The organism is Ancylobacter sp. VNQ12, from assembly GCF_049445835.1.
In the GTDB taxonomy this organism is placed as follows: domain Bacteria; phylum Pseudomonadota; class Alphaproteobacteria; order Rhizobiales; family Xanthobacteraceae; genus Ancylobacter.
This window is the reverse complement of the sequence record NZ_JBMSDU010000013.1, coordinates 1-108,203: the sequence shown is the minus strand read 5'-3', so window position 1 is coordinate 108,203 and position 108,203 is coordinate 1. Positions and strand designations below refer to the sequence as shown.

Annotated in this window: 116 protein-coding genes, 3 tRNA genes and 1 pseudogene; 61 read left to right on the top strand and 59 right to left on the bottom strand. The window is 66.4% G+C overall.

What is annotated here, in order from left to right:
- Nucleotides 1-370: 370 nt before the first annotated feature.
- The 14 genes from ACO2RV_RS17065 to ACO2RV_RS17000 form a co-directional block, all read right to left on the bottom strand.
- Nucleotides 371-979, bottom strand: coding sequence for a hypothetical protein (locus tag ACO2RV_RS17065; RefSeq protein ID WP_423295109.1), 609 nt, complete (start codon nt 977-979; stop codon nt 371-373).
- Nucleotides 969-3,239, bottom strand: a complete 2,271-nt coding sequence (locus ACO2RV_RS17060; RefSeq protein WP_423295106.1) for an AAA family ATPase — start codon at nt 3,237-3,239, stop codon at nt 969-971. The genes ACO2RV_RS17065 and ACO2RV_RS17060 overlap by 11 nt, the downstream gene beginning before the upstream one ends.
- Nucleotides 3,236-3,457, bottom strand: a complete 222-nt coding sequence (locus ACO2RV_RS17055; protein WP_423295103.1) for a hypothetical protein — start codon at nt 3,455-3,457, stop codon at nt 3,236-3,238. Before ACO2RV_RS17055 ends, ACO2RV_RS17060 begins: the two co-directional genes overlap by 4 nt.
- Nucleotides 3,454-4,080: a hypothetical protein gene (locus ACO2RV_RS17050; RefSeq protein WP_423295100.1), complete on the bottom strand. Its 627-nt coding sequence runs from the start codon at nt 4,078-4,080 to the stop codon at nt 3,454-3,456. Before ACO2RV_RS17050 ends, ACO2RV_RS17055 begins: the two co-directional genes overlap by 4 nt.
- A gap of 2 nt (nt 4,081-4,082) precedes the next feature.
- Nucleotides 4,083-4,643, bottom strand: a complete 561-nt coding sequence (locus ACO2RV_RS17045) for a helix-turn-helix domain-containing protein (RefSeq protein WP_423295098.1) — start codon at nt 4,641-4,643, stop codon at nt 4,083-4,085.
- A complete protein-coding gene (locus ACO2RV_RS17040) occupies nt 4,640-4,996 on the bottom strand; it encodes a hypothetical protein (protein ID WP_423295096.1) in 357 nt (118 codons plus the stop codon). The genes ACO2RV_RS17045 and ACO2RV_RS17040 overlap by 4 nt, the downstream gene beginning before the upstream one ends.
- Nucleotides 4,993-5,214, bottom strand: coding sequence for a hypothetical protein (locus tag ACO2RV_RS17035; RefSeq protein WP_423295094.1), 222 nt, complete (start codon nt 5,212-5,214; stop codon nt 4,993-4,995). The genes ACO2RV_RS17040 and ACO2RV_RS17035 overlap by 4 nt, the downstream gene beginning before the upstream one ends.
- Nucleotides 5,211-5,747: a hypothetical protein gene (locus tag ACO2RV_RS17030; RefSeq protein ID WP_423295092.1), complete on the bottom strand. Its 537-nt coding sequence runs from the start codon at nt 5,745-5,747 to the stop codon at nt 5,211-5,213. Before ACO2RV_RS17030 ends, ACO2RV_RS17035 begins: the two co-directional genes overlap by 4 nt.
- Nucleotides 5,747-6,310, bottom strand: a complete 564-nt coding sequence (locus ACO2RV_RS17025) for a hypothetical protein (protein ID WP_423295090.1) — start codon at nt 6,308-6,310, stop codon at nt 5,747-5,749. Before ACO2RV_RS17025 ends, ACO2RV_RS17030 begins: the two co-directional genes overlap by 1 nt.
- 20 nt (nt 6,311-6,330) lie before the next feature.
- Nucleotides 6,331-6,738: an Arc family DNA-binding protein gene (locus ACO2RV_RS17020; protein ID WP_423295087.1), complete on the bottom strand. Its 408-nt coding sequence runs from the start codon at nt 6,736-6,738 to the stop codon at nt 6,331-6,333.
- A complete protein-coding gene (locus ACO2RV_RS17015) occupies nt 6,738-8,018 on the bottom strand; it encodes a GcrA family cell cycle regulator (protein ID WP_423295085.1) in 1,281 nt (426 codons plus the stop codon). The genes ACO2RV_RS17020 and ACO2RV_RS17015 overlap by 1 nt, the downstream gene beginning before the upstream one ends.
- Before the next feature lie 2 nt (nt 8,019-8,020).
- Nucleotides 8,021-8,494, bottom strand: a complete 474-nt coding sequence (locus tag ACO2RV_RS17010) for a hypothetical protein (protein WP_423295083.1) — start codon at nt 8,492-8,494, stop codon at nt 8,021-8,023.
- 310 nt (nt 8,495-8,804) lie between these two features.
- Nucleotides 8,805-9,098: a hypothetical protein gene (locus tag ACO2RV_RS17005; protein ID WP_423295081.1), complete on the bottom strand. Its 294-nt coding sequence runs from the start codon at nt 9,096-9,098 to the stop codon at nt 8,805-8,807.
- Nucleotides 9,099-9,108: 10 nt separating this feature from the next.
- Complete coding sequence (locus ACO2RV_RS17000; RefSeq protein WP_423295079.1) at nt 9,109-9,345, bottom strand: hypothetical protein; 237 nt, start codon at nt 9,343-9,345, stop codon at nt 9,109-9,111.
- An 86-nt stretch (nt 9,346-9,431) separates the two neighbouring features.
- Here ACO2RV_RS17000 and ACO2RV_RS16995 point away from each other — a divergent pair, with 86 nt between their 5' ends.
- The gene (locus ACO2RV_RS16995) at nt 9,432-9,758 is read left to right on the top strand and encodes a hypothetical protein (RefSeq protein WP_423295077.1); all 327 of its coding nucleotides are present in this window, start codon (nt 9,432-9,434) and stop codon (nt 9,756-9,758) included.
- Between the two features lie 5 nt (nt 9,759-9,763).
- Here the strand turns inward: ACO2RV_RS16995 and ACO2RV_RS16990 are convergent, their stop codons facing one another.
- The 3 genes from ACO2RV_RS16990 to ACO2RV_RS16980 are packed head-to-tail and all read right to left on the bottom strand — an operon-like array spanning nt 9,764 to nt 10,510.
- A complete protein-coding gene (locus ACO2RV_RS16990; RefSeq protein ID WP_423295075.1) occupies nt 9,764-10,036 on the bottom strand; it encodes a hypothetical protein in 273 nt (90 codons plus the stop codon).
- Nucleotides 10,026-10,280 (bottom strand): hypothetical protein, encoded by a 255-nt coding sequence (locus tag ACO2RV_RS16985; RefSeq protein WP_423295073.1) that lies wholly within the window; start codon nt 10,278-10,280, stop codon nt 10,026-10,028. The genes ACO2RV_RS16990 and ACO2RV_RS16985 overlap by 11 nt, the downstream gene beginning before the upstream one ends.
- A complete protein-coding gene (locus ACO2RV_RS16980) occupies nt 10,271-10,510 on the bottom strand; it encodes a helix-turn-helix domain-containing protein (RefSeq protein ID WP_423295071.1) in 240 nt (79 codons plus the stop codon). The genes ACO2RV_RS16985 and ACO2RV_RS16980 overlap by 10 nt, the downstream gene beginning before the upstream one ends.
- Nucleotides 10,511-10,593: 83 nt before the next feature.
- Here ACO2RV_RS16980 and ACO2RV_RS16975 point away from each other — a divergent pair, with 83 nt between their 5' ends.
- The 20 genes from ACO2RV_RS16975 (at nt 10,594) to ACO2RV_RS16880 (ending at nt 22,132) form a co-directional block, all read left to right on the top strand.
- The gene (locus ACO2RV_RS16975; RefSeq protein ID WP_423295069.1) at nt 10,594-11,187 is read left to right on the top strand and encodes a LexA family transcriptional regulator; all 594 of its coding nucleotides are present in this window, start codon (nt 10,594-10,596) and stop codon (nt 11,185-11,187) included.
- Between the two features lie 441 nt (nt 11,188-11,628).
- Entirely contained in the window at nt 11,629-12,222 is a 594-nt protein-coding gene (locus tag ACO2RV_RS16970; protein ID WP_423295067.1) for a hypothetical protein, read from the top strand.
- A gap of 32 nt (nt 12,223-12,254) precedes the next feature.
- Entirely contained in the window at nt 12,255-12,515 is a 261-nt protein-coding gene (locus ACO2RV_RS16965; protein ID WP_423295065.1) for a hypothetical protein, read from the top strand.
- A 5-nt stretch (nt 12,516-12,520) separates the two neighbouring features.
- Complete coding sequence (locus ACO2RV_RS16960) at nt 12,521-13,363, top strand: hypothetical protein (RefSeq protein WP_423295063.1); 843 nt, start codon at nt 12,521-12,523, stop codon at nt 13,361-13,363.
- A 1-nt stretch (nt 13,364) separates the two neighbouring features.
- A complete protein-coding gene (locus ACO2RV_RS16955; protein ID WP_423295061.1) occupies nt 13,365-13,574 on the top strand; it encodes a hypothetical protein in 210 nt (69 codons plus the stop codon).
- A complete protein-coding gene (locus ACO2RV_RS16950; protein ID WP_423295059.1) occupies nt 13,571-13,912 on the top strand; it encodes a hypothetical protein in 342 nt (113 codons plus the stop codon). The genes ACO2RV_RS16955 and ACO2RV_RS16950 overlap by 4 nt, the downstream gene beginning before the upstream one ends.
- 114 nt (nt 13,913-14,026) lie before the next feature.
- Complete coding sequence (locus ACO2RV_RS16945; RefSeq protein WP_423295057.1) at nt 14,027-14,290, top strand: hypothetical protein; 264 nt, start codon at nt 14,027-14,029, stop codon at nt 14,288-14,290.
- Nucleotides 14,287-14,592 carry a hypothetical protein gene (locus ACO2RV_RS16940; RefSeq protein WP_423295055.1) on the top strand — a complete coding sequence of 102 codons (306 nt, stop codon included), beginning with the start codon at nt 14,287-14,289 and terminating at the stop codon, nt 14,590-14,592. Before ACO2RV_RS16945 ends, ACO2RV_RS16940 begins: the two co-directional genes overlap by 4 nt.
- Nucleotides 14,585-14,983 (top strand): hypothetical protein, encoded by a 399-nt coding sequence (locus tag ACO2RV_RS16935; protein WP_423295053.1) that lies wholly within the window; start codon nt 14,585-14,587, stop codon nt 14,981-14,983. Before ACO2RV_RS16940 ends, ACO2RV_RS16935 begins: the two co-directional genes overlap by 8 nt.
- Nucleotides 14,976-16,007: a YqaJ viral recombinase family protein gene (locus ACO2RV_RS16930; protein ID WP_423295051.1), complete on the top strand. Its 1,032-nt coding sequence runs from the start codon at nt 14,976-14,978 to the stop codon at nt 16,005-16,007. The genes ACO2RV_RS16935 and ACO2RV_RS16930 overlap by 8 nt, the downstream gene beginning before the upstream one ends.
- A 13-nt stretch (nt 16,008-16,020) precedes the next feature.
- The gene (locus tag ACO2RV_RS16925; protein WP_423295049.1) at nt 16,021-16,872 is read left to right on the top strand and encodes a recombinase RecT; all 852 of its coding nucleotides are present in this window, start codon (nt 16,021-16,023) and stop codon (nt 16,870-16,872) included.
- A gap of 267 nt (nt 16,873-17,139) precedes the next feature.
- On the top strand, nt 17,140-17,871 hold the full coding sequence (locus ACO2RV_RS16920; protein ID WP_423295047.1) for a hypothetical protein: 732 nt from the start codon (nt 17,140-17,142) through the stop codon (nt 17,869-17,871).
- 3 nt (nt 17,872-17,874) lie between these two features.
- The gene (locus tag ACO2RV_RS16915) at nt 17,875-18,060 is read left to right on the top strand and encodes a hypothetical protein (RefSeq protein WP_423295045.1); all 186 of its coding nucleotides are present in this window, start codon (nt 17,875-17,877) and stop codon (nt 18,058-18,060) included.
- A complete protein-coding gene (locus ACO2RV_RS16910; RefSeq protein WP_423295042.1) occupies nt 18,053-18,496 on the top strand; it encodes a hypothetical protein in 444 nt (147 codons plus the stop codon). The genes ACO2RV_RS16915 and ACO2RV_RS16910 overlap by 8 nt, the downstream gene beginning before the upstream one ends.
- A 49-nt stretch (nt 18,497-18,545) precedes the next feature.
- Nucleotides 18,546-19,541, top strand: a complete 996-nt coding sequence (locus ACO2RV_RS16905) for a hypothetical protein (protein ID WP_423295040.1) — start codon at nt 18,546-18,548, stop codon at nt 19,539-19,541.
- 4 nt (nt 19,542-19,545) lie between these two features.
- Entirely contained in the window at nt 19,546-19,803 is a 258-nt protein-coding gene (locus ACO2RV_RS16900) for a hypothetical protein (RefSeq protein WP_423295038.1), read from the top strand.
- Entirely contained in the window at nt 19,790-20,326 is a 537-nt protein-coding gene (locus ACO2RV_RS16895) for a hypothetical protein (RefSeq protein WP_423295036.1), read from the top strand. Before ACO2RV_RS16900 ends, ACO2RV_RS16895 begins: the two co-directional genes overlap by 14 nt.
- Before the next feature lie 101 nt (nt 20,327-20,427).
- Nucleotides 20,428-20,589: a hypothetical protein gene (locus ACO2RV_RS16890; RefSeq protein WP_423295034.1), complete on the top strand. Its 162-nt coding sequence runs from the start codon at nt 20,428-20,430 to the stop codon at nt 20,587-20,589.
- 1 nt (nt 20,590) lies between these two features.
- Nucleotides 20,591-20,884 (top strand): hypothetical protein, encoded by a 294-nt coding sequence (locus ACO2RV_RS16885; protein ID WP_423295032.1) that lies wholly within the window; start codon nt 20,591-20,593, stop codon nt 20,882-20,884.
- Nucleotides 20,885-21,139: 255 nt separating this feature from the next.
- Entirely contained in the window at nt 21,140-22,132 is a 993-nt protein-coding gene (locus tag ACO2RV_RS16880; protein ID WP_423295030.1) for a hypothetical protein, read from the top strand.
- Between the two features lie 14 nt (nt 22,133-22,146).
- Here ACO2RV_RS16880 and ACO2RV_RS16875 read toward each other — a convergent pair.
- Both ACO2RV_RS16875 and ACO2RV_RS16870 read right to left on the bottom strand, forming a co-directional pair.
- Nucleotides 22,147-22,223, bottom strand: a tRNA-Asp gene (locus ACO2RV_RS16875).
- A gap of 95 nt (nt 22,224-22,318) precedes the next feature.
- The gene (locus ACO2RV_RS16870) at nt 22,319-23,428 is read right to left on the bottom strand and encodes an AI-2E family transporter (protein WP_423295028.1); all 1,110 of its coding nucleotides are present in this window, start codon (nt 23,426-23,428) and stop codon (nt 22,319-22,321) included.
- A 310-nt stretch (nt 23,429-23,738) separates the two neighbouring features.
- Between ACO2RV_RS16870 and ACO2RV_RS16865 the strand changes: the two genes are divergently transcribed.
- Genes ACO2RV_RS16865 through ACO2RV_RS16855 form a run of 3 tightly spaced genes read left to right on the top strand, consistent with a single transcriptional unit; the run spans nt 23,739 to nt 26,073 of the window.
- Nucleotides 23,739-24,752, top strand: a complete 1,014-nt coding sequence (locus ACO2RV_RS16865) for a KpsF/GutQ family sugar-phosphate isomerase (protein ID WP_423295186.1) — start codon at nt 23,739-23,741, stop codon at nt 24,750-24,752.
- A 38-nt stretch (nt 24,753-24,790) separates the two neighbouring features.
- Nucleotides 24,791-25,645 carry a 3-deoxy-8-phosphooctulonate synthase gene (gene kdsA, locus ACO2RV_RS16860; RefSeq protein ID WP_423295026.1) on the top strand — a complete coding sequence of 285 codons (855 nt, stop codon included), beginning with the start codon at nt 24,791-24,793 and terminating at the stop codon, nt 25,643-25,645.
- Nucleotides 25,646-25,671: 26 nt separating this feature from the next.
- A complete protein-coding gene (locus tag ACO2RV_RS16855) occupies nt 25,672-26,073 on the top strand; it encodes a hypothetical protein (RefSeq protein ID WP_423295024.1) in 402 nt (133 codons plus the stop codon).
- Here the strand turns inward: ACO2RV_RS16855 and ACO2RV_RS16850 are convergent.
- The 5 genes from ACO2RV_RS16850 to yajC are packed head-to-tail and all read right to left on the bottom strand — an operon-like array spanning nt 26,068 to nt 30,298.
- Entirely contained in the window at nt 26,068-26,925 is an 858-nt protein-coding gene (locus ACO2RV_RS16850) for a phytoene/squalene synthase family protein (protein WP_423295022.1), read from the bottom strand. The genes ACO2RV_RS16855 and ACO2RV_RS16850 overlap by 6 nt on opposite strands.
- Before the next feature lie 14 nt (nt 26,926-26,939).
- A complete protein-coding gene (locus tag ACO2RV_RS16845; RefSeq protein WP_423295020.1) occupies nt 26,940-27,317 on the bottom strand; it encodes an Mth938-like domain-containing protein in 378 nt (125 codons plus the stop codon).
- Between the two features lie 24 nt (nt 27,318-27,341).
- Nucleotides 27,342-28,298, bottom strand: coding sequence for a protein translocase subunit SecF (secF, locus tag ACO2RV_RS16840; protein WP_423295018.1), 957 nt, complete (start codon nt 28,296-28,298; stop codon nt 27,342-27,344).
- 15 nt (nt 28,299-28,313) lie between these two features.
- A complete protein-coding gene (gene secD / locus ACO2RV_RS16835; protein ID WP_423295016.1) occupies nt 28,314-29,912 on the bottom strand; it encodes a protein translocase subunit SecD in 1,599 nt (532 codons plus the stop codon).
- A 47-nt stretch (nt 29,913-29,959) separates the two neighbouring features.
- Complete coding sequence (gene yajC, locus ACO2RV_RS16830) at nt 29,960-30,298, bottom strand: preprotein translocase subunit YajC (RefSeq protein ID WP_423295014.1); 339 nt, start codon at nt 30,296-30,298, stop codon at nt 29,960-29,962.
- A 198-nt stretch (nt 30,299-30,496) separates the two neighbouring features.
- On the opposite strand from yajC, the gene ACO2RV_RS16825 reads away from it, so the two are divergent.
- The gene (locus tag ACO2RV_RS16825; RefSeq protein ID WP_423295011.1) at nt 30,497-31,393 is read left to right on the top strand and encodes an ATP-binding protein; all 897 of its coding nucleotides are present in this window, start codon (nt 30,497-30,499) and stop codon (nt 31,391-31,393) included.
- Between the two features lie 75 nt (nt 31,394-31,468).
- On the opposite strand, the gene ACO2RV_RS16820 is transcribed toward ACO2RV_RS16825, so the two are convergent.
- From ACO2RV_RS16820 to ACO2RV_RS16755, 14 genes are all read right to left on the bottom strand, one after another.
- On the bottom strand, nt 31,469-32,686 hold the full coding sequence (locus tag ACO2RV_RS16820; protein ID WP_423295009.1) for a peptidoglycan DD-metalloendopeptidase family protein: 1,218 nt from the start codon (nt 32,684-32,686) through the stop codon (nt 31,469-31,471).
- Between the two features lie 150 nt (nt 32,687-32,836).
- The gene (locus tag ACO2RV_RS16815; RefSeq protein ID WP_423295007.1) at nt 32,837-33,493 is read right to left on the bottom strand and encodes a protein-L-isoaspartate(D-aspartate) O-methyltransferase; all 657 of its coding nucleotides are present in this window, start codon (nt 33,491-33,493) and stop codon (nt 32,837-32,839) included.
- Nucleotides 33,494-33,543: 50 nt separating this feature from the next.
- Nucleotides 33,544-34,326 (bottom strand): 5'/3'-nucleotidase SurE, encoded by a 783-nt coding sequence (gene surE / locus ACO2RV_RS16810; RefSeq protein ID WP_423295005.1) that lies wholly within the window; start codon nt 34,324-34,326, stop codon nt 33,544-33,546.
- 18 nt (nt 34,327-34,344) lie between these two features.
- A complete protein-coding gene (serS, locus tag ACO2RV_RS16805) occupies nt 34,345-35,835 on the bottom strand; it encodes a serine--tRNA ligase (protein WP_423295003.1) in 1,491 nt (496 codons plus the stop codon).
- Nucleotides 35,836-35,951: 116 nt separating this feature from the next.
- The gene (tatC, locus tag ACO2RV_RS16800; RefSeq protein WP_423295001.1) at nt 35,952-36,743 is read right to left on the bottom strand and encodes a twin-arginine translocase subunit TatC; all 792 of its coding nucleotides are present in this window, start codon (nt 36,741-36,743) and stop codon (nt 35,952-35,954) included.
- Nucleotides 36,740-37,501, bottom strand: coding sequence for a Sec-independent protein translocase protein TatB (gene tatB / locus ACO2RV_RS16795; RefSeq protein ID WP_423294999.1), 762 nt, complete (start codon nt 37,499-37,501; stop codon nt 36,740-36,742). The genes tatC and tatB overlap by 4 nt, the downstream gene beginning before the upstream one ends.
- Before the next feature lie 59 nt (nt 37,502-37,560).
- Nucleotides 37,561-37,788 (bottom strand): twin-arginine translocase TatA/TatE family subunit, encoded by a 228-nt coding sequence (locus tag ACO2RV_RS16790; RefSeq protein WP_423294995.1) that lies wholly within the window; start codon nt 37,786-37,788, stop codon nt 37,561-37,563.
- Between the two features lie 66 nt (nt 37,789-37,854).
- Nucleotides 37,855-38,934 carry an ABC transporter ATP-binding protein gene (locus ACO2RV_RS16785; RefSeq protein WP_423294993.1) on the bottom strand — a complete coding sequence of 360 codons (1,080 nt, stop codon included), beginning with the start codon at nt 38,932-38,934 and terminating at the stop codon, nt 37,855-37,857.
- A gap of 57 nt (nt 38,935-38,991) precedes the next feature.
- The gene (gene scpB, locus ACO2RV_RS16780) at nt 38,992-39,702 is read right to left on the bottom strand and encodes an SMC-Scp complex subunit ScpB (protein WP_423294991.1); all 711 of its coding nucleotides are present in this window, start codon (nt 39,700-39,702) and stop codon (nt 38,992-38,994) included.
- Entirely contained in the window at nt 39,699-40,520 is an 822-nt protein-coding gene (locus tag ACO2RV_RS16775) for a segregation and condensation protein A (RefSeq protein WP_423294989.1), read from the bottom strand. Before ACO2RV_RS16775 ends, scpB begins: the two co-directional genes overlap by 4 nt.
- Nucleotides 40,521-40,539: 19 nt before the next feature.
- Nucleotides 40,540-41,565: a beta-N-acetylhexosaminidase gene (gene nagZ, locus ACO2RV_RS16770; RefSeq protein ID WP_423294987.1), complete on the bottom strand. Its 1,026-nt coding sequence runs from the start codon at nt 41,563-41,565 to the stop codon at nt 40,540-40,542.
- A 21-nt stretch (nt 41,566-41,586) separates the two neighbouring features.
- Entirely contained in the window at nt 41,587-43,275 is a 1,689-nt protein-coding gene (locus tag ACO2RV_RS16765) for an SPOR domain-containing protein (protein WP_423294985.1), read from the bottom strand.
- 95 nt (nt 43,276-43,370) lie between these two features.
- The gene (argS, locus tag ACO2RV_RS16760; RefSeq protein WP_423294983.1) at nt 43,371-45,137 is read right to left on the bottom strand and encodes an arginine--tRNA ligase; all 1,767 of its coding nucleotides are present in this window, start codon (nt 45,135-45,137) and stop codon (nt 43,371-43,373) included.
- 51 nt (nt 45,138-45,188) lie between these two features.
- Nucleotides 45,189-46,373, bottom strand: a complete 1,185-nt coding sequence (locus tag ACO2RV_RS16755) for a deoxyguanosinetriphosphate triphosphohydrolase (protein ID WP_423294981.1) — start codon at nt 46,371-46,373, stop codon at nt 45,189-45,191.
- 104 nt (nt 46,374-46,477) lie between these two features.
- On the opposite strand from ACO2RV_RS16755, the gene ACO2RV_RS16750 reads away from it, so the two are divergent.
- From ACO2RV_RS16750 to xth, 3 genes are read left to right on the top strand one after another with little or no spacing between them, the layout of a single operon-like run.
- A complete protein-coding gene (locus ACO2RV_RS16750) occupies nt 46,478-46,855 on the top strand; it encodes a HesB/IscA family protein (RefSeq protein ID WP_423294979.1) in 378 nt (125 codons plus the stop codon).
- Nucleotides 46,855-47,604 carry a 5'-methylthioadenosine/adenosylhomocysteine nucleosidase gene (locus ACO2RV_RS16745; RefSeq protein ID WP_423294977.1) on the top strand — a complete coding sequence of 250 codons (750 nt, stop codon included), beginning with the start codon at nt 46,855-46,857 and terminating at the stop codon, nt 47,602-47,604. The genes ACO2RV_RS16750 and ACO2RV_RS16745 overlap by 1 nt, the downstream gene beginning before the upstream one ends.
- Before the next feature lie 39 nt (nt 47,605-47,643).
- Entirely contained in the window at nt 47,644-48,432 is a 789-nt protein-coding gene (gene xth / locus ACO2RV_RS16740; protein WP_423294975.1) for an exodeoxyribonuclease III, read from the top strand.
- A gap of 34 nt (nt 48,433-48,466) precedes the next feature.
- Here xth and ACO2RV_RS16735 read toward each other — a convergent pair whose 3' ends face one another.
- Together ACO2RV_RS16735 and ilvD are read right to left on the bottom strand one after the other, a co-directional pair.
- Nucleotides 48,467-49,330 carry a tetratricopeptide repeat protein gene (locus ACO2RV_RS16735; RefSeq protein ID WP_423294973.1) on the bottom strand — a complete coding sequence of 288 codons (864 nt, stop codon included), beginning with the start codon at nt 49,328-49,330 and terminating at the stop codon, nt 48,467-48,469.
- Nucleotides 49,317-51,044 (bottom strand): dihydroxy-acid dehydratase, encoded by a 1,728-nt coding sequence (gene ilvD / locus ACO2RV_RS16730; protein ID WP_423294971.1) that lies wholly within the window; start codon nt 51,042-51,044, stop codon nt 49,317-49,319. Before ilvD ends, ACO2RV_RS16735 begins: the two co-directional genes overlap by 14 nt.
- A gap of 260 nt (nt 51,045-51,304) precedes the next feature.
- Between ilvD and ACO2RV_RS16725 the strand changes: the two genes are divergently transcribed.
- On the top strand, nt 51,305-51,715 hold the full coding sequence (locus tag ACO2RV_RS16725) for a lysozyme inhibitor LprI family protein (RefSeq protein ID WP_423294969.1): 411 nt from the start codon (nt 51,305-51,307) through the stop codon (nt 51,713-51,715).
- A gap of 12 nt (nt 51,716-51,727) precedes the next feature.
- Here the strand turns inward: ACO2RV_RS16725 and ACO2RV_RS16720 are convergent, their stop codons facing one another.
- The 5 genes from ACO2RV_RS16720 to ACO2RV_RS16700 all read right to left on the bottom strand — a co-directional run bounded on the left by ACO2RV_RS16720 (nt 51,728) and on the right by ACO2RV_RS16700 (nt 59,084).
- Complete coding sequence (locus ACO2RV_RS16720) at nt 51,728-52,444, bottom strand: MgtC/SapB family protein (protein ID WP_423294967.1); 717 nt, start codon at nt 52,442-52,444, stop codon at nt 51,728-51,730.
- Nucleotides 52,445-52,479: 35 nt separating this feature from the next.
- Nucleotides 52,480-55,314, bottom strand: a complete 2,835-nt coding sequence (locus ACO2RV_RS16715) for a valine--tRNA ligase (protein ID WP_423294965.1) — start codon at nt 55,312-55,314, stop codon at nt 52,480-52,482.
- 120 nt (nt 55,315-55,434) lie between these two features.
- Nucleotides 55,435-56,619 (bottom strand): DUF2497 domain-containing protein, encoded by a 1,185-nt coding sequence (locus ACO2RV_RS16710; RefSeq protein WP_423294963.1) that lies wholly within the window; start codon nt 56,617-56,619, stop codon nt 55,435-55,437.
- Nucleotides 56,620-56,836: 217 nt separating this feature from the next.
- Complete coding sequence (locus ACO2RV_RS16705) at nt 56,837-58,246, bottom strand: TolC family outer membrane protein (protein WP_423294960.1); 1,410 nt, start codon at nt 58,244-58,246, stop codon at nt 56,837-56,839.
- A 175-nt stretch (nt 58,247-58,421) separates the two neighbouring features.
- On the bottom strand, nt 58,422-59,084 hold the full coding sequence (locus ACO2RV_RS16700; RefSeq protein WP_423294958.1) for a protein-L-isoaspartate O-methyltransferase family protein: 663 nt from the start codon (nt 59,082-59,084) through the stop codon (nt 58,422-58,424).
- 299 nt (nt 59,085-59,383) lie between these two features.
- Here ACO2RV_RS16700 and ACO2RV_RS16695 point away from each other — a divergent pair.
- From ACO2RV_RS16695 to ACO2RV_RS16685, 3 genes are all read left to right on the top strand, one after another.
- Nucleotides 59,384-59,457: transfer RNA gene (locus tag ACO2RV_RS16695), tRNA-Cys, on the top strand.
- Between the two features lie 212 nt (nt 59,458-59,669).
- Nucleotides 59,670-61,469 carry an ABC transporter ATP-binding protein gene (locus tag ACO2RV_RS16690; RefSeq protein WP_423294956.1) on the top strand — a complete coding sequence of 600 codons (1,800 nt, stop codon included), beginning with the start codon at nt 59,670-59,672 and terminating at the stop codon, nt 61,467-61,469.
- Between the two features lie 99 nt (nt 61,470-61,568).
- A tRNA-Asn gene (locus ACO2RV_RS16685) sits at nt 61,569-61,644 on the top strand.
- On the opposite strand, the gene ACO2RV_RS16680 is transcribed toward ACO2RV_RS16685, so the two are convergent.
- Nucleotides 61,603-63,279, bottom strand: coding sequence for a recombinase family protein (locus ACO2RV_RS16680; RefSeq protein ID WP_393981779.1), 1,677 nt, complete (start codon nt 63,277-63,279; stop codon nt 61,603-61,605). The two genes, ACO2RV_RS16685 and ACO2RV_RS16680, sit on opposite strands and share 42 nt — an antisense overlap.
- Before the next feature lie 559 nt (nt 63,280-63,838).
- Between ACO2RV_RS16680 and ACO2RV_RS16675 the strand changes: the two genes are divergently transcribed.
- The 3 genes from ACO2RV_RS16675 to ACO2RV_RS16665 all read left to right on the top strand — a co-directional run bounded on the left by ACO2RV_RS16675 (nt 63,839) and on the right by ACO2RV_RS16665 (nt 65,021).
- Nucleotides 63,839-64,141 (top strand): hypothetical protein, encoded by a 303-nt coding sequence (locus tag ACO2RV_RS16675; protein ID WP_393981596.1) that lies wholly within the window; start codon nt 63,839-63,841, stop codon nt 64,139-64,141.
- On the top strand, nt 64,138-64,569 hold the full coding sequence (locus tag ACO2RV_RS16670; protein WP_393981594.1) for a type II toxin-antitoxin system VapC family toxin: 432 nt from the start codon (nt 64,138-64,140) through the stop codon (nt 64,567-64,569). The genes ACO2RV_RS16675 and ACO2RV_RS16670 overlap by 4 nt, the downstream gene beginning before the upstream one ends.
- A gap of 77 nt (nt 64,570-64,646) precedes the next feature.
- A complete protein-coding gene (locus ACO2RV_RS16665; protein ID WP_423294953.1) occupies nt 64,647-65,021 on the top strand; it encodes a hypothetical protein in 375 nt (124 codons plus the stop codon).
- Between the two features lie 135 nt (nt 65,022-65,156).
- On the opposite strand, the gene ACO2RV_RS16660 is transcribed toward ACO2RV_RS16665, so the two are convergent.
- Genes ACO2RV_RS16660 through ACO2RV_RS16650 form a run of 3 tightly spaced genes read right to left on the bottom strand, consistent with a single transcriptional unit; the run spans nt 65,157 to nt 67,311 of the window.
- Complete coding sequence (locus ACO2RV_RS16660; RefSeq protein ID WP_393981578.1) at nt 65,157-65,768, bottom strand: DUF1788 domain-containing protein; 612 nt, start codon at nt 65,766-65,768, stop codon at nt 65,157-65,159.
- A gap of 2 nt (nt 65,769-65,770) precedes the next feature.
- Nucleotides 65,771-66,388, bottom strand: coding sequence for a DUF1819 family protein (locus tag ACO2RV_RS16655; RefSeq protein WP_393981576.1), 618 nt, complete (start codon nt 66,386-66,388; stop codon nt 65,771-65,773).
- Nucleotides 66,388-67,311 carry a WYL domain-containing protein gene (locus tag ACO2RV_RS16650; RefSeq protein ID WP_393981574.1) on the bottom strand — a complete coding sequence of 308 codons (924 nt, stop codon included), beginning with the start codon at nt 67,309-67,311 and terminating at the stop codon, nt 66,388-66,390. The genes ACO2RV_RS16655 and ACO2RV_RS16650 overlap by 1 nt, the downstream gene beginning before the upstream one ends.
- A 128-nt stretch (nt 67,312-67,439) precedes the next feature.
- Between ACO2RV_RS16650 and ACO2RV_RS16645 the strand changes: the two genes are divergently transcribed.
- From ACO2RV_RS16645 to ACO2RV_RS16630, 4 genes are read left to right on the top strand one after another with little or no spacing between them, the layout of a single operon-like run.
- Nucleotides 67,440-67,583 carry a hypothetical protein gene (locus ACO2RV_RS16645; protein WP_393981572.1) on the top strand — a complete coding sequence of 48 codons (144 nt, stop codon included), beginning with the start codon at nt 67,440-67,442 and terminating at the stop codon, nt 67,581-67,583.
- A gap of 22 nt (nt 67,584-67,605) precedes the next feature.
- On the top strand, nt 67,606-70,263 hold the full coding sequence (locus tag ACO2RV_RS16640) for a PD-(D/E)XK nuclease family protein (protein ID WP_393981570.1): 2,658 nt from the start codon (nt 67,606-67,608) through the stop codon (nt 70,261-70,263).
- Nucleotides 70,263-73,658 carry a UvrD-helicase domain-containing protein gene (locus ACO2RV_RS16635; protein ID WP_393981568.1) on the top strand — a complete coding sequence of 1,132 codons (3,396 nt, stop codon included), beginning with the start codon at nt 70,263-70,265 and terminating at the stop codon, nt 73,656-73,658. The genes ACO2RV_RS16640 and ACO2RV_RS16635 overlap by 1 nt, the downstream gene beginning before the upstream one ends.
- A gap of 13 nt (nt 73,659-73,671) precedes the next feature.
- Nucleotides 73,672-77,013, top strand: a complete 3,342-nt coding sequence (locus tag ACO2RV_RS16630; protein WP_393981566.1) for a DEAD/DEAH box helicase — start codon at nt 73,672-73,674, stop codon at nt 77,011-77,013.
- 69 nt (nt 77,014-77,082) lie between these two features.
- Here the strand turns inward: ACO2RV_RS16630 and ACO2RV_RS16625 are convergent, their stop codons facing one another.
- The 4 genes from ACO2RV_RS16625 to ACO2RV_RS16610 form a co-directional block, all read right to left on the bottom strand.
- Nucleotides 77,083-80,268, bottom strand: coding sequence for a helicase-related protein (locus ACO2RV_RS16625; RefSeq protein ID WP_393981564.1), 3,186 nt, complete (start codon nt 80,266-80,268; stop codon nt 77,083-77,085).
- Nucleotides 80,265-82,118, bottom strand: coding sequence for a hypothetical protein (locus ACO2RV_RS16620; protein ID WP_393981562.1), 1,854 nt, complete (start codon nt 82,116-82,118; stop codon nt 80,265-80,267). Before ACO2RV_RS16620 ends, ACO2RV_RS16625 begins: the two co-directional genes overlap by 4 nt.
- Nucleotides 82,115-83,287, bottom strand: coding sequence for a DUF6361 family protein (locus tag ACO2RV_RS16615; RefSeq protein WP_393981560.1), 1,173 nt, complete (start codon nt 83,285-83,287; stop codon nt 82,115-82,117). Before ACO2RV_RS16615 ends, ACO2RV_RS16620 begins: the two co-directional genes overlap by 4 nt.
- Before the next feature lie 62 nt (nt 83,288-83,349).
- On the bottom strand, nt 83,350-84,570 hold the full coding sequence (locus ACO2RV_RS16610; protein WP_393981558.1) for an ATP-binding protein: 1,221 nt from the start codon (nt 84,568-84,570) through the stop codon (nt 83,350-83,352).
- 260 nt (nt 84,571-84,830) lie between these two features.
- On the opposite strand from ACO2RV_RS16610, the gene ACO2RV_RS16605 reads away from it, so the two are divergent.
- From ACO2RV_RS16605 to ACO2RV_RS16595, 3 genes are all read left to right on the top strand, one after another.
- Nucleotides 84,831-85,793 (top strand): ArdC family protein, encoded by a 963-nt coding sequence (locus tag ACO2RV_RS16605; protein WP_393981556.1) that lies wholly within the window; start codon nt 84,831-84,833, stop codon nt 85,791-85,793.
- Nucleotides 85,793-86,242 carry a HEPN domain-containing protein gene (locus ACO2RV_RS16600; protein ID WP_393981554.1) on the top strand — a complete coding sequence of 150 codons (450 nt, stop codon included), beginning with the start codon at nt 85,793-85,795 and terminating at the stop codon, nt 86,240-86,242. The genes ACO2RV_RS16605 and ACO2RV_RS16600 overlap by 1 nt, the downstream gene beginning before the upstream one ends.
- Before the next feature lie 82 nt (nt 86,243-86,324).
- Complete coding sequence (locus ACO2RV_RS16595; RefSeq protein ID WP_393981552.1) at nt 86,325-88,460, top strand: ParB/RepB/Spo0J family partition protein; 2,136 nt, start codon at nt 86,325-86,327, stop codon at nt 88,458-88,460.
- Between the two features lie 132 nt (nt 88,461-88,592).
- On the opposite strand, the gene ACO2RV_RS16590 is transcribed toward ACO2RV_RS16595, so the two are convergent.
- Nucleotides 88,593-88,949 (bottom strand): hypothetical protein, encoded by a 357-nt coding sequence (locus ACO2RV_RS16590; protein ID WP_393981550.1) that lies wholly within the window; start codon nt 88,947-88,949, stop codon nt 88,593-88,595.
- A 281-nt stretch (nt 88,950-89,230) separates the two neighbouring features.
- Between ACO2RV_RS16590 and ACO2RV_RS16585 the strand changes: the two genes are divergently transcribed.
- The 3 genes from ACO2RV_RS16585 (at nt 89,231) to ACO2RV_RS16575 (ending at nt 95,869) form a co-directional block, all read left to right on the top strand.
- Nucleotides 89,231-93,565 (top strand): strawberry notch-like NTP hydrolase domain-containing protein, encoded by a 4,335-nt coding sequence (locus ACO2RV_RS16585; RefSeq protein WP_393981548.1) that lies wholly within the window; start codon nt 89,231-89,233, stop codon nt 93,563-93,565.
- 1 nt (nt 93,566) lies between these two features.
- Nucleotides 93,567-94,610: a DUF7146 domain-containing protein gene (locus ACO2RV_RS16580; RefSeq protein WP_393981546.1), complete on the top strand. Its 1,044-nt coding sequence runs from the start codon at nt 93,567-93,569 to the stop codon at nt 94,608-94,610.
- Nucleotides 94,611-94,933: 323 nt separating this feature from the next.
- Complete coding sequence (locus tag ACO2RV_RS16575; protein ID WP_393981544.1) at nt 94,934-95,869, top strand: DUF2493 domain-containing protein; 936 nt, start codon at nt 94,934-94,936, stop codon at nt 95,867-95,869.
- Between the two features lie 193 nt (nt 95,870-96,062).
- Here the strand turns inward: ACO2RV_RS16575 and merA are convergent, their stop codons facing one another.
- From merA to ACO2RV_RS16550, 5 genes are read right to left on the bottom strand one after another with little or no spacing between them, the layout of a single operon-like run.
- Entirely contained in the window at nt 96,063-97,493 is a 1,431-nt protein-coding gene (gene merA / locus ACO2RV_RS16570; RefSeq protein ID WP_393981542.1) for a mercury(II) reductase, read from the bottom strand.
- Nucleotide 97,494: 1 nt separating this feature from the next.
- A complete protein-coding gene (merF, locus tag ACO2RV_RS16565) occupies nt 97,495-97,743 on the bottom strand; it encodes a mercury resistance system transport protein MerF (protein ID WP_393981540.1) in 249 nt (82 codons plus the stop codon).
- On the bottom strand, nt 97,740-98,501 hold the full coding sequence (locus tag ACO2RV_RS16560) for an alkylmercury lyase family protein (RefSeq protein WP_393981538.1): 762 nt from the start codon (nt 98,499-98,501) through the stop codon (nt 97,740-97,742). The genes merF and ACO2RV_RS16560 overlap by 4 nt, the downstream gene beginning before the upstream one ends.
- A gap of 1 nt (nt 98,502) precedes the next feature.
- Nucleotides 98,503-98,874: a heavy-metal-associated domain-containing protein gene (locus tag ACO2RV_RS16555; protein ID WP_423294942.1), complete on the bottom strand. Its 372-nt coding sequence runs from the start codon at nt 98,872-98,874 to the stop codon at nt 98,503-98,505.
- A complete protein-coding gene (locus tag ACO2RV_RS16550) occupies nt 98,853-99,251 on the bottom strand; it encodes a mercuric transporter MerT family protein (protein ID WP_393981534.1) in 399 nt (132 codons plus the stop codon). Before ACO2RV_RS16550 ends, ACO2RV_RS16555 begins: the two co-directional genes overlap by 22 nt.
- A 77-nt stretch (nt 99,252-99,328) precedes the next feature.
- Here ACO2RV_RS16550 and ACO2RV_RS16545 point away from each other — a divergent pair, with 77 nt between their 5' ends.
- The 16 genes and pseudogenes from ACO2RV_RS16545 (at nt 99,329) to ACO2RV_RS16470 (ending at nt 107,989) form a co-directional block, all read left to right on the top strand.
- The gene (locus ACO2RV_RS16545; RefSeq protein ID WP_393981532.1) at nt 99,329-99,742 is read left to right on the top strand and encodes a MerR family transcriptional regulator; all 414 of its coding nucleotides are present in this window, start codon (nt 99,329-99,331) and stop codon (nt 99,740-99,742) included.
- Nucleotides 99,743-100,017: 275 nt separating this feature from the next.
- Entirely contained in the window at nt 100,018-100,185 is a 168-nt protein-coding gene (locus ACO2RV_RS16540; RefSeq protein WP_203192657.1) for a hypothetical protein, read from the top strand.
- A 141-nt stretch (nt 100,186-100,326) separates the two neighbouring features.
- Nucleotides 100,327-100,762: pseudogene (locus tag ACO2RV_RS16535) on the top strand (hypothetical protein).
- Between the two features lie 571 nt (nt 100,763-101,333).
- On the top strand, nt 101,334-101,660 hold the full coding sequence (locus ACO2RV_RS16530) for a DUF736 domain-containing protein (RefSeq protein ID WP_300301142.1): 327 nt from the start codon (nt 101,334-101,336) through the stop codon (nt 101,658-101,660).
- Nucleotides 101,661-101,838: 178 nt separating this feature from the next.
- On the top strand, nt 101,839-102,072 hold the full coding sequence (locus ACO2RV_RS16525) for a helix-turn-helix domain-containing protein (protein ID WP_332119582.1): 234 nt from the start codon (nt 101,839-101,841) through the stop codon (nt 102,070-102,072).
- A 132-nt stretch (nt 102,073-102,204) separates the two neighbouring features.
- The gene (locus ACO2RV_RS16520) at nt 102,205-102,468 is read left to right on the top strand and encodes a DNA -binding domain-containing protein (protein ID WP_393981529.1); all 264 of its coding nucleotides are present in this window, start codon (nt 102,205-102,207) and stop codon (nt 102,466-102,468) included.
- A gap of 120 nt (nt 102,469-102,588) precedes the next feature.
- Entirely contained in the window at nt 102,589-102,912 is a 324-nt protein-coding gene (locus ACO2RV_RS16515) for a transcriptional regulator domain-containing protein (protein ID WP_393981527.1), read from the top strand.
- A gap of 73 nt (nt 102,913-102,985) precedes the next feature.
- A complete protein-coding gene (locus tag ACO2RV_RS16510; protein ID WP_393981525.1) occupies nt 102,986-103,357 on the top strand; it encodes a DUF2285 domain-containing protein in 372 nt (123 codons plus the stop codon).
- Between the two features lie 135 nt (nt 103,358-103,492).
- On the top strand, nt 103,493-103,774 hold the full coding sequence (locus tag ACO2RV_RS16505; RefSeq protein WP_393981523.1) for a helix-turn-helix transcriptional regulator: 282 nt from the start codon (nt 103,493-103,495) through the stop codon (nt 103,772-103,774).
- An 11-nt stretch (nt 103,775-103,785) separates the two neighbouring features.
- Nucleotides 103,786-104,667 (top strand): replication initiator protein A, encoded by an 882-nt coding sequence (locus ACO2RV_RS16500; RefSeq protein ID WP_393981521.1) that lies wholly within the window; start codon nt 103,786-103,788, stop codon nt 104,665-104,667.
- A 211-nt stretch (nt 104,668-104,878) separates the two neighbouring features.
- On the top strand, nt 104,879-105,517 hold the full coding sequence (gene parA / locus ACO2RV_RS16495; protein ID WP_393981519.1) for a ParA family partition ATPase: 639 nt from the start codon (nt 104,879-104,881) through the stop codon (nt 105,515-105,517).
- On the top strand, nt 105,514-105,768 hold the full coding sequence (locus ACO2RV_RS16490) for a hypothetical protein (RefSeq protein WP_393981517.1): 255 nt from the start codon (nt 105,514-105,516) through the stop codon (nt 105,766-105,768). Before parA ends, ACO2RV_RS16490 begins: the two co-directional genes overlap by 4 nt.
- Nucleotides 105,765-106,286 carry a DUF2840 domain-containing protein gene (locus tag ACO2RV_RS16485; RefSeq protein ID WP_393981515.1) on the top strand — a complete coding sequence of 174 codons (522 nt, stop codon included), beginning with the start codon at nt 105,765-105,767 and terminating at the stop codon, nt 106,284-106,286. Before ACO2RV_RS16490 ends, ACO2RV_RS16485 begins: the two co-directional genes overlap by 4 nt.
- Nucleotides 106,283-106,828: a S26 family signal peptidase gene (locus ACO2RV_RS16480; RefSeq protein WP_393981513.1), complete on the top strand. Its 546-nt coding sequence runs from the start codon at nt 106,283-106,285 to the stop codon at nt 106,826-106,828. Before ACO2RV_RS16485 ends, ACO2RV_RS16480 begins: the two co-directional genes overlap by 4 nt.
- 47 nt (nt 106,829-106,875) lie before the next feature.
- Nucleotides 106,876-107,211, top strand: a complete 336-nt coding sequence (locus ACO2RV_RS16475; protein WP_393981511.1) for a DUF736 domain-containing protein — start codon at nt 106,876-106,878, stop codon at nt 107,209-107,211.
- Between the two features lie 4 nt (nt 107,212-107,215).
- Nucleotides 107,216-107,989, top strand: a complete 774-nt coding sequence (locus ACO2RV_RS16470) for a lytic transglycosylase domain-containing protein (RefSeq protein ID WP_423294933.1) — start codon at nt 107,216-107,218, stop codon at nt 107,987-107,989.
- Nucleotides 107,990-108,203 lie beyond the last annotated feature (214 nt).

Below are 108,203 nucleotides of genomic sequence, written 5' to 3'. Positions count from 1 at the left end.
CGCCTCGGGAACACCATTCTCGCTTGTCCACGTACAGCCCGACAGAACCCGCCGGTCATCTCGCAGACCCGCCTCAAGATGATCGGGTCAGTATTTCGTGGGAGCCAAGGCCGACGCGGTTGAAGCAGATCGGCTTGGCGGATCGGTTGCGGAACGTCTTCGAGCCTCGCGGGGTCTAAGTACAGTTCTTAACCGGGTAAGTGTTCATCTCGTCAGGACGCTTACCGGCTCGCTCAGCGCCCCTGCCGGGGACGCTCGCCGCCGCTGTGGCGAGTCCTGCGGTCACAGTTCGGTGCATACCTCGCGCATGAGGAGCGGACATCGTGGCCAAAGTAAATCCCCCCTCCTTTTCCGCGCACGTCCGTACACGTCAGAAGGTTCGCACAGACAGCCGATTTAGCCTTTCCGCGCAAAGCGTTGCGGCCTGTCTGCGGCGACGCCTGAACGTGCGTTCGCTGACGCCGAGGCGTGTCGCGAGGGCGTCCGGGTCCCTTCCGAGCGACCTAAAGAGCGCCCAGGCCTGGAGCATTTTGGAGTCTACCGGATACGGTCGCATGACTGTCAGCGCCCATTCGAAGACCTTGTACATCGCGCTGATCTCCTCGATCGGGGCGCCGCGTGTGACGCGATTCCGCCCTTTCCCGAGCTCTCCCGTCGATGCCTGCCCCACCTGATCTTCGAACTCGTGAAGTATTGGCGGCCAGTTCGAGCCGTACGCCTTCGGCCCGGTAGGTATTGGCAGAGAGAGGCAGGTGCGGAACGCCGCGATGTAGCGGACCTCCACCCAGCCTGCGCTCCAGACCGCCGGCGGGCCGTCCTGCAGGTCGTTGCGGCGCGCGGATCGCTCCAGCATCTGGGCTGCTTTCGCCGGATCGACCTGTCCCGGCATCCATCCCTTTTCGCGCAGGCTGGCGTCGATGTCCGGGTTTTGTCCGGTTTTTGTCCGGGGGTGCTGCTCGGCATCAAGTTCAATGCTCATAAGAGTTTTCCCCGAAAAACTCGCCGAAATCGGCCATGTGATCACCGGCATCGTCAAACCCAGATGTCCGCGATCTGTCCGCTTCTTGTCCAGCGATCTTGGGCGCGGTTTCGGGGAAACCCTTGATCTGGGCGCCCCACCACCAGAGGTACGGACGCGAGAAGCCGATGATCTTGTTCCGCACGAATGAGCGCTCGACGACATAGCGCTTGAACATCTTGCGGATCGCGTCGTCGCTTTGGGCTTCTCCATTCGCCTCGGGTGCGCCGACCTGCTTGAAGGCATCGCGCCAGTCGTTGTAGTGGACCGCCATAACGTCGCCGGGCACTCCAGCGGCGACCATCTCCGGCGTGGGGACGGTGCCCTTCTCCTTGATCGCCAGCATGAGGGCGCGGAAGATCGGCTCCTCCTGACCGCGCAACGGCAACCCCGCCGACGCCTGCTTTCGCTCCATGATCTGTCGTTCGCCGACGCGCACGCAGACACAGGAGGTGAGCGGCTTGCCATCATCTCTGATGCCGACCTCGACAGACTCAAGTTCGAACTTGATTTTACGCCCGCCCTCGTCGTCCTTTTGCTTGTCCACCAGCGCGGTGCGTATCCTTGTCGCCTCATCGAGCGTCACAAGAACCACCTGATCAGAATTGGCATAGAGCGAGGTGTGGCCACGGAGTTTTGCGCCGGCCGCGTTCATATGATGAACGAGCGTCACCTGGCAGCCGACTTCAGCCTTGATCCGATCGACGTTGCCCAGGATCACGGCCATATCCTTGCCGCTGTTCTCATCCGCCGCGCCCTGGGCCTTGGCGACGGTGTCGACATAGAGCTGCAATACCGGCATGCCGTAGCTCGCCTCGATAGCCTTGAGCTCCGTGATCAGAGCCGCGGTGTCGCCGTCGGGCGAGTAGAGGTCAATCTTCGCCGGAAGAAGAACGAACGGGATGCGCCCGGACGGCACGATGCCGTAACGCCTGAGATAAGCCCGCAGGCGCTTCTTGACGCCGCGAGGCGACTCGCCGGCCTGGTAGACGACAAGTCCGTTGCGCATAACCTTGTGGCCTAGGAACTCCTTCTCCATAGCCACTGCCATAGCCGAGCCTATCGCGAAGAAGGTCTTCCCGGCCTGCGACGCGCCCCCGACGATCGCGGTGTCGCCGACCGTGTACAGCCCATCGATGATGTATTCGTCGGCCTGCGGCTCATAGTCTATCTGGTCGAGCGTCATCGCCTTGAAGCGCGACACCAGCGCGGGCGCCCATGGGGCCGTCGCCTTGATCATGTCGAACAGCGCAGTCGCCGTGCCGCCGGCATTGAGCCAGTCGACGATATCGCCCTTGGTCGGACAGATCGGCCAGTGCTTCGAGAGCTCGAGCACGCGGACGCGCGCGGCAATGCCGTTCAGGCCGGCGGCGACGATGGCGGCGTGCTGGCGGCCAGTGTCGTCATTGTCCGGGAGGACGACCACATTTCCGGCGCGGAAGACCTCGTTGAACTCCGGCCGCCACTTCTTCGAGCCGCCGGCATTGCAGGTCGCCGGGATGCCGAGCGCCCAGAGCGCATCGGCCTTCTTCTCGCCCTCGACGATCAGCACCATCGATTCGTTGGCGAGGGCTTCGATGACCTCCGGCAGGCGATAGAGCACCGGCGGCGGCTCGTCGTCGAAGTCGCGGCGTTCCGTGAAGCCCCAGGCCTTGAACTTCTCCTCGTCGAAGCGCGACCAGTTCGCGCCCGGCCCCTTGCGCATGAATGTGCCGGCGTCGAGCGCGTTGATCCAGACGTTCGGCTCGTCGGGGGCGGGACGGCGCTGCGAGAAGGTCTTCTTCCGCTTCGCCCCGTCCTTGGTCATCACGGGCTTGCCGTCGAGCGTGAAGACCTGGCGCACGACCTGATAGAGCAGCTCGCCCGTCTCGCTCACATAGTCATAGGTCGCCTCGATCTCGCGGCGCTCGCCTTGCTGCTGGCGCGCCGGGGCGGCGTGATGCTGATGGTCCTGCCGGTCCTCGATCTCGAACCCGTTCTCGCGCATCCATTCGACAGCGGCGCCGTTCGCGCGGCCGGTCTGCCGCTGGATCAGCCAGAGCACCCCGCCGCCCTCGCCGGATTCGTGATCAGCAGCGACACCCTTCTTGAGGTCGACCGACAGCGAGCCGTTCGATCCGAACCGCAGCTCGCCTTTGGTCGACATGTGCTTGTTCGGCTCGCCGAGCAGCAGCCGGGCGACACCTTCCATATGGCGGACGAGGTCGGATGCGTCGGTCATCCGCGCCTCACAAAATACGGGTCGCCGGGATGCTTGACGATTCGGACGCCTTGGGCGTCGATCACCGTCTCGCAGCCTTCGCAGATCACGGCACAGCACTCGCGAGCGCCCTGGTAGACACCGGCGTCATCCTGTTCGACTTCCTCGATGTCGACGTGCTGCCACGTTGCCGGAACAAGGAACGCCTTCTGGAGCGGGGGGAGTTCGTCTTCGCTCATGCCGTCGCTCCAATCCGGCGCAGCCACCCGAACTCCGTAGCGCGCCTCGGCTCGCGCAAATTCCAGACGAGCCAGCACCAGTCTGCCGTTCCGCCCTCGGCTTCTCCGCCGGCAGCGAGGAACGTGCCGGGCGGGCACGACGGGCGCGGCGTGATGATCCAGACGCGGTGCGGGGGGTGCTCGGCGAACAGCCCATTGGCCCGGCCATCGCCAGCGAGAAACTTGAGGTCGACGAACACGGCCATCTTGCCGGCAGAAGGATTGCCGGCGGCGAGCTCAAGCCCGCGCCGAATGAACGCCTCTGTTCCCTTGGCCCGGAAGAACGGCGGGTTGAAGACGAGGTTGGACCACACAGGAAGGGGCCGGCCGGTCAGGAAGTCCCGTTCCCCGAGGAACCAGTTCGTGCCATCCGGGACGCGCCGCACGATGTCGGTGCCGTGGCAGGACACGCCAGCGCGCCGGAGCGCGCGCACGATGTTCCCGCCGCCGCAACAGGGGTCCCAGGTCCGCCCGGCAAAGGCCTCTACCGCGGCGAGTTGATCCGTGCATCGTTCCGGTTCGACGTACCACCCGATCGGGTCCTGCTCCCAAACCCGCGCGTCCTTTTGCTTCGCTTCGGCCATGCTCAGGCCTCCAGCCGCGTCAGCGCCGCGTCGAAGCCTTCAACCTCCTTGAGAATTGTCGAGCGTGCTGCGGGCGGAAGCATCACGCCCCGCCCCCACACCGTTTCGATGACGATGCCCTTGGGCCGGAGCTTCTTGCGCATCCTGCAAATATAGACGTCGATGATCTTCGGCCCGGACTTGCGGTCGTCGTCGATCACGGCATGCAGCGATGCCTTCGTGCGGTCAGGATGCTTCACCAGCGCAGCGAGAATCTTTGCCTCATTCGGCTGGAGCCCATAGAGCCGCATGAGCGCGGTCATCATCTGGTACATCTCCCCGAGGATGATCTTCGTCGACTCGGGGACACGACTGTCGCGGCGGGAGCCGATGGGCCAGTCGCTCGGCGGGATCGCCACCAGATGGCCAGCTTCCCGCGCCTCGACGACGATGGCGTGGACCTCGGCATAAGGGCGACGCACCGCGCGGCCAATCGCGGAGAGTGGAACGCCTTCATCGGCAAGCCGCACGACGATATGGTCAGCCAGCGGACCGCGCACGTTCTGAACCGACGCTGTGGTCATCCCTGCCTCCCATCGTCGAGTACGTTGTCGGTCAGCACCGCGCCGCCCTGCGCATGAGCCTCGGCGATCCGCTCCAGCAGCTCGGGAACCTCGATCTCGCGCGCGCCTGCGGAAGGCTGCAGCGCATCCATCGTCTCCGCACGCAGCTTGATCACCACCAGCCGGCGGCCGACGGCGCAGGACGGCGCCGCGCGCTTCGCCAGCGGGATGCTGTAGCGCCGGGCCGCTTCCCGGATAGCGCCGGGCGAGCGTCGCATGATCTCGGCCGCGTCCTCAGCTGTCCCGCCGGCGCCGGCCAGCATGGCGAGCGTGACGATTTGGTCGGTGCTCCAGCTCGTTCGATCGCGCTTCATCGGCTGGGCCTCTGCTGCTGTTGCTGCCGCTCTTGACGATTACGAAGGTCGATCAGGCCGGATTCGATGGCGCGGAAGACCATGGCGCGGCGCGCGGCCGGCGCCGGATTGAACGGCGGACCCTGCTCGCGCATACGGTCGCGCATGCCTTCAAGGCGGTCGGCTTCGTCGTCGACAACCTTGATCATTTCGTCGATGGAGATGCGGGCGGCGCTCATCGCCCCTCGCTCCCGATCAGCAGCGGCTCGACGTGCTGGGCATGGCGCGGATAGCGGGTGTGGCAGGCCCAAGCCCACACGGCGGCGGCATCCGCCTCGTCGTAGCCCTGAGGGTTCCAGCCGAGCGCCTGGCACTTCGCCATGACGGCCTTCTTGCCGTCGTTCGTCTCCTTGAACCGAGAGCGGTCGACGAAATAGCGGCGGACGGTCTGCACGTTGGCGAGGATTACGTCGTTCACACCGCGCCCGCGCGCGACGGCCTCGCAGACACCCACGGCGCCGAACAGCAGCATCATGGTGTCGACCCCGCGCAGGGACATGGGCGCCTCGATGACGATGATCTTGGGCTTCGACACGGCGAGGTGCTCCGAGAGGTGCGAGAGGAGCGAGAACAGGCGCTCCGGCCGTGTGGAGCCGGCCTTGCCGAGCTGCCACTTCCAGGTGCGCGGCTTTTCACCGGGCCTGCCCTCGGCGCAGCCCGTTGTGGTGGCGACGTCGAGGGCGAGGATCAGCGGCAGCGCCGTGGACGACATCAGCGCGTCGTGCCGGCCGTCAGGTCGTCGAGGGGGTTGCCGGCCGGCCGCCGGCCCATCTCCTCGGGATCGGTCGTGCTGCCGTCGCCCGCGGTTGCCTTGGCCGCTTCCATCTGCCGCCGGCGCTCGCCGAGGTTAACCGTCTGGCCGCCGACCTTCACGACGCCGGGGGCGATCGCTTCGTTTTCGCTGTCGCCTTCCGGCTCGTCACCGTCCGGCGCGCTGGCTTCCCATTCCGCGTCGTCGGTGCCAGCCTCTCCGGCGGCTTCCTCCTCGCTCTCCTCGTCATCTTCGAGGAGGTCGCTGTTCGCGCGGGTGTCGAGCTTGAGGTACTCGCGATAGAGGTCGAAGCCGCGCAGGAAGTCCTTCATCTTGAGGTCGTCCATCGCGTTCAGCTTGCACGCCAGCTTGAAGGCGGCGCGATGGATGCCGTGGGTTTCCTCGGCGTCCTTGATGAACGAGCCGAGCTCGCCGCGCGTCTCGGACATCTTCGAGTTCATGGTGCTGACGCGCGAGACGAGCGTGTCGAACACCTTCTTGTTCACGACCTTGCCGGCGATCATGCCGGCGGGCTGCTTGGGCATCAGTTCGTTCCTTCAGGTTCGCGGGGGGCACGGTCTTTCAGGATGACGCCGCTCTCGCTGACGATCCGATCGAAATGCGCGTAGATCAGAGACTTCCCGCGCGCCGCGCGCACGGCATCGGGTATGTCGGGAATGATCAGCGTCTTCGCGTTGATGTTCTTCAGCGCGAGACCAATGTCCCCAGTGCGCACCGCGCCGCTATCGATGGTTGCCCACACGAGGGCGTCGAGATGGATGGACCCGAGTTCATCAAGCGGCGCAGGGAACGCTTCCTCCAGTACGCGGACGATCTCCGTGTTCATGGATCGGCCCTGCTGCTCGGCATGCGCCTTGATGCGGGCACGGAGGCCGTCGGGAAGGCGGACCTGGAACCGGTCAGCCGCCTCACTCGGGAATTGGTCCGCCATCAGGCCCTCCTCTGGGCGTTGCGGTTCTGCTGGGCGGGGAGCGTGCTCAACCGGCGCGCCATGCGGGTCGGGAGCTTCGGAACCGGCGTGCTGGGCGGCCACTCGCGGTAGGCGCGCTTGGCATGCGCCTCGCAGTAGGACGAGCCGTGCGGCGACTTCTGGCACCCGCAATAGGTCTCGTGCCCGTCGGCGCCCCGGCCCATCGGCCAGCGGCAGTGGAACGCCTTCAGATCAAGGAGGTGAATGCCCTTCCCTTCGTCCGGGATCGCAGTTGCGACACCCGTGATCGGCCGGGCTGAGGGGGTCCAGAGCGGTCCGAGCGGCTCCTTGGATACGGCCCTGCGCTCGACAGGCTTCCGCTCCGGCTTGGTCTTCGGCTCGCGCGGCTGCGGCTTGGGCCGGGAAACCGGCGGAAGCGAAGGCGCCGGACGGGCCATCTGCGCCCTGATGTTATCCCTGTGCTCGCGCGTGCCATAGCCGGGGATGACGGCCTTGCGCACCTCATAGTCCGTGCGCCCGAGCTGCTTGGCGATGGCGAACGGGGCCATGCCCCTGCCGTCTGCATAGAGCCGTTTGGCCTCGTCGATCCAGGCCGTGTCGTCGGGCTTCGGAGAGCGGGTGAGCCCCAGGCGATGGACGCGCCCGCTGATGGCGGACCGGGTACGGCGGGGATGGCCTGCGTCCGCGAGGGCGAGCGCGATCAGCGAATAGCTGCGCTCCTCAAGCCATAGGGTGCGGATCAGCGCGTCCTCGGCCTCGGTGAAGTCGCGTTCGGACGCGGCGCGCGGCGCCTTGTCTTCCACCGACGCCGGGGCGGCCACAGGCGCCACCTCTCCAGTCGCTACAGAGACCGCCATATCAGCCGCGACGAATCCCTTGCCGACAGCCGGAGGCGCGAATGTCACGCTCTCCAGCGCTCCGGGGGGAACAAGCCATTCCGCCGGAGATGCATCCTCCCGCCGATCCAGGCCGAAGTGCAGCACCGCGCTCATCACCACATGCGCGCTTGCCTCGACACCGAACAGGCGCTCGAGCATGGCGGCGATCTCGCGCGCCGGCGTCGTCTTCGCGCGCTCGGTGCGGATGACGTAGAGCACCGCATCGGTCCAGCCGGCCAAGTTGACCGTGGGCACCTCAAGCCGCGTCGGGCCGGCCGGCGGGGCCGGCTGGGCCGCAGCGACGATCTTGTCGACCTCGACCGCGACCACGTCGAGCATGCGACGCGCGAACCGTGCTTGCTCGATCAGTTCGGCAGCGGGGTGCGCGTCAGCGGTCGCCATGGTCACGCCCCTGCCGACGAAGCCAGGGGGCGACGCTCACCGCCCATTTCGCGCGCGTCGCCGCGATGCTGGCGTGACGCTTCGCGGAGAACCTGCAGAGCAGGCCCAAAATATTCCGGATCCACCAGAGCAAGGGTGCTCTCCAATGCTTGAAGCTGATCGACCAAGGAGCCCGCCTTCGCTGCGACGACTGCCGCGCGGATAGCGTCCATTTCCTCGGCGTCGATGCGGCGCGCTTCCTTGCGCCAAAGGTCTTCGATGCGTGAGTGCTTGATCGGCTCGTTCAGGATGCCGGCGCGGCGGGCGACGGTGTTGACCGCCTTCGTCACGCGCGTGATGGCGTCCTTGAAGTTGCTGCGAGGCGGCCAAGGCATTGCCAGCTCGTCCAGCAGCGCGGAGGCTTTAGCTACCCCACTCATGACACGGACCTTGTTTGCGGTGCGAACGACCGAGACTGCGGTGAACTTCTCCGACACTGGGCGGTCTCCTTGCGCTTTATTGATCGCAAGGCAGACGACACACCGGAGGACTTGCAGACATGAAGGAAGGCCGGCACGCCGCCAGGATTGAAGCGACGACGTGCCGGAAGGTGCCGGGCGCGAACGCTCGGGAGGAAACGATGACGCGGGCGGAGGGTGGTCAGACCCTCCAGTCGCGCGGTCGTAAAAGGATGCGAGAGACGACCGAATTGACGGCAATGACGGCGCCGAAAAGCGCTGGGGGCACCGATCGGGTCTTTCGTCACGACGCTCTCGCGCGCCGCGTGCGTGTAGCCCCCGAAAGCGTTCATGCCGGCTCGACCTCGCGTGAGGGCGTGGGAGCCAGCAGAGAGAGGAAGCAGTCGATGCTCGGCGTCTGGACCGGGCGGAAATGCAGCCACGAGAACCAGACGTGCGTGCCAAACGTATCGAAGCCGAGGAACACCCCGCCGAGATATTCCTTCGACTCGGCGATAGTGTAGACGCAGCCCGAGACAGACACCGCGAACGACGGGCGCTCGCCGAGTTCATCCAGCCACTCGTCATCGATGCATTCGACGAGCTGGCCGGGCACGAAATGGCAGGTATCAGGGGCGGTCATGATCGAGCCCTCAGAAGGGGATTTCGGCGTCGCGATCGAACGGCACAGTGATGAAGACCTGGCGGCGCCACACGAAGGGACTGGCCTTGCGGCGACGGGTCGGCTTCGGCGCGGTCGCCAGCGCTGCGGCGCGGATCGCCTCTGCTTCGTCTTGTGTTGCCGGCGCGTAGGGGCGGAATATCTCCCGCAGGTCCGAATAGCTCGGCTCAGGTACGGTATTGCTGGCGTCGTCCGCGCCGTTACTCATTGCGCGCTCCCCTGCTCGACCGTGGAGATGGTGCCGGGCACAATGCTCAGGCATCCGTCGATCATGTAGGGGAAGGAACCATCACCATGACCGCCGCACGCACCGACAAGCAGCGCGACCGGGCCATAACTGAACTGCAGGTCCACCTCATCGCCACGCAGACCGTCCTGCGGGCGCTCATCGCTCACCTGCTGGTCGACGATCCCGACGAAGCGTCCGGTGCCATCGACGAGCTGATGCGCCGGCTTATTACGGTCGCGCGGGCCGATAGCGTGGTGCGGTCGCAGGCGGCGGCGAAGGCCAACCCCGGCACCGCGCACGGGAGCGGCCAAGCTCAGGCCGCCGTCGATATCGAGCGCATCGCGCTGTCCATCGTCGCCGACCTTCGGCCCGACGTCGTTGGTAGGGGTTGAGCCGCTCATACCGCACCTTCCAGGCTCGATGCGGGCGTGTGAAAGATCGAATGAAACGGGGAGAGAAGGCCGATGAAGCAGTTCTTGATCGTGTTCACGGCCGGGGCCGGCACGGAAAGCCGATGGGCGAAGCAGGTCGTCTCGTTCCATCGGTCCGTCGCTGAGGCCACGGGAAGAAAGCCCGCCGCACTGATGCGATCAGCCATGTCCGATTGCGCCGTGCTGGCGGTACCGGCGGACGAGGGGATTGAAGCCGACGACCTGCTGTCAGCGATCATGGATCGCCTCCCTACCGGCCTGTTCGAGTTTGGCTCCGAATTCGTGAACCCCGACCGGCTTCTCGTCACGCATCTCGCTGAGGATTTCGCGTGCACGGATGCGGTCGCGAAGACTGCCGCGGGTTTGCGCTGACGGGTCTCGGAAAAGCATATCCAGCGCCAGCGCTTCGGGCGTCGGGAATGCCTTTGTCAGCCGATGCCCGACGCTGAAAAGCAGGTTGCCGAGGGCGTTCATCACGCGCATGGGGCGGCCTCCTGGGGGGCGGGGGCGGCGGGCGAGACGGTGGGTCCTTCAAGGATCGGCCTGACCACAGCGGCGATAGCGGTCTGCACCATCGGGCGGATGGGCGGCCCGTCCGTCTCCCAACGGTGCACAGTGCTCTGATCGACGCCGAAGCGGGCGCCGAAAGCCGCCTGGCTCTCGTTGGCCGCCGTCCTCGCTGCCCTGATGTGCTCTGCGGTGATCGTGTTCATGACGGCATCTTATGCACAGCGCATAAAGCATTGTCAATGCCCATCGCATAAATTGAGAATGCACAACGCATCGTATGGATGGAATGGCGGAAAGACTGGTTCAGGCGAGAGCGCGGCGCTTTGAGAGCGCCAGCGACGCGGCGCGCGCCATGAACGTCCCCGTGCCAACCTACTCCGGTCACGAGAATGGACACCGCGGCATCCCGCTCGACGCGGCGACCCGCTATGCGCGGTTCTTCCGGGTCAGCCTAGATTGGCTCGTGTTCGGGAAGGGTCAGTCTTCAGTCGGCGACCCGAACGAGATTGAGATCCCCGTCGTCTCGTGGGTGAGCGCGGGCGAGATGGTGCGGGATGAGGTCGCTGACGCGATGATCGGGACTGTCTATGCGCGTGACCTTCCCGCCGGCGACTGGATTGCCTTGCGCGTGGAAGGCACGTCGATGGACAAGATTTCCCCGCCCGGGTCCGTGATCTTCGTCAATCGCCGGGACAAACGGCTGGTGCCCAACGGGCTCTACATTGTCGCCGATGAAGACGGGAACGCGACATACAAGCGATACCGGCCCAGCCCTGACCGCTTCGAACCGGTTTCCGTCGACGACTCCCATGAGCCCATCTTTCCCGAGGGCGCCGTGACCGTCATAGGGCGCGTGCGTCGCTCCATGATCGACATGTGACCAGCCGGACAACCGCCGGACAGATTCCGGACAAAACCCGGACAACTCGCCCTGCCTCGCGCGCGAGCGTCACGCGTGGTTTGCCGTACGCGCACGCGGGGTATTAGAACAACCTTCTTCATAGAGGTTCGTCTATTTCCTGAACGGTTCTTCCAGGTGGAAGCGCCGCAATAAGCGGCGCGCTTCCGCTCCATGAAGCAGAGGGAACCTGGACAGGTTCTTCCTAGCGACCCGCGAATCCATCTCTCGGCCCACACCTCGGACATAGCTCGGACATCGGCGGAATGCGGACGGCGCGGGGCGGCTTGAGCGCCGCCCGCCGACAGCCATTATCGCCAGCGCATTATTTTATGCACAGCGCATTGACATGTTCTTATGCACGGTGCATAACATGCTACATCAGCCGACGCGCTGACGACACCGCAGGCGATGGAGCGCCCGATGACGACGGAACTGATCTCTTTCAAGGACCTTCGGCCGGTAGCGCCGGGCGAGATGGGTATTCTTGATCTTGCGCTGGCGAAGGCCCTCGGCTTCGAGCGGCTGCGCGATATCCGCAAGATCATTGAGCGGCACGCCGACGAACTGCGGACCTATGGGTCGCTGTGCGAAAACGTGATCCACGAAACCGCCCAGGATGGCGCGGTTTCCACGACCGAAACCGCGACAGATGGCGCGGTTTCTTCCAAGCCGGCCCGGCGCGGCGGCAAGCGCGGCCCGATCGGCAAGGAGTTCGTGCTGAACGAGCATCAGGCCCTTGTCGTTTCTGCCCTCTCCCGCACCCCGAACGCGGCCATTGTCCGCAAGGCGCTGATCGAAACCTTCTTCGCCTTCCGCCGTGGACGCGCCGCCGTCAGCACGACCCTTCCCGACATGACCCAGCGCGCGGTTCGTCACCGCCGCATGATCCGCGACGCGAAGATCGACTTTGCACGCGTGGTGGCCCGGCTCGACGACCTCGGCATCGACGTCGCCAGCATCGACATGGGCGCTGTCCGCACCTTCTCCCGCCAGTTCTCGATCACCACGCACTGATCCCATTCATCGCAGGCGATGGAGCCGCCAAGATGCACCAGTCCCTTCAGAACATCGTCGACCAGGCCCGCAACATGATGCAGGCCCAGCCGGAGACGGCAGCCGCCCTGATCGAGGCACGCTCCGACGAGCTCGACGAGATGCACGTCCGCGCCGGCAACGGCCACCACCGGACGCTGCAGTACATGGCCCGCACCGGCCTCACGGCCTTCGACCTCCGCCTCGCCATCGACGAGCTGCGCGCCATCGCGCGGGGCGACGAGGTTACCGCCATCCAGATCGCTGCGGAGTGAGCGCGATGGACACCCTTCCGACCCCGAAATTCGCCATTGGCGACATCGTGTTCTACCCATCCTTCGGCACCAGGATTGAAGCCTTGCCGTGCCCCGATTGCCTCGGCACGCGCCGGTGGAAGGTCGTCACTCCGGCCGGGGCCGAACTGGACACCGAATGCCAGCGCTGCATGGGATGGGGCCGCCCGGCGGACCTCCCCAAGCCCGAGCGACAGGTCGCCTATCCGATCGTCAGCCGCCTGACCGTCGGCAAGATCGAAGTCACCACGCACCCATGGGAGGGTAGAGACCCGGTCCGGTACATGGCGTGCGAGACGGGCGTCGGATCGGGATCGATCTACGACGAGAGCAGGCTGTGCGCTTCCGAGGAAGCTGCGGAGGCCGTGGCGCAGGCCATGGCAAATGCGAAGACGATTGAGATCGCCGAGAGGCCGGAGGCCACCCGCGACTTCAAGCTGTCATCCCTCACCCTGAAGGACGCCGACCTCAGTCGAACGTGGTCTGAGCGCTACGAGGCGTGGGTCTGCTATCGGGTCCTGCGCGATGCCATCGGCACCGCACTTGAGGACGCATCGCTCTCCGCGAAAGAGAAGATCGCGGACATCGCGGCCGAGTACGAATGGGGTGTGCGCAACCGGGATCCGGGCGACGAGATCATTATCCCTGTCGTCATCGCCAAGCTGCGCCAGCAGGCGCCGCTCGCAGAGTGCGACGACGTCATGCTCGCGGACATCGCCGACGACGTGATCGACGCCGTCATGGGCGCAACCGGCCGCCGCGCTTTCGAAGCCGCAACCGCCGCGCTCGCCGCCGCCGCCGGCCCCGCGCTGAACGAAGCGGGGGTGTGAGATGGCAACGCTTGAGGATACCCCGTCTCTGCGCTGGTTCGACCGTTACCCCGCCTGCCGTCAATGCGGCAAGCGCGCCGACGGCCTGCTGATGAGCGACCGAAATGAGAGCTACGGCGCTCACTGCCAGAAGTGCGCCGACAAGCGGCTCAAGGCATCCGCCCGCGTCCGCGCTCAACTCGCCGCCCGCGCGGAAGGCGGTGCGGAATGAGCGCCGGGAAGCACACGAAAGGCGAGTGGCGCCCCGGCGTCATGAGCATGAGCGCCAAGGATTGGGCGCAGCTTCGCGGCGATGAAATCACCATCGTTCGGCGAGGCCAGGACGTTATCGCGGCGGTCTGGTGCGGTGATGACCGTGATGGCGAGGAGGAGGCCAACGCCGGCCTGATCTCCGCCGCCAAGGACTTGCTGGCAGCGGCGAAGGAATGCCTCGACGCGGAGCAGAAGCGGGCCAAGAAGCTCCTGCCCGGCGCGCCAGCCAGCACCTATTGCGCCGCGCGTTTGGAGCGCATTCAGGCCGCCATCGCTAAAGCCGAGGGCCGGTCATGAACCGCGCCCCCGTCACTCCCTCGCTCGTCCTCGCCCAGGTGCTCCCGCTGGCGGCCTGCCTCGGCGGACCGGTTCTCGCGAGCGCCGCCCTGTTCTTCATCATCGGAGGCTGACATGGCCGATGCCTGCAAATGCCTGACCTGTCAGGTTGAAGCGATGCTAACCGCCGAGGTGGCGCGGCGTGGATCGCTGATCGAATCGACCGAGATCGTCAGCCTTGCCGTCGACCTTCTCGCCTCGGCGATGCACGGCATGAACCAGGAGCAGCGCGCCTTCATCGCGCTCACCACCAGCGTCACCCTGTCCACCCGGCTCAAGATGATGGACGCCGCTGGCGCCCCGCAGCCCACGCACCAGCCGGAGGCGCGGGTTCAATGATTTCCATCGGCCTCCTGACCTCGCCGCTTCCGTTCTTGCTGCTCGGCGCCGTGATGGGGTCCGCGCTGACGATCGGTGCCGGGCTTGCTGTTTCGGAGTTCGTTCACCGTCGGCGCGAAACCGATGTCGCTGTCCGCGTGGCCCTCGAGCGCCGCTACCAGCTCGCCTTGCGCGACATTCTCGCCGCGCTCGATCACGGCGAAGACCTGCGCCGCATCCGCCGGATCGCCCGGCGCGGCCTCTACCCGCAGGCCATCGCATTCGACGACGAGCCCGTCATTCCGGAGGTCAGTCATGGGTGAGATCATCCAGAACGCCGTCATCGACTACGCGACAATCACTATAGAGCGCGGGCTCATCCTGACTTCCAGCATCGGCCTCGACTATGGCGACAGCAGCCATCAGGGCTACGGCGGGCTGGTTCTCGGCGGGATGCCGAAGTCGAAGGCCGGCGAGCATTGGGACCAGAAAAATTTCTGTGCCGAGTGGATCGTCGGTGTCATGCGCGCGGCCGATGTCGAGGACTGGTCGAAGCTGACAGGGCGCACGGTGCGCGTGAAGCGATCAGGACCGGGCCTCGTGGGCATGATCACGGCCATCGGGCACATCGTCAAAGACGACCGATGGTTCGACGCAACCGCCGCATTCGATCAGTTGGCCGCTTCAGCGGCAACGGGGGGCGGTCATGACTGACACCTTCCAGCCCATCGGCGCCGTCGCCGCGCGCGTGGTCGAGAAGGCCAGGGCGCAGACGCAGGTGCAGCGCATCCCGATCGCAGATCATGCTGCATGGCTCGCGATGCGCAAGCACGACGTCACGGCATCGGTCGTCGCCGCGCTGCTCGGTCAGGGCGTGCATGACTACATGACCGCCTACGAGCTCTATGACCTCAAGACCGGCGGGGCATCCGATGACCCGGAGGAAACCGGCCCGATGCGGCGCGGGCGCCTGCTGGAGCCGGTCGCGGTCCAGCTTCTGCGCGAGCAGCAGCCGACGTGGAAGATCACCCACAACAGCGGGGCCGGCGCGGTCTATCTGCGCGACCCGTCGATCCGTCTCGGCGCCACCGTTGACGTGTTCGTCGAGGACCCGGCGCGCGGGCCCGGCATCGTGCAGATCAAGAGCGTCGAGGGCAGCGTCTATAATCGGAAGTGGCGCGATCCCGACACGAACGAGCTGCGGCCGCCGCTGTGGATCGCGGTCCAGAGCATCACCGAGGCACACCTGGCCGGCGCGCAGTGGGCGGCCGTGGCGCCGATCGTCGTCGGCTTCGGAATCGACCTGCCGGTGATCGAGGTGCCGGTGCACGAGGGGCTGATCAAGCGCATCCGCTCATCGGTCGTGCAGTTCTGGGAGATGGTCGCCGCGGGCAAGGCCCCTCCGCCGGACTTCGCCAAGGACGGCGCGCTGATCGCCCGCATGTACGACCAGGACAACGGCGAGACCGTGAACCTCGGCGGCAATCGCATCGTCGAGGTCGTAGCGCGGCGCGATCAGCTCAAGGAAATCGAGAGCGCCGGAACTGCGGCGTCGAAGGAGCGCAAGGACCTCGATGTCGAGATCCTCCACGCCCTCGGCGAGGCGACGACCGGCATTCTGCCCGACGGCACCGTGATCAGCGCGAAGACCGTCCGGCGCGGCGCCTACACGGTCCAGCCGACCAGCTATCGCCCGATCAAGATCAAGCCCGCCCGCCCGCCCATTGCAGCGGAATGACGAGGAGCACCCGATGAACGACGTCGCGACGCAGACCGAGCGCAAGCAGCAGCACCCCCTTGTGGTGATCAAGGACCAGATCGAGCAACGCGAGCACGAATTCGCCCGCGCGCTGCCGGCGCATATCCCGGTCGAGCGGTTCAAGCGCGTGGTGCTGACTGCCGTGCAGAACAATCAGGACTTGCTGCGCGCGGATCGCCAGTCGTTCTTCAATGCCTGCATGAAATCGGCGCAGGACGGCCTGCTGCCGGACGGCCGCGACGGCGCCATCGTCCTCTATGGCAACAAGGCTCAGTGGATGCCCATGGTCTTCGGCATCCTCAAGAAGATCCGCAACTCCGGCGAGCTGGGAATGATCACCGGGCGCGTCGTCTATGGCGGCGACAAGTTCCGGTATTGGATCGACGACAGCGGTGAGCATGTCGAATACGAGCCGGCCGACACCCCGGACACCGACACGGTTCGGCGCGTCTTTGCCATGGCGAAGACCAAGGACGGCGAACTCTACGTCGAGCCGATGTCGGTCAAGGAAATCGAGAAGGTCCGGGCGATCTCCCGCGCCAAGAACAACGGCCCGTGGGTGGACTGGTGGGAGCAGATGGCGATCAAGACCGCCCTGCGCCGTCTGTCGAAGCGCCTGCCGATGTCCAGCGACCTCGACGACCTCCTGCGGCGCGACGATGACCTCTACGACCTGCAGGGTGCTGGCGATGCCGCGGTAAAGGGGCCGCGCCCCGCGCTGGTCGATGCGCTTGACCGCCTCGCTGCACCGCCGGCCGCCGCGCCGGCCCTCGCCGCACCGGATCAGGCCGAAGGCGAGGACGACGATAATTCCGAATCCGCGAAGGCCGCTCCCGCCCCCTAGGCGGCTGACGCGGAGAAGGCGGGGGCCGTCGGCTCCATCGATGCGCCCCCGCCGGCCATTCGCACCGCCGAGGAATACGTCCTCTGGGCGCGCTCGCAGATCGAGAACGCCGAGGATGGCGTCGCGCTGCTGGCGTGGTGGAAGTCCGCCGACCAGCGCGGGCTCCGCAGCAAGCTCGGCGTCGATGTCGACACTGCAACGGAGATCGCCGCCGAGGTCACGGCGCGCGCTGCCGAGTTGCGCCGCGCGGGTGTGGAGGGTTGAGCCATGCTGATTAGGTGCCTGGATTTCGAAACGACCGGCATTCCGAATGAGGACGACCCGCACGCGGTCTGCGAAATCGGCTGGTGCGATGTCGAGGTGACCGTCGGCGATCCCGTCCCGGACGCGGTCGTGACGTCGTTCGAGCCGCCGCAGACGATCCTCACCAATCCCGGCCGGCCGATGCCGGTCGAGGCGCGCGCCGTCCACCATATCAGCGATGCCGATGTCCTCGGCGCGCCGTCGCCCGATATCGCCTTCCTGCGCCTTGGACAGCCGCCGGCGGACTATCTCGCCGCGCACAATGCCGACTTCGAGCGCAAGTTCTACGGCAACGGCTCCATCGCCTGGCTGTGCACCTATAAGGCCGCACTGCGCCTCTGGCCGGATGCGCCGTCGCACAGCCTGCAGGTACTTCGCTATTGGCTCGGGCTTGAGGTGGACTTCGAAACGGCCATGCCGCCGCACCGAGCCGGGCCGGACGCCTATGTCGGCGCCGCGCTGCTGTGCCGCGTGATCGATACGGCCGCCAAGAGCGGCGTTGATCTGCCGACGCTGGCGCGCTGGTCAAGCGGGCCCGCGCTCCTCCCGCGCGTCACCTTCGGCAAGCACCGCGGCAAGCGCTGGGAAGAAGTGCCCCTCGACTATCTCGAATGGATGGTCGGGCAGAAGGACATGGATTCCGACGCCAAGGCGAACGCCCGGCATCATCTCAAGCAGCGCACCGGTGGGAGGTGATCGATGCTCGCAACCTGCGACCTCTGCACCTTCGACACAGGCACGTTGCTGATCGGGATCGCCGTCGGCCTGGCGCTGGGCATTGCCGCCACGCTCGCGGGCCGCCGCGCCCTCGATCAGGACGATTTCCCCGCCGACGATCCGCACGCCCGGCCGTTCGCGGACAGCGATGGAGGGCGGAATGGGTGATCTTCAAGACGGCCAAATCTATCGATGGCAGTATCACCATGAGGCGGGGCGAACCTATTGGTGCAAGTCCCGCATAGCGATTGTCCAGAATGGCCGGCTCTATGACACGTATTGGGGTTATGGCCCAGATCCGCTCGACCCGGCCGATGTGAAACTGACGCTACTCTGCGATCAGTCGTGGCCAAAAATCAACGCGTGGCAGGTCGCCTATTACGCCCGCTCCGATGTCGTCGACACCCGGCACTCAAACTCGATGAGCGCCGCAATCTATCTGCGCCCGGGCGCCGTTCGCAGCGCTGCCGCGATAACTGCGGCGCTCGAACATGCGGAGGAGACGGCGAACAGCGACCTCCGCATGGCGCAATGGCGGCTTGAGCGGCTGCAAGAACAGCGGGCACTTCTGCAGGCCGGCCGTCTTGATGAGGTGTCGCTATGACCAGCCTCAACCGCTCCCGCGCCCTCTCCGAGCACAATGGAGACACCCCATGACCACTGACGCGCATGACGATCTGGACCCGGGGCGGGTGGCGCGGGAGGCTATGACCAAACGTTACCCGACGATGCACTGCAACCAATTCCGGATAGCGCTGGAATACGCCATCCTCGGCGCCCGCGCCATGAAGGCCGCGTACGAGGCGGCGGGGGCGAAGGCGGCCATCTATGTCAGCAAGGGGCAGATGGAGGCCATCGAGGATCGCCCCGGCGATGACGTGGGAGGCGTATATCTGCCCATACGCAAGGCGCCCGGCGGGCTGTTTCAGTTTCCCCTCTACGCCCACCCTCCCACCGTCGCTGCGGAGCGGGTGAAGGTCAAGTCTCTCAAATGGTCCGACCACCCTGCCGGCGGGAGGCAGGCCGTCGCGGCGGGCCTCGGCTTGTACAGGGTGCATCGAAACGGGAAGTCTTGGTACCTGGACCAAGACCACATGGGGGATTCTGGCGGGGAGACTGCCGCGCAAGCCGACTATGAGCAGCGCATCCTCTCTGCCCTCGAAGGCGGCGGGGCGCAGGAGGCTCGTCCGAACGATAAGTGCGAGGGATGCGACGGATATAATTGCGACGATGGGTGCGCTTATCCGGGCGTTGCCGCTGCGCGCTCCACCCCCGCGCCGGGTCTGGTGGAGCGGCTGAGGAAGCGACTTCTTCGGTTCAGCGAGGAGGCCGAGGCTAGGTTCTATTCCGCCGATGACGAGGGGTTGGATATCGAGATCGGTGAGTACATCACCGCCCTAGAGGCCGACAACAAGGCCAAGGATGCGCGGATCGCGGATTTGGAAGCACTCAACCTCGGCATCCATGCACTAAAGGCCCGCGCCACAGCCGCCGAAACCGAACTCGCCGCGCTGAGGGGCGAGGTGGAGCGCATATCAAAGGTGAAGCGCGGAGACGCCAGCACCGACAACCTCACGACCGCCATTAACAGGCTGAATGCCGTTATCGACATCGCCCGCGCCTCCCTCGCGACGGCGAAGGAGGGCTGAGGCGATGGCAGAGCCGCTCCCCGTCTACATCATCGACCTAAACGAGGACCGCAACTGGGGCGAGTGCTCCATATGCGAGAAATACAAGAGGCTCGATCATGCGGTTGGCTGGTACTGCGGCCCAACGCACGACGAGATCGGCAGCATCACCACCGAATATTCTGACGGCGGCGTCGTTGGCGGCATGCGTGTCTGCCGAGAGTGCCACGACGGGTTCTATCTCCCCCTCGCATCCACGGAGGCCGGCCATGAGCACGGGTGAGCGCGATATGCAGTGGCGGCTCGTGCCGGTTAAGCCGACGCCAGAGATGATCGAGGCGGGCGGCGAAGCCAACCCAACCGACTGGAACGAGGGTACCGACTATACGTTTCCTAGCGATGTTGCCGAGGCGGTCTACCGCGCCATGCTCGCCGCCGCACCCCAGCCCGCGCCTGCCGGGGAGCCGGTGGTGACTGTGTACGCCTATTATGGACCAAAAGGGCCGGAGGTGTCTGCGCATGTGACCCGGCCGGAGGACTTCCAGGTCATCAACGATCGCACGACGCAATACCCCCTCTACACCACCCCACCCACCGTAGACACCGGCGCGGTGAGGCGGGCGGCGCTGGAGGAGGCGGCGAAGAAGCTGGCCGGCCATCTGCGCCTTATTGCAGACAGCATGGAGGAGCGCTGCTCAGGGTTTTATCCCGATGACCTGCGGGAGATCGCAGCCGCGCTCTTGACCGAGGCACGCGCTTGCGCCCTCGCGCCGCAGCCCGCCCCGCCGACTGATGGGGGTGAGTGATGAGCGAGTGTTGCGGGACCTGCCGCTTCTGGCGGCTGCGGAGCGATCCGGCAAAAGACTTGGGAGGCGGCTATTGCGTCCGTTTCCCGCCAATGGCGCCGATGACCTTCGCCATCTTCGCCGACACAACGACGCGCTGGACCGCATATGCCGGGACCGAACATCTCAACGACGCATGGCCGAACACAAGCCAGCAATCGTGGTGCGGCGAATACCAGCCCGCCGGCCACGCTGCCCTAGCCGCTCTCGACGGGGAGAAGTGAGATGGGAAGCGACAAGCCGCATGCCGCGCCACGTCCGAGCGGGGTCCGTTTCCCGGTCGAGCCTCGGGATGTGCCCGCGGCGAAGGCGGCGCGGCGCCTCCACCTTACGCTCGTTGAGTTCGAAGCGGCGCGGCCTGCGCTGCATGCGCGCGGGTTCCCGCAGCCCGACCCGACCACGGGCATGTATGACCTCAAGGCCATCGATGGATGGATGGACAGCCGATCGAACTTGACCGGCCATTCTGTTGCGCGCGATTCTCGCCACATGTTCAACGAGCGCCTAGCCAATCTGTGAGGGCCCTTGGGAGCCGACAAGATCCGCTATCTGGTCTTTCTCCAGGGCAAGTGGCGCTGGCGGCCGACACGCGCCATGAAAGCGCACGGATTCCGCATGGTCACGCTGGGGGCTGTGCTGACGGATTCCGACCGTGCCCGCGCGCTTGCTCTCAATGGAGAATGGGATAGAGCCCGCTGTGGCGCCCCCTTGCCCGGCGCCCGAGCCCCCTACCCTCCGGGCAGCGTCGGAGACGGCTATAGGCGGGCGATGGCGATGCGTGCCGAGGACCGGAAAGGCCGCGGCATCGTCTGGACCTCCGAGCGGGCTAGCCGAGACGATTGGCCTCGCGCATGGCGATGGATCGAGCCTCTTTTTGGCGACTTCGATCCGCGCACCATCCCGCCGGAACAGATGCAGGGCCTGCGCCGCCACATTTCCGAGAAAGTGTCGGAAGGAGAGGCATTCCGCACCATCAAGGTCTGGCGCGCCCTTTGGAAGAAAATGGCGGTCATGGGCTACTGTGCGCCCGGCGCCGACCCTTCCATGGCTATGCCGAACTCGGCGCCCCAGCCCCGGAACGATTTGTGGACGGACCACGAAGTGAAGCGTCTCGTGCAGAGAGCGTGGCGCCTTGGCTATCGCGGCCTTGCCGCCTGCATGGCCGTCGCATGGGACAGTCAGTTGTCGCCGGTCGACCTGCGAACCCTCACGGCATCCCAGAAGCGCCGGGACGGCGCAGGAACGTACTTCGCTGTCGAGAGGGCGAAGACCGGCCGCGCCGCGGCTGCGACCCTATCGCTTTGGTCCGACGCGATCCTAAATGCCTATCTGGAGGGCCTCGGGTTCGAACTGCTCGACAACGCCGCGCTGTTCCGAACCCGCCATGTGGAGCCGACGACAGCCGGCGGCAGGCGCTGGCTTCCGCGCCCGTACAGCAAGGACAAGCTGGGTAAGGATTTTGCGGCCGTCCGCGCCGCGGTCTTCGGGCCAGAAGAGACGAGGCAGCTCGCCGACATGCGCCGTTCGGGCACCGTAGAGGCATTTGCCGGTGGCGCGAGCCCGGGGGGCGTGTCGGCCAAGATGGCGAACACACTCTCTGCATCGACCCGACTGCAGAAGACTTACGCGCCGGTCCACATCGCGACGGTGCGCCAAGTCGACGGCGCTCGCGAGATCGGGCGGGCGAGGATACGGGAACAAAAAGACACGGAAAGTGTCACGGCGCCGGTCAATCTAGTATCACGGAAAACCCGAAACCAGCCGTAAGCCATTGAATTGAATGGCGGGAGTGACGGGGCTCGAACCCGCGACCTCCGGCGTGACAGGCCGGCGCTCTAACCAACTGAGCTACACCCCCAACGACGGGTCCGTGTGGACCGCTCGTCGAGTGGGGCGGGTGTTAAGGCAGCCATTACCGGGTGTCAAGCGCATCCGCGACATTCCCCCGATGGCTCATCCGGGTAGCTGTGGACGACGCTTCACCAGCATCGCATCCGCCAGCGCCATCGCTGCGATCAGCAGCGGTACGGCGAGGAAGGTTCCCGCCGGGCCCCAGAGCCAGGTCCACCACGCCATGGACAGGAAAACCGCGAAAGGGTTGAGCGAGACCCGCCGCCCCACGATCAGCGGCGTGAGCAGCTGCCCCTCGACGCTGGTGATGGCCAGGAACATCGCCGCCGGCAGCAGCCCGCCGACGATGCCGGGGAAACTGACGACGCCGGCAATGGCGAGGATCAGCGTCATCACCGCCGGGCCGAGATAGGGGATGTAGTTGAGCAGGCACGCGAGCGCGCCCCACAGCGGCGGATTTGGCATGCCCAGCGCCCAGGTCATGAGGCCGGTCGCGATGCCGAGGCCGATATTGATGAAGGTTGCCGTCACCAGATAGGCGCCCAGCCGCTCCTCGATCTCGCGGAACACGCGCAGCGCCGTCAGCCGCGCCGAGCGCGGCCCCATAGCCTGCACGAGGCGGCGCTTGATCTGGATCCGGCCGGCCAGGAAGAACAGCAGCGAACCGACAAACAGGATGAACTCGCCGATCGCCGGCGTTACCAGCCCGAGCGCGCTTTCCAGCATGCGTGAATCGGCGATGCGCACTGTCATCGGCGGCTCGGCCACCCGCCCAACCGATTCGATGGATTCGACGAAGGAGCCGATCGTGTGGAGCATCGGCTTCAGCGCGGCGAAACGCTCCGCCATGATGGCGCCGATTTCCGGAGCCCGCGCCGTCCAGTCCGCCAGCGGCGCGGCGAGCGTCACCGCCGCACCATAGATCAGCCCCACCAGCGCGGCGACGATTAGCACGGAGCCGAGCGGCGTCGGCAGGCCCCGGCGCGCCATCGCCTCGATCGCCGGCCCGATGACGCTGCCGATGATCACCGCGGCAACGATCGGCACCAGCACGGCGCGCGCAATGACCATTGCGGCGGCAAAGGCCAATAACGCCGTGACGATGACCGCGAGCTGGGTGGCCCGGCGCCAGAGACGCTCCGTGCGCTCCTGCTCCGGCGATGCGGAGGTCTCCGCTGCCGCCCCACCCGCCGTGCCGCGCCAAATGTCCATGTTCCGCCCTCACCCCAGCCGGCCTGCGGCTCGCCAGCGTGCAAACGCACGGCCCCTCCCCCGGTTCCTCGCGCGGCGGCGACGGGAGGGCCTTCTTCGATAATTTCGCGGCCGAGCGCCCTCCGCACACGCCTGACGGCCCTCCCGCGGGTCGTCGATCCTCCAGCTGGAAGCGCCGACCGCGGGACACGGGCGAGTGCGCCGCGTTGCATCGCGAGCCAATGCCCCTTATTGACGCCTGCCGTGGTTCTGCTGGCGTCGACGCGTTTGGCCGACGGAGCCGCCCGAGCAAGGGAGCATCGCTGTGGCCATGACCCAGTCGGAGAACACCCCGACCGCCCTGACCGAGGGGGACGCGGTGCTGCGCGCCTGCGTACGGCGCACGCTGTCCATCGAGGCCGACGGTCTCGCCGCACTCGCGAACAGCGTGGATGGGCCGCTGGGCCATGCCATCGAGGAGGCCACGCGGCTGATCGAGACCGCCCGCGGGCGCGTCATCGTCACCGGCATGGGCAAGAGTGGGCATATCGGCCGCAAGCTGGCCGCGACGCTCGCCTCCACCGGCACGCCGGCGCTGTTCCTGCACGCGGCGGAAGCGGGGCACGGCGATCTCGGCATGGTGACGCCGGACGACGTTGTCCTGGCGCTGTCCTGGTCGGGTGAAACCGCCGAGCTCGGCGATGTCGTGCACTATGCTCGCCGCTTCGCCGTGCCGCTGCTCGCCATGACCTCCAATGCCGAGAGCACGCTCGGGCGCGCCGCGGACGTCGTCCTGATCATGCCGCGCGTGGAGGAGGCGTGCCCGAACGGCCTCGCCCCCACCACATCGACCCTCATCCAGCTGGCGCTGGGCGATGCGCTCGCCGTGGCGCTGCTGGAGCGGCGCGGCTTCTCCGCCTCGGATTTTCGCGTGTTCCACCCCGGCGGCAAGCTGGGCGCGCGCCTGCTCAAGGTGGCGGACCTGATGCACCAGGGCGAGGCGATGCCGCTGGTGCGCCTCGGCACGCAGATGGCGGAGGCGCTGATCGAGATCACCGGCAAGCGCTTCGGCTGCTGCGGCGTGGTCGATGGCGACGGACGGCTCGTCGGCATCATCACCGATGGCGACCTGCGCCGGCACATGGGCACGGACCTGCTGCCCCGGCCAGTCGAGGACGTCATGACCGCCTCCCCCTTCGTCGTCCAGCCCGGCGAGCTCGCCAGCGCGGCGCTCGGCCGGATGAACCGCCGTCCCGTGCCCGTCACCGTGCTTTTCGCGGTCGTGGATGGCGCACCGGTCGGCATTCTCCATATTCACGATATCCTGCGGGCCGGCGTCGTCTGACGCCGCCAGCGGCCTTCCCAGTTGCAAGGAAACCTCCCATGAGCGGCGCCAATAACCGAGCCAACGCCGTCGTCACCGTGGGCGATGTGCGCTTCGGCAATGAACTGCCGCTCGCGCTCATCGCCGGCCCCTGCCAGATGGAAAGCCGCGAGCATGCGCTGGAATGCGCCGCCGCGATCAAGGAGATCGCGGGCCGGCGCGGCATCGGCGTCGTCTTCAAGACCTCCTTCGACAAGGCCAACCGTACCTCGATCAAGGGCGCGCGCGGCATGGGGCTGAAGGCGGCCCTGCCGATCTTCGCGGAAATCCGCGAGCGCTACGGCATGCCGGTGCTGACCGACGTGCACGACAACGATCAGTGCGCGCCCGTGGCCGAGGTGGTCGACATCCTGCAGATTCCCGCCTTCCTGTGCCGCCAGACCGACCTTCTGATCGCGGCGGCGAATACCGGCCGCGTGGTCAATGTGAAGAAGGGCCAGTTCCTCGCCCCCTGGGACATGAAGAACGTGGTGGCCAAGCTCATCGAGAGCGAAAACCCCAACGTGCTGGTCACTGAGCGCGGCGTCTCCTTCGGCTACAACACGCTGGTGACGGACATGCGCGCTTTGCCGATCATGGCCGAGACGACCGGCGCGCCGGTGATCTTCGACGCCACCCATTCGGTGCAGCAGCCGGGCGGCCAGGGCACCTCCTCGGGCGGCCAGCGCGAATTCGTGCCGGTGCTGGCGCGCGCCGCCGTGGCGGTCGGCGTCGCTGGCGTGTTCATCGAAACCCACCCCGATCCCGACCACGCCCCGTCCGACGGCCCGAACATGGTTCCCCTCAACCAGTTCGAGGAACTCGTCGCCCGGCTTCAGGCCTTCGATCGCGTGTCGAAGAACCTCGCCAACTGAGGCGATTCCGGCCGGAGGCGAGAGACGTGTCGACGCAGCCCTCCGGCCACGCCACCCGCCTGCCCTCGCCGGTTCTCTGGCTGGTACGCGTTGGGGCCGTCGCCTGCCTCGTTGCGCTGCCGATGTTGTCGCTGCTGCCTGCGGACCACATTGAGCGCACCGGGGCGGACAAGAATCTCGAGCACTTCATCGCCTATTTCGGCACCGGGCTGCTGCTGACGCTTGGCATCGCCGATCCGCGCCGGCGCCTCTATGCCGCGCTCGCGCTGGTGGCGCTCGCCGGCGCGCTGGAGGTCGCCCAGAACTTCACGCTGACCCGCAGTTCCGAACTGGCGCAGTTCCTCGGCGGAGCCGCCGGCGCGGGCGCTGGCCTGCTTGCCGGCACCGTGGGCCGCGCCCTGCTGCTGCGGATCGTCGGTCGCCTATGAGCCGAAAGCGGCGAGCAGGCGCCGGCTGCCACGCCACAGCGTCCATGTCCGCGCCAGCGGCGAGGCGGCGGGCACCTGAACGAAGGGGTCGTGCGCACGCTCCATCCGCTTGAGATCGCCCGGCACCAGCGCCAACGGCAGGAAGGCCGGCAGGAGGCGTGGATCGACGCCGCGCAGGCTCGCCATCGCGAGTTCGTAATGTTTGCGGGCCAGCACCCGCATCTCGCCCAGCGCCGCACGCAGCGCCGGGCTCGCGGCGCCCGACACCGCGTCGTCCCGCTTCAGTCCATGCGCGGCGAGAATGTCGAGCGGCACGTAGCACTGGCCGCGCCGGGCATGGAACGGGAAGCACCGCAGCAGGCCGGTGATCGCATAGGCCACACCGGCATGACCGGCCGCATCGGCCGATCCGCGATCGGCACCACCGGTGAGAATGATGCCGGCGAGGCGGATCAGCGCCGAGGACGTCTCCCCCGCATAACCCTCGAGGTCGTTCACGCTCGGCATCGGGTCGTCATAGAGATCGAAGACGCGGGCATCGAGCAGCGCGAAGAAGGTCTCGCGTGGCAGGCGATACGCCTCGATGGCGTCGAGCAGCGCTGCCGCGACGGGGTTGGCCCGCACGTCGCCGCGCGCGCCGCCGATCAGCGCATCGCTCCACCACTGCAGGCGGACCTCGCCGGCCATCGGGTTGGTGATGGCCTCGCGGACGCGGGCGACCTCGACATTGAAGGCATGCAGGGCGAACAGTGCACCACGCCTGTCCGCCGGGGCGAACAGGTCGGCAATGTAGCGGTCGCGGTCGAGATCGCGCACCAGAGCCGCGCAATAGGCGCCGTCGGCCTCGCTCATCTGCGTCTCCGGGCTCACGGGAGCGCCAGAAGGGCTGCGGCGACGGCGCGCCCTTCCGCCAGCAGCACATTATAGGTCGAGGCGGCGGCGACCGTGGGCATGGTGTCCACGCGAATGGCCGCGTCGCGCAGTCGCCAGCGCAGGGCATCCGGCAGCGGCCACGGGTCGTCCCCCGTGCCGATCAGCAGGAGTTCGATCCGATCCGCCTGTGCCAGCACCAGCTGGAGAGAGGCCGCGTCGATGTCGGCGGTCGTCACCGCCGCCCAGGCGTGGATGCCCGAGGGCAGCGCCAGGACGGAGCCCTCGGACGCCATGCCGGCGAAGTGGAACGACCGACGGCCATAGCCGTCGATCGGAACCTGGCGCGGAAGATGAGCGTCGGGCGTGGCCATGCCGGGCCTCCCTCCGGGCGTGCCTCAGGGCGCGACGCGCTCGGCCTTCGGGTTCGCGCTCTTGGTCTCCTTCTCGGCCATGGTCCGGGTGGACACGCCGAGATAGATCAGCAGCGGCGAGGCGATGAAGATCGAGGTGTAGGTGCCGACCAGCACCACGCCGAACATCATCGTCACGGAGAAGGAGTGGATCGCCCGCCCACCGAACAGCACCAGCGCCAGCAGCGCCAGCGTCACGGTGACATGGGTGATGACCGAGCGCGACAGGGTCGAATTGATCGACTGGTTGAGCAATTCGTCCGTCGGCATCTTCTTGTAGCGACGCAGCATCTCGCGGATGCGGTCATAGATGACGATGGTGTCGTTCAGCGAGTAGCCCAGAATGGTCAGCAGCGCGGCGACGCTCGTGAGATCGAAGTCGATCTGGAAGATCGCCATGAAGCCGATGGTCAGCACGATGTCGTGGAAGTTCGCGATCGACGCGCCGAGGGCAAACTGCCATTCGAAACGGAACCACAAATAGATCAGGATGCAGAACACCGCGAGCATCAACCCGACGATGCCGTAGCTGAGCAGTTCCTGCGACACGCGCGGGCCCACCACCTCAATGCGGCGATACTCGACGCCTTCGCCCAGCGCGGCGCGCACCTTGCCAACCACGACCTGCTGTGCCTGCTCGCCGCCCGGCTGCTGGGCGACGCGGATCAGCACCTCGCCGTCGCCGCCGATCTCCTGGATCTGCACCTCGCCGAGCTCGAGCGATTCGAGCTTGGAGCGCACCTCGCCGATGTTCAGCGTGTTGCCGGGGTAGCGCACCTCAAGCAGCGTGCCGCCCTTGAAGTCGATGCCGAAATTGAGGCCGAGCGTGAAGAACGCCACCAGCGCCACGATCGACAACAGGGCCGAGATCGGGAAGCTGATGCGCCGGAAGCGCATGAAGTCAAAATGCGTGTCGTCCGGGACGATACGAAGCAGAGGCATGTGCGCTCGCCTTTCTCAGATCGGAACGCGCTGGGGACGCCGCCAGCGCACCCAGAACGCCACCATAAGGCGGGTCAGCGTGAAGGCCGTGAACACGGTGGTGATGATGCCGATGCCGAAGGTGATGGCAAAGCCGCGCACCGGGCCCGAGCCGATATAGAACAGCACCGCCGCGGCGATGAACGTGGTGATGTTCGAATCGAGGATGGTCGCGAGCGCGCGGGTGAAGCCGGCGTCGATGGCGGAGATCGCCGAGCGGCCCGCCCTCGCCTCCTCGCGGATGCGCTCATAGATCAGCACGTTCGAATCGACCGCGATGCCGACCGTGAGCACCACGCCGGCAATGCCGGGCAAGGTCAGCGTCGCGCCGAGCATGGCGAGCACGCCGAAGATCATGCCGACATTGATCGCCACGGCGATGTTGGCGATCACGCCGAACAGGCCGTAGGTCGCGATCATGAAGATGGCGACCGCGGCCGCGCCGACCACCGAGGCGACGATGCCCGAGCGGATCGAATCCGCGCCGAGACCGGGACCGACGGTGCGTTCCTCCACGACCTGCAGCGGCACCGGCAGCGCGCCGGCACGCAGCAGGATGGCGAGGTCGTTCGCCTGCTGCACGGTGAAGCTGCCGCTGATCTGGCCCGAGCCGCCGAGAATGGGCTCGCGGATCACCGGCGCCGAGATGACGTGGTTGTCGAGCACGATGGCGAAGGGTTTGCCGACATTGGCCTGCGTGGCCTCGGCGAAACGGCGCGCGCCATTGGTGTTGAAGCGGAACGTGACCACCGGCTCGCGCGTCTGCGGGTCGAAGCTCGGCTGCGCGTCGGTCAGGTCCTCGCCGGCGACCAGGATGCGCTGCTCGATCAGATAGGGGACAGGCGGGTTGTCCTGCGAGTAGAGGATCTCGGTTCCGGTGGGCGGACGGCCCTGCAGTGCCTGCTGCGCGCTCATCGAGGTATCGACGAGGCGGAAGGTCAGCTTGGCGGTCTGGCCGAGCAGCGCCTTCAGGCGGGAGGGGTCCTGCAGGCCCGGCACCTGCACCTGGATGCGGTCGGCGCCCTGGCGCTGGATCGAAGGCTCGGTGGTGCCGAGCTGGTCGATACGCTTGCGGATGATCTCGATGGACTGCGACACCGCCTGGATGGTGCGCGACTGGATGCCCGTCGCGGTCGGCGTGATGCTGATCACGTCGCCGCTGAGCGAGACATCGGTGTCGAGCTGCCCGGAGGTCGACAGCGTACCGCCGATCGGCGCCGCCAGCGTGCGCAGCTGCGTCAGCGCGGCCTCGCCGTCCTTTGCGTCGCGCAGGCGGACCTGAACGGAATCGCCCTGGATGTTCAGCCCGCCATAGCCGATCTTGGCATCGCGCAGCACGCGTCGCGCATCGTCGCGCAACTGTTCGAGCCGGCCCTTGCGGAGCTCGCCGGCGTCGACCTGCAACACGATGTAGGAGCCGCCCTGCAAGTCGAGTCCGAGCACGATCTTGCGGTGGAGGAAGCCTGGCAGGCTGTCATAGACCTTCGACGGCAGCAGGCTCGGGACGACCATCAGACAGATGATCGCCGAGACCGCGAGGATGGCGAAGGCCTTCCATTTCGAGAAGTAGAGCATATCGATCCTTCCGGCCGCTCAAACCCGGCGGCCGCAAGAGGTAAGCGTCAGGCGGTGCCTTCGTCCTTGGCCGGCTCGCCCTTGGCGCGCACGTCCGTGATCAGGCCACGCAGCTGGCGAACCTTCACGCCGTCGGCGAGCTGCAGCTCGATCTCGGTGTCGTCCACGACGCGCGCAACCTTGCCGATCAGGCCACCCGAGGTGATCACGGTGTCGCCGCGGCGAATGTTCTTCACCAGTTCCTGGTGTGCCTTCACCTTCTTCTGCTGCGGGCGCAGGATCAGGAAATACATGATCACGAAGATCAGAACGAAGGGCAGTAGCGACATCAGCATGTCGGTACCGCCGGCGCCGGCGGCCTGCGCATAGGCGGGCGTAATCAACATGTCGGTTCCTTGGGTCCGTCGAAATCAGGCGGGCAGAAGGCCCGGCGAAGCGGCGCGGACTATACTGACGCGCCCGCCGAATGCAAACGCCGTCGGCAGTGCGCCGCGTCACGTCCGCGACAGGGAGTAACGTACGTTACGGTTAGGCTTGTGCTACCCGTTCCGTATCGCTATTTCGCTCCGCCAAGGAGCTCCATCATGACCCATACGATCGACGATCTCGGCCCGGTCCTCGCCCGCATCGCCGAGGCGCTGGAGCGCATCGCTCCGCCGCGCGCCGCCAGCGCCGACTTCGACGCCGCCGACGCCTTCGTCTGGCACGCCGACGTGAAACGGCTGGAACCCGTGCCGCGCGTGAGCCGCGTCGACATGGGGCTGCTCAAGGGCATCGACGGCACGCGCGACCAGCTGCTCGACAACACGCTGCGCTTCGCCCGCGGCCTGCCCGCCAACAACGCCCTGCTGTGGGGTGCGCGCGGCATGGGCAAGAGCTCGCTGGTCAAGGCGAGCCACGCCGAGGTCAACACGGAGATCGGTCGCGAGGGCAAGCTGCCGATCAAGCTTGTGGAAATCCATCGCGAGGACATCGAGACCCTGCCCGCGCTGATGGCGCTGATGCGTCCCGCGCCGTTCCGATTCGTCGTGTTCTGCGACGACCTGTCCTTCGATGCCGACGACACCTCTTACAAATCGCTCAAGGCGGTTCTGGAAGGTGGCATCGAAGGGCGGCCGGAGAACGTCATCTTCTACGCCACTTCCAACCGCCGGCATCTGCTGCCGCGCGACATGATGGAGAATGAGCGCTCGACCGCGATCAATCCGGGCGAGGCGGTGGAGGAGAAGGTCTCGCTGTCCGACCGTTTCGGCCTGTGGCTCGGCTTCCACAAATGCAGCCAGGACGAGTATCTGTCGATGGTCGAGGGTTATGTCGCCCATTTCGGCGTGAAGATCGACGCCGACACCCTGCGGCGCGAGGCCTTGGAGTGGTCCACCACGCGCGGCGCCCGCTCGGGCCGTACCGCCTGGCAATATGTTCAGGATGTCGCGGGACGGCTTGGCGTATCGCTTTCCGACCCACCTGCCGTCCCGCGCTGACCGGCGCCAAGGTCCACTTGTCGCGCCGGTTGTCCACGGCGGGGATATTTCCCGCCGGTTAAGCCGGAGCGGCGATCAGAGGCCGGCGAGATACTGCGAGGGATCGACAGGCTCCGAACCCTTGCGGATTTCGAAGTGCACCTGCGGCGAGGTCACGTTGCCGGTCTGGCCCGCCTTGGCGATGACCTGGCCGCGCTTGACCGGATCGCCCTTCTTCACGTCGAGCTCGCTATTGTGCGCGTAAGCCGTGACGTAGCCGTCGGAGTGCTTGATCAGCACCAGGTTGCCATAACCCTTCAGCTCGCTGCCGGCATAGGCGACGACGCCGTCCTCGGCGGCCTTGACCGCTGTACCTTCCGGCACAGAGACGTTGATGCCCTCGTTCTTCTGCCCGCCCGGCTTCGGCCCGAAGCCGGAGATGACGCGGCCGCGCACCGGCCAGCGGAACTGCGCGCCGCTCGCCGTGCGCATCTCGTCCGGCGTCTCGGCGGGCTTCACGGCGGCGATGGTCTGCGGCTTGGGCTCGGCCGGAGCCGCAGCCGGCGCGGCGGCGACCGTGGCGGGCTTGGCCGCCGGCGCGCCCGTGGTGACGGACGGCGTCGCGGATGAAGCCACGGTCGCCGGCTTGCCAGCGGGGGTCAGGGCCGGAGTTGTGGCAACGGCTTGCGTGGCGGCCGGCTTCGGCGCGGCGGCGACCGGGTTGACCGGGGCGCCCGCGCCGGGAACGACCAGCTTGCGGCCGATCTGCACCTGCGCATTGGCATCGAGCCCGTTCGCAGCGGCCAGGGCGCTGCGCGAAATGCCGTAATTGCGGGAGATCGAGCTCAGCGTCTCGCCTGGCCGCACCACGTGCCCGCCAGCGGTGGCGGCTGCCACCTGGGGCGCCCGGACGGCGGCGGGAGCCGCTGCCGCCATCGGCTGCGGCTGGCTGCCATAGAGCGGCTGCGGCGCACCAGCCGCCTGCGCGGCCGGATAGGACGGGGTGTTGTAGGTCGGGGCGGGATAGGCCGGGGCCGCATTCGCCGGCGTGGCGCTGGCCACCTGCCGGGGAGCACCGTAAGGACTGGCAACAGGCGCGGGATAGCCGGAGGCGACCTGCGGTGCGGCCATCGGCGCCCCGCCGATCGGCGCCGCCTGCACCGCGCCTGTCGGGGCGGCGGCAACCGAGCCGGTATAGGCCGGGCTGGCGCTCTGCGCCGAGAACGGATTACCGTTGGGATCGTTGAAACGCGCAGTATCCGAGCTGCACGCGGCCGCCGTTCCGCCAAGAAGCGCAACAACGGAAAGCCGCATGAGAGGCTTGCAACCGGACGCCGACAGGAAGTTACGCATCGCACCACACCCGAACGCTGGACCGGTTTGGATTAAAGCCCTGTATAGGTAAACGTCGGCTTAAACGATGCAGCATCCTGCAAGCTTCGCGGCGTTTTCGCGGCAGAAATCCTAGAGAACGGCAGCTATTCCGGGCAGCATCGGCACGAAACGCACGGGTCCGAGGTCGCGCCGCTCCAGCCCGCCGCCTTTGCGGGCGTAACGCACGAGCATCTGCGTGTCCTCCGGCGGACCGACCGGGGCCACCAGAATGCCCTCTGGCGCCAGCTGCTCGAACAGCGCAGCCGGCACCTCGCGCAGTGCCGCGTTGAGCACAATGCGGTCATACGGTGCCCCGGCGGGATAGCCGGCGAGGCCGTCGGCGACCACGACCTCCACATTGGTGAAACCGAGCTCGCGCAGCCGCAGCGCCGCGGTGCGCGCGAGCGTGCGGAAGCGCTCCAGCGTCACGACATGGCGGGCGATGCTGGCGAGAATCGCGGCGTGGTAGCCGGAGCCGGTGCCGACCTCGAGCACGTTATGCGCGGAGGTGATCTCCAGCGCCTGCGTCATCAGCGCCACCACGGTCGGCTGGCTGATGGTCTGGCCGCAATCGATCGGCAAAGCGTGATCGCTCCACGCGACGCGGCGCATCGCCGGCTCGACGAAGTGCTCGCGCGGCACCTCCTCCAGGGCGCGCATCACCGCACGGTCGCGTATGCCGCGCTGGCGCAGCGCCAGCAGCAGCCGGGCACGCTCCACAGCGTCGTCATGCTCGGCACCGGTCACGGACTGCCTCCGTTCCTGCCCGCCCAATCGGACCAGCGGGCGAAGACTTGTCAACGGGCGAAGGCCTGCCCACGCGTGAAGACCTGCGCCAGCCGGGTCATTTCCGGCTCGTCGGTCATGTCGAGCCGCAGCGGCGTCACCGAGATCAGCCCCTGGTCGAGCGCATGCAGGTCCGAGCCGTTCACCGTCTCGAAGATACGCTTCTCGAAGGCGATCCAGTAATAGGGATTGCCGCGCCCGTCGGCCCGCTGGTCGATGCGCAGAAGATCCTGGTTGCGCCGGCCCTGCGCCGTCACCGCGATGCCCTTTACATCGTCCACCGGACGGTTGGGGAAGTTCACATTGACCACGATGCCGGGCGGAATCCCCTGCTCCAGCAGCGTACGGATGACCTGCGGCCCCCAATGCTCAGCGACGGTGTAGGCCGGCGCCGCCTTGGTCTCGAAGCCATAGGCCTGCGACAGCGCGACGGAGGGAATGCCGAGCACGGTGCCTTCCATGGCGCCGGCGACGGTGCCGGAATAGCCGACATCTTCGGCCACGTTCTGCCCGCGATTGACGCCGGAGAGCACGAGGTCGGGCTTGTGATCGGCCAAGATGTGCCGCACGGCCATGATCACGCAGTCGGTCGGCGTGCCCTTCACCGCGTAGCGCTGCTCCTCCACCTTGCGCAGCCGCAGCGGATCGGACAGCGAAAGCGAATGCGACACGCCGGACTGGTCGGTCTCCGGCGCCACCACCCACACATCGTCGGACAGCGCCCGCGCGATGCGCGCGCAGGCCTCCAGACCGGGAGCGTGGATGCCGTCGTCATTGGTGACCAGGATGCGCATCGTTCTTTCCTCTAAACGTCAGGCCCGCTCGATCCTGGTCAGCCCGCCCATATAGGGCACCAGCACGTCCGGCACGGTGATGGAGCCGTCCTCGTTCTGGTAGTTCTCCAGCACCGCCACCAGCGCGCGCCCGACCGCCACGCCCGAACCGTTCAGCGTGTGCAGGAAGCGCGGCGCCTTGCTGTCCTTCGCCCGGTAGCGCGCATTCATGCGCCGGGCCTGGAAGTCGGTGCAGGTGGAGACCGAGGAAATCTCGCGATAGGCATTCTGCCCCGGCAGCCACACCTCGATGTCGAAGGTGCGGGCGGAGGCAAAGCCCATGTCGCCGGTGCACAGCGTCACCACGCGATGGTGCAGGCCGAGCTTGTTCAGCACCGCCTGCGCGCAGGCGAGCATGCGCTCCTGCTCCTCCAGCGACTTCTCCGGGGTGGTGATGGAGACCATCTCCACCTTGTTGAACTGGTGCTGGCGGATCATGCCGCGCGTATCGCGCCCCGCCGATCCCGCCTCCGCGCGGAAGCAGGGGGTGAGCGCGGTGTAGCGCAGCGGGAGTTCTTCCTCGGCGAGGATGGAATTCGCCACGAGGTTGGTCAACGGAACCTCGGCGGTGGGGATGAGGCCAAGCCGAGTGCCACTGAAAGGAGCGTCGCCAGCGGCTTCGTTCTTCGCCATCTCACTCCAGATCTTCACTACGGAGGCTGCGTCTTTGGCCGACTTACGAAGCAGACCTTCAAGTGTAACGGTCTCGCCAGCCTTGGGAAGGTTTGACTTGACTATGCTGCTGACCGCCTCTGCCGCAGCAGCAGCCCATCCGGGCCTGCGAGGATCAGTAAAGAACTGATCATCCTCAAATTTCGGCAACTGCGCCGTGCCGAACATCGCCTCATCCTTCACCAGGATCGGCGGGGCGACCTCGGTGTAGCCGTGTTCGTCGACATGGGTATTGATGAACAGCTGGCCGATGGCGCGTTCCAGCCGCGCTAGCTTGCCCTTCAGCACCACGAAGCGCGCGCCGGAAAGCTTGGCGGCAGCCTCGAAATCCATCTGGCCGAGCGCCTCGCCGAGCTCGAAATGCTGCTTCGGCACGAACGCCATGTCGGGCTTCACGCCAGCCTTGGCGATCTCGACATTGTCATGCTCGTCCGCACCATCCGGCACGATGTCGAGCGGCACGTTGGGGATGGCGGCGAGCTTGTCGTTCAGCGCCGTCTCGGTCGCCTTCACGTCCGCGTCGAGCGCGGGAATGTCGGTCTTGAGCTTGCCGACCTCGGCCATCAGCGTCTCGGCGAGCCCGTCATTGCCGGCCTTCTTCGCCGCACCGATCTCCTTGGAGGCGGCGTTGCGGCGGGCTTGCAACTCTTCGAGCCGGGCGATGCCGGAGCGCCGGCGCTCGTCCAGCGCCAGAAGCTCGGCCACCAGCGCCGAGGCGTCGGCCTCGGCGGTGCCACGGCGCGTCAGCGCACGAATGAGGCCCTGCGGCTCCTCGCGGATCCATTTGATGTCGTGCATGGACGTCTCGCTTTCGCCCCCGGCGTTTCACCGACCTGCCGAAGGTGGCACGGACCTACCCAATCGGCAGCGCCGGGACAAGCCCGGCGCGGCCAGAATGGCGGTCGCTTTAGAAGTCAGGTCGTGGAATTCGCCGCCGCCTCGGCCGCCGCGCGCTTCTTCTCGATCATGCGCACCAGCACGACCGACACTTCGTAGAGCAGCAGGGTCGGGATGGCGAGGCCGAGCTGGCTCACCACGTCCGGCGGGGTCAGCACCGCCGCCACCACGAACACACCGACAATGGCATAGCGGCGGAACTTCTTCAGCTGATCCGAACTCACCACGCCGATCTGCGCCAGCAGAGTGAGGATCACCGGCAGCTGGAAGCAGATGCCGAAGGCGAAGATCAGCGTCATGATCAGCGACAGATACTCGCTGACCTGCGGCAGCATGGAGATTTCCGCCGAGCCCGGCCCGGCCGCCTGCTGCATGGAGAGGAAGTAGGTCATCGCCATCGGCATGGCGACGAAATAGACGAAGGCCGCACCGATCAGGAAGCACACCGGCGTCGCCACCAGATAGGGGCGGAAGGCGTTCTTCTCGTGGCTGTAGAGCCCCGGCGCGACGAACATATAGATCTGCGTCGCCACCACGGGGAAGGAGATGAACGCCGCCCCGAACATGCCCAGCTTGATCTGGGTAAACAGGAATTCCTGCGGCGCCGTGTAGATGAGCTTCACATGCTCCGTGCCGCCGGCCGCGAACTCGTACGGCCAGAGCAGGATGTTGTAGATGAACTTGCCCAGCATGAAGCAGGCGAAGAAGGCGATGAAGAACGCGATCAGCGACTTGATCAGCCGCGAGCGCAGCTCGATCAGGTGCTCGATCAGCGGCGCCTTGGAGGCGTCGATATCATCCTGGCTCATGCCTGCGGCCCCTCATTGCCGCTGGTGGACCCGCCCGGCTTCCGGGTGATGCGGGGCCGGGTGGCCTTCGTGGCGCCCGGCTCGGCCTTGGCGCGCGCACGCGGCTTCACGGCCGGTTTGGCGTCGGCGGCGGGCCCGTCAAGCGCGGCAACCGCCGCCGCGACTTCAGGCTCTGTGGCGGCTGCCGCCTTGCGGCGCGGCGCGGGCTTGGGCTTCTCGGGCGCGGGAGGCACCACCTCGGCGGGCTTCGCCGTCGCGACAGGCGTGTTCTCCGCCGGCTTGGCGTCCGCTGCCTTGGCCACACCCGGCGCGACCGGGGGCAGATTCGCCGCTGCCGCGCGCACCTCGTCCTCGATCGACTCGAAGGGATGCACCTCCAGCTCGGTCGGCTGCGGCAGCTGCGCCTCGATATCGCCGGCGGGCAGTTCCGTGCTCTCGACCGCGCCGGTGGGCGCCTTCATCGAATCCTCGATGTCGTGCAGCGGATTCGTCGGCATTGCATTGGCGAGGCTCGTGCGCGCATCGCTGGCGAGGTTGCCAAGGTCGTTCTTGAAGCCGGTGATGTTGTCCTTGAACTCGGACAGCTCCGCCTCGCGCAGCGCCTCGTTGAACTGCCCCTGGAACTCGCCGGCCATGCGGCGCAGCTTGCCGACGCCCTGCCCGATCTTGCGCAGGACAGCCGGCAACTCCTTCGGGCCGATCACGACAAGCGCGACGATGCCGATCACCAGAAGCTCGGACCAGCCGATATCAAACATAGGTTACGCGGGGCCGCGCATGGCGGCCCTCCCCGATCGTTTGCAGCGCTCCAGCCGTCTCAGCCGACCTTGGTGCGCTCGCCTTCCACGGTGGACTGGTGATCGAGCGAGCGCGTCGGCTCGGCCGGCTTGGCGGACGGCGTCTCCTCGTCGTCGGCCATGCCCTTCTTGAACGCCTTGATGCCCTTGGCGGCGTCGCCCATCAACTCGGACAGCTTGCCGCGACCGAAAAGGAGGAGCACGACCACCAGCACTATGATCCAATGCCAGATGCTCAACGAACCCATTTTACAACTCCCTGTCCGAGGCGCCGCCGGCCCCTCGCGGCCGCGCATCGCAATTGTGAGCGGACACTAGGGCCCGGTCGCGGCGAAGACAAGGACTTCCGCCGGATCTATGTGCACGCCTACGTCATGTCCACGCAGCAGGCCGGCGATGGTGCGGCGCCGGGCCACAAGCGGGCGGTCGAGCCCCTCGACAGCGACCTCGTAGAGATCGAGCTCGCCCAGGAACCGGTGCGTCACCACCCGTCCGCGGGTGCCGGAACCGGGCGCGCGCAGCTCCACGCCCTGGGGACGGATCGCCGCGATCGCCGGGGTCCCCTCGGCCAGTCCGGGCGCGGCGAAGCTGCCCAGCGGCGTATGCACGCGCCCTTGCCGCACCTCGCCTTCGACTTCGTTGATCTCGCTGAAGAAGCGCGCGACGGAAAGGTCGGCGGGGTGCCGGTACAATTCCTCCGGCGTGCCGAGCTGAACGATCTCGCCCTTGCGCATCAAGGCGATGCGGTCACCCAGCCGCATGGCCTCCTCCGGGTCGTGGGTGACGATGATGCAGGTCGCCCGCGCATCGCGCAGCACGTTCAGCGTCTCGGTGCGCACACTGCCGCGCAGCCGGCTGTCGAGCCCGGAGAACGGCTCGTCCATGAGGAGAATCCCGGGGCGCGGCACCAGCGCGCGGGCCAGCGCCACACGCTGCTGCTCGCCGCCGGAAAGCGCGTGCGGAAAGCTCTGCGCATGCGTCTCCAGCCGCACCCGCTCCAGCGCCCGCATCGCCTCCGAACGCCCCTCCTCCGCGCTCAGCGCACGCAGGCCGAAAGCCACGTTCTGCAGATTCGTCAGATGCGGGAACAGCGCATAGTCCTGGAAGACGAGGCCGATATTGCGCTTTTCCGGCGGCACGAAATCCGTCGGTCCCGCCACCACCTGGTTGTCGAGCAGGATGCGCCCGGCGCTCGGGCGCTCGATGCCGGCGATCAGGCGCAGCAGGGTGGTCTTGCCGCAGCCGGACTGGCCGAGCAGGCACAGGATCTCACCGGGCTGGACGGTGATCGAGATGCCGCGCACCGATTCCTTGCCGTCATAGGCGTGGCGCACATTCTCCAGCGTGAGGCGGCTGGCCAGCGAGACCGGCGTGCGGGCGAGCGCCTGATACATGAAACAGATCTCCTGATCGTCCGGCAGCCGCGTCCCTCTCCGGAAAAGGAGGAGGATTCAGTCCTGCTCGTCCTCATCGACCTCGGGCTCCGGCGCATAGGACAGGTCGAGCTCGGGTTCGAGCGGGTCCTCGTCGTCCTTCAGCCCCATGTCGTCATTGGGCAGCGGCACCGTTAAGCCGGCGGAGACACGCGCGTCAATCAGCCCAGTACCGCGCAACTCGTCGAGACCCGGCAGGTCGCGGATGCTGTCGAGCCCGAAATGCACCAGGAAAAGCTCGCTCGTGCCATAGGTCACCGGGCGGCCGGGGCTGCGCCGGCGCCCGCGCATGCGCACCCAGCCGGCGGCCAGCAGGACGTCAAGCGTGCCCTTATTGGTGGAGACGCCGCGGATCTCCTCGATCTCGGCCCGCGTCGTCGGCTGGTGATAGGCGATGATCGCCAGCGTCTCCAGCGCCGCGCGGGAGAGCCGGCGCGGTTCCGGCTTGTCGCGCGCCAAGAGGAAACCGAGGTCCGGCGCCGTACGCAGCATCCATTTGCCGGCGACGCGCACGAGGTTGACCCCGCGCGACGCATAATCCTGCGCCAGCTCGGCCAGCAGCGCCTTGAGGTCCGCCCCCTCCGGCAGGCGGGCGGCCAGTGTCACCTCGTCGAGCGGCTCGCCGGCCGCGAACAGCATGGCCTCGAGCAGCCGCAGCGAGACGGAACGCCCCGCCGCTGCGGTCTCGTGTGATCCGGGCTGCGGCGCGCGCGCCGCCTCGGCGTTCATGCACTCTCCCCGCTGCCGTTCGAACCAGCGTCCGCCGGGCGGCTGCGGATCCAGATCGGCGCGAACGCCGTCTCCTGCTGCACGTCGATGAGCCCCTCGCGCACCATCTCCAGGCTCGCCGAGAAGCCCGAGGCCAGCGCCGTCGCCCGCATCTTCGGATCGGCGATCCAGTTCAGCAGAAAGCCGTCGAGCCGCGCCCACTCGCCGGCAAAGGCAAGCCGGCCAATCAGCCGCTCCAGCCGCTGGCGCGCCTCCGCCAGCGACACGACATGGCGCGGGGCGAAGCTCACATGCGACAGCGCCATCTTCTGCCGCTGGGCACCATAGGCCGCCAGCAGATCGTAAAGCGTCGCCTCGTAGAGTTGCGGCCCGCCCGGCGTCAGCGGCTCGGGAGCGCCGCGCTCGAACACTTCGTGGCCGATGCGGTCGCGCGTGGCGAGATGCGCGGCGGCGGCGCGGATGCGCTCCAGCCGTCGCAGCCGCTCGGCAAGGTCGGCTGCCAGATCGGCGCCGCTCGGGCCGTCGTCCTTCACCGGCTCGGGCAGCAGCAGGCGCGACTTGAGAAAGGCGAGCCACGCCGCCATGACGAGATAGTCGGCGGCGAGTTCCAGCCGGATGCGCCGTGCCTCCTCGACGAAGGTCAGGTACTGCTCGGCCAGTTCGAGAATGGAAATGCGCGCAAGGTCGACCTTCTGCGTCCGCGCCAGCGCCAGCAGCAGGTCGAGCGGCCCCTCGAAGCCGTCGACATCGACGACGAGAGCTGGCTCTCCCGCCTGGCGGACATCATCCGCCTCGAAAGCGAACTGGCTCTGTTCCATAGGGGACCGCAACGGACGTTCAGGACGCCGCGATCATATCCGAAAATTGAGCGCGCGCCTGCGTTTGTTCGATTTTTGCCACCGGCGTCAGTCGCGCCAGCGCGGCAGCGCAGCGCCGGGCGGCATCGCCCTCCAGCCGGGGGGAGGACGAGGCCACCTCGCGCATTTCCTCGATGCGGCCATTGCAGTGCAGTGCGAGGTCGCAACCCGCCGCGAAGGACGCTTCCGCGCGGCTCGCAAGCGTGCCCGCCAGCGCACCCATGGACAGGTCGTCGCTCATCAGCGCGCCGTCGAAGCCGATATGGCCGCGAATGACCTCGTCGATCACCCGCTTCGAGGTCGTCGCCGGCCGGTCGGGATCGATGGCGGAATAGACCACATGGGCGGTCATGCCGAGCGGCAGGTCCGCCAGCAGGCGGAACGGCTCGAAATCCGTGGCCTCCAGCACGGCGCGTGGCGTGTCCACCACCGGCAGGCTCTCATGGCTGTCGGCACGGGCGCGGCCATGGCCGGGAATATGCTTGAGCACCGGCAGCACGCCGCCCGCGATCAGCCCTTCGGCCGCCGCCCGCGCCAGCGCCGCGACCTGGACGGGCGTGTCGCCATAGGCGCGGTCGCCGATAATGCCGTGGCCCTCCGGCAGGCGAAGGTCGGCGCAGGGCACGCAGTCGACATTGATGCCGAGTGCGGCGAGGTCCTCGGCCATCAGCCGCGCACCGAGCCGTGCCGCCTGCGCGCCACGCGCCTGCCCGTCGCTCTCCGCGAGATGGGCAAAGACCTCGGCCGGCGGGTATTTCGGCCAGTGCGGAGGTCCGAGCCGCTGCACGCGCCCACCTTCCTGGTCGATCAGCACCGGCGCGTCCGTCCGTCCGACTAGCGTGCGGAAGGCACGCACGAGATCGGCGACCTGCGCCGGCGTCTCGATGTTGCGGCGGAAAAGGATGAGGCCCCAGGGGGCGGCGTCGAGAAGGAAATCCTCCTCCTCGACGCTGAAGGCGGTGCCGGCACAGCCGGTGATGAAAGCACGGGGCGAAAGGCGGGACATGAGCGCGTCGGTCACCAGGGATCAGTTACGCTGGACCATGCAGTCGCCGCCCGCCGCGCGCAATGCCTCGCACAGCTTGACCGCGTCGTCGCGCGAGCCGAACGAACCGATCTGCGCCCGGTAATAGATGCCGCGGTCGCCGAGATCGGCGCGGCGCACCGAGGAACGCTGGCCCGAGAGCACGGCCGAGTACTTCGCCTGCATCGACTTGATGGTCGCCTGCGCTTCCGCCTCGGTACGAACGGAGGCGACCTGCACCACATAGGCACCCGCCGGAGCCGCCGGAGCCGCCGAGGGAGCGGCCGGCTGCGCTGTGGGAGCCGGCGCGGCGGCGACGCGCGGCGCCGGTGCGGGCACGTTCGGCACGATGGAGGGCGTCGACGCCAGCGGCGTCGGATTGGTCGAAACCGGCCCGCCGGAGCCCGAGCTCAGCGGAATCGGGGCCGAAGCCGTGGGCTGCGCCGCTGCGGCGGTCGGCTGGGTACCGCCGGGAACCGGCGTCGGGCCGCCATCCTCGACGATGGTGCCATCGGCCCGCACGGTCAGGGTGCGCACGCGCTTGGGCTCCGTGCCGGACTGGCCGGATGTGGCGGTGACGGACTGGCTCGGCGCCGTCTGGATCACGCGCGGCTGCTGCGGCTGAGCGGCCTGCGAAACGTCGACCGGCTGCTCCTCGCTGGAGACGACCTTCTCGTTTCCGGTCGGTGCGCTGCCGCCGACGCGGTCATAGATCAGCTTCTGCCCGTCGCTGGCGGGCTCCTGCGCCGGCTGGCTGGGCACGACCTTGTTCGGCCCCTGCTCGGCGCGGATCATCGGCGGCTCGCTGGTGGACGAGGCGATGCCGCCCGGACGCGACAGCAGCGTGTAGCCGCCGGCAACCGCCGCCACGGCAGCGACGACGACGGCGCCGACCACGATCAGATGGCGGCGACCGCCACGCGGCGCGCGCTCCTCCTCGACCTCGAAACTCGAGTCGGAATGCTGATCCTCGCCATAGCCGTCGTCGGCCACGGCCGAGCTGCCGTAATCATAGGCATCGTCGGCGGCGGAAAAGTCGCGGGCTGCTGCCGCATCGGCGCGCGGGGCGGCGCCTCGGCTCATCCAAGCCGGCGGCGCACGCTCGCCGCGCGGCGGCTCATCACCGAGATCGAGCGGCTGCGAGAGGGCGCGGGCAACGGCATCCACGTTGCCGTCGGCATAGCCGGGACGCTCGGCCGAACGGGGCGACGGCGCCGACGGGCGCGGCGCCATGCGGGGCTCGGGCGCGCGCGGCTCGAACGAGCGGGGCTCCGGCACGGAGCGCTCGGGGCGCACCAGGTTGCGGTTGAGGTCGCGGGCAGCATCCTCGAGCGAATGACGCTCGGCGCGCGGCTGGAGGGCGTCACCCGACCGGCGCGGAGTGTCCGAATAGACATCCGCCGCCAGGGCCGCGAAGGAGGAATGCGACGGTGTGGGGGAAGCCGGGCGCGCCGTCGGCGGCGGCGCCGCCGGACGGGTCGGCGCGGGGCGTGGCGGCAGGGGCGCGCGCGGCGCCCCAGCGGAAACGCCAGGCGCAGGCGCCGCCGGACGCGGCGCGGCCGGGCGTGGTGTCGGCTGCGCCTTGCGCATCAGATCCGCGAATTCGTCTTCCTGACCCATCAGGCGCGCGAGTTCGGCAAGCGGGTCCTCGGCCGGGTTGTCCTGCCGATTACGCGTCGTGTCGTTGGCCATGTTCACCGAACCTGTTCGCTGCGTCTCGATACATCGCCGCCCGCAGGGGCGACGTTATCGCGGCGGCAGGTCGGACGAACCGTCGCGCGACATGCTCACCGCATTTCTTCGGGAGCATCAACTCCGAGGATCGACAGTCCCGAAGTGATGATCAGCGCGACCGCGTGAACCAATGCCAGCCGCGCATAAGTCGACTTTCGATCATCTTCGATAATGAAGCGTAAATGTGGCAGATCTTTTCCGCGATTCCACTGTCCATGCAGGGCGCTGGCGAGATCATAGAGGTAGAACGCCACGCGGTGCGGCTCGCGCGCCGCCGCCGCCTGCTCGACGAGACGCGGATAGTTGGCGATCAGCTTGGCCAGCGCAACTTCCCCTTCGTCGTCCAGCAGCGACAGATCGGCGTCAGCGAAGGAGGCCGGCTGCTGCGGCAGGTCGGGGAACATTTCCTTGGCATTGCGCAGGATGGAGCGCGCCCGCGCATGGGCGTACTGAACGTAGAACACCGGGTTGTCGCGCGTCTGCTCGATCACCTTGGCGAGGTCGAAATCCAGCACCGCGTCGTTCTTGCGGTTGATCATCATGAAGCGCACCGCGTCCCGGCCCACCTCGTCGACCACCTCACGCAGGGTGACGAAGGTGCCGGCGCGCTTCGACATCTTCACCGGCTCGCCATTGCGCAGCAGGCGCACCAGCTGGCAGATCTCGACGTCGAGATGCCCCTCGCCCGCGGTCACGGCCTTCACCGCCGCCTGCATGCGCTTGATATAGCCGCCATGATCGGCGCCCCACACGTCGATCATCTGCTTGAAGCCGCGATCGAACTTGTTCTTGTGGTAGGCGATGTCGGCGGCGAAATAGGTGTACGCCCCGTCGGATTTCACCAGCGGCCGGTCAATCTCGTCGCCGAACTGGGTGGCGCGGAACAGCGTCTGCTCGCGGTCTTCCCAGTCCTCCACCGGCGCACCCTTGGGCGGCGGCAGGCTGCCCTGATAGACGAGGTCGCGCGCACGCAATTCGTCCATCAGCCGGTCGATGACGCTGGGCTGCCCACCCACCCGCTCGTGCAGCGTGCGCTCGGAGAAGAACACCTCGTGATGGATGTTCAACGCGGCGAGGTCGTCGCGGATCATCGCCATCATGGAATCGATCGCGACGGGGCGGACGGCCGGCAGCCAGTCGGCCTCATCCTTGTCGACCAGCGTGTTGCCGAATTTGACAACCAGCGCCTTGCCAACCGGCACCAGATAGTCGCCGGGGTACAGGCCCTCGGGAATGGTGATGGCCTCGCCCAGCGCCTCGCGGTAGCGCAGATAGGCGGAGCGGGCGAGCACGTCGACCTGCGCACCGGCGTCATTGATGACGTATTCGCGCGTCACAGCGAAGCCGGCGAAGGCGAGCAGGTTCGCCAGCGCGTCGCCAAACACCGCGCCCCGGCAATGGCCGACATGCATCGGGCCGGTCGGATTCGCCGAGACATATTCGACATTGATCGTCGACCCCGCCCCGAGCGAGGAGCGGCCATAGGCACCGTCCGCCTTGAGCGCGGCGACGATGACGCGCGGCCAGTAGGAACCGTCCAGCGCAATGTTGATGAAGCCGGGACCGGCCACGTCCACCCGGGCAACGCCGGGGATGGCGCCGAGCTTGGCCGTCAGCTTCTCGGCGAGATCGCGCGGCTTCATGCGCGCATCCTTCGAGAGCACCATCGCCGCATTGGTGGCGAGGTCGCCATGACTCGCTTCGCGCGGCGGCTCGACCACCACGCGCGAGACGTCGAGCCCGGCCGGCAACACGCCCTCAGCGGCAAGCTCGGCCACGGCAGTGCGCAGATGGTCGGCGAAAATGGCGAACAGGTTCATCGGCGAGAACTCCCGGCACGTCAGGCCCGCAAACGCAGGCGGCGGCTGGCGCTACCGCAGTTCCGCAGTAGTGTCAAAGAGCCGCTGGTGTTCCGCCAGCGCATAGCGGTCGGTCTGGCCGGCGATGAAGTCGGCGATCCGCCGTGCCCGCGCGTCCTCCGTGCGACCGGCGACACTGGCTCGCCACTCCTCGGGCAGCGCGCCAGTGTCCTCCATGTAGCGGCGGAACAGGTCGCGCACTACTTCGCCGGCAGCGTCCATCTCCTCCATCACCCGGGGATGGCGGTACATGCGCGGGAACAGGAACGACTTGATCGCCCGCTCCGCCTCGGCAACGCGCGGCGAGAAGCCGACCATTGCCGCGCCCAGGTGCCGTACTGCGTCGGCGCTGTCGGGCCGGGCCTGCGCGATGCGCGCGCGCGTCTCACCCACAACGTCCTCGATCAGCACGGTGATCATCTGCCGGCCGATCTCGTGAATGACGCGCGGGCGGTCGAGATCGGGCCAGCGCGCCCGGACGCCGGCGATGATGGCGCCGACCAGCGGCAGGCCGGCGAACTCCTCGATGCCGAACAGCCCGGCCCGCAGCCCGTCGTCGAGGTCGTGCACGTCATAGGCGATGTCGTCGGCGATGGCCGCGACCTGCGCCTCGGCCGAGGGCCAGCTCCACAGCCACAGATCTTGCTTCTCGGCATGCACCTCGATGGCATGGGCAAGAGGTTCGGCCTTGGGACCGGCCAGTGGCCCGTTGTGCTTCACGATGCCTTCGAGCGTCTCCCAGGAGAGGTTCAGCCCGTCGAAATCCGGGTAGCGATTCTCCAGCCGCGTGACCACGCGCAGCGACTGGGCGTTGTGGTCGAAACCACCATAGGCCGCCATGCAGGCGTCCAGCACGCGCTCGCCGGCATGGGCGAAGGGCGGGTGGCCGAGATCATGCGCCAGCGCCAGCGCCTCGCTCAAATCCTCGTCCAGCCCCAACGCGCGGGCGATGGAGCGGGCGACCTGCACCACCTCCAGCGTGTGGGTCAGCCGGGTCCGGTAGTGGTCGCCCTCGTGATAGGAGAACACCTGCGTCTTGTAGGCGAGGCGACGAAACGCCGTGGAATGGATGATGCGGTCGGCATCGCGGCGAAAGGCGCTGCGGCTGCCCATATCCGGTTCCGGATGCAGCCGGCCCCGGCTTTCCTCCGCCTTTGACGCCCATGGCACGCGCGATTGCGCCCCGGCCACCGCCATAAGCGGACCTCCCCTGCAAGTTCAGCCGCCAAGTTCCCCTTGGACTCGGGACCGGCAGCACTTAACTATTGAGCCAAGTCATATTCAACCCGAAGGCACGCGACATGAGCGCCAGCCCGTCGAGCCCGGTTCATACGCCGGAAGCGGTTCCTGCCCCCTACGGCGTCGGCGTCACCGCCAGCGCCGCCCGTCGCATCGCGGAGATCCTCTCGGGCGAGTCGCCCGACAGCATGCTGCGGGTCAGCGTCGAGGGCGGCGGCTGCTCCGGCTTCCAGTACAAGTTCGATCTCACCCGCGAGCGCGACGCCGACGACATCGTCATCGATGAGGGCGGTGCCCGCGTCGTGATCGATCCGGTGTCGCTGGAATACATGTCCGGCTCCAATATCGACTTCGTCGACGATTTGGTCGGCGCCTCGTTCCGCATCAACAACCCGCACGCGGTCTCGTCCTGCGGGTGCGGCACCAGCTTCGCGCTCTGATGCGCCCGATAGGCGTGCTCTGCGCCATTCCACAGGAGCTCGCCTATCTCGCCGACAATCTGGCCGACGCCACAACGTCCGAAGTGGCGGGCATGCGCTTTCACGCCGGCCATCTCGACCGTGAGCCGGTGGTGCTGGCGCAGGCCGGCATGGGCAAGGTCAACGCCGCCATCGCCGCCACGCTGCTGATCGAGCGCTTCGGCTGCCGGGTCGTGCTGTTCTCCGGCATCGCCGGCGGGCTCGATCCGGAGCTTTCGATCGGCGATGTGGTGATTGCCGACCATGTCGTGCAGCATGATGCCGGCTACACCCTCAAGGACGGCTTCACCGTCTACCAGGCCGGCTACCTGCCCTTCTTCAGCCCGAACGACGCCCTCGGCCATGCCGCGGAGGAAGCGCTGCTCGGGCGCGTGCGGGCGGCCCTGGCCGATTTGGTACTCTCCCCGCTTTCCGCCGGCGATCCGGCACGCCCGCCCCGGCTACATTTCGGCCGGGTGCTCACCGGCGACCAGTTCGTCGGCAGCGAAGTCCTGCGCGAGCGGTTGTTCCGCGAGCTGGGCGGCGCGGCGGTCGAGATGGAGGGCGCGGCGATGGCGCAGGTCTGCGCCGCCTTCGACGTACCCTGGCTGGTCATCCGCGCGCTTTCGGACCTCGCCGGCCACGAATCGCATTTCGATTTCGCCCAGTTCGTCGACGAGGTCGCGCTTTCCTCGGCCATGATCGTGCGCCGGCTGCTGCCGGTGCTGTAAGCTCCCGCTCCGATTCACCGTCCTTACGGAAGCCGTCCGATGCGTATCGCCACCTGGAACGTCAACTCCATCCGGCTCCGGCTCGACAACACGCTGGCCTGGCTCACTGAACGCCAGCCGGACATCGTCTGCCTGCAGGAGATCAAGTGCCAGGACGAGCAGTTCCCGCGCGAGGCGTTCGAGCAGCTTGGCTACAACGTCGCCGTGCACGGCCAGAAGGGCTTCAACGGCGTCGCCGTGCTCTCGCGCCTGCCGTTCGACGAGGTGACGTCCGGCCTGCCCGGCGGCGACGGCGACGTGCAGTCGCGCTTCATCGAGGTCGTGGTCTCTACCGGCGAGGGCGTCGTGCGCGTCTGCGGCATCTATCTGCCGAACGGCAACCCGGTCGAGACGGAGAAATATCCCTACAAGCTGGAATGGATGGCACGGCTGAAGGCGCATATCGCCAATCGGCTCGCCTATGAGGAGCCGCTGGTGGTCTGCGGCGACTACAACGTCATCCCCGAGCCGGAGGACGCCGCCAACCCGGCCGCCTGGGCGGGCGATGCGCTGTTCCTGCCGCAAACACGGGCGGCCTTCCGCGAGATTCTCAATCTCGGCATGACCGACGCCCTGCGCGCCACCACGGACGCGCCGGGCCTGTACAGCTTCTGGGATTATCAGGCCGGCGCGTGGCAGCGGAACAACGGCATCCGCATCGACCATCTGCTGCTGTCGCCGCAGGCCACCGACCGGTTGAAGGCGACCGGCATCGACAAGCATGTGCGCGGCTGGGAGAAGCCCTCCGACCATGTGCCGGTCTGGGCGGATCTCGCCTTCAAGAACTGATCATGAGGCGGATGATGTCAGGCAGGCGAGCCGCTTAGCGGCCCGTCTTCATGTACTGCTCGAGATAGACCAGCGCCATGGCGCGCTCGTCCGAGGAGGCGGTGGAGAAGGCGTCCTCATAGAGGTCCACCACCCATTTGTCGCCCGGTCCGGCAGCGGATTCGCGTGCCAGCGTCAGCCACATGAGCCCGCGCGCGCCCTGGCGCGGAATGCCCTCGTCGCCCTTGAACAGCAGCCCACCGAGAGCCGCCTGCGCCTGGTACTGCCCCTTATGGGCAGCGAGACCGAGCCAGCGCGCGGCAAAGCGCGGGTCGCGCCCGACGCCCTCGCCATCGATATAGAGCCGGGCGAGATGGTACTGCCCGTCCGGGTCGCCGAAATAGGAGGCGGCATAAGCGAACATGTCGCGGGCGCGGCCGGGGTCGCGCCGGACCTTGCTGTTGGGAATGCCGACCAGATAATAGGTGCCGAGCGCCACGAAGGCATCGGCGACGAAGCGCGCCTGCGGCGTCGACGGGTTGTCGTCGGCGTGCATGTTGGCGATCTGGGTGAAGTACTCGAACGCCTTGATGTCATTGCGCTCGACGCCCTCGCCCTCGGCATACATGCGTCCGAGCTTCCACTGCGCGCCGGCGTGGCCCTGGTCGGCCGCGTAGCGCAGCGAATCGATGCCCTTCTCCATGTCGCCGGAGCGCAGCGCCTGCGTGCCGAAACGGACAGCCTCCTCGAGCGGACGAGGGGTGCCCGGCGAGGGCATGACAGCCTTGGGAAGTGCCGCCGGGGCAGCGTCGGCGGCATCGGGCGAGCCGTCGAACGCCAGCGCGACATTCGGAGCCAGCACGACCGCCGCGAGGGCGCCCATCAGGGCGAAAAGGGCTGAGCGCTCAGATATCCGCATAGCACGATGTCTCTGCCGCGCCGCCGGGATGGGTGACCGCCCCGTCACGGGCGGGTCCCACGGCTTGCGCGAATTTCCAGATGGCCCCCGAGCCGACGGGCGAAGGGCGAGGCTTCCACGCCGCCTTGCGGGCCGCGAGTTCCTCGTCCGAGAGCGCCACGTCCAGCGTGCCCTCGATAGCGTCGATAGTGACGATGTCGCCGTCGCGGATCAGCCCGATCGGGCCACCGACCGCCGCTTCCGGCCCGACATGGCCGATGCAGAAGCCGCGCGTGGCGCCGGAGAAGCGTCCGTCGGTGATCAGCGCCACCTTGTCGCCGGCGCCCTGCCCGTAGAGCGCGGCGGTGGTGGACAGCATCTCGCGCATGCCGGGGCCGCCCTTGGGGCCCTCATAGCGGATGACCAACACGTCGCCGTCTTCATAGGCGCGGTGCGTCACTGCCTCGAAGCAGGCTTCCTCGCCGTCGAAGCAGCGGGCCGGGCCGGAGAATTTCAGGTTCTTCAGCCCCGCCACCTTCACGATGGCGCCGTCGGTCGCGAGGTTGCCCTTGAGGCCGACCACGCCGCCGGTCACGGTGATGGGATCATTGGCCGGGCGCACCACGTCCTGATGCGGGTTCCACTTCACCGAGGCGAGATTCTCGGCGATGGTCCGCCCGGTCACGGTGAGACAGTCTCCATGCAGGAAGCCGTGCTCCAGCAGCGTCTTCATCAGCAGCGGAATGCCGCCGGCCTCGAACATGTCCTTGGCGACATAGCGCCCGCCGGGCTTAAGGTCAGCGATATAAGGCGTGCGCTTGAAGATGGCGGCGACGTCGAACAGGTCGAACTTGATGCCGGCCTCATGCGCCATCGCCGGCAGATGCAGCGCAGCATTGGTCGAGCCGCCGGAGGCGGCGACCACGGTCGCGGCGTTTTCCAGCGCCTTCAGCGTGACGATATCGCGCGGGCGGATGTTGCGGGCGATGAGGTCCATCACCTGCTCGCCCGCCGCCATGCAGAAGCGGTCGCGGATCTCGTAAGGCGCCGGCGCACCGGCCGAATAGGGCAGCGCGAGCCCGATCGCCTCGGAAACGGTCGCCATGGTGTTGGCGGTGAACTGCGCGCCGCAGGCCCCGGCCGAGGGACAAGCCACCTGCTCCAGCTCGTCGAGATCGTCGTCCGACATCATCCCGACCGAATGCTTGCCGACCGCCTCGAACATGTCCTGCACGGTGACCGGCTGGCCGCGGAACGAGCCCGGCAGGATGGAGCCGCCATAGATGAAGATCGACGGCACGTTCAGCCGCAGCATCGCCATCATCATGCCGGGCAGCGACTTGTCGCAGCCGGCAAGGCCGACCAGCGCGTCATAGGCATGGCCGCGAATGGTGAGCTCGACCGAGTCGGCGATCACTTCGCGGGAGGCCAGCGAGGCCTTCATGCCCTCGTGGCCCATGGCGATGCCGTCGGTCACGGTGATGGTGCAGAATTCGCGCGGCGTGCCGGCGGCCGCGGAGACGCCCTTCTTCACCGCCTGCGCCTGGCGCATGAGCGAGATATTGCAGGGAGCGGCCTCGTTCCAGCACGAAGCGACACCCACCAGCGGCTGGTGGATCTGCTCCCGCGTGAGGCCCATCGCGTAGAGATAGGACCGATGCGGCGCGCGTGCCGGACCTTCCGTCACATGACGGCTCGGCAGGTTCCGCTTGTCGATGATGGTCCTGACGTCCATTTCTGGTCGAGCATCCCGGCGCGAGGTTTGTTGTCGGGGCAACCGCACCCTGACATGAGTTTCCCCCGTCTATCCGTCGGATTTCGTGCCGGTTTGTGGCGGCTTCGCGGCATGGCGGCCAACCCCTTCCGATATGGTTGCGAATGCGTGACAGTGTTGCAGCTTTGACACGATGCAACGGTATCCAAGTGTAGTTTTCGGCCCTAGGCCCGGATACCACGGCAGCGATAAAACTCGTTAACCATCAAGAGGATACGCCCATGGCCCGGTCGCTCTTTTGCCTTCTTCCGCTGGTTCTGCTCGCCCCGCTCGCCGGGCCGGCACGAGCGCAGGATTGTTCGAATCCCAGCCAGATGGGGCTCGATGAATGCGCCGCGGCGACCTACAGGAAAACCGATGCCCGGCTGAACGCGGTCTATGGCCGGATCGTCGCTCGGCTGGCCGGGAATGCCGACACCAAGGCGAAGCTGGTGAAGGCGCAGAAGGCATGGATCGGCTTTCGCGATGCCGAATGCGCCTTTCGCGCCTCGGGCGTGGAGGGCGGCAGCATCTATCCGATGACGGTGGCGCTCTGCCTGGATGCCGTCACCCGCACCCGGGTCGGCGAGCTGGAAACGCTGCTCGCCTGCCAGGAGGGCGACACCAGCTGCCCGGTGCCTCCCGCCAACTGAGCGGGCGCTCCCTCAGTCCGCCGCGCTACGGGTCCAGGTGGCCGAGACCACGTTCGGCAGATGGCGGATGCGCACCACGGCGGCGTCGAGCTCGGCTATCCGCACCGAGGTGTTGACCAGCGTCGCCCGAAGCTCGACCGAGCCGTCCGTCCGGTCCTGCGGCTCGATGATGTCGATCGGAAAATGCGCCGCCTCCAGCAGGGCGGAGAGCTTGCCCTGAAGCTCGGTGGCGCCGCCGGCCCTGACCACGGCGCTGACGCCATAGGTCGCCTCCGTCGCCTCTTCCGAGCGCGGCGCCCGCTCCAGTGCCGACACCAGCGGCCGCAGCATGGTGTTGCCGGCCAGCACGAAGGCGGTGAGCAGCACTGATTGGGCGACGAGGTCCGCCCCCGCGCAGGCCCCGACCGCCGCCGAGCACCACAGCGTCGCCGCCGTGTTGAGGCCGCGGATGTTCGCGCCCTCCTTCATGATGACTCCGGCACCGAGGAAGCCGATGCCGGACACCACATAGGCGACGACGCGCACCGCCCCGTCCGGGCCGCTCAGATGCATCGCCATGTCGACGAACTGGCAGGCACCGATGGCAACCAGCACATTGGTGCGCAGCCCCGCGGTGCGCTGGCGGTATTGCCGCTCGGCGCCGATCAGCGTGCCCATGGCGAAGGCCACCAGCAGGCTGACCAGCGTCGCGAGGAAATCATGCGTCTGAAAGCTCTCGATGAACGGCATGCGCCCTCCCCCGCCGTTCCTCTCGATGCTTCCCGTCAGGCCGCCTTGCCGATCCGTGCCAGCGCCTCGCGGATTTTCGCCGCGCGGGCGGCGGCATTCTCGCGCCGCTCGCGCTGCTCCTCGATCACCTCTTCCGGCGCGCGCCGGATGAAATCCGCATTGCCGAGCTTGGCGTCGACCTTGGCGATGTCGTCCGCCGCCTTGGCCAGCTCCTTGGCAAGGCGGACCGCCTCCGCCTCCATGTCGATGATGCCGGCCAACGGCAGCGCCGCCGTCTCGTTGCGCACCACGATCTGCACCGAGCCGGCCGGCGCCTCGAACTCGAAGGCGATGGCGGACAGCCGCGCGAGGCGGGTGAGCACGTCATGCCAGATGATGACGCGGTCGCGTGCCTCCTCGCTGACGCCGACCAGCACGAGCGGGATCTGCGCGCCGGCCGGCACGTTCATCTCCGCCCGCACCGAACGAATCTCGGTCACGAGGTCGATCAGCCAGCCGATCTCCGCCTCGGCGTCGGGCGTCTCCAGCCCTTCCAGCTTCGGCCAGGCGGCAAGCACCAGCAGCCCGTCGCGCGGCGCGCCGGTCTCGGCCGTGCGCGCCCACAATTCCTCGGTGAGGAACGGCATGAAGGGGTGCAGCAGCTTCAGGATCTCGTCGAGCACGAAGGCCGTGGTCGCGCGCGTCTCGGCCTTCCAGCCGCCGGCCGGGCTGGTGAGCACCGGCTTGGCGAGCTCCAGATACCAGTCGCAGAAGATGTTCCACACGAAGCGATAGGCCGCGCCCGCCGCCTCGTTGAACTTGTAGGCTTCCAGCGCCGTGGTGATCTCGGCGCCCGCCTTTTGCGTCTCGCCGATGATCCAGCGGTTGAGCGTCGATTCCGCGCGGGCCGGGTCGAAGGCCGGGTCGCGCCGGCACTCGTTCATCTCGGCGAAGCGGGCCGCGTTCCACAGCTTGGTCGCGAAGTTGCGGTAGCCCTCGACACGCGAGGTCGCCAGCTTGATGTCGCGCCCCTGCGCCGCCATGGCCGCGAGCGTGAAGCGCAGCGCGTCGGCGCCGTATTTCTCGACCAGATCGAGCGGATCGATGACGTTGCCCTTGGACTTCGACATCTTGGCGCCCTTCTCGTCGCGGACGAGGGCGTGGATGTAGACATCCCTAAACGGCACGTCGGGCATGAAGTGCAGGCCCATCATCATCATCCGGGCGACCCAGAAGAAGATGATGTCGAAGCCGGTGATCAGCACCGAGGTCGGATAGAAGCGGTTGAGTTCAGCCGTCTCGTCTGGCCAGCCGAGCGTGGAGAACGGCCACAGCGCCGAGGAGAACCAGGTGTCGAGCACGTCCTCGTCGCGGGTGATCAGCGCCGCCCGCTTCTCGGGATCGACGGCGAGTTCGCGCGCCTCGTCATCGCTGATGATGCCGGCCTGCACGCAGTGCGCCAGCGCGGCGGCGACCGCCGCCTCCTCTGTCTCCTCGACGAAGATCGTGCCGTCCGGCCCGTACCAGGCCGGAATCTGGTGGCCCCACCAGAGCTGGCGCGAGACGCACCAGGGCTGGATGTTCTCCAGCCACTCGAAATAGGTCTTCTCCCAGTTCTTCGGCACGAAGGAAGTCCGCCCCTCGCGCACGGCGGCGAGCGCCGGCTGCGCCAGCGTGTGGGCGTCAACATACCACTGGTCGGTCAGCCACGGCTCGATGACCACGTTGGAGCGGTCGCCATGCGGCACCATGTGGGTGTGCGGCTCGATCTTGTCGACGAGGCCGCGTTCCTCGAACAGCGCGACGATGGCCTTGCGCCCCGCCTCACGGCTGAGGCCGTCCAGCCCGAGCACAATGTCGCGGTCCGGACCCGGCTGCGTACCGTCGAGAAAGTCGCCATTGCCGACAAGGGTCAGGCGCGCCTCGGCGTCGAGCACGTTGATCATCGCCAGCTTCTGCCGGCGGCCGACCTCGAAGTCGTTGAAGTCGTGCGCCGGGGTGATCTTCACCGCGCCGGTGCCCTTGGTCGGGTCGGAATAGTCGTCCGCGACGATGGGGATCAGCCGGCCGACCAGCGGCAGACGCACCTTGGCGCCAGCGGCGACGAGCCCCTGGTAGCGCGGATCCTCCGGATGCACCGCGACGCCCGTATCGCCCAGCATGGTCTCGGGGCGCGTGGTGGCGACGACGATATAGTCGCGCGTCTCGAACTCGAAGGGCTGGCCGTCCGCGTCGAAGGCGATCGGGTGCTGGTAGGTCACGCCGTCGGCGAGCGGATAGCGGAAGTGCCAGAGATGGCCCTTCACCTCGACCTGCAGCACCTCGAGATCGGAGATGGCCGACTGGAACTTCGGGTCCCAGTTCACCAGCCGCTTGTCCTTGTAGATCAGCCCTTCCTTGTAGAGCCGGACGAACACCTTGAGGACGGCGCGCGACAGCCCCTCGTCCATGGTGAAGCGCTCGCGCGACCAGTCGGCCGAGGCACCGAGCTTCTTCAGCTGGTTGATGATGGTGCCGCCGGATTCTTCCTTCCACGCCCAGACGCGCTCGACGAACGGGCCGCGACCGAGCTCGCGCCGGCCGGGCAGCTGGCGCTCGGCGAGCTGGCGCTCGACCACCATCTGCGTGGCGATGCCGGCATGGTCGGTGCCGACCTGCCAGAGCACGTCCTTGCCGCGCATGCGCTCGAAGCGGCAGAGCACGTCCTGCAGCGTGTTGTTGAGCGCGTGCCCCATATGGAGCGAGCCGGTGACATTCGGCGGCGGGATGACGATGCAGTAGGACTCGGCGCCTACGCGCTCGGGACGTCCGGCCTTGAACGCGCCAGCATCCACCCATGTCTGGTAGATGCGGTCTTCAACGGCGGCGGGATCGAACCTGTTGTCGAGCATTTTGGCTCCGGCACCTCGAATGAAACGGGTGCGAGAGAAAGCGGAGCCTTGGCCTCAAGTCAACACGCCAAAAGACGGCGCGTGCACACCGCCGCGTAATTCAGTGTTTTAGTCGCCCGTTCAGAGGCCCTGGCGGGCGACGCGCTCGATCTCGGCGCGCACGAGACGCTCGACCAGCGTGGGCAGATTCTCGTCGAGCCACGCCTTCAGCATCGGCCGCAGCGCCTCGGTGACGAGGTCGTCCACGGTGCGCGAGTTCGACGCGACCGTGCGCGCGAGCGTGCCGAACGCGGTCGACACCGCCGCATTGGTCGCGGTGGAGACAAGGCGCGAAGGGGCCTCCGGCAGGACGGACGCTACCGCCGGCGTGTCCGTCGCGGTGTTCGCGCGGGCAGCGGCGGGCAGGAAGCGCGGCTCGGACGGCCGTGCGGCTTCCGGCACGCGGGTCTCGGGAACGCGACGCTCTTCCGCCGGCTCGGAACCGGCGGCGCGCGACGGAGCGTGGACGGGCCTTGCTTGCACCTGCATGTCGTCGGTCTCCGGCGCGGATGGGACTTGGAGGGGAGCAGCGGCGGACGCATCCGCCGGATGATCGTCGGACACCGCGACCTCCGGCTCCGCGTGGCCCGCTCGGGGAAGCTCGGCCGAAGAACGCTCGTCGCCGGAGCGCTCGTCATCGGCCGTCGTCACGTGCGGCGCCGCGTCGACCGTCATCGTCGCAAGTTCCGCCTGCACCGCCTGCTCAACCAGCGACAGGTCGAACAGCGCCGCCGAGAGCGACGCATCGAGATCGCTGTCGTCGACGGTCGCGGGCTGCGGCGGGGCCGGCTCGGTCCGGGCCACTTCCAGAACGGCCTGCGGCTCGGCGACAGGCGCCCGTTCGACCGGCGAAGCGGCCAGCGCGCTCAGCACCGCGGCGGAAGCCTGACGGCGATGCGCGCCGAACGGATCGGCGGCCACCGGACGCCCGGCCGGAACATAATTCGAATAGACCGGCGACGACCGCGGCGCTCCCGCCGGACGTGCCGACGATGGCATTCTCCGAACCGGATCGCCGGCAGTCGGGACACGCGCTTCGCCAGTGTCGGCAGAGCTTCCCGAGGCAGCCGCATCCTGTGGCGCATCGCCGGCAACATGGGAGGGAGCGTTGCGCCCTGCCGGCCCGGTGGTGGCCACCGCGATATCGGCACCGGGAGCGGCGGGCCGGGCGGCCTCCGCTCGCGGGTTCTCGGAGCACGGCATCTGCGGCTCCGCCGCTACCTCGTCGGAGATGATGCGCCGGATGGAGGCAAGGATTTCCTCCATTGACGGCTCACTTGCCCTCGCACTCGCCGACATGCGTTCGATTCCGGTTTCTGGACCCAGGTCTGCTTGGACCGATGCGGCGCGCCTGCGGAACTCCGCGTGAGGCCACGCGAATCACCTGTTAACGCCTCATTAATATGACACCGCGCCAAGCCTGGCACCACGCGGAGGGTCGATGTCGCTGTGGATTGCGAAGGAGGCGACAGGCGCCGCCCCCTCACTCCCCGCCCGGGGTGCGCACACCGAACCAGGCATCGCGCACCTGGTCGTAATGGACCTTGGGATTGTAGGTCGCGACCTTGAGGCCGAGCTTGCCGGCATTGAGCGCGCCCGAAGCCGACAGTACCGCATAGGAGGCGACCACGCGGTCGCGCTGGGCGATGACGAGGCTGGCGCGGGCGTCGAACAGCGCCGTCTGCGCGTTCAGCACGTCGAGCGTGGTGCGCTGGCCGACGCGCCACTCCTCGCGCACGCCGCGCAGCGCGATCTCGTTGGCGGCAACCGATGCCTGGGCGGATTCGATGGCGGCCTTGGCGGCCACCAGCGCGCCCCAGTACTGCACGACATTCGCACGCACCTGCTCGCGGTTCACATCCACCTCGATGCGCGACTGGCTGAGCAGTTCCTTGTTCTGGCGGATCGTCGCAAACTCGGCGCCGCCCTGATAGATCGGCACGGTCAGGTTCAGCGTGGCCGAGGCGGTGGTCTGCCGCTCGACGTTCTGGGTGCTGTTGTAGTCGGACGAGGCCTGCCCGTTCAGCGTCAGCGTCGGCGACAGTACCGCTTCGGCGACCTTCACGTTCGACAGCGCGGCGTCCACCGAGAACTGCGCCGACTTGATCGCCGGATGCTGGCCGAGGCCGGCTTCGACGGCGCCCTGCAGCGACTTCGGCAACAGGCCGTCGATCGGCCGGCCCGGCGAGAGCTTGGTCGGCTTGAGTCCGATCACCTGAAAGAAGACGGCATTGGCGGTATTCAAATTGGACTGCGCCAGAGCCAGCTCGCTCTGGGCATTGGCGACGCTCGCCTCGGCCTGGGCGACGTCGGTCCGCGTTATCTCGCCGACCGAGAATCGGTCGCGGGCGGCGCGCAGTTCCTCGCGCAACGCTTCGAGGTTCTGCTTCTGCAGCTCGAGGAGCGCGGTGTTCTGCAGCACGTTCATATAGGCGGTGGCAGCATCGAGCAGCACCAGCTGCTCGGTGTTGCGCAGCAGCTCGCGCTGTCCGCGAACCTGCGATTCGGCACCGCGCACTGAGTTGGCGGTCGACAGCCCGTTATAGATCGTCTGGCTGATGGTGACGCCGACGCCGGAGGGCGTCGTGCGGGTATTGCTGGTCGTCCCCGTGCCCTGCTGAAGGGCATAGCCCGAATCGAGCCGGGTCTCCGACCACTGGGCCCCGACATAGCCGGTGCCGAAGATCTGCGGACGGTAGCCGGACAGCGCGATCGGCACATATTCGTCGGTCGCGCGGGTCGCCGCGCGCTGCGAATTCAGCGTCGGGTTGTTCTTGTAAGCGGCGACCAGAGCCTGTTCCAGGGTCTGTGACTGCGCCGGCAACGAGGAGCCAACAAACAACGCCATTGCCGCGAACGCGACAACTCTGCCCCTGGTAGCGGAAAGCCACATGGCCCAAACCCCTGCGCACACTAATTCAACGGAATCGCCTGCAAAGGACGATTCTCTGACTTCCCCACCATTATCAGAATAGGTGCTGTCCGCGAGGCTGTGAACCAGTCGGTTTGGTTCATCAGACGATTTAATCGGACGCGCGGCAGATCAGCCACAGCGCGCCCGCAACGCCTCAGAATACAAAGCCCGGACGCGCCTCGAATCCCGGCAGGGTCGGCACGGCGGCGTCGAAGACCACGCGCGACCCGATCCCGCCGGAGGTATTGGAATACACCGTCGCGCGCCCTGCCCGACCGCGGCCGACCACGGCCACCAGCCGCCCCTCGGGCTTCAGCTGGGCGAGCAGCGCCTCGGGAGCCGCATCGATCGAGCCATTGAGCAGGATGACGTCATAGGGCGCCTCGCCCGCCCAGCCCGCCGTCAGCGGGCCTTGCACATAGGCAGCGTTGAGCAGGCCGAGCTCGACGAGCAGGCCGGATCCCTGCGCGGCCAGCTCGGCATCCTCCTCCACCGCGACAACCTGCCCCGCCAGCTTGGCGAGGACCGCGGTCGAATAGCCGGTCGCCGCGCCGACATCGAGCACCAGAGCGTCCGGGCCGATCTCCGCCGCCTGCAGCAGCTTGGCGAGCACCATCGGCTCCATCAGATAGCGCGCGGGCGAGGCGTCCTTCACCAGCAGGTCGTCGTCGATATAGGCAAAGTTGCGCAGGCCGGCCGGCACGAACCGCTCACGCGGGGTCTCCAGCATGGCGGCAACGATGCGAAGGTCGGTGACGTCATTGGCGCGCACCTGCGCATCCACCATGGCGCGACGCAGCTCGGCAAAGTTGATCATTTGGAGACAACCTCAAAACGTGGGCGGCCGCACCGATTGGGTACCGTGGGCGGCCGTGCGGAAATCCGCAGCAGAATTGCGGCACGCGCGGGCGCAATGCAAGCCTCGTCATGCGAGCCCCGTCGACAAAATCCCAGGCCTTGTCGACGCACTCCGACGCGGCCCTCCCGGCATTTCCGTGGGGAAACGGCCCCGCGCCGCAGTGGATGGCCGCGCGACCTCCGTTGCCGATCCCGGAAGGCTCTGTTATGAGGCGCCCCGGTCCTTCGGGTGGGCATGCACCGCATCCCGCTCCGGATGGCCACGTGGCGGAGTGGTTACGCAGCGGACTGCAAATCCGCGTACGGGGGTTCGATTCCCTCCGTGGCCTCCAGTTCACACACGCGTCGCCGGAGTGTCGGATGATCGGCTCCGGCGGCGCGTGTCGCACCGGATACAGCTGCCGCGCACTGAAGCGGCCTGACCCTGGCGACGTTTGACAACTCAGACCGATCGTCGTTGATGAAGCCGCCGCGGCCAGCGTCGGCAAAGCGTACGGGCAAAGCGCCGTCCCCTGACGGCCGACCCTGTTCAAAGGAATTACTGATGGCAGCCAGCAAGTTGGGCGATCGTTTCCGCAACCTGATCAGCCCCGAGACACGGGATACGATCAAGCGGCTGATGCTGACCGATGGTCGCCGCCACTGGAAGGGTTACGCCATCTCCTTCGTCTTCATGGGCATCATGGCGGCCACCACCTCCGGCCTTGCCTTCCTCATGGGCGACGTCATCAACCGCATCTTCGTCCAGCAGAACTCGGCCGCCATCTGGATCCTTTCGGGCGCCGTGCTGGCGCTCAGCGTGATCAAGGGCTTCGCCACCTATGGCCAGGCCGTGACGCTGTCGCGCGTCGGCAATCGCATCGTCGCCGACAACCAGAAGCGCGTGCTCGACCGCCTGCTGGCGCAGGATGTCAGCTATTTCGCCGGCGGCCACACCGCCGAGATCATGCTGCGGTTCACCAACGGCGCGCAGGGGGCGCGCAACGTGCTGAACCTGCTCATCACGAGCCTGGGGCGCGACCTGCTCTCGGTGATCGGCCTCACCGCCGTGATGGTCACCCAGGACCCGTTCATGGCGCTGATCTGCCTGCTGGTGATGCCGATCGCGGTCGGCGGCGTGCGCAGCCTGATCCGCAAGGTGCAGAAGATCTTCCAGCGCGAGTTCCACTCCGCTGTGCAGATCATGACGGAGTCGATCGAGGCCTTCCAGGGCATCCGCACCGTCAAGTCCTTCACCATGGAACAGGAGATGCGGACCAAGATCTATGGCCGCATCGACAAGATGGAGAAGGCCTCCAATCGGATGATCCGCGCGCAGTCGCAGTCGGGTCCCCTCATGGAGGCGCTGGGCGGCGTCGCGATCGGTCTGGTGGTCATGTATGCCGGCTGGGGCGTGCTGCATGGCGGCCGCACGCCGGGCGAGTTCTTCTCGGTCATCACCGCCCTGCTGCTGAGCTACGAGCCGGCCAAGCGGCTCGCCCGCCTCAACATCGACCTGACCCCGCAGCTGCTGGGCGCCCGCATGCTGTTCGAGATCCTCGACCGCGCCGCCGTCGAGCAGGACCCGCCCGGCACGCCGGAGCTCGCGCTGCAGGGCGGCCGTATCGAGTTCAACGACGTGTTCTTCGGCTATCGCAAGGACGAGCCGGTGCTGCGCGGCCTCAGCTTCGTCGCCGAGGCCGGCAAGACCACGGCGCTGGTCGGCCCCTCGGGCGGCGGCAAGAGCACCGTGATGAGCCTGATCGAGCGCTTCTACGAAGTGGAGTCGGGCACCATCGCCATCGACGGCCAGAAGATCGATCAGGTCACCTATCATTCTCTGCGCAGCGCCATCAGCTTCGTGAACCAGGACGTCTTCCTGTTCTCCGGCTCGATCCGCGAGAACATTGCGGCCGGCCGGCCCGGTGCGAGCGACGAGGAGATCGAGACCGCCGCGCGCGCTGCCCATGCGCACGACTTCATCATGGGTTTCGCCGACGGCTATGACAGCCAGGTCGGCGAGCATGGCGCCCAGCTCTCCGGCGGCCAGCGCCAGCGCATCGCCATCGCCCGCGCCTTCCTGAAGGATTCGCCGATTCTCCTGCTCGACGAGGCCACCGCCGCGCTCGACAGCGAATCGGAGGCCGAGGTGCAGCGGGCTCTGCGTTCGCTGCAGATGAACCGCACGACCATCGTCATCGCCCACCGGCTGCAGACGGTCGTGAACGCCGACAGCATCTGCGTCATCGATCGCGGCCGCGTCGTCGAAAGCGGTCGCCACGAGGAGCTTATCGCCCGTCGCGGCCGCTATTTCAGCTTCCACCAGCTGCAGTTCGCAGGCCAGGAGGAGCGCCTCAGCGCCTGAGGATATCCACATGCCGGCCCGATGGCGTGCGGTTCTGACTTCACAAACCGGAATCGCGTTGCTATATGGCCGGCCTCCGAGGCGCTTCGGCGCCTCCGGTCCCTGATAGCTCAGTTGGTAGAGCGTTCGACTGTTAATCGAATGGTCGCAGGTTCGAGTCCTGCTCAGGGAGCCAATTCGGAACGAAACTGCGAACGCCGTGCGCCGCAGTTTCCACTCCATAGTTTCCTCCAGACGCCACAAGCGTCTGGAGGAGCCTTGGCTTCGATCCCCTGATCCGAATTTCGTCGGCTCCGACCTCCACCCGCTGAACTAGCGCCTGGAGATGATGGCGCCGGAAACCGCCCTCTCGATCCCTGATCTTCTTACGAGCCTCGATCCCGAACCGACGCAGCAGCTCCGGCGTCACTCGATTGTCGTCGCCCTCTCCCCTGTTTTCGGCCCGGTCCGCATCGGCCCGCGCCGAATCACGGATCCGCTTCAACTCGACAATCCGTCCCTTGAGGTTGGAATCGTCCATTTCAGCGAGACCATTCTCAATGGCCTCGTACAGCCGAGTCAGTTTGGCTTCAGCGTCCGCAGCCTGCTTCCTCAGTTCGGCAATGCGACCCTTCAGGCGTTCAGCGTGCTCCTCCTTACGCTTAAGCAGACCAGCGAGCAGCTCCTCAAGCCGCTCGGGTGCAAGCAGTCGCTTCTCCAGATGCGACACAACCATTGTGTCCAGTTCGTCCATCGGGATCGTGCGGCCGCGGCACGCCGTCTTCCCCTGCCGTGCCGTCGTGCAGCAGGTGTAGTAGCGGTATTGGTCCCCCTTGCCGGAGGTGCGGAGCGTCATGGCTCCCCCGCAATCGGCACAGAAGCACACGCCGCCCAGGAGCGTCCCGGCCGTTACGAACCGCGGGGCCTTCAGTTGCGGGCTGCGCGATCGCATCACCGCCTGGACCTCGGCGAACTCCTCCTCGTCGATGATCGGCTCGACCACCACATCGACGATCTCGTCTTCCGACTTCTGCTCTCCCTTGCGCTTGCCCGAGACGTTGAAGCGATGGTGGCCGATGTAGGTCTCCCGCGTCAGGATCTGGTGGACCGCCCCGACGCCCCAGCGCCCGCCGGTCTGCGTCCGGATACCGCGCGTGTTCAGATAGTCGGCGATCTGGCGGGACCCCATTGGACCGTCGTCGGCGCCGACCCGTGCAAGGCGGAACATGAGCCGGACCGTCTCGACCTGGGCCGGATCGGGCTCGATCTTCTTCTTGGTCCTCGCGCCCCGCTGCTCGGCCGCCACGATCCTGTAGCCGAAGGGCGGCCGCGAGCCATTCCAATAGCCCTGGCGGGCATTCTCGCGCATGGCCCGGAGCGTGTGCTTGGCATTCTCTTTCGACTGGTATTCATCGAACAATGCCATGATCTGACGCATCATCACGCTCATCGGATCATCGCCGAGATCCTGCGTGATGGACGTGAGGCGGATACCGTTCTTCGCCAGTCGCCGGACATAGAATTCGAGCTGAAACTGATCGCGAAAGAAGCGCGAGAAGGAATGCACGATGATGAAGTCGAACGGCGCGGGCTTTTGTGCTCCGGCGTCCATCATCCGCTGAAACTCAGGTCGCCGGTCGTCTGTCGCCGACGCACCCGGCTCGACAAACTCGGCGACGACGGCGATGCCTTTCGCTTGGCAATAGGCTTGAAGTTGACGGCGCTGGTCTGGAATCGAAAGATCGTGTTCGGCCTGCCGGCCGGTCGAAACACGCAGATAGAGAGCGGCACGCCCCGGCGAAGCCAAGGCAGGGGTCGCTTTGGCGTTCATGCGGGACCTCCCTTCACAAATTCAGTTTTTCGAGCCCAGCAGCTCGTCGAGGAGCGGACCGAAATGGACTTCGAAAAGGTCCAGCTCGGCCTCAGTGACCGGCACGTGATCGGGCCAGTCATCAGAGATTTTGAGGCTCGCCTGGTGCTCGCCCCCGTTCCGAGCGCGTGACCGCGGCTCCGGCAGCGCCGACCGGATTGGGCGGACGTAGTCGTAAAGGTCGGCGTCGCCCTGCGACGCTGGGAATTGAACGACGTTGGCAGACATGCTGTCATTGTCGCATCTAACCCCACAACATTGAACAGTTTCAGTTGGTTACGCGATAAACATGCAGTGAAATATCGGCCGCTCCCGGTCGCGATAGGCTCCGCTGGCGAACCCTGGCGCGTCGTGGCGAAGCGCAAATACCTACAATCGGCGGCTGGGTGATGCGGTCGCGTGCGGTGTTCGACGGCATCAGCCATCATCGCTTCCTTCCCGGAACGAGCCCTTGCTCCAGGCCATCTTGCCGTCCGACCTGTAACTGGATATATTACTGGTAATATCGCGGAGGTCAATCATGAGCGACACGTCTCAGAGGCGCGCCATCAAGAACTACCGGAACCGCTTGGTTGAACGCGGCATGGCGCGCTTCGAGGTTCTCGGGCGCGATTCCGATCGGGAGCTAATTCGCTCGTTTGCGAAGCGCTTGGCCGAGAACGGCCCGGAGGCCGAGCGCTTGCGCGCTGCCGTCAGCCAAGGCATCGCCGGTCAGCCGCCGCGAAAGGGTGGCATCCTCGAAGCCCTCCGACGCTCGCCTCTGGTTGGCGCCGATGCCGTGCCAGCCCGCCCCTATGAGCCAGGTCGCAAGGTTGACCTGTGAGCCGGTATCTTCTCGACACCATCATTATCAGCAACGTCACCAAGACCGCCCCCTCGGACTCGCTGCTGGCGTGGATGGCCGAACAGGTCGACGAAGACCTTTTCATCGCCTCGCTCACCATCGCCGAGATTCGGCGCGGCGTGCTGGAGAAGCCTGCCGGCCGCAAGCGCGATCAGCTCGAAGCGTGGTTCGCAGGGCCGGAAGGCCCATCAGCGCTCTTCGCCGGGCGCGTTCTCCCCTTCGACGAGAAGGCAGGTCTCGTTTGGGCGAGACTAATGGCCGATGGGACAGCCGCTGGCCACCCGCGCAGCGCCTTGGACATGATCATCGCCGCCGTTGCGGAATCTAACGGCTGCACGATCGTCACCGACAATGAGAAGCATTTTGCAGGGATCAGCACGATCAACCCGCTGCGGGGCGGCTCATAGCGACAAAATTTCGGTCACCGACATACCCCCGTCAGCTCCGATATTTCCGCCCAAGATTGAAAGATTCAGGTGAGCCTATGACGCAGGACATACCCTCTGAAGTTCTTAACGGGATTCGACGCGCCGCCAAAACGGACTGGCCCGGCGATCAAGAAATGCAGCAGCATGTCATCGACAGCGAGAGCGAGGCTTACCATGCCTTGCAGGCGCTAGACTTCGGTGAAGCGCTACCGTTCAAACAAGCCATTCTGGATGAGGCCTCGCAATACAACGAGACTTGGGAAGATCGTTTCAACGCCGTCCAGAGTGAGGTCGAGGCCTTTGCCGAACTCGCCTCCTTGTCCCCTGACGACGTGCCTGCCGACCTGCTCGCGGGGATTAAGCAAAGGGCCGCCGCCGAGCACGACTGGTATTCCGCCCAGTTGGAGGAGGTGCAGAACCTTTCGAACTGACGCTCGATCTCGTTGGTGATGACATACTCCTCGAGTTCGACCCGAAGGCTGGCCTCGTCATCCGCCTTGATGACCCCCTCGATCGCGCGATCGACAGGTTTCTCAAAAATGTCGCGAAGTTTGGTCATGCCCCCCTCAGATCTCGTAGTGTGTTATGTCGAATGCCCGGTAATATTTGTCGTCGTGCAGGATTCCGAACAAATCGAGCGATGCTCCTGTGGCCAGGCTGTGCGTGTATTTCCCAGGGAAGAACATCACCGTCGGCTTTTCCTTGGCGGTGCTCTGGAGGTTGTTCAACACATTGTGGGACCGGATATAGGGATAGACCTCACCGACTCCCGACAAAAACAGGACATCGAACTCCTCGCTTGAGAGCCGTGCGCCGATTTCAGGAACGAGATGCGTTTCGGGATCGAGAACCCCTTGAAGAAGCTCTTTCAGCTCGTCCTTCCTGATGCTGTTTTCTGCGGCGAGAACCTCATCCCAGATGCCACGATCGCGCAGCAAGGCGATGCTGAGATCGTAGAGATTGATCTCGATCACGCGCACGCCTCGGTTTCCAAGTTGCTTCACGAGGCTGGCGCGCATCGCCTCCATGGCGACGGCCTCGTCGGCTGGATAGGGGCAGATGAAGAATGGCACCTCGTTGCCGAGGCCCTGCTTCTTCAGAAAGCGCTCGCTCGCGACCACCTTCAGGAGGTGATCGAAGCGATCCTTGGGGCTTGCCGTCCCACTCGTTCGCGACATCGTTATCGCCTCCCCAACTGTCGCTCTGCACCGGGGAAGTAGCGAAGTTCATCGGGGTTGCTGGCCTGGATCACGGCCAACACGCGCGGCGACAACATCGCCCCGAGGATCCGGTTATCCTGTGACAAGACCTCAGCCTCCCGCATCAGGCGGAAGAGCACGGCGCGAAGTTTGGCGCGTGTCGATGCCGATAGCGCCGCGAGCTTCGGAGACCATTCCTCCTTAGCGGCCAGGAACGCATCGAAATCGTCATAGCTAAGGTCGGTCCGCAACGACAGGAACCTGTCGCTGAGCACCTCAACCGCGAATTCGCCGATGAACCTGTACGCGCGGCAGGCTGCGAGCCACAGAAGAGCGGCCTGCTCGCTCCGGTTCCCTTCTTTGAAAAGCGCCAGCTCATCCGGAGACAGATGCTTCAAGCGGTTGACGATCTCCCGGATCGAGCGCCGCGCCGAACTTGCCTTGCGGACCGGGAATGCGCCGTTCTCTTGCGCGGCGACCAATGTCGAATCCCAATCGGCGCCGGCGACGTGCAGTCGAGCAACGGCCACGCTTTCGTTGATGAAGAGGCCGCCCGTTCCAAAGGACATAAGATAGGGGCGCTGTTCCGACCTCTCCATCAAGCGCTCCCCCTGACCTTTGGAGCTTGCTCTGTTTCCTCAATTTCGAAGTCAGCGCGCTTCAGGGCGCGTGCCGTCTCAGCGGCGTTGAGGGCAACAATATGCTGGGTGCGGGGATCCTGCTGACTAGCGTCGCCGAGTAGGCCAAGGCGCTTGAGAACATAAAAGAGCATCGCGTAGCGCACCGTCAAAACGGCCCGCTCCTTCCTCATCCCATAGTCCTTTGCCACCACCGCGCGCTGGCTCGGTGTCAGACGAGGATGCGGACCGATCTCGATGTCGAAAGTCTCCTGCCACAATGTATCCTGATCGCCGCCGGGTCCGGGAGCATCCATGTCGCGCACGCCGAGGACCCGAGGCAGCAGGAAATCCTTGAACTTATTGTCGATGTGACAATAGGCGCGCGCGTGCCAGCGCAGGCCGTCATAGCCGAAAGCGTGCGGCGTCATCCGGCGCCACATGGGGTCGGCTCGTTTGCCGCTCATCGATTGGTAATGGACATCGATCGAACGGTATTCGCGAACCGCGCCGAGGATCGCCTGCAACACGCCTGAATCGACCTCGCGTCGCGGCGTCAAGGCTATATCAGTCTGGGGCGGATGCGCGATCCAGGACTCGCTTGGCTCGGTGAGACCCTCGGCGAGGGAGCGCAGGCGGGACAGATAACCGTCGGGATCGGGCTTCAGGAAAATCGGGGAGAACTGCGCGCTCACGACATAGCGTTTCGCGCTCTTGTCGTAGATGGCGTTCTGAGGCGCGCGCTCCTGATAGAGCGTCAGATCCTTCGATGCCTGGGGTACGGACACGTCGAACATCTCGATGATGTCGGAGCGATTGACCCCGCCCTCCCAGAACAGCCGGAACTCGATGAACTCGAGCCGGCGCTCCACACCCCATTTCAACGCCGTAGCGCCTTCCAGCATCGCTTTCCGCCTCCGTGCGCCGATGGGCATAAAAAGTATATGGACATATCGACGCGATCCGTGTAATTATTATTCCCATCGAGGGCGCCCGTCAATAGTGATCGGCGTGAAATTCGGGAGGCAAGACAATGCCCAAGCGCGGTTCGAAAGGCGAAGTCACCAGCAAGCGGGCGGCGAGCGCCGCCGCCAAGGTGCTGCGGAATCCGAAGAGCAGTAAGGCCGCGAAGACGGTGGCTGCATCGGCGCTCACCCAGCGTCCGAACAAGAAGTAGCCCCCCGGGAAGGAGAGCGGTTATGGCCGTCGCGAGTCGATCCACCCTCGTCGTTCACGGCCGCCTCGCCGTGCGGGAACGCCGCCTGGCGGCGGCCCGCGACGGGCGCCACGGCCTGCAGGTCATGTCCTTCGAACAGGCGGCGGTGCGGCTCGCCGGAGGTTTCGTCCGGCCGATCGACGACGAAAGCCTGCGCGCGGCGATCCAAGCCGTGCTGCCAGGAACGCCGATGGGCGAGCTGGAGAACATCAAGTCGCTGCCCGGCATGATCGACGCGGCCGCGGACACCTTGCACAAGGCTTGGCGTGCGGGCATCGACCTTGCGGCGCGAGCGGCCGATCATCCGCGACTCGACGCCATCGCCCGGCTGGAGGCGGCGGTCCTGGCGCAGCTTCCCGCCGGCACGATGCGCCCCATCGACATCGTCGCCGCCGCCACCAGCCGTATCGCCCATGCGCCCGCCGTTCTCGGCCCCATGGAGATCGCTGGCCTCACGGAACTCTCACCCTGCTGGCGGCCGCTGCTGAAGGCGCTCACCGCGCATATACCCGTGCAATGGACGGCCGGGCCGAGGACGGCGCCAGCCTGGCTGGAGGGCACGGGCGTCGGCGTGTCGCGTGCTCCGGCGGGGACACCGGCAGTCAGCGCCGTCAGCGCGGCCACGGCCTATCACGAGGCCATCGAAGCCATGCGCTGGGCGCGGTCGCTTCTTGCCTCAGGGCGGGCGGCGCCCTCAGACATCGCGATCGCCACCGCCTCGCCCGCCGACTATGACGATCACTTCCTCGCCCTGCGCGCAGACTCCAATATCGACCTGCACTTCGTCCATGGCGTCAGGACCGTCACCACCCGCGAAGGCCAGGCCGCCGCCGCGCTGGCAGACATCGTCGTTCGCGGACTGTCGCAGTCCCGGCTCCGGCGTCTCGCCGCCCTGTGTCGGGATTCCGCGCCGTTTGAATCCTTGCCCGAAGGCTGGCTGCGCGTCCTGCCGGCCGATGCACCCATGTCGACGCCCAATGCCTGGAACCGCCTGCTGGCACGGTTGAAGCCGGAAGACTGGCCCGACGGCACGGATCACGCGCCGGCCCTGTGCGCTGCGGTCGAGCTTCTCGCCAAGGGGCCGGACATTGCACCCGAGATCGGCGAGGCCTTTCTCAAGGGCCGTGCGCTTGCCATCTGGCGCAAGGCCCTTCTCGCCGGGCCAGCCGCCTCGATCGACGCCATCCTCGAAACCCTGAAGCAGGATGACGGGCTGGAAGCCTGTGTGTCCGTCGCCTGGATGCCGGTCAGCGCGCTCGCGGCCTCGCCGCGCCGCTTCGTGCGATTGATCGGTCTCAACTCCTCGCGCTGGCCGCGCGGGATCGCCGAAGACCGGCTGATCCCGGACCATGTTGTCCCGACTGCCGAGCTCGACCCGCTTCCGGTGAACCTCGCCGATCGCCGGGATTTCGAGACGATCCTGGCCACCACGGCCGGTGAAGTCGTCCTCTCTCGCGCCCGGCGCGACAGCGACGGACGCCTGCTGGGACGCAGCCCGCTGCTCGCCGGGCATGGCGAGGAGGTTTACCTCCGCCGCAATGCCGTGCCCGCCCATGCCTTCAGCGAAACCGACCGCCTCATGGCCCGGCCGCAGGAGTTCAGCACGGCTCCACAGGCAGTCAGCGCGCAAGGCTGCTGGCGCGACTGGCGGCGTACCGAGATCACGGCGCATGACGGCCTCATCCGGCCCGATCATCCGATCATCCTCTCGATCCTGGCCCGCACCCAGTCGGCCAGCTCGCTCCGGCGTCTGCTGCGCAATCCGCTGAGCTTCGCCTGGGTCTATGCCTTCGGCTGGCGCGTGCCCGAAAGCAGCGCCGAGCCGCTCGTGCTCGACGCGCTCGGCGTCGGCGATCTGGTTCACATGGTTCTCGACCGCGCCTTGCGCGACCTGGAGGACGCCGGTGGACTGGCGTCCGCCGACGCCGCGGCGATCACGGCAGCGGTGGATCGGGCCGCCGAGCTTGTCGCCGCCGATTGGGAAAGTGAACGCCCGATCCCGCCGGCCGTCATCTGGGGGCGCACCCTGGACGATGCTCGGCTGATGGCGGGTCGGGCTTTAGCCTATGGCGATGACCTTCTTCCGGGCGCCCGCTCTTATGGCGAGGTGCCGTTCGGCGGATTGGAGACCAAGTCGGACGCGGAGACGCCGTGGGATCCCGGCCTGCCGGTCACGATCCCCGACACAGGGTTCAATATCGCCGGCTACATCGACCGGCTCGACATCGCGGGCGACGGCAAGCGCGCGCTCGTCCGCGACTACAAGACGGGCCGCCCGCCCCGGACCGCGATCCGGCTGAATGGCGGCCGGGAGCTTCAGCGCTGCCTCTACGCCTTCGCGGTGAAGGCGCTGCTCGGCCATGACGTCGCGATCAGCGCCTCGTTGCTGTTCCCACGCGAGCCCGTCGACCTTCAGCTCGACGACCCCGAGGCGGTGCTCGCCGAGATCACCGGCTATCTGCGCGCGGCGAGGATCAGTTTCGCCGGCGGCGCGGCGCTGCCAGGCCCCGACACGGGTGGCGACTATGACGATCTCGCCTTCGCCCTGCCGGCCAATGCCAGCGCCACCTATTGCAAACGCAAGATGCCGGCCGCGACCGAGCGGCTGGGCGAAGTCGCTCAAATCTGGGAGGCGGAATGATGAGCAGCGTGTCCAACGTTCTCAAGGATGACGGGGCACGGCACGACGCGATCAGCCTCCATGATCGCTCGATCCTGGTTGAAGCCGGCGCGGGCTCGGGCAAGACCGCCGTTATGGCCGGACGCATCGCCGTCATGCTCGCCGAGGGTGTCCCTCCGCGCGCCATCGCCGCCGTCACCTTCACCGAACTGGCGGCCAGCGAGCTTCTCTCGCGTGTCCGCGAGTTTGTCGCCGACCTCTCGGCCGGACATATCGCGGCCGAGCTGCGTGTGGCCCTGCCCGATGGCCTGTCGCAAACGCAGCGTGGCAATCTCGCGGCCGCAAGCGCCGCGATCGACGAAATCACCTGCTCAACCATTCACGGCTTCTGCCAGCGCCTGATCAAGCCCTATCCGGCCGAGGCCGACATCGATCCCGGCGCCGGCGTCATGGACCGCAATCAGGCCGATCTCACCTTCCTAGAGATCTTCGATGGCTGGCTGCGGGAGCGCCTGTCCGGCGATCAGGGCGGCATTCTCGCTGAGATGGTGCTGCACAGCCCCGGTGAAACCGTGGCGCTGGTCCACAAGATCGCCGAGAATCTGCGACGCCGCCGCACCCTCACGGCGCCGGCCGTCTCCCCGCTTGACGGTCATCTGACAGCCTTCCGGCAGGCGACGGCGGATTTCGCAGTCTTCATGCGCGGGACGGCGGCGACCGAGCCGGAAACGGTCGTGATCGTCGAGCGGCTGGTCGAGATGGCGACCGCGCTGGCGGCCGGTCCCGATCCCGCCATGCCCTCGGGCTTGATCCGGCTTTTGACCTCGCGTCCGCACCCGGACCTTTGCACCAAGGCAGGCGCCTTTGCCTCCTATCGCAAGAAGGGCAAATGGACCGAAGCGGCGAAGCAGGCGGGCCTCTCCAAGGCCGACGGCGAGCGGCTGAACATCGCTGCCGAAGGCCACTACACCGCCTGCTGCGACGCCCGGGCCTCGCTTCTTCAGGCGGCGGCCAGCCAGGTTCTGGCGGCTCTGATCGAGGAGGCGCGTCCGATCCTGCAGCGCTATCGCGACCACAAGCGCGCGAGCGCCCAGCTCGACTTCGATGATCTGATTTTCGCCGCACGCGACCTGCTGCGCGACCACGATGATGTCCGGCGCGCGCTGGGACAGCGCTTCGCGCATGTCCTCGTCGATGAGTTCCAGGACACCGATCCCCTGCAAACCGAGATCTTCTGGCGGCTGTGCGGCGAGCCGGTCGATGGCGATGCCGACTGGACCCGATTCCGGATCCGGCCGGGCGCACTCTTCCTGGTCGGCGACCCCAAGCAGGCGATCTATCGCTTCCGCGGCGCCGATGTCGGCGCCTATGTGCAGGCGCGCGACTCCTTTAACGCTCAGGACCCCGACAGCCTCCTGTCGATCTCCACCAATTTCCGCTCCTGCGCCTCAATCCTCACGTTCGTCAACGAACGCTTCGAGGCCGTGCTCTCGGCCGATGGCCAACCCGGATTTACGGCCCTCGATCCGTTTCACGACGATCCCGGCAACGGCTTGTGCGTCGCGGCCCTCGACATCGCCGTCGCGGACGAAAACGGCAAGGCCAGCGCCGAGCAGCAGCGCGACGCCGAAGCCGATGCCGTGGCCGAGCTGTGCGCGCGCCTGATCGACAGCCAGCCCATCATCGACCGGCGCACCGGCGCGGAACGTCCTTGTCAGCCGGGCGACATCGCCTTGCTGGCGCCGACCGGCGCCGAGCTGTGGCGCTATGAGGAGGCGCTGGAGCGTCGCGGCATTCCGGTGGCGACACAGGCCGGCAAGGGGTTCTTCCGCCGCCAGGAGGTCCAGGACCTGATTGCGCTCACCCGCGTCCTCGCCGACCGGCGCGACACGCTGGCGCTCGGCGCGCTGCTGCGCGGCCCGCTGCTCGGCCTCACCGAAGAGGAGCTTCTGGACATCGTCTGGACCCTGCCGCGTTCGGAGGAAGAGCCCGACCGGATTCCCCGTCTCGATCTCCGCGTCGATCCCGCCGCCATCGCTCATCCGCTCGCACGCGAGACTATCGAAAAGCTGCAAGCGCTCTACCGCCGCAGCAACAGCACGACGCCGCACGAGCTTCTCTCGCAGGCCGTAGACGTGATGCGGGTTCGTCCCCTTCTTCTCGAGCGCCATAGCGGCCAGGCCGAACGCGCGCTCGCCAACGTCGATCTCTATCTGAGCCTGTCGACTGGCTACGCCGTGCGCGGCCTTCGCGCCTTCGCCGAGGCGATGACCGCGGCCTGGACCGACGAGGCTCGCGCTGTGGAAGGCCGGCCCGATGCGCAGGAAGAAGCCGTCGCGCTCTTCACCATGCACGCCGCCAAGGGCCTCGAATGGCCAATTGTCATTCCCGTCAACACCATGACGGGCGTCATGTCGCCCGACAGCGCGGTGATCGACCGCCAGACCGACACATTCTATTGCCCGGTCCTCGGCGTCGCGCCCGATGGCTATGAGGCCGCGCGCCAGGCGGAAAAGGACGAGCTGGATCGCGAGCGCATCCGGCTCTGGTATGTCGCGGCGACGCGCGCCCGCGAACTCCTCGTGCTGCCCCGGCTCGACACAAAGCCTTCAAAATCGGCCTGGATCGGCCTGCTCGACCTGTCGCTCGCCGATCTTCCCGGCCTTGATGTCTCGCACCTGCCGCTCGGCCAGGCAGGTGGCGGCGCCGGCGCGAGCAATATCCAGACGCGCGACATCTTCGCGGCCGAGGCTGCGGCCATCGCCGCCCGGCAGACGCGCCTCACCTGGCTGGCGCCCAGCCGCGACGAGAGCGCCTCCGGCGCGGTACTTCAGGAGGAAGAGGCCGAAATCTGGATAGGCTCGGCCGATGATCAACCGCGTGAACTCGAGGCGACCGTCGTGGTCCAGGGTGGCCGGGAACGCGGACTGATCCTCCACAAGCTCATGGAGGAGGTCCTGACCGGGGAAACCGATGCGACCGCGCCAGCCCTCGCAAAACGCGCCGGCGAGCTCATCCGGACGCTCGGCCGTTCGCCGGTCGCCGATCCAGCGACGGGTCTTTCGGACGAGGAACTGGCAGGCTGTGTCGTTCGGACCCTGGCTCTGCCCGAGATCGCGGCGTTGCGCCCGGCGCTCCTGGCCGAGTTCCCCGTTTACGCCGCCCGCACGGATGACGGCGAGGAGACGGCGACGGCCGGTATAGCGGATGCGCTGACTCTCAGCGCCGAAGGAAGCCCTACCGTTGTCGTCGACTGGAAAAGCGACGTGAACCCCGATCCCCAGACGCTCGATCACTATCGCTCGCAAGTCCGCGCCTATCTCGACATGACCGGCGCCGAGCGCGGTCTGATCGTGCTGATGACGACCGGCGCCATCATCACCGTCTCGCCCTCGGCCCGGGCGATGGCTGCCTGACACGAGACGATCGATGGCATCACGCAAGCGCCCCGCCCGTTCTGTCCAAGACGACCTCTTTAGCGAAGAGGTCTCGCTGCTGCTTCCCCCGCGCCTTGCGATCGACGGCAGGGTACTCGGAAGCCCGGTGCGGCAACTGGCGGTCCCGGCGTTGCGCGAGACCTGCCGGCTCCGGCTGTTTTCGATCCGGCGGGTCAACGGATATGAAGCGACCCTGAGATCCGGTGAGACGCTGAAGATCATCAGCGCCAGGACCGCCACCCGGCTGGAAGCCGATCTCATCCTGCTGGTGCCGGGTGCGTCGGAGCCGGCCAAGATCGCCGAGGCCCTCGAACTGGGCGAAGGCAAGTGGTTCAATATCGCGCCCACCGACATCGGCGCGCTCGACGCGGCCGCGCGCGGCGAACGTCTCGCCATCGTCGCGGCCTCATGGCAGGACTCTTTCCACCTCCGCGAAAGCTGTCCCGCCGAGAATGGTCGACCTGCGGTGCGCGGGCTGCGCCGACCCCAGATCGGCGCGCTCCATGCCGCGCTCGCCCATGCCACGCGCTCGACTGAGCCTGCCACCATCGTTATGCCGACGGGCACCGGGAAGACGGAAACGATGCTGGCGCTCAACGCCCATCAGCGGTTCGAGCGCTTGCTGGTGGTCGTCCCGACCGACGCGCTTCGCGAGCAGATTGCCGGAAAATTCGAGACCTTCGGCGTTCTTAAGCATCAGGAGTGCCTCGACGCCTCCGCCGCTTTCCCGGTGGTCATGCGCCTCTCCCATATCCCCACAACCCCGGCGGAAGTGGACCAGATATTCGACAGCGCGAATGTCGTGGTCACGACGATGCAGATCGCCGGCCGCGCCGAAGCGCCGGTTCAGGAGCGGATGGCGGCCCGCGCGTCGGCTCTTTTCATCGACGAGGCCCACCATATCGGCGCACCGACCTGGGCGCGTTTTCGCGGCCTTTTCGTCGATCGTGAGCCGCCATTGCCCATCGTTCAGTTCACCGCGACGCCATTTCGCGAAGATGGCCGGCGGGTCGATGGCGAATTCATCTACACCTACCCGCTCAAGAAGGCGCAGGCGGAAGGCTATTTCAAACCGATCCGCTTCGAGGCTGTCTTCGGCCTCGATCAGGCCGACGCCGATCAAGCGATCACCGAGAAACTTGGAGAGGTTCTACAAGCCGATCTCGATGCCGGCCTCAATCATCTCGCCATGGCGCGCTGCTCCACGATCGACCGCGCCAGGGAGTTGCACCAGCTCTACAGCGCCCTGTTTCCGGAATTTCGGCCTGTCATCGTTCACAGCCAGCAGGCGATCCGCGAGCGGCGCGCGAATCTGGACGCGCTTCGGCGGTTCGAAAGCCGAATCATCGTCTGCGTCGATATGCTGGGTGAAGGCTTCGATCTGCCCGAGCTCAAGATCGCGGGGCTCCACGATCCGCACAAGAGCATCGCCGTCACCATTCAATTCGTTGGTCGTTTCACCCGCCAGGACCCGACGCTCGGGGATGCGACGGTGATCGCGAATACCGGCGTTGACGACATCGACCGCTCCCTGGCGAAGCTCTACGCCGAAGACGCAGACTGGAACGCGCTGGTCGAGGCGCTCAGCAGCGCGCGCATCGAGCGGCAGGTGCGGCGCGCCGAGATGTTCAAGGGTTTCGTCGGCAACCTCAGCGACATCCCGCTGCAGACGCTCGAACCGAAGATGAACGCCGTGGTCTACCGGACCACGTGCGACGCCTGGGAGCCGCTGCGCGCCGAAGATCTCTACAGCCCCGGCGTCTATCTCGGCATGAAGATCAATCCGCACCAGCGCGTGGCCATCTTCGTCACCCGTTCGGAAGAGCAGGCTGGATGGACGACCGCGCAGCATGCGACCAACATCATCTGGGACCTGCACATGATGCATTGGGACCAGGCGAAGGGCCTTCTTTACATCAGCAGTTCGGCGAAGGGTCCTTACGACAAGCTGGCCAAGACCGTCTGCGGCGAAACCACCCGCCGTGTCGAAGGCGAAGAAGTGTTCCGCAGCCTGCATGGCTTCAAACGCCTGATCCTGCGCAACCTCGGCCTCACCCATCATCAGGGGCGCGGCGTGCGCTACTCCATGTATATGGGCGTCGACGTCGCCGATGGCCTCGACACCGCTAAGTCCCAGTCAAGAATCAAGAACAACGTCTTCGCAACCGGCTTTCTCGACGGCGTGCCAGCCACCCGCGGCTGCTCGGCCAAGGGCAAGTTCTGGTCGATCTCTCCCGTTCGCGACCTCACCGACTGGATCGAATGGTGCGAGGACATCGGCCAGTCGGTCAACGACCCCGGCATCACGACGGATGGTGTTTTCAAGAGCGCCATGCGTCCTCGACAGATCAGCGAGCGGCCCGCTGTTCCTCCCGTCGCGATTCACTGGCCGGAGTCGCTGCTGATGCAGATCGAGGATCGCGTCGAGATCAGCTTCGGCGATCAGCCGATGCTGTTCACCGAGTGCGACATCGAGCTTCTCGATCACGAACGAACGGGTCCGCTTCGCTTCGCGGTGCGCAGCGACGCCTATGTCGCCGAGTTCGAGATCGTATTCAGCGATGGGGGCGCCCGATATCCGCAAAGTGCCGGTCCCAAGGCCACCATCAGGATCGGCGGCAAAGTGAAGTCATTGTCCGAGTCCTTCGGAGACGATTCCCCGCAGATCGATTTCGGCGACGGCTCTCTCCTCATCTACAGCCATCTCTATGCGCTGCCAGACGGTGAATCCGTCGAACCCTATCCCGCCGACCGGATCGAGGTGTGGGATTGGTCGAAAACCAACATCCGGGCCGAATCCCAGGGGCCTGAGAAACGCGCCGACTGCGTCCAGCGGCGCGTGATCGACGCGCTGCTCGCCGGCGGCGAAGCCTATGATCTGATCTTCGACGATGACGGCGCCGGGGAGATCGCCGATGTGGTCTCGCTCCGCATCACCGAGGGCCTTGTGCAGGTCACGCTGCATCACTGCAAATATTCGAGCGCCACGATGCCCGGCGCCCGCGTCAAGGATCTCTATGAGGTCTGCGGACAGGCGCAGAAATCGGCGCGCTGGCGCGACCGTCCCCATCGCATGTTCACCCACATGCTGAAGCGCGAGAAGCTGCGCCTGGACAAAGGGCAAAACTCTCGCTTCGAGCAAGGCACCGCTGCGTTCCTCAAAAAGCTGAAGGCGAGCTGGCAGGACTATCGCTACGAATTCGACGTCAAGATCGTGCAGCCAGGCCTCTCCCGTGCAGCGATCACCGAAGAGGGCTTGCACCTGTTGGCCGGGGTCGAGACTTACCTGCTGGAGACCCGCGCGATGAAATTGCGGATCATCGGCAGCGCATGAATTCCCGTGCAGAGCTGTCGGCCCGAGGCACCCGCACGAATTGAGGGACGTTCGTCGCGCCTCTCCGGATCAGCCCGGCTCGATGCCTGGAGGGATTGGGTCGAATGGCCTAGTATCAGTCCCCATTGCCTCGGGTGCCGCCGCCAACATATCCCCAACGTCCAAATTTGAACGGTCAACCGCCGATATCGGTCTGAGGCCGTTTGCCGGTGCTGCGTCGATTGTCTTCGGCGTCTGCCGTAGGCCCATCGCCGAGAGATCAAGGACGAGCGGTTGCAGCAGCATGCGGGTCGCCTCGCCGCCGCGCGACAACACGTCGATGAAATCTTCCTGATTGGGCTGTCCAAGAGCCAGGCGATAGATCATGCGCTGCTCTCGAAGTTGGGCGAAACGCGCAACATCGCGCCCAAAAGGGCGCTCGAAAACATGACGACTGATTTCGGCACCGTCGAGCACCCACCATGGGCGAAGGCCACTCACATCGACGGAACGTTCCGCGTGCCTCTGCACACATCGCCAGGGTGAATCGTCCGCCATCGTGGAATCTCTCAGCACCTCGTCTCGCAACATTGCCGCAAGCCGGCGTCTGACGGCCAAGCCCGCATAGCGCTGGATACGACCTTCACGTTGCTCAAGGTCGAGCGGGTTGGATGAGAGATCCCAATGAACCACGTGCGAACACCAGGGGTGAAAATCCAGGCCCTCCTGCCCGACCGACGTCGTCGCCAGGACATGCGGCCAGAAGGGCGTGTTGAAGCTCCGGCGAACTTCATCGGGTCGAGCTGGAGCGGCTTGCGCCACGCCGCCATCCACATTGACGACGGGCTCGGTCTCGGCATCGCCAAACGGCACGGCGACATGGCAACGCACCGGGATCTTGTGCGGCGGTCCGCCAACTCCATGAAAGCTGAAGCTGCCGGCACGAAGCCCGAGCGACGATTGCAGATCCTTGGCGAGACCAGCGGCGCCCTCCTGGAGATTTTGGGCACGTAACCAGAAATGCTCGTCGAGGACGCTTTCGAACCCGCCATCAACGACCGCGCCCATGACTTGCTCGACAGCACTTTTCCCCGGCAGCGATGACAGGATCACCGGATTGTCGAGATAGCCGCGCAGTCCCTGCCAACTGAGCTGGACCAGCTCCGGATAACGTGCCGGGTCAAGGATCGTCGGGTCATGTCGCAGCAACGCCCGGCCGAGCGCGACCCCAGGCGCCCCAATCGCATAGTCCACGAGGTCCGAAAGCTCGGCGGGGGACAGCCGCTCAATCGGCTGCGCCTGGCGCCATTTCCGGACCGCGGACTGCGCGGCACGATCATCACCGATCGCGCTGCTCCAGCCGGCGGCGGACTGTTCCGCGATACCTGCCGTCTGTTCGATCGACGCCAGGGTCCGCGCAATCGACCTATGTCTCCGGCGGGCCTTCACGGTGTCCCGTTCGATGATGCCTTTGGGCAAAGCGGCGAGAATCTGCCGTCGAACCTCTTTGCGAACGGCGCTGAGCGTCGCCCCGGCTTTCGCGAGCGGGTCGGTGTTGCGGATCAGCCATGGCGATGGGTGAAATGCGGCCATCACAGGCCCGGGAACGGCCGCCAATTTGAAACGGCGGCGCTTGTAGGCTTTCTCATAGCCGCCATGTTTCTTGGGCAGACAGTGCGCTTCGACGCCAAAGCTCAGAAGCGCGGCCACGCTAGGTGGTGTTGCGCGAAAACGGCTGAACATCAGGAGCTTGGGGTCAACCGTCAGGCTATCCCAACCTGCGTCAAGCGGCCACCAGGGAAATGACGGGGCGACCCATGGCAGCGACAGTAGCTTGGGCGGAACGACGCTGCTGAGAGCGCGCAGCTTCGCGTCGGGCCATGCCGTTGGCACATTGAGTTTGTTGCGACGTTCGCGCGTCATCCTTGTGAGCTTCGGGGCTGCCTTGATTTTGGCGCGCTTCCAAGCCGCGTAGCGGGGACCGAGAGACTGAGCCGGCAGCGGAACGGAGGACCAATATGGCAGCGCCTCATAACGCATCTGCTCGGCGAAACTCTCCACGAGATGCCGATAGACCCGAAAATCCTCGGGCGACGGGTCCGCATCAAGGAACTGCGTAGCGGCCAGCGGATCGGCCGACGCCACGCTGTCCCGCTCCGTGCGCGACATGACCGGCGTCAGCAGGCCGCGAAGCTCATCTCTCAGCCTGGCGGCTTCAGCGACCTCGACACCCAACTCGGGATGGCTCGCATCGGCATGCGCCGCGATGTCACGCAGCTTGTCGCCGAAATCGGAAAAGAGCGTCTTCGCGCGTTCGCGGACATCGGGGCCGGCAAGAAACTCGATCAATTCCAGAAGTTCCGCGTGAGCAAGCGCGCCGCGCGCCTCCTCCCACCGTGTGCTCAGAACCCGATAAGGTGTCGCGCTGAGCAGCAAAATCGCCGGCGGGACAACCGAGCCTTCAGGTTCCAGAAGCGCCTTGAGAAGAGGATCGGCGTCCTTTTCGTCGAGAATCTGCCGGTAGCGCTGAAACTCATCGAGAACGACCAGATCGGGTGGCTGGTGGCGGAGCGTCGCCAGCGCCAGGGCGCGCCGGAGGCGGCCAACGAAGGTGGTCGGCTTGAGGGGCTTTATCTTCCTGTCCGCATCACCATGCACCGCCAGATCGAGCATCGCGCGTACCGACTCGCCGAATTCGGCCGCCAGGGCTTCGCGAAACCGCTGGCGCAGATGGGACGGCGAAGCCGCGAATTTGATCTCCGCGTCCTTGACGGCCCAGTCCCACGACCCCCGCGCGCTAAGCCGCAATATGTCCGGATCAAGATCGCGGGCGAAAGCGGGATAGGTCTGCTCGAGCAACACTTTCAGGAACGCTCGCTCTTCCTTGCGTCCTCCCGTGAGACGCGCACGCGCACCCGGAAAAGACGTCGCAGGGGTCAATGCGTAAATAAGGACGGGATTTTTCGGCCGCTTCGCGATTGCAATCAGCGAAAGTCGATCCGGTGTTGCGGTTGCGGCCTTGCGCTGTGAATCACCTAGGAAACCAACGACGCGGCCCTTGTTCTGGTGCGAGACCGCATGACCATTGGCGATATAGTAAATCACCAAAGGCTGACGGCCATCCTCGGACAAGCGACGAGCCAGTTCCTTCGCCACGACCGTCTTTCCGAGACCGACTTCATCGGCCACCAGAAAGCGACGGCGCCCCGTCGGGTCGGCGAAGGCCGTAAGCGCCGCATTGACGGCGGCTTCCTGGAACGGCTTCGGCGCGATCACCGGCGTTTGCCCTTGATCTCGGCGGCGCCGAGCCCGCTCCGGAGCTTGCCCCACAACTCGTCAAAGCGTCTCAGCATCTCCGCGGTTTGCGGGTCTTCCTGCCCGGCCTGCTCAAGGACGGCCGGCAGATATTGAGAGACCCTTCGCTCGATCTCGCGGAACTTGTCCGGGTCGCGCGCCCATGCCGCCAACATCTCTTCCAGGGTCGGCAATGAGGAATCGAGCGCCGGATCCGCTCCCAAGCCTGCCCGTTCCCGCGGCTCGTCATTCGTCCAGTCGCCTTCGCCCTGCCGATCGTCATCCGCGAGCAATCCGGCCAGCCAGAGGAGGAAGCCTCTAGCGCCGAGAAAGCGCACGAATGCGGCACGGTCGCGATCCTCCCCGAAAGGCGGCTCCGCCGGCGCTCGTTGCAGCCATGTGAGGCCTTTGTCCCCACGGCTCACTCGCAAGCGCACGAACTCGCTTCGTTCCGCAGGGACGACAGACCCCAAATGCACGACGGCTTGCCCTGCCGGCCAGACCAGGAGCTCGCCGTGAAGCGCGCCCACTTGGAGCACGATGTCGGATTCGTCGGGATGTGGACCGCCAGGATGGAGATCGGAGCGGTGGGTGAGGCGTATCCCCTCGCCATCGATGTTGAGCTCCGCCGCCCATCGCGCCGCGACCTGGGCGCGTGCCCGTTCGAGCGCCTCCTCTTCCAGGGCCGCCGCATCCGGCAAATGTTCCATGCTGGGCGCTTCAACGAGACGGGCCGAACCGAGAAGCGCCTTCAGCCCTTTCTCAACCGGTTCGGTGACGAGCAACTCGGCTATCACCTCGGCGTTGCGTCCGGTCCAGGCGCGCAGGGTCGCGTTCGCGCTTCCCAACCATAGCGTCCGCTTGCGCCCGGACCGCATGAACAGCAGCTTGGCATGAAGGCCGCGGCCTACCTCTTCTTCCTCATCGTCGGCCGGAATGACATCGGCTGCCGACGCTGCGGGCTGCCGGCCAGGCTCGGGATCGCCGATGGGATAATCAGGCGCGTCCAGCGCGAGCAGATCGTCGAACGCCGCCAGCGACGGGCCGATTCTCTCGATCTCGCGTATTGTCGTCAGGAGCACGCTTCGCGCCGGTTTCGCCCCCTTCTGTATCTGTCGGGCAAGGAAGTTCTTGTCGATAAAGGGGCTTACGACCACGACTTCATCCGTTCCCGGCGGCGGGACGGGAACGGGCTGGTCTCCGGTTCCGGCCGACCAGCGAATCCGCTCGACGCGCACGCCCGCTGGCGCCCGCCAGGCCACCTTTGCAATGGTCGCCGCGAGAGTGGCGGAACGCTGGCCTTTGAGTGCGGCCCTGTCAGCGAGCGCGCGCGCCAGCTCGTCCGCGCCGGGGATCGGAGCGCCGCCATTCGCGCCGGAAACGAGCAGGAGCCCAATGTCGCGATTCACGCATTCGGTGAGATTCCGGCTCCCGATCCAGAGCCGCCAGCCGATCTCGCCGTCCACGCTTCGCGTTCGAACCAGGGCGGCCTTGGGATGCCAGCTATGGGTCGCCTCATCAAAATCGACTTCGCGCACGAACTGGTCCAAGACCGCCGCGATGCGCGGTGTCCGGCGCATTTTCGCAAGGCGGCCGCGCTGGATGACAATGCGCGCCTTCCCCCGCAGCCGCTCGACCGCATCGGCGAAATCGGACGGACTGCCTCGGCCCGCATCGGTGTCCTTGCCTGCCAGGGCGAGCAAAGTCGCGCCGATTGATCCCAGATCCGCCGAATAGGACGCCAGCAAAGCCAGTTCGACGCTTTCATCGGGACCGGGACGCAGACCCTCGAGGAACGAGAGCGCCGGCCAGCTATCGACCGCGCCGCTCATTCGGCGTCCGCCAGATCGTTGAGGAGCGTGCTGACTTGCTCCCATCTATAGTGGAGCGGCCCCGCGAGACCATGTTCGTCGCTCGACCATTCGAGACGCCGAGCACGTCCATTGGGTGTCAAAGCAAGCCGCGCGCGCGGCCCCTTGCGGGCTTCAGCCGCGGCATAGACGCCGAAGAGCGGGGCCGGATTCCACGATTTCGATGCTATCCAGTCCTTGGTGGCTGTCAGGACAGCACGCAATTTGAGCGGGAGCGCACCAGTGTCCGCCTCAAGCGCATCGACATCGAGCTTGGCCGCGACGGCACCGTGCTCTTCGACAATAGCTGCAAGGTGGTCGCGATGTCGGGTCGATGTCTCCCGCTTGTCGTCGGTCTCTAAGATCCGCTCCAGAAGCGCATCATAGACAGCACGGCCCACGCCCGCGAGACTTGCGGCCTGTTGCGCCCGCACAAGCGCGGCCTGGTCGGGGCCAGCGATCGCGCGGGCCTCGGCGGCCCACATACCAGGTGGCGCTGCTGCCTCTGTCCGCACCAGCCTCGCGAGCAGGGAAAGCTCATGGCCGCCATTGCGGCGCAACTGAGCAAGCCGCTCGCGCAAGAACGCCGCTTCTGCGGTCGCCAGCCGAAGGGTGATGTGCCCGCCACGCCAGTTATCCGGCCGCTCAGGGAGCGGCACGAATGGCGGATCGAAACTGAGAAGCGGCTGGCCATCGTCATCGGTTGCCGCGCCCGCGCTCTTCAGCAGCCGATGCGCTTGCGCCCGCGAAATGGTCCGTCCATCCAGGCGCGGACGCAATATTCCCCAGACCGCCAGCGCATTCCAATACACAGTCGACGGCGGCTGGCTCGACGGCTTGGGGAAGACGCGCCCTCCGATCACCTGGGATTCGCCTACATCCTTGAGCCGGCCGGCGAGTTCCCTTTCGCGTTCGCGCAGAGCACGCACAGCGGCCGGCCCCGTCAGGCCTGCCAGATCCTCGAACAGCCAGGGCACGAAGATTATATAGCGGGCGCGGGTGTGCAGCACCGACGTGCCCGGAAAGAAGCGGTCGGCATAACGCTGATGGATCGTGAGGAAGCCGATCTCATCGCGCACGCCCATGGATTCTTCGTCCATCTGCGCCTTGGCGCGCGCCAGCGCTTCGCGCGACAGATAGGTCCATCCCAAAGCAGGCTCGATTGGTGGGCCGCGCCTCATGCGGGACGGTCTTGCCGATTGTTGCACGGCTCTCAGCCCCACAAGGAGGACAAGGGCGCCGCGGCCAACCTGTCGCCGAAGGGCACGAGATCGGTACTGTCATAGAGCACGACGCCGTAGGCGAACCGCTCCTTGCACGCCTCGGCCAAGGTCCGCAGGCCCGCAAAGTCGCTGGACTTCACCGTCGCGGCGGCCTTCACCTCGATCCCCACGATCATGCCGTCGTCGCGTTCCAGCACGATGTCCACCTCATGCATCTGCTGGTCACGGAAATGGTAAGGCGTCAGTCGCAGGTCCGACGCCGTCATGAGCTTCAGGACTTCGGAGAACACGAAGCTTTCGAGGAGTGCGCCAAACACGCCGCGGTCCGCCTTCACCCGATCGAAGCTCAATCCGCACGCCGTGGCGAGCAGGCCGGAATCGAGGAAATGCAGCTTCGGCGTCTTCGCGATCCGTTTCAGCGCGTTCGTGTACCAGGGCTGCAATGTCGAGACGAGGAACACCTGCTCCAACAGCGCGACATAGCGCTGTCCTGTCTTGTGGCTGACATTGATGCTGGAGCCGAACTGCGAGTAGTTGACCAACTGTCCCGAATGCTCCGCGAGGAGCCGGACGAACTTCGGCAGCTCGGTCAGCTTCTCGATCTCGGCAATGTCTCGCAGGTCGCGGGTCAGAACTGACGTCAGATAGGACCGTGCCCAATCCTGCCGCCGCCGTTCGCTCTCACGGCTGATCGCCTCGGGAAAGCCTCCGAGCAACGCGAGCTCGACGAGGTCGTCGCCGACAATCGCCTCCCGCTCCCCCTGCAGCTTCCCCGCGAACAGGCGTTCCAGGAAGGTCGGCGTCTTGCCTTTTATTTCTGCGCGAGCCAGCGGCAGCATCCGGAGAGTTTCCATCCGCCCCGCCAGGCTGTCGGCGACCCGAGGCAAGGTGAGCACATTGGCGGAGCCCGTCAGCAGAAAGCGGCCAGGGCGATAGTCCTCGTCCACCGACTTCTTGATTGCCAGCAGCAGGTCGGGCGCGCGCTGGATCTCGTCGATGATGGCTTTATCCAGACCACGAATGAAACCGGCCGGATCGGACTGTGCAGCGTCGAGGACCGTCTGATCGTCGAGCGTGATATAGGTTCGGCCCGCCTCCCCCATCTTCCGGACGAGCGTGGTCTTGCCGGCCCGGCGCGGTCCTACGATCAGGACCACCGGGGTATCTGACAGGGCTTCCTCTGCCCGACGCTCCACGAGCCGCTCGTACATGCCGCTTTCCGAATCTCTGACTATTGGAACTATGAAGCATGACAATTGGAAGTCAATGGTCTGTCGATTGGAACTGGTAGAGCCGTTATCTGGAAATGGGTATGGGGAAAGCCTTCCCCTGCGGCCGAGCCTGCCGTCTCGGCCTACCCCATCTGCGGGGGGACCCCGCAACGCCCCCAAGAGTGAGAGTGCAGGCCGGGTTTCCGTGACGGGTTGAGGGCTGGAGGAGAGGCCTCCGGCGCCCGTCGCGGAGACCCGCGATGTCCAGACATGATGCGCGCGCCCGTTCCGGCTCCGACCGGACGAGCCTCTATGATGAAATCACCGGCAGGATTCTCGCCGAGCTGGAGGCCGGCCGGCTTCCCTGGGTTCAGCCTTGGGGGACAGCGGCGGCCAAGGCGCCCCTCGCCATGCCCAGGAACGCGGCCACGGGACGCTGCTATTCGGGCGTCAATGTGCTGATCCTCTGGGGCGCCGTCATCCAACACGGCTTCCCCTGCCAGAGCTGGCTGACCTTTCGCCAGGCCCTCTCGCTCGGCGGCCATGTCCGCCGGGGCGAGCACGGCATCACCGTTGTTTACGCCGACCGCTTCGTCCCCGACGACGAGAAGCGACGCGCCCGCGAGACTGGCGAGGACGCCCAGGCCATCCCCTTCCTCAAGCGATTCACGGTCTTCAACCTGGCGCAATGCGAGGACCTGCCCGAAGACCTCACTGTTGCCGCGCCGCCACCTGAGCCCGGCCTGATCGAGCCAAGGGTCGAGGCGCTCATCAAGGCAAGCGGAATCGATTTCCGCATCGGCGGCGACCGCGCCTTCTATGTGCCTGTGCACGATTATGTCATGGTCCCGCCGCCCCAGGCGTTTTTCGAGCCGATCAACTGGCATCGAACGGCCCTGCATGAATGCTCCCATGCCAGCGGGGCGCCGCACCGTCTGAACCGCGATATGTCGGGCTCCTTCGGTTCCCGAAAGTACGCATTCGAGGAGCTGGTCGCCGAGATTTCGGCGGCGTTCTGCTGCGCGGCCCTCGGCATCGTGCCGACCGTGCGCCACGCCGACTATATCGGCTCGTGGGCCGAGGTCCTGCGCGAGGACAATCGCGCCATCGTTCGCGCCGCATCCCAGGCCAGCAAGGCGGCCGACTTCCTGCTCGGCTTTCTCCCCGAGGACGCACGCCCTTTGCCGGCGCCCGCCCACACCGACGAGCGGGAGGCGGCCTGATGACAACGCGCTTCCGCGGCGAGCATCTGCTCGAGAACGCCGCAGGATTTCTGGCCGGCGCCCAGCACCTATCCCGGGACGGCCGCCACTCCCGTGAAATCCTGCTGCACCACATCGCCTGTGCGATCGAACTGTCGCTGAAATCCTTCCTGCAATTCCGAGGTTGGAGCGATGAACGGTGCCGGCTCGAAATCCGGCACGATCTGACCAAGGCGTTGGATGCCGCTGAAGGGCTCGGCTTGCATCCGAGCTACCCAGACCTCCATTCGCTCCTCGCGATCCTCTCGCCCTACTATTGCCGCCACCGCATTCGCGATCTCGCGGCGCACGAGCCGGCGCTCCTGTCGTCGCAGCAGGCGCTCAAGGCGGCAGAGGAACTCTTGAGCGATGTCACCGCCGCTTGTCCCAAGGGTTCCGCGCTCGGCGGGCGCTCGTCATCGAGCCCCTGAGAGGAAGAGGGTCGAGGGATTTTCGTGACGGGTTGGAGGCCGAGAGAGAGGCTTTCGGCCGCCCGTCGCGGAGTAAATCCCGATGGCTACTGCCGTTCAGAAGATCACCCTGTCGTCCTCGCGCGACATTCCCTTCAACAAGCTGGTGCTGAGCCAGTCGAACGTCCGGCGCGTGAAAGCTGGCGTCTCGATCGATGACCTAGCGGCCTCGATCGCCCGCCGCGGCCTGATCCAGAGCCTCAACGTCCGCCCCGTCCTCGACGCCGAGGGCCAGGAGACCGGCATGTTCGAGGTTCCGGCCGGCGGCCGCCGCTACCGGGCGCTGGAGCTTCTGGTGAAGCAGAAGCGCCTGGGCAAGACCGCCGCGGTGCCCTGCGTGGTGCGCGACCCCTCAACCGCCATTCTCGCCGAGGAGGATTCGCTCGCCGAGAATATCGAGCGCGCGCCGCTGCATCCCCTCGACCAGTTCCGTGCGTTTCAGGACATGCGCCTGAAGGGCCAGTCCGAGGAGGATATCGCGGCGGCCTTCTTCATTCCCGTCAATGTCGTGAAGCAGCGCTTGCGCCTGGCCGCGGTCGCGCGGTCGCTCCTCGATGTCTATGCCGAGGACGGCATGACGCTGGAGCAGCTCATGGCCTTCACCGTCTCGGCCGACGAGGCGCGTCAGGTCCAGGTCTGGGAGTCGATCCGCAACTCCTGGTCCAAGGAGCCCTATCAGATCCGTCGCATGCTGACCGAAAGCACGGTGCGCGCGTCCGACAAGCGGGCGATCTTCGTCGGGCTCGACGCCTATGAGGCCGCCGGTGGCAGCATCATGCGCGATCTGTTCCAAGCCGACGACGGCGGATGGCTGCAGGACCCGGCGCTGCTCGATCGCCTGGTTTCGGAGAAACTGAAGATCATAGCCGACGATATCGCGGGCGAAGGCTGGAAATGGATCGAGGTCGATGTCAGCCATCCCTACGATGTCGCGCGTGGACTGCGCGGGATTACCGGCACGCCGGTTGATCTGACCGACGAGGAGCGCGCGACGATCGAAGCCCTCAACGCCGAATACGCCAAGCTTGAGGCGGAATATGAAGGCGCTGACGAACTGCCCGACGATGTGGACGAGCGGCTTGGCGAGATCGAGACGGCGCTGAACGCCTTCGACCAGCGGCCCGCCATCTATGATCCGGCCGACATCGCCCGCGCCGGCGTCTTCATCAGCATCGACTCCGATGGCTCGCTCTCGATCGATCGCGGTTATGTGCGCCCGGAGGACGAAGCGCCCGTGACCATCGAAACCGATGGCGGTGACGCCAGCCAGGGCGCCGAGGGCTCCGATCCGGTGGCACCGTCGGTGCAGCGGGCCGTCATCACCATCGGCGGCCAGTCGGCCGAGACCGAGGATGACGAGGAGGAGACGATCAAGCCCTTGCCCGAACGGCTCGTGATGGAGCTGACCGCGCATCGCACGCTGGCACTGCGCGACGCACTGGCGAACAATCCTCATGTCGCCCTGACGGCGCTGCTGCACAAGCTCGTCACCGACACCTTCCTGCGCAGCTCGACCACCGGCGGGTGCCTGGAAGCCAGCGTCCGGCACGTCTTCTTCCCCGTGCAGGCCGCCGACCTGAAGGACAGCGCGTCCGCCAAGGCTGTCAACGAGCGGCAGGAGGCCTGGAAGACCGACATCCCGCAGGAGGATCAGGCGCTGTGGGACTGGCTCGACGGACTGGACGGGGCCAGCCGTCTGGCGCTGCTCGCCCATTGCGTCAGCTACGGCGTCAACGCGCTGTTCGAGAAGGTCGACCGTTATGGCGGCTCCGGCGTCTCGCAGCACAGCCTCGAACGCCGCCTCGGTCAGGCTGATCGTCTGGCCCGCGCGGTCCGGCTCGACATGGTTGAAGTCGGCTGGACGCCTACCGTCAATAACTATCTCGGCCGCGTGACCAAGCCGCGCATCCTCGAAGCCGTGCGCGAAGGGGCTGGCGAGCGGGCCGCGCAACTCATTGACCATCTGAAAAAGGGCGACATGGCCAAGGAAGCGGAACGGTTGCTGGCCGACAGCGGCTGGCTACCCGAGCCGCTGCGCCTCACCGAGGTCGAACCGGCCACCGGGTTGGCGGTCGAGGGCGACGGTGAGACCGAGGCGCTGCCGGAATTCCTCACCGGCGATGATGAGACCTCGGCCGACAACGAAGATGATCCTGCCCACCTTATCGCTGCCGAATAGGCGAGACGGCGCGGCGGCAATCGTTGCCTCGCCCGAAATACCAATCCCTCAGAGCCCGGCCCCCTGCGCCACAGGGATCAGCCGGGCTTTTTCTTTGGAGGAGCCGTTGATGGCGTTGGCGCGTCCTGGCCGCTACCAGACGGCCACCTCCCATTGGCCGTTGACGCGCGCGAAGCCGATCGGGCGGTTCTGAGGCTCGGCATTGGGCCGGGTAGGATCCATCGTGAGCTGCGTCATGCAAGTGACGCCAGGCCCGACGCCGCCCGGCGAGCAATCGCCAAGCTTCAGCGTCGCGTTGGCGAGCGAGGTGCCCGTAAAGAGCTTGTGACGCCGCACGGCGTCCGTCGCTTCCTGCTCGGTCGGCTGCGCAAGGCCTGTTACCGCAGCGGCCGAGGTCACGGGAACGAGAACCGGTCGCAGGCCGAACCCCGCACCAAAACCCGCCGCCAGCGCGACCACGGCGATGATCCCGACTGCGCTTCCTTTCATCGTTCGCCTCCTTTCAACCGCGTTTCACAAAAAGACGCGGACAGGCCTCGGGGCCGAACGGATACGCGCCTTGGGATTGTCGGAGAAGTGTAGCCACGCCGTCCGACGATCGAAACCCGTAACCATGAGGATCGCGCCGTGACGAGTGGCTTGTGCGGCGACGCTACGCGCTAAGCCATTGGAGTCAAAGGGAGAGGTCGGCCGGGACGGGTTTGAGCCGGTGCGGTCGAGAGAGAGCGCCGGTCGGCTCGCCCCGTTCCCGCTCTCCCGAGGTTCCCTCCATGAACGACCTTTCCGTCACCGCGGCCCTCGCGGCCGCGCCGTTTCCGCTTGTTGCCACCGACACCGGGTCCGCTATCGCCGCGGCCGCCGGCCATCTTCTTCCCCCTCTCGACCGAGGTCAGCGCATCGACGCTGCGATGCTGCGCGCGGCCATGAAGGACGCCTTCGGCGCCTCCGATGCGTCTGGCGCCTGGGATTGGAAGACCGCCTACGACGCCGGCGAGGCGGCGACGGTGCTGTTTCTCCGCAAATACGGAAAGGCGCTTTTGCGCAAAGCCGGTTCTCCGGCGGCCGCACTGCCGATGCTGGCGAGGATCGCCAGCCTTCTCCCTACCCACACTCGGCGCTCCGAGGAGAGCGAGACGTTTCAGCAGTTCTCGACACCGATTCCGCTCGGGTTCGCTGCCGCGACCGCGGCGTCGATCACGCCGGCCGACCGCGTGCTGGAGCCCTCGGCCGGCACCGGCCTGCTCGCCATTCTCGCCGAGCTCTCCGGCGCGTCGCTGGTCTTGAACGAACTGGCGGAGACTCGCGCCGGTCTTCTCGCCCACCTCTTCCCGACCGTTCCCGTCACCCGCTTCGACGCCGCCCAGATCAACGATCATCTCGATGCCGGGATCGTGCCGAGCATCGTTCTGATGAACCCGCCGTTCTCGGTGATGGCGAACGTCTCCGGCCGCATGGCCGACGCCGCCTATCGCCATATCGCCTCCGCACTGGCGCGCCTGGCTGACGGCGGACGTCTCGTGGCGATTACCGGTACGAGCTTCGCGCCCGACGCGCCGGCGTGGCGTGAAGCCTTCGTCCGGCTTCAGGAGCATGGCCGCGTCGTGTTCTCGGCCGCAGTCGATGGCTCGGTCTACGCAAAGCATGGCACGACGATCGACACGCGGCTGACTGTCATCGACAAGTCGCCGGCCGACGATCCCACAGTCGTCGCCACCTCGCGCGGCACCGCGCCGGACGCCGCCACGCTGCTCGGTTGGGTAATCCGCGATATGCCAGCGCGCTTGCCGGTCACCGCATCCATGGCGGCCCAGGCCACGCTGCGTCCCGCAGTTCCCCGCACCGTGCGCGGCTACCTCGCCCGATCGCGTTCGTCGGCGCCCAAGACCACCGTTCTGGGCGAACCCGAAGGCGTCGATCTCGCCTATGAGGCCATCGACTGGCAGCCGGCCGAGGGTTCCCGGCTCACGGATGCGATTTATGAAGAATACGGATTGCAGTCGATCCGTATTCCCGGCTCTCAGGCCCACCCGACGAAGCTCGTGCAGTCCGCTGCGATGGCCTCGGTCGCGCCGCCCAAGCCGAGCTACCGGCCGCGCTTGCCGGCACGCCTTCTCGTGGAGGGCCTGCTGTCCGACGCCCAGCTCGAGACGGTGATCTATGCCGGCGAGGCCCATGGCGATTATCTCGCCGGATCGTGGACGGTGGACGAGACCTTCGACGTCATCTCCGCCGCGCGCGAGGATGCCCCGAACGCCGTCCGCTTCCGGCGCGGCTTCATGCTCGGCGACGGCACTGGCGCCGGCAAAGGCCGTCAGAGCGCCGGCATCATCCTCGACAACTGGATGCAGGGTCGCCGCAAGGCCGTCTGGATCTCGAAGTCCGACAAGCTGATCGAGGACGCGCAACGCGACTGGTCGGCGCTCGGCATGGAGCGGCTGCTGGTGACGCCGCTCTCGCGCTTCCGCCAGGGAACGCCGATCCGGCTGCCGGAAGGCGTCCTATTCACCACCTATGCCACGCTACGCTCCGACGAGCGTGGCGAGAAGGTTTCGCGCGTCCGTCAGATCGTCGATTGGTTGGGCTCCGATTTCGATGGAGTGATCATTTTCGACGAGAGCCACGCCATGCAGAACGCCGCGGGCGGCAAGGGTGAACGCGGTGACCAGGCCGCATCGCAGCAAGGACGTGCAGGCTTACGCCTTCAACACGCGCTGCCGAACGCGCGCGTGGTCTACGTATCCGCTACCGGCGCGACCACGGTCCACAATCTGGCCTATGCGCAGCGGCTCGGTCTCTGGGGCGGCGAGGATTTTCCATTCTCGACCAGGTCCGAGTTCGTGGAGGCGATCGAGGCCGGCGGCGTGGCGGCCATGGAAGTGCTCGCGCGCGACCTGCGAGCGCTGGGGCTCTACACGGCCCGCTCGCTCTCCTACGATGGCGTCGAATACGAGCTGGTCGAGCACCAGCTCACGCCCGAGCAGACGCGCATCTATGACGCCTATGCCGGGGCGTTCTCCATCATCCACAACAACCTGTCGGCGGCGATGGAGGCCGCCAATATCACGGGCGACAAGGGCACGCTTAATGCGCAAGCCAAATCCGCGGCTCGATCGGCCTTCGAATCCGCCAAGCAGCGCTTCTTCGGTCATCTCCTGACCAGCATGAAGACGCCGACCCTGATCCGCTCCATCGAGCGCGATCTGGCGGAGAGCCATGCCGCCGTCATCCAGATCGTTTCGACGGGCGAAGCGCTGATGGAGCGCCGCCTGGCTGAGATTCCGACCGACGAGTGGAACGACGTCCGTGTCGACATCACCCCGAGGGAATATGTGCTCGACTATCTCGCCCATTCCTTCCCGGTGCAGCTCTACGAGCCGTTCACGGATTCCGAAGGCAACCTGTCGTCACGCCCGGTCTATCGCGACGGCCAGCCCGTCGAGAGCCGCGAAGCCGTCGCTCGCCGCGATCGGCTGATCGAGCACCTGGCGTCGTTGGCGCCGGTTCCTGGCGCGCTCGACCAGATCGTTCAGCGCTTCGGTACAGACATCGTCGCCGAGGTCACCGGCCGTTCGCGCCGTATCGTGCGCAAAGGCGACCGGCTTGTGGTCGAGCGCCGCGCCGGATCGGCCAATCTCGCCGAGACCGCCGCCTTCATGGACGACGTGAAGCGGATCCTCGTCTTCTCCGACGCGGGCGGCACAGGTCGCAGCTACCACGCCGAGCTGTCCGCCCGAAATCGGCGGCTGCGCGTCCACTATTTGTTGGAGCCGGGTTGGAAGGCCGACGCCGCCATTCAGGGCCTCGGCCGCACCAATCGCACTAACCAGGCGCAGCCGCCGCTCTTTCGCCCCATCGCGACCGACGTGAAGGCCGAGAAGCGCTTCCTCTCCACGATCGCCCGGCGTCTCGACACTTTGGGCGCGATCACGCGGGGCCAACGCCAGACCGGCGGCCAGGGCCTGTTCCGCCCCGAGGACAATTTGGAGAGCCACTATGCCCGCGATGCGCTGCGTCAGCTCTACCTGCTGCTGGTGCGCGGCAAGGTCGAAGGCTGCACGCTCCAGATGTTCGAAGACGCGACTGGCCTTTCGCTGATGGACTCAAACGGCATCAAGGACGAGCTGCCACCGATCACGACGTTCCTCAACCGCCTGCTCGCCCTGACGATCGAACTCCAGTGCATCCTCTTCACGGCGTTCGAGCAGCTCCTCAACGCCAAGATCGAGGGCGCCATCGCCAGCGGCACCTACGACGTCGGACTGGAAACGCTGAGGGCGGAGAGCTTCGTCGTCACCGACCGGCGCACCATTCACGTCCATCCGGGTACGGGTGCGGAAACCCGCCTGCTGACGATCACGCAGCGGGAGCGCAACCGGCCGGTCACGCTCGACGAGGCGATGGACCTGCTGTCCGATCGTCGGGCGATGCTGCTGGTCAACGATCGCTCCGGCCGCGCCGCCGTTCAGGTGCCGGCGCCGTCGCTCATGTTGGATGACGGCGAGATCGAGCGCCGCGTCCGGCTGATCCGGCCGATGGAGCAGCATCACGCCTCGCTGACCATGATGGCGGAAAGCCACTGGGTCGAAGCCGACCGCGCGGCCTTCGCATCGGCGTGGACCGGCGAGGTCGCCGGCGTACCGGCTTTCTCCGACAGCGCGATCCATGTCGTCGCCGGCCTGCTGCTGCCGATCTGGAAACGCCTGCCGAACGAGTCGACGCGCGTCTACCGGCTGCAGACCGACGACGGCGAGCGCATCATCGGACGCAAGGTTTCGCCCGCCTGGGTCGCGGGCGCGCTGGCAACAGGGACCAGCACGCTGGCGCCAGATAACGCCTTCGCGGCCCTGATCGACGGCAAGACCATCCTCGACCTCGCCGAGGGCCTCCAACTCCGCCGCGTCCGCGTCATGGGCGCCAACCGCATCGAGCTCTCCGGCTTCACCGACACGATGCGCGAGCGCCTCAGCACTTACGGCCTTTTCCATGAGATCATCTCCTGGAAGCTCCGCATGTTCGTGCCGACGGACGCGAGCGGTTTGACCGTGCTTTCGAAGGTCATGGAGCGCTATCCCGTCCAACGAATCGCCGAGCCGGAGGCTGCGTAGCATGGCCCGTCATGACGCATCCCAACTGGCACAACGTCTTGGACGACAGGCCGAGGCTGTGTGCCGGCACTATCTCTCGGCCGGATATCGCGAGGGCCGCTACTGGCTGGTCGGCGACGTTCGCAACACACCGGGCCGCTCGATGTTTGTCCGCCTGAAGGGAGCCGATTCCGGCAGGGGTGCGGCGGGTAAATGGACCGACGCGGCCACAGGCGAACACGGCGATCTCCTCGATGTCATCCGCGAAAGCTGCGGGCTGATCGACTTCAAGGACGTCGCCGAGGAGGCCAGAACCTTCCTGAGCCTGCCCCATCCGGAGCCAGACCCGGACCACCAACGACGCCCGGCATCGGCGCCCGCCGGGTCTCCGGAGGCCGCACGACGGCTCTTCGCAATGTCGCGGCCGGTTACGGGCACAGTCGTAGAGTCGTATCTACGGAAACGCGGCATCACGGCTTTGCACGGAACTGGATCGCTCCGCTTTCATCCACGCTGCTACTACCGGCCGGACGAACATTCGCCGACCGAGACATGGCCGGCGATGATCGCGTCCGTCACCGATCTCGACGGCCGGATCACGGGCGTACATCGCACCTGGCTCAGCCCCGAAGGGAACGGCAAGGCGCCAATCGACACACCGCGGCGGGCAATGGGCGATCTCCTCGGTCATGCGGTCCGGTTCGGCACGGCGCACGATGTGATCGCGGCCGGCGAAGGCATCGAGACGATCCTGTCACTCCGCATGGCCCTACCAGGCCTGCCAATGGCGGCTGCGCTCTCGGCCGCACACCTTGCCGCCATCCTGTTCCGCGCGCCACTTCGCAGGCTCTACATCGCTCGCGACGATGATCCGGCCGGAGATGGCGCACGCGATAGCCTGGTCGAACGGACGCAGACGGCCGGCATCGAGGCGATTGTGCTGTCGCCGACGCTTGGGGACTTCAACGAGGATCTCCGCACCCTCGGCATCGGCGCGCTGCGGGCAGCGATCCGCCAGCAGCTCGCCCCGGAGGACGTCGCCCGTTTTCTCACCTTGGCGGCATAGCCGGAAGGGGCAAGCGCGCGGCAGCGGCGCCCGTCATCGGTCTCGCACGAGGCTGCATCCCGTTGCGCCGGAGAGGACCGCGACCCGGCCTTCGAGAGGGCGATCGGCCGTCAAGCGGCCCGGACCGGCAATGGCTGCGCCCGGCTATTTTCCGGCGCGCTCCAGAGGAGCGCTTTCCATCGCGAAACAAAATAGCCGGCCTTCGCCATCCGGCGCGATGCTTGGCCCTGCGCTGACGCTCCGGGTGCAGGTCCGGCCCGCCCGACGGCTTTCGTCGCCAGAAGGCCGCGAGGGTCGCGGTCGAACCGACGAAGGAGCATCCCATGGCGAACGAACACGACGACGGCTTCGAACCGCACCACGCCTCATCCCCCACCGACCATGTCCTGACCGAACTCCAGCTCTACGGCTTTCATCCCTTTCAGGACGAACCCGATCCGAGGCCACTTCCCGAAGGCCAAGCCGTCGCCGGGGCCATCGCCGACATCTTCGACGCCCTGATCGCCACCCTCGAGGACACCCGCCTCGAACCCGACCTCGATGACCTCCTCTGGTCGACCGTCAACCTCTTCCATCGCGCCACCGACCGGATCGAACGCGAACTCGACGACAATGAGCAGGCGCAGCGCCGCGGCCAGCGCGAACAGGACGGCTCGGAGGTGAAGTCGGTAGAACTCGAACGTCTCACCGCCGAAGGGCAGACCATGATCGAGCGCCGCAACGCCTTCGAGCTGATGCGCGATCAGGCCGCAGAACACTTCGAGCGCCACACCGGATCATCCTGGCGGCCACGCAGCGGATCGATGGTCAATCACCGCGCCATGACTTCAGCGATGATCGACAGCCGCGATTTCCTCGCCGCCAAACGCCGAGCCGAGAGCCAGGTGCTGATCCCGGCGGGTCCGAAGATCGCCGTCACCGGCGGGCTCGACTTCAACGATCACCGGCTTATCTGGGCCAAGCTCGATCAGGTCCACGCCAAGCATCCCGACATGGTGCTGTTGCACGGCGGATCGCCGAAAGGCGCCGAACGCATCGCCGCTCGCTGGGCCGACCACCGCAAGGTTCCGCAGATCGCGTTCAAGCCCGACTGGACGAAGCACGCCAAAGCCGCGCCGTTCAAACGCAACGATCAGATGCTCGCCGTCCTGCCGATCGGCGTGATGGTGTTCCCCGGCACCGGCATCCAGGACAATCTCGCCGACAAGGCGCGCAAGTTCGGCATCCCGGTCTGGAAGTTCGGCAGTGGCGGCGCGTGAGCGCCGCCAGCCTCACCTGCAAATATTCGACAACGGGAACGCAGCCCACAACTGTTTGCGAATTTTCGTGCAGGGCTGCGAATTGCCCTCGCTAAAGTCCTAATTGCACGGCGTCGCCAATATCAGGTGTGCGAAGTCCCGACATAGTCGGGAATTCATTGCGACAAGATATTGTTGCAGAAAGGGAAGGCTATTATCCAGCGCAGCATGAGAGTTTCGCCACATCCTTGGCAAATCCTTGGGCAGCGAGTTTCAGCCCCTCCACGGTAGTGAGATAGGGGAAAATCATCTCGCCGAGAGCCTTCGCCGTCATGCCGTGCTTTAGCGCCAGCGCCAGAGTCTGGATGCTGTCTGCGCCCTCAGGAGCGAGAATCTGGCCGCCGAGGAGCCGGTCGCTCTTTGCGTCCGCCACCAGCTTGATGAGCCCACGCGTATCGCGGGCCGCGAGCGCGCGCGGCACCTGGTCGAGCGACACCACCGACGTCTTAACGCCGACTCCGCGCTCGATTGCCTGCGCCTCGCTGAAACCGACGCCGGCTACTTGCGGATCGGTGAAGACTACCCAGGGCATGGCGGTGTTGTCATAGACGAGGCTGTCGCCGTTCAGCGCATTGCGCGCCGCGAGCTTGGCACCGTAAGCCGCCATATAGACGAACTGATCGCGCCCTATCACATCGCCGGCGGCATAGACGCCAGATTTCGAGGTGCGCATCCGGTCATCGACGACGATCCCACCATTGGGCGCTAGCCTTATGCCGGCCTCCTCCAGGCCAAGATCCGCGGTGTTGGGCATGCGTCCGGTCGTCACCAGAACCTGCTCGGCGGTGAGCATTTCGGCGCGACCATCCACATCAATGGTCAGCGTGATTTCACCGTCTTGCTGCTCGATCCTGGAATAGGTCAGTCCAATACGAACCGTGATGCCTTCGTCGGCCAGATAGCGAGCAAGTGCTTGCGCTATTTCCGGTTCCGCCTCCGGTAACAGGCGCGAACGCGTGACCATGGTCACGGCGGTCCCGGTGCGGGCGAACATCTGGGCCAACTCGCAGCCAATATAACCGCCCCCGATGACCAGAAGCGAGCGCGGCTGTTCGGCGAGTTCCAGCGCCGTGGTGCTGGTGAGGAAGGGAACATTCTCAATGCCGGGGATGCTCGGCATGGCCGGTGACGCGCCGGTGGCGACGATGATCTTGCCGGCAGCGACTGGGCTGTCGTTCACAAGCACACCAGCGCCATTCAGCCTTGCTGCCCCCTCCAGATAGGCGATGCCGTTATATTCGGGCAGCAGATCGACATATTTCTTCTGCCGGAGTGTTTTGACGAGATCGTCCTTGGCCGCGATCAGAGCTCGCCAGTCAGCGACATGGGCCTCACCGGCGAGGCCAGCGAACCGGCTTGCCGCGCCTGCGCCATGCAGAGCTTCGGCGGCGCGGATCATGGTTTTGGACGGCACACACCCGACATTGACGCAGGTGCCACCGATGAGCCCATGTCCGATGAGAGCCACATTCGCACCTTGCTCGGCGGCCGTGATCGCAGCGGAGAAACCCGCCGATCCCGCGCCGATGACGGCGAGATCATAGCCACTCTTCCGGCTTCCGTCCGTGCTGCAGCAATCGGCCATGTCAGGCCCTTCCTTTGTTCGATTGTGTTTCAGAGGCGCAGCACGCCGCCGCCCGCTGCCGCCGCCAGAGCCCATAGGCAGTGATCGCGAGAAAGAGGACGAGCGCTGGAATGAGCACATAGTCGACCCACCCGAGCCAAGCCGACAGGCCAAGAGCGCCGAGCGCGATGACCAGGATCGGTGTTGCGCAGCAGATCGCCGCGATGACCGATCCGATGATTCCGGTTTTCAGGATGGTCGTGTCTTTCATGCCAACCTCCCGACAGCGCAGCCCGCCCGCGTGAGCACCGGCTCGAACAGCGCCCGTCCGACCTGCATCGCCTCGTCCGGCGTGAGGCGGTACCCTTCCGAGCCGGATCGGTTCGTTCTCCACCAGTCTTCGAGGTGCGCCTCGGAGCAGAAGAAGGCGATTACGGTGCAAAGAGAGGTCGCCGCGCAAGCTCCCTCATATTGGTTGCCAGACCACACGACTGTCGATCCTGGCTCCACGGAATCCAGCGCGATTCCACGGTCCTTTGTGGCGATCCGGATAGGACCGCCGCACGCGCGGCAGCGAGACTCGATCACCACGTCGGCGTCGAACATGGCCCCCGTGCCGAGCGCATCGATGGCGCACATGGCGTGCGTAACTTTGCCGCCAAACCCGACGCGGTGTTCGGTTGATCGGGTGGTCAACGGATAGGCGCCAAGGATGGCGTTGCTGCCGCCATCGCGGACCACGAGATCGCGCGCCGCCAGCCGGTCTAGGAGCGCCGCCACACGGCCCTCGTCAAGCCCAGTCAGAGCCGCGATCCACTCGGCGTCCGGCGCGCCATCCAACTCCGCCAGACCTTCGATGACCGCCTGTCGCACGCGATCTTCCTCGTCGTCGTAGCCGCTCCAGTTCTTGGCTGGATCGATGGCGGAGAGAATCGCGACCAGCGCATCCGCCGCGGTTGGCGAGGTCACCGCCGCCCAGTCGGGAAAGGCTACGCCGGGACGCAGTTCGAAGCTCGGCAATTCGCTCACTTCAGCTTCCCTGCTGTACCGCCGCCGGATATCCCGCGTTCGTCGAGGCCGCCGCGATCGCTTCCGGCGTCGCGATCGAGGGATCAAAGACGACGGTCGCCGTCTTGGCGTCGAAGTCGATCCGAACCGATCGCACGCCGCTGACGCGCTCCATTGCTGATTTGACCGTCACCGGACACAGTGCGCAGGTCATGTTCTCGATGGTGAAGCTCATCGTCCGGAGAGCCGCGACCTGGGTTGCCGCCGTTTGCGCGGCAAGTGGCGAGACGGCGACCATGGATAATATGCCGCCGGCGCCCAGAGCGAGCACGCTCGCGCCGATGATGAGGGATCGTTTCATGTCAACTTCTCCTAATAAAACAGCGGCGCCCACCAGTTGATCGTCAAGGCCAGGACGACAAGCACGGTCGCCAGCCAGAGAGCGGTCTTGGTGATGACGGAGGATTCCGGCCGGGCGCAGTAGGATCCCTCCACGCAAGCGGGTTTCGGCTTGAAATAGACCTGCCGAAAACCAAGCCCGATGAAAACCAGCGCTACCACTGCAAAATAGGGCTTGTAGGGTTCGAGCGCCGTGAGGTTGCCGATCCAGGCCCCGGAAATGCCGAGCGTCAAAAGCACGAGCGGTGCAATGCAGCAGGTCGAGGCGAGGATCGCGCCAATCACGCCGCCGACCGCGAACCAGGTCTTCCTCCGGTCCTCGGTTTTCTGGGGCGCGCTCAGCGGTGCCGCTTCGATATTCGTATTGCTCATGCGACTCGACCCTCGATTTTCATTTGATTGCAGCCTAGGGTCTGTAGCAACTACAGGCTCAAGAGGCTTTTCGAACGATGAGCGATCACGTTTCAGGGAGAGGGTTGCAGCGGGCCAAACTCGCCCGGCGCACGGGCTGCAATCTCGAAACCATCCGCTATTACGAGAAGATCGGCATGATGCCCGATCCGCCGCGCACCGCGTCAGGGTACCGCGTCTATGACGAGGGCCACGTCTCCCGCCTGCGCTTCATTCTACGCGCCCGTGAGCTCGGCTTCGCCATCGAGCAAATCCGCGGCTTGCTCGAACTTGTCGATGGCGGCACTCAGACCTGTGCCGAGGTGAAGGAGCGGACCGAGCGACACCTCATGGACGTGCGAGCGAAGATCGCCGACCTCAAGCGGATCGAAAAGGTGCTGGCGGCGACCGCCTCGCGATGCTCCGGCGAGGATGTTCCGGAGTGCCCGGTTCTGGACGCGCTGGCATCATGACGGCGGCACTCACGATTTAGCCAGCCTAAGCGTAAGCTTCACACGCAGCAGTCCACTTCCCTCTCCGGGTCTGTCCGAACGAGGCACCACCCCGCTCGCAATGCGCTGATCCTTGGTCCAATCGATGGCCTGACGCCATCAACCCGTGAAGGGTCGGCTACGCGAGCGTGCGGCCTTGAGGCTTCGCCTCCGCGGTGATTGCGGCCCTCGGCCGGACACATCGGGCGCCTGTCGCGCGGGGGATGGTCCCCCGCCTCCAGACAGGAGTCGGAACAATGTCCCTCAACGACGCTCACGCCTTCGCCTTCAGCCTCGCCACCACGCTCATGGTCGCGATCGTCATCTTCAAAGCAGGCGACGGCACGATGAGTGTCATGCCTGCCTCCGAATACGACGGAGACGCCTCGGCGATCATCCGCGAAGTCGATCCATTCGCCCCTTGAGGGCGACGGTCCGCTCGGCCGAGCGGAAATCCGAACGGATTTCCGCTGCCGCCATCACTCAACTTCGGCTATACTGACATCTGCGCCGTGGTGGTGGTGGAAGGCGCGACCGTAGACCTTCATCTCACGGAGCACACCACCATGGTACTCGGCATTCTCTTGAGCATCACAGCAATTGGCGTCGTCTGCTGGCTGCTCTTCACCCTCGCTATCTACGCGCTGCCCTTGTTCGCGGGCATCACCGTCGGCACGTGGGCCTATGGCACTGGGGCGGGCTGGCCCGGCAGCATCGTCGTCGGGCTCCTCGCCGCCGGGCTGATGCTCGGCATCGGCCAGTTCCTCTTCGCCCTGGTGCGTCCGGTCTGGCTCCGGCTGACCATCGGACTTGTCTTCGCGGCACCGGCGGCCATCGCCGGCTACCATGCCGTTCACGGTATCGCGAAGCATGCCATGCCTTCGGAGACCTGGCAGTTCATCTTCTCCGTGATCGGCGCCATCGCTATCGGCGCGACGGCCTGGATTCGGATCGCGGGCGCCGAGCCCGCCCCGATCCGGGCAGAACCTCGCTCGGGGCTGACATCCTCGCAACGTCGCGGCGGACCAGAGGCATATCGAAGCCGTCCTCAGCATCGTGGAACAGGCAGGGGTCAGGCGGCGATGGGCCGTTAGATTCGGGCCGGGAGGCGGCGGCCGGTTGAGCAATCTTGACCAGCGGGCGTCGATGACTCGGCACATTGATGGTGCAGGAGCTTTAGCGTTCTGACCGGAAGCGTGGCGTGGGAACCGATGCACGCGCTGCGTCGGGACCGGGAGACAAGGACCGCCGGTGATAGTGCCGCGTATTCACCGGGCACCGAGGGGGGCGCCACCGTCTCCGTTGATCGGCTCTGCCCAGTCGAGCGCTCCAAGACGGCCTCTTCGATGGGTGTATCTGGCCGAAGGACGGCTTCGCCTCGATCGCCTATGGCGCAACAGCGCCGTCAAGACTTTCTTCCCCTGCCGGCTACGCCGTCATTCCTCGCGGGACAAGAAAGTCCCTCCTCTGCTGTCTGAAGCCCTGCGGGTGCGCCGTCGATCGCCTCCGGCCGGTCGATCACCATCGAGGCCGCAATGGTGCGGGCTCGAAGGACAGATCAAGGAGACTTCCCATGGCGACCATCGGCACCTTCAAGAAGACCGGCTCGAACGAGTTCACCGGCGAAATCGTCACCCTCAGCGTCCAGACCAAGAACGTCCGCATCGTCCCCGACGCCCGCTCCACCGGCGAGAACGCTCCCAGCCACCGCGTCTTCGTCGGCCGAGCCGAGATCGGCGCCGCCTGGTCCAAGCGCTCCAACGAGGGCCGCGACTATCTCGGCCTGAAGCTGGACGACCCGAGCTTCAACGCCCCGATCTACGCCAACCTTTTCGACGACGAGGATGGCGACGGTTACAGCCTCATCTGGTCCCGGCCCAACCGCCGGAATGGCGACTGAGCCACCACCGATGCCCCGTCCGGATTACCGGGCGGGGCATCACGCCTGTGGGAATCGGGTCCTGCAGGCGGCCGAAAGCTCCCGATCATCCCGGAAAAATGACTCCGGGCCTTTTCTCATGTACGAATCACTAGTTTACTAGGTGGCAGTATATTAGGGGAAACGGCGACCTCTCCGCATGAGATTGCGGGAGCTTGTCGCCAGAAATTTGCGTCGACTGAGACACGCCAAGGGCTTGTCGCAGGAGGAACTTGCCGATCGTGCCGAGATCAATCGCAACTATGTCGGCATGCTTGAGCGGGAACAGCACGCCGCGACGATCGATATGCTGGAAAAGCTGGCGATCGTGCTTGAAATCGATCCGGTCGCGTTTTTTGAACGGGCTGAGCGGCAGGACGCCGACGAAGATTGACAGTGCGGCGCGTAGTGATGTCTGCACTGCATCACGCGATGTCTACGCGTACAGCTTACGACAATTCAAAACTTCGATAAAGTCGACCCGGAATCGAATGGCTGTCGCCGTTGATGTGTCGGGGGACCCATCATGACCGCGCCGGATTTTCTTGACGAACCGCCCGGAGGCGCGTCGCTGACCGACTACGACATCAAACATTTGAAGCTCTACGTTCGCCTGCTCGACGCCGATGCCGAGGGCGCGGACTGGCGCGAGGCGGTTACCATTTTGTTCGGCATTGACCCCCGTGATGATCCCGAGCGCGCTCGGCACATCCATGAATGCCATCTCCTGCGCGCCCGATGGATGACCGAACACGGTTACCGCGACCTGCTTCGGCGCGGCCATCACTGAACGGGTCCGCGATGCGCCGCAGCGATCACGCGGCGCTTTTTCCGGGTCTTCCCTGATCCAGCTCAACCGGGAATCGTATCCGGCCCGGAGACATGAACCATGTGAGCCAGGAGGTAATCGATGGCGCCGGACCCATCGCAGTGGCGAGTTTCGACCAGTTACGACTATTTCGACGATCTCGGCATTTCCGACCTGGCGTGGGAATGCTTGCGCCGAAATGTCGATTACCAGCGCGACTATGCAAAAGCGTTGAAAGAGATGGATGACCCTAAGCAGGCGACCACGTCGTTCCGCCTGCGCTGGGGGTTGCAATTTCCCTGCCCACCCAAGCCACAGCGCCATCGAGGAGCCGGTTCACTGGACGACGGAGGCCGACCTTGGAAAGGTTCTGCTGATCGCGTCGCCATCCCTTGGCTCGGCCGGCGCACCACTGCCCGCACTTGATCCGAGCGCAACGCACCGCAGCGCGCACGAACTCCACGCAATCCACGGAGACGGCGCCGACGCAGTCCACGTCGTGCTGCTCGGCGGCATCGAACCCGACCAGCCGCTGGCCGCGGTCGTCCCGCTGGACACTGATGCACCAGATCGGATCGAGGCCATCTCGCGCCTCTGGGGCGGGCTCCAAGCGCCGCCTCCGCCCGCCGATCTGCGCGTGACGCTTCAGCGCCGGCAGCGCCTCCGTCACATGCTGCGGGCCTTTGACGGCCGCGCCTGCCGTGCGACCTACCGGGAGATTGCGGAGGTGATGTTCGGCGTGTCCCGCGTCGCCTCCGACTCCTGGAAAACATCAGCGCTTCGCGATTCCACCATTCGGCTCGTGCGCGATGGCCTCGCCATGGTCGATGGCGGCTATCGTGATCTGCTGCGTCGACGCCGACGGCGCTGACGGCGTCCCATTGCAGGGGGTGCGAAATAGCCCCCTCTATCTTCACCATCCCCCCAGACAGCAGCTCTTCGCCACCGTGGCCTTCGCCCGCCGCTGATCGCCAGCGGCCTCAACGAACGCCCCGGAGGCCCGATCATGTCCGCCAACCTCGCCGGTTTGCCGCCGCGCTTTCTACGCACCCCTGAAGCCGCTCGTTTCTTAGGTCTTTCCGGCCGCACGCTGGAAAAACACCGGACCTACGGAACCGGCCCGGCGTATCGCAAGCTCGGCGGCCGTGTCGTCTACGCTATCGACGACCTGCAGGCCTGGGCCGATCGGGGTGCAGTCACATCCACGTCGGATCCGCGCGGCGCCGTCCTTCCCGCTAAGCGTCATGAACCGACGACGCCGGTCCACGCCGGCCGCCACGCGCGCTGAGACGTGCCGGCATGTCGTCCCGCCATCACAGTAGCGAACGCGAGCAGCTCGATCTCTTCCGAGCGCTGCCCGGCGACCTCGCGCCGCGAGATGCGCAGGACCTCATGGCCTATCCGTTCTTCTCGCTCGCCAAGTCGAAGCGCCTGGCGCCGATCGACTTCAAGGCGGGCTCGATCGTCATCCGCGTCGAAGCCGTCCCCGAGCATGGCATGGCGACCATCTGGGACGCGGACGTGCTGATCTGGGCAGCCTCCCAGATCGTCGAAGCGCGCGACGCCGGCCTACGCCCGTCGCGGCTCATGGGCACCACCCCGTATGAGATCCTGAACTTCATCGGCCGCGGCGTGTCGCTGCGCGACTACGACCGCCTCAAGGCCGCGCTCGACCGTCTACAGTCAACCACGGTCGCCACATCGATCCGCCAGCCCACCGAGCGGCGGATGCATCGCTTCTCCTGGATCAACGAGTGGAAGGAGAAAGCCGACAGCCGAGGACGGCCCCTTGGCCTCGAGCTGATCGTGCCCGACTGGTTCTACGCCGCGGTCCTCGACGACGCGCTCGTGCTGACGATCGACCGCGCCTACTTCGATCTCACGGGCGGGCTCGAACGCTGGCTCTACCGGCTCGTGCGCAAGCATGGCGGCCGCCAGGAGTTCGGCTGGAGCTTCGATTTCATCCACCTCCACGCCAAGTCCGGCTCGCTCTCGCCGCTCAAGCACTTCGCCTACGACCTGCGCGACATCGTCCGCCGTCAGGCACTGCCCGGTTACCGGCTGACCATCGAGCAGCCGACCAGCGGCCCCGATCGCCTTTCCTTCGCCCCGACCGATCCGGCGCCGTTCGGCGCGCCGCGACGCCGCCGTTCCAACACGCGCCCTGGGGATAAGCTGTGAATTGCCTCGTGCTATCAGGGACCGCCCCTATCGTGCCATCGGGGACCCGATCCTCGTGCTATCGGGGACCGGAATCGACGATTCCGCGTATCGAATCAAAAGCTTGCGGCACCCGTAACTTCTCTAACCAGAATTCCTACGGAATTCTTCTAACGGGTGCCGCGTTTTGCCCGCCTGCGGATAACCGCCGGCCAGCGGCCGGGAGCGCGTCATGATCGTCGCGCTCCTCAACCAGAAGGGTGGTGTCGGCAAGACGACGCTCGCGCTGCACCTCGCCGGCGAATGGGCGCGACGCGGCCAGCGCGTCACCGTGATCGACGCGGACCCGCAAGGCTCTGCGCTCGACTGGTCACAGCAACGCGCGCGCGAGTGCCTGCCGCGCCTCTTCGGCGTCGTCGGCCTGGCGCGTGACACGCTCCACCGCGAAGCGCCGGAGCTGGCGCGCGACGCCGATCACATCGTCATCGACGGGCCGCCCCGCGTCGCCGGGCTGATGCGTTCCGCATTGCTCGCCGCCGATCTCGTCCTGATCCCGGTGCAGCCGTCGCCATTCGACGGCTGGGCCTCGGCCGAGATGCTGGCGCTGCTCGGCGAGGCGCGCATCTATCGTCCGCAGCTCGCGGCCCGCTTCGTGCTGAACCGATGCGGCGCACGAACCGTCATCGCTCGCGAAACGGCCGAGACGCTCGCCGATCACGATCCGCCGGTGCTGGCATCCACCATCGGCCAGCGCGTTGCCTTCGCCGATACGGCGCAGTCCGGACGCCTGGTGTCGGAGGTCGACGACGACAGCCCGGCCGCGCGCGAGATCGCCGCGCTGTGCGTCGAGATCGGGAGGCTCGGACTATGACCGGGCCGTCTCAGAAACGCGGCTTCGCAGCCCGGCCCGGCGGTGCTGAACACTGGATCAAATCGTCAGCGGCGCCGCCTGCGCGCGACCCGGGCATCGCCGCGTTCTCGGCGCGATTGACCATCGACGTCACCTCCGAATTGCGCGGGCGCATCAAGATCGCGGCATTCCGGCGCGGCGTCACGGTCGCCGACATGCTGCGCGACCTGCTCGCGCGCGAATTTCCCCCGACCGAAGGAGACCCATCATGACCGGCACCGCGGCCTCGCGCGTGCGCAGCGGCCCGTCGCCGTCCGCGCTCGCGTCCGACCATCTGACTCATGTCGAACTGACCTGGATCGAGAAGAGGATCGAATACTGGATCCGGTTCGGAGACGACGTCCACGAACAGATTCTGGATCGCCGCCGGCGTGTCCTCTCCTACCAGCCGGGCAGCATCTTCGCGTTCGTCCGCTGGGCCTCCAACGACTTCGGCACGATCATCTCGCGCATCGACATCGTGCGCGCCGTCTCGCCGCGCCAACCCTATCAGACGCTGCCGTTCGTGCGCCCTGGCGGCGACATCCTGCTCAAGCTCGAAGGCTGGCCGAAGGTCGAGCACGTACTCCAACTCATCGACGCCATCGAAGCGCGCAACATCGATCCGGCAGCGGTCTCGCCCGATCATTGGCGGCACATCCACAACCGCCTGACGGCAGGCCACGAGCCTCGTGCCTACACGTTCGAGCAGCATCGGGCATTCCTGAAGCGCCGGAGTGCCGAGCCATGACCCGCTTCGGCTACGTCATGACGACGTATTTCGCCGTGATGCTGATCGGCGGCCTGTCGTTCATCCACAATGCGCCGAAGCTGATTTGGAACGCCTCGGCCAGCACGCCGATCGGGCTCTATTCCGTCGACCGATCACCGCGTCTCGAAGTGACTGACCTGGTCGCCGTGGCCGCTCCCGAACCGCTCGCCACGTTCCTGGCCGAGCGCGGCTACCTGCCGCGCGGCGTCCCGCTCATGAAGCGCGTTGCCGGCCTTCCGGGGCAGCAGGTCTGCCGAACCGGCGCTCGCATCACCGTCGATGGCATCGCGATGGGAGAGGCGCTGCGACGTGACCGCCTCGGCCGGGATCTGCCGGTCTGGCAGGGCTGCCGGCGCATCGCGGACGGCGAGATCTTCCTCATGAACTGGTCCGTCCGCGACAGCCTCGACGGCCGCTACTTCGGTCCCATTCCCACCAGCTCGATCATTGGCCGCGCGATGCCGGTGTGGACCGACGAAGACGACAGCGGCCACTTCGAATGGCGTGCCCAAACACGTTGAGGGGCGCGCCGAACCTCTCCCTCACAAGCAGCAGAAGGAACCTTCCCATGCCACAGATCGGTCAGTTCACCCGCACGAAATCCGGCTATTCCGGCCGCGTCCACACGCTCACCCTCGACGCCGCGCTTTCTCTCTTTCCGGCCGAACCTTCAGACGCCGAGAACGCGCCGGACTACCGCGTCCATCTCGGCGACGAAGATGGCCCCGAGGTCGGCGCCGGCTGGAAGCGCACCGGCGAGAAGGCCGGCGAGTACGTCTCGCTGCTCCTCGACGATCCCGTCTTCGCGCAGCCAGTGCGCGCCAATCTGTTCCAATCCGGCGACGATAAGACGACTTGGGGCCTCCACTGGAACCGTCCGCCGAAGCGCGGCGAGCGGGACTGAGGCCATGCGGACGCTTCACTCACCTCACAGGCGCTTCGTGGATTCCGGGCGGACGCATGCCGCCCGGCATCTCGCCATCCTTCTCCTTTCCGGTCTGCTTTTCGGCGCCGGATCGCCCGCCGCCACTCTGGCTCAGAGCGCGGTCGAGCGAACCGAACCTGCCGATCCGATCGCCGCCTATGTTGCCGAGGCCTCGCAGCGCTTCGGCGTTCCGGCGGCCTGGATTCGCGCCGTCATACGCGCCGAAAGCGCGGGCGACGTGCGCGCGATCTCCCGAGCGGGTGCGATGGGGCTCATGCAGATCATGCCCGATACCTGGCCGGCGCTGCGTATCCGCCATCGTCTCGGTAACGACCCCTACGACCCGCGCGACAACATCCTGGCAGGCGCGGCCTACCTGCGCGAAATGCACGACCGTTACGGCTCGCCGGGCTTCCTTGCGGCCTACAACGCCGGTCCCGGCCGCTACGACGAATATCTTGCGGACGGCCGTGCGTTACCGGCAGAAACGCGAGCCTATGTCGCGGCCCTCGCACCTCTTGTCGGCGACGGCGAGATCGCCGGAACCGTCACTGTCGCGACCGCCGATCCACAGGCGTGGACGCGCGCGCCGCTGTTCATCGCGCAAGCCGACGGCACGACCTCTGCTGATCGGGTACAGACCGGGGGCCGTTCTGAAGGCGCTCAGACGGCGGCTACGCTGCGCGAGATTTCCGCGATCACGCCGCAGTCCTCCGGCCTGTTTGTCGTGCGACCAGATGCTGGAGGGCCGCGATGACGGTGCCTCGACCGCATCGCAGTCTGGCGTGCCCCGGCGCATCATGGAGGGCGCCGAGGGGGGAGCGAGGTAACACGACCGCACGATTGCCGCCCGTAATCGGCGGGACGGTTCTGGGTCTTCGAATTCGCTGCCGCCGCCGGCGCCAACGCGTCAAACTCCTGGTGTTTCGCAACGCAGGAGGCGGCTGATGGAATTCTTTTGCGGATTGGAT

What these genes read in the sequence shown, in the direction of transcription:
- ACO2RV_RS17065 (WP_423295109.1), bottom strand. Translation starts at nt 979, where the DNA reads ATGAGCATTGAACTTGATGCCGAGCAGCACCCCCGGACAAAAACCGGA.
- ACO2RV_RS17060 (WP_423295106.1), bottom strand. Translation starts at nt 3,239, where the DNA reads ATGACCGACGCATCCGACCTCGTCCGCCATATGGAAGGTGTCGCCCGG.
- ACO2RV_RS17055 (WP_423295103.1), bottom strand. Translation starts at nt 3,457, where the DNA reads ATGAGCGAAGACGAACTCCCCCCGCTCCAGAAGGCGTTCCTTGTTCCG.
- ACO2RV_RS17050 (WP_423295100.1), bottom strand. Translation starts at nt 4,080, where the DNA reads ATGGCCGAAGCGAAGCAAAAGGACGCGCGGGTTTGGGAGCAGGACCCG.
- ACO2RV_RS17045 (WP_423295098.1), bottom strand. Translation starts at nt 4,643, where the DNA reads ATGACCACAGCGTCGGTTCAGAACGTGCGCGGTCCGCTGGCTGACCAT.
- ACO2RV_RS17040 (WP_423295096.1), bottom strand. Translation starts at nt 4,996, where the DNA reads ATGAAGCGCGATCGAACGAGCTGGAGCACCGACCAAATCGTCACGCTC.
- ACO2RV_RS17035 (WP_423295094.1), bottom strand. Translation starts at nt 5,214, where the DNA reads ATGAGCGCCGCCCGCATCTCCATCGACGAAATGATCAAGGTTGTCGAC.
- ACO2RV_RS17030 (WP_423295092.1), bottom strand. Translation starts at nt 5,747, where the DNA reads ATGTCGTCCACGGCGCTGCCGCTGATCCTCGCCCTCGACGTCGCCACC.
- ACO2RV_RS17025 (WP_423295090.1), bottom strand. Translation starts at nt 6,310, where the DNA reads ATGATCGCCGGCAAGGTCGTGAACAAGAAGGTGTTCGACACGCTCGTC.
- ACO2RV_RS17020 (WP_423295087.1), bottom strand. Translation starts at nt 6,738, where the DNA reads ATGGCGGACCAATTCCCGAGTGAGGCGGCTGACCGGTTCCAGGTCCGC.
- ACO2RV_RS17015 (WP_423295085.1), bottom strand. Translation starts at nt 8,018, where the DNA reads ATGGCGACCGCTGACGCGCACCCCGCTGCCGAACTGATCGAGCAAGCA.
- ACO2RV_RS17005 (WP_423295081.1), bottom strand. Translation starts at nt 9,098, where the DNA reads ATGACCGCCCCTGATACCTGCCATTTCGTGCCCGGCCAGCTCGTCGAA.
- ACO2RV_RS17000 (WP_423295079.1), bottom strand. Translation starts at nt 9,345, where the DNA reads ATGAGTAACGGCGCGGACGACGCCAGCAATACCGTACCTGAGCCGAGC.
- ACO2RV_RS16995 (WP_423295077.1), top strand. Translation starts at nt 9,432, where the DNA reads ATGACCGCCGCACGCACCGACAAGCAGCGCGACCGGGCCATAACTGAA.
- ACO2RV_RS16990 (WP_423295075.1), bottom strand. Translation starts at nt 10,036, where the DNA reads ATGATCGCTGACAGCAGGTCGTCGGCTTCAATCCCCTCGTCCGCCGGT.
- ACO2RV_RS16985 (WP_423295073.1), bottom strand. Translation starts at nt 10,280, where the DNA reads ATGCGCGTGATGAACGCCCTCGGCAACCTGCTTTTCAGCGTCGGGCAT.
- ACO2RV_RS16980 (WP_423295071.1), bottom strand. Translation starts at nt 10,510, where the DNA reads ATGAACACGATCACCGCAGAGCACATCAGGGCAGCGAGGACGGCGGCC.
- ACO2RV_RS16975 (WP_423295069.1), top strand. Translation starts at nt 10,594, where the DNA reads ATGGCGGAAAGACTGGTTCAGGCGAGAGCGCGGCGCTTTGAGAGCGCC.
- ACO2RV_RS16970 (WP_423295067.1), top strand. Translation starts at nt 11,629, where the DNA reads ATGACGACGGAACTGATCTCTTTCAAGGACCTTCGGCCGGTAGCGCCG.
- ACO2RV_RS16965 (WP_423295065.1), top strand. Translation starts at nt 12,255, where the DNA reads ATGCACCAGTCCCTTCAGAACATCGTCGACCAGGCCCGCAACATGATG.
- ACO2RV_RS16960 (WP_423295063.1), top strand. Translation starts at nt 12,521, where the DNA reads ATGGACACCCTTCCGACCCCGAAATTCGCCATTGGCGACATCGTGTTC.
- ACO2RV_RS16955 (WP_423295061.1), top strand. Translation starts at nt 13,365, where the DNA reads ATGGCAACGCTTGAGGATACCCCGTCTCTGCGCTGGTTCGACCGTTAC.
- ACO2RV_RS16950 (WP_423295059.1), top strand. Translation starts at nt 13,571, where the DNA reads ATGAGCGCCGGGAAGCACACGAAAGGCGAGTGGCGCCCCGGCGTCATG.
- ACO2RV_RS16945 (WP_423295057.1), top strand. Translation starts at nt 14,027, where the DNA reads ATGGCCGATGCCTGCAAATGCCTGACCTGTCAGGTTGAAGCGATGCTA.
- ACO2RV_RS16940 (WP_423295055.1), top strand. Translation starts at nt 14,287, where the DNA reads ATGATTTCCATCGGCCTCCTGACCTCGCCGCTTCCGTTCTTGCTGCTC.
- ACO2RV_RS16935 (WP_423295053.1), top strand. Translation starts at nt 14,585, where the DNA reads ATGGGTGAGATCATCCAGAACGCCGTCATCGACTACGCGACAATCACT.
- ACO2RV_RS16930 (WP_423295051.1), top strand. Translation starts at nt 14,976, where the DNA reads ATGACTGACACCTTCCAGCCCATCGGCGCCGTCGCCGCGCGCGTGGTC.
- ACO2RV_RS16925 (WP_423295049.1), top strand. Translation starts at nt 16,021, where the DNA reads ATGAACGACGTCGCGACGCAGACCGAGCGCAAGCAGCAGCACCCCCTT.
- ACO2RV_RS16920 (WP_423295047.1), top strand. Translation starts at nt 17,140, where the DNA reads ATGCTGATTAGGTGCCTGGATTTCGAAACGACCGGCATTCCGAATGAG.
- ACO2RV_RS16915 (WP_423295045.1), top strand. Translation starts at nt 17,875, where the DNA reads ATGCTCGCAACCTGCGACCTCTGCACCTTCGACACAGGCACGTTGCTG.
- ACO2RV_RS16910 (WP_423295042.1), top strand. Translation starts at nt 18,053, where the DNA reads ATGGGTGATCTTCAAGACGGCCAAATCTATCGATGGCAGTATCACCAT.
- ACO2RV_RS16905 (WP_423295040.1), top strand. Translation starts at nt 18,546, where the DNA reads ATGACCACTGACGCGCATGACGATCTGGACCCGGGGCGGGTGGCGCGG.
- ACO2RV_RS16900 (WP_423295038.1), top strand. Translation starts at nt 19,546, where the DNA reads ATGGCAGAGCCGCTCCCCGTCTACATCATCGACCTAAACGAGGACCGC.
- ACO2RV_RS16895 (WP_423295036.1), top strand. Translation starts at nt 19,790, where the DNA reads ATGAGCACGGGTGAGCGCGATATGCAGTGGCGGCTCGTGCCGGTTAAG.
- ACO2RV_RS16890 (WP_423295034.1), top strand. Translation starts at nt 20,428, where the DNA reads ATGACCTTCGCCATCTTCGCCGACACAACGACGCGCTGGACCGCATAT.
- ACO2RV_RS16885 (WP_423295032.1), top strand. Translation starts at nt 20,591, where the DNA reads ATGGGAAGCGACAAGCCGCATGCCGCGCCACGTCCGAGCGGGGTCCGT.
- ACO2RV_RS16880 (WP_423295030.1), top strand. Translation starts at nt 21,140, where the DNA reads ATGCGTGCCGAGGACCGGAAAGGCCGCGGCATCGTCTGGACCTCCGAG.
- ACO2RV_RS16870 (WP_423295028.1), bottom strand. Translation starts at nt 23,428, where the DNA reads ATGGACATTTGGCGCGGCACGGCGGGTGGGGCGGCAGCGGAGACCTCC.
- ACO2RV_RS16865 (WP_423295186.1), top strand. Translation starts at nt 23,739, where the DNA reads ATGACCCAGTCGGAGAACACCCCGACCGCCCTGACCGAGGGGGACGCG.
- kdsA (WP_423295026.1), top strand. Translation starts at nt 24,791, where the DNA reads ATGAGCGGCGCCAATAACCGAGCCAACGCCGTCGTCACCGTGGGCGAT.
- ACO2RV_RS16850 (WP_423295022.1), bottom strand. Translation starts at nt 26,925, where the DNA reads ATGAGCGAGGCCGACGGCGCCTATTGCGCGGCTCTGGTGCGCGATCTC.
- ACO2RV_RS16845 (WP_423295020.1), bottom strand. Translation starts at nt 27,317, where the DNA reads ATGGCCACGCCCGACGCTCATCTTCCGCGCCAGGTTCCGATCGACGGC.
- secF (WP_423295018.1), bottom strand. Translation starts at nt 28,298, where the DNA reads ATGCCTCTGCTTCGTATCGTCCCGGACGACACGCATTTTGACTTCATG.
- secD (WP_423295016.1), bottom strand. Translation starts at nt 29,912, where the DNA reads ATGCTCTACTTCTCGAAATGGAAGGCCTTCGCCATCCTCGCGGTCTCG.
- yajC (WP_423295014.1), bottom strand. Translation starts at nt 30,298, where the DNA reads ATGTTGATTACGCCCGCCTATGCGCAGGCCGCCGGCGCCGGCGGTACC.
- ACO2RV_RS16825 (WP_423295011.1), top strand. Translation starts at nt 30,497, where the DNA reads ATGACCCATACGATCGACGATCTCGGCCCGGTCCTCGCCCGCATCGCC.
- ACO2RV_RS16820 (WP_423295009.1), bottom strand. Translation starts at nt 32,686, where the DNA reads ATGCGGCTTTCCGTTGTTGCGCTTCTTGGCGGAACGGCGGCCGCGTGC.
- surE (WP_423295005.1), bottom strand. Translation starts at nt 34,326, where the DNA reads ATGCGCATCCTGGTCACCAATGACGACGGCATCCACGCTCCCGGTCTG.
- serS (WP_423295003.1), bottom strand. Translation starts at nt 35,835, where the DNA reads ATGCACGACATCAAATGGATCCGCGAGGAGCCGCAGGGCCTCATTCGT.
- tatC (WP_423295001.1), bottom strand. Translation starts at nt 36,743, where the DNA reads ATGAGCCAGGATGATATCGACGCCTCCAAGGCGCCGCTGATCGAGCAC.
- tatB (WP_423294999.1), bottom strand. Translation starts at nt 37,501, where the DNA reads ATGTTTGATATCGGCTGGTCCGAGCTTCTGGTGATCGGCATCGTCGCG.
- ACO2RV_RS16790 (WP_423294995.1), bottom strand. Translation starts at nt 37,788, where the DNA reads ATGGGTTCGTTGAGCATCTGGCATTGGATCATAGTGCTGGTGGTCGTG.
- ACO2RV_RS16785 (WP_423294993.1), bottom strand. Translation starts at nt 38,934, where the DNA reads ATGTATCAGGCGCTCGCCCGCACGCCGGTCTCGCTGGCCAGCCGCCTC.
- scpB (WP_423294991.1), bottom strand. Translation starts at nt 39,702, where the DNA reads ATGAACGCCGAGGCGGCGCGCGCGCCGCAGCCCGGATCACACGAGACC.
- ACO2RV_RS16775 (WP_423294989.1), bottom strand. Translation starts at nt 40,520, where the DNA reads ATGGAACAGAGCCAGTTCGCTTTCGAGGCGGATGATGTCCGCCAGGCG.
- nagZ (WP_423294987.1), bottom strand. Translation starts at nt 41,565, where the DNA reads ATGTCCCGCCTTTCGCCCCGTGCTTTCATCACCGGCTGTGCCGGCACC.
- ACO2RV_RS16765 (WP_423294985.1), bottom strand. Translation starts at nt 43,275, where the DNA reads ATGGCCAACGACACGACGCGTAATCGGCAGGACAACCCGGCCGAGGAC.
- argS (WP_423294983.1), bottom strand. Translation starts at nt 45,137, where the DNA reads ATGAACCTGTTCGCCATTTTCGCCGACCATCTGCGCACTGCCGTGGCC.
- ACO2RV_RS16755 (WP_423294981.1), bottom strand. Translation starts at nt 46,373, where the DNA reads ATGGCGGTGGCCGGGGCGCAATCGCGCGTGCCATGGGCGTCAAAGGCG.
- ACO2RV_RS16750 (WP_423294979.1), top strand. Translation starts at nt 46,478, where the DNA reads ATGAGCGCCAGCCCGTCGAGCCCGGTTCATACGCCGGAAGCGGTTCCT.
- ACO2RV_RS16745 (WP_423294977.1), top strand. Translation starts at nt 46,855, where the DNA reads ATGCGCCCGATAGGCGTGCTCTGCGCCATTCCACAGGAGCTCGCCTAT.
- xth (WP_423294975.1), top strand. Translation starts at nt 47,644, where the DNA reads ATGCGTATCGCCACCTGGAACGTCAACTCCATCCGGCTCCGGCTCGAC.
- ACO2RV_RS16735 (WP_423294973.1), bottom strand. Translation starts at nt 49,330, where the DNA reads ATGCGGATATCTGAGCGCTCAGCCCTTTTCGCCCTGATGGGCGCCCTC.
- ilvD (WP_423294971.1), bottom strand. Translation starts at nt 51,044, where the DNA reads ATGGACGTCAGGACCATCATCGACAAGCGGAACCTGCCGAGCCGTCAT.
- ACO2RV_RS16725 (WP_423294969.1), top strand. Translation starts at nt 51,305, where the DNA reads ATGGCCCGGTCGCTCTTTTGCCTTCTTCCGCTGGTTCTGCTCGCCCCG.
- ACO2RV_RS16720 (WP_423294967.1), bottom strand. Translation starts at nt 52,444, where the DNA reads ATGCCGTTCATCGAGAGCTTTCAGACGCATGATTTCCTCGCGACGCTG.
- ACO2RV_RS16715 (WP_423294965.1), bottom strand. Translation starts at nt 55,314, where the DNA reads ATGCTCGACAACAGGTTCGATCCCGCCGCCGTTGAAGACCGCATCTAC.
- ACO2RV_RS16710 (WP_423294963.1), bottom strand. Translation starts at nt 56,619, where the DNA reads ATGGAGGAAATCCTTGCCTCCATCCGGCGCATCATCTCCGACGAGGTA.
- ACO2RV_RS16705 (WP_423294960.1), bottom strand. Translation starts at nt 58,246, where the DNA reads ATGTGGCTTTCCGCTACCAGGGGCAGAGTTGTCGCGTTCGCGGCAATG.
- ACO2RV_RS16700 (WP_423294958.1), bottom strand. Translation starts at nt 59,084, where the DNA reads ATGATCAACTTTGCCGAGCTGCGTCGCGCCATGGTGGATGCGCAGGTG.
- ACO2RV_RS16690 (WP_423294956.1), top strand. Translation starts at nt 59,670, where the DNA reads ATGGCAGCCAGCAAGTTGGGCGATCGTTTCCGCAACCTGATCAGCCCC.
- ACO2RV_RS16680 (WP_393981779.1), bottom strand. Translation starts at nt 63,279, where the DNA reads ATGAACGCCAAAGCGACCCCTGCCTTGGCTTCGCCGGGGCGTGCCGCT.
- ACO2RV_RS16675 (WP_393981596.1), top strand. Translation starts at nt 63,839, where the DNA reads ATGAGCGACACGTCTCAGAGGCGCGCCATCAAGAACTACCGGAACCGC.
- ACO2RV_RS16665 (WP_423294953.1), top strand. Translation starts at nt 64,647, where the DNA reads ATGACGCAGGACATACCCTCTGAAGTTCTTAACGGGATTCGACGCGCC.
- ACO2RV_RS16660 (WP_393981578.1), bottom strand. Translation starts at nt 65,768, where the DNA reads ATGTCGCGAACGAGTGGGACGGCAAGCCCCAAGGATCGCTTCGATCAC.
- ACO2RV_RS16655 (WP_393981576.1), bottom strand. Translation starts at nt 66,388, where the DNA reads ATGGAGAGGTCGGAACAGCGCCCCTATCTTATGTCCTTTGGAACGGGC.
- ACO2RV_RS16650 (WP_393981574.1), bottom strand. Translation starts at nt 67,311, where the DNA reads ATGCTGGAAGGCGCTACGGCGTTGAAATGGGGTGTGGAGCGCCGGCTC.
- ACO2RV_RS16645 (WP_393981572.1), top strand. Translation starts at nt 67,440, where the DNA reads ATGCCCAAGCGCGGTTCGAAAGGCGAAGTCACCAGCAAGCGGGCGGCG.
- ACO2RV_RS16640 (WP_393981570.1), top strand. Translation starts at nt 67,606, where the DNA reads ATGGCCGTCGCGAGTCGATCCACCCTCGTCGTTCACGGCCGCCTCGCC.
- ACO2RV_RS16635 (WP_393981568.1), top strand. Translation starts at nt 70,263, where the DNA reads ATGAGCAGCGTGTCCAACGTTCTCAAGGATGACGGGGCACGGCACGAC.
- ACO2RV_RS16630 (WP_393981566.1), top strand. Translation starts at nt 73,672, where the DNA reads ATGGCATCACGCAAGCGCCCCGCCCGTTCTGTCCAAGACGACCTCTTT.
- ACO2RV_RS16620 (WP_393981562.1), bottom strand. Translation starts at nt 82,118, where the DNA reads ATGAGCGGCGCGGTCGATAGCTGGCCGGCGCTCTCGTTCCTCGAGGGT.
- ACO2RV_RS16610 (WP_393981558.1), bottom strand. Translation starts at nt 84,570, where the DNA reads ATGTACGAGCGGCTCGTGGAGCGTCGGGCAGAGGAAGCCCTGTCAGAT.
- ACO2RV_RS16605 (WP_393981556.1), top strand. Translation starts at nt 84,831, where the DNA reads ATGTCCAGACATGATGCGCGCGCCCGTTCCGGCTCCGACCGGACGAGC.
- ACO2RV_RS16600 (WP_393981554.1), top strand. Translation starts at nt 85,793, where the DNA reads ATGACAACGCGCTTCCGCGGCGAGCATCTGCTCGAGAACGCCGCAGGA.
- ACO2RV_RS16595 (WP_393981552.1), top strand. Translation starts at nt 86,325, where the DNA reads ATGGCTACTGCCGTTCAGAAGATCACCCTGTCGTCCTCGCGCGACATT.
- ACO2RV_RS16590 (WP_393981550.1), bottom strand. Translation starts at nt 88,949, where the DNA reads ATGAAAGGAAGCGCAGTCGGGATCATCGCCGTGGTCGCGCTGGCGGCG.
- ACO2RV_RS16585 (WP_393981548.1), top strand. Translation starts at nt 89,231, where the DNA reads ATGAACGACCTTTCCGTCACCGCGGCCCTCGCGGCCGCGCCGTTTCCG.
- ACO2RV_RS16580 (WP_393981546.1), top strand. Translation starts at nt 93,567, where the DNA reads ATGGCCCGTCATGACGCATCCCAACTGGCACAACGTCTTGGACGACAG.
- ACO2RV_RS16575 (WP_393981544.1), top strand. Translation starts at nt 94,934, where the DNA reads ATGGCGAACGAACACGACGACGGCTTCGAACCGCACCACGCCTCATCC.
- merA (WP_393981542.1), bottom strand. Translation starts at nt 97,493, where the DNA reads ATGGCCGATTGCTGCAGCACGGACGGAAGCCGGAAGAGTGGCTATGAT.
- merF (WP_393981540.1), bottom strand. Translation starts at nt 97,743, where the DNA reads ATGAAAGACACGACCATCCTGAAAACCGGAATCATCGGATCGGTCATC.
- ACO2RV_RS16550 (WP_393981534.1), bottom strand. Translation starts at nt 99,251, where the DNA reads ATGAGCAATACGAATATCGAAGCGGCACCGCTGAGCGCGCCCCAGAAA.
- ACO2RV_RS16545 (WP_393981532.1), top strand. Translation starts at nt 99,329, where the DNA reads ATGAGCGATCACGTTTCAGGGAGAGGGTTGCAGCGGGCCAAACTCGCC.
- ACO2RV_RS16540 (WP_203192657.1), top strand. Translation starts at nt 100,018, where the DNA reads ATGTCCCTCAACGACGCTCACGCCTTCGCCTTCAGCCTCGCCACCACG.
- ACO2RV_RS16530 (WP_300301142.1), top strand. Translation starts at nt 101,334, where the DNA reads ATGGCGACCATCGGCACCTTCAAGAAGACCGGCTCGAACGAGTTCACC.
- ACO2RV_RS16525 (WP_332119582.1), top strand. Translation starts at nt 101,839, where the DNA reads ATGAGATTGCGGGAGCTTGTCGCCAGAAATTTGCGTCGACTGAGACAC.
- ACO2RV_RS16520 (WP_393981529.1), top strand. Translation starts at nt 102,205, where the DNA reads ATGACCGCGCCGGATTTTCTTGACGAACCGCCCGGAGGCGCGTCGCTG.
- ACO2RV_RS16515 (WP_393981527.1), top strand. Translation starts at nt 102,589, where the DNA reads ATGGCGCCGGACCCATCGCAGTGGCGAGTTTCGACCAGTTACGACTAT.
- ACO2RV_RS16505 (WP_393981523.1), top strand. Translation starts at nt 103,493, where the DNA reads ATGTCCGCCAACCTCGCCGGTTTGCCGCCGCGCTTTCTACGCACCCCT.
- ACO2RV_RS16500 (WP_393981521.1), top strand. Translation starts at nt 103,786, where the DNA reads ATGTCGTCCCGCCATCACAGTAGCGAACGCGAGCAGCTCGATCTCTTC.
- parA (WP_393981519.1), top strand. Translation starts at nt 104,879, where the DNA reads ATGATCGTCGCGCTCCTCAACCAGAAGGGTGGTGTCGGCAAGACGACG.
- ACO2RV_RS16490 (WP_393981517.1), top strand. Translation starts at nt 105,514, where the DNA reads ATGACCGGGCCGTCTCAGAAACGCGGCTTCGCAGCCCGGCCCGGCGGT.
- ACO2RV_RS16485 (WP_393981515.1), top strand. Translation starts at nt 105,765, where the DNA reads ATGACCGGCACCGCGGCCTCGCGCGTGCGCAGCGGCCCGTCGCCGTCC.
- ACO2RV_RS16480 (WP_393981513.1), top strand. Translation starts at nt 106,283, where the DNA reads ATGACCCGCTTCGGCTACGTCATGACGACGTATTTCGCCGTGATGCTG.
- ACO2RV_RS16475 (WP_393981511.1), top strand. Translation starts at nt 106,876, where the DNA reads ATGCCACAGATCGGTCAGTTCACCCGCACGAAATCCGGCTATTCCGGC.
- ACO2RV_RS16470 (WP_423294933.1), top strand. Translation starts at nt 107,216, where the DNA reads ATGCGGACGCTTCACTCACCTCACAGGCGCTTCGTGGATTCCGGGCGG.